We start from the raw sequence: 115,343 nt of genomic DNA, 5'->3' as shown, positions 1-115,343 counted from the left end.
CATACATAATTCCTTCAAAGCAGGGATTTGTGCCAGTGATAGCTTTAAGGCATTCATGTCACGACCATTCGCACTACCAAAGGCAATACGACCTACCAGCCGCTCTAAATCATAAATTTCCTTCAACGCTAAACGCAGGTCCTCTCGAACAATAAACTGATTGTACAAATAATCAACTGCTTCTAGACGACGTTCGATCGGAGCGCGCTGCAATAGCGGTTTATCTATTCTGCGACGTAACAATCGCGCACCCATGGATGTTTCGGTACGGTCTAGTAGCCATAGAAGAGATCCTTTTTTAGAACGTTCTCGGACCGTCTCTGTTAGCTCCAGATTTCGGCGTGTGAACGGATCAAGAATCATATAATTACCTGGTTCATAAGGAGAAATTTGACTAAGTTGTCCCATTGAACGCCGTTGTGTCTCGTTTAGATAGGAGATTAGCAGTGCTAGACATTGTCCACGTTCTTTCTCCAGACGAACCCATGCGGCTTCACCGAATTGTCGACGTGCCAGCTCCTCCTCACGTTTCTCCCAAGGTGTGTACACAACAGGTTTCGCCAACAGAGGCGTTTCACTACGTAAAAGCTCCAATAACGTCGGGTCTCCGATGATCTCAGCCGGTTCATAAATGCCAATCTCATCGCGCAGCCACTCTGCACCAGATAACACTGAAGTAACATACAATTCACCTGTAGTTAAATCACATGCAGCTAATGCCATCATCCCATCACTTTCGGTTACACAAACAAGATAATTGTTGCTTTTGTCGGCAATGATTTTTCCATCCATAACTGTTCCAGGTGTCACGACACGTACGATATCCCGTTTCACCATTCCCTTTGTGACAGAAGCATCCTCTAATTGCTCACAAATAGCGACTTTATATCCTTTTTCAATCAGGCGTTGAATATAACCCTCGGCGGCGTGATAAGGTACTCCACACATCGGGATCTTCTCTGCGCCCCCGCCTTCGCGACCTGTCAACGTAATTTCAAGCTCCTTGGAAGCCAAAATGGCATCTTCAAAGAACATTTCATAGAAATCGCCCAGTCTAAAAAATAGGAAGGCATCCTTTGCCCCTTCCTTCACTTTTAAATATTGCTCAATCATCGGCGTATATTGTGCCATGGTCAACCTCCATGCCTATTTATTGCTGTCCTCCATTATAACAGAAAATTTGCGTACAAAGTCACCATGCAACCGCATAGAAGTTCATTCTTCTCGATCCTCAGACAAAAAATCACGAAATCCGACACTATTACTGAAGCTCAATGTGTAGTACCTTCTGTATATATTTCAAGCATCCATCGTTCATTAGAAAGAGGTGTATTCTTCTGCTTTTTAATATTGTAAAATCTTAACACAGAGCGTTAGATCATAAGAAAATAAAAGGAGAATATCAAATGATAAGAAGACTTACGGAGGATGATCGGGAACTTCTAATGGCGTTGCTACAGAAAGAGCCTGCTCTTAATTTGTTCATCATTGGAGATGTAGAGAATTTCGGGTTTGAACAGGATTTTATGGCATTGTGGGGAGAGATAGATCCAACTGACGGCCTTATAAAAGCCGTTTTATTACGTTTTTATAGAAGCTATCTTCCTTACGCGGATGGGCCGTTTGATGTGGAAGGATTCGCTACTATCATGCGACAAGATAACGATATTCATATGATTTCTGCTGTAACCGAAGTGGTAAAAGCCTTTGACGGAGTAATTAACTTTAAACAAGAAAAGCAATTGTACTTTGCTGAGCTTAAGGAAATGAATACCAAAATTAAACAGTACTCTTCTTCCGTTGATAACATTAATAAAGCAACCATCCAGGATGTGGAAGCGATTTGTTCGCTTACGGATACAATAGAAGAGTTTGAAAGCAGTCGGGATGGATCGAGAACTAGCCTACGTAAAACATTGGCGACTGGCACTGGCCGTACGTATTATATGAAACGTGAAGATCAGGTGATTACAACGGCCTCAACATCAGCGGAAAATTCCATGTCAGCTATGATCGTAGGGGTTGCCACTCATCAAGCATTCAGAGAGCAAGGATTAGCTACAAGCGTAGTTGCACAGCTATGCACAGACTTGCTCTCTGAAGGGAAATCTTTATGCCTCTTTTATGACAACCCTCATGCTGGGGTCATTTACAAACGACTTGGATTTCAAGATATCGGCTCTTGGAGCATCATGTACATGTAGACAAGCATAAACGCCTTCGGCGTCCTTATTAGGACGGTAAGCGTTTATGCGAGAAATATTAGATATAAGGGATATGTGAAAAACTAATACTTTCTAATATTTTGAAATATAAGCTCAAGCTTTAACTTTGCTGCACCACAGCTCACGGATATCGCGAGATTCATCCCACGTTCGTTTAGAGGCGATATACTGAAATAAAGGCTCTATGTATTGGGCGGCCTTCTCGTAGCCGCCTAGAGAGCGTAGCTGCGCCAGCAGAGGGGGTACTGCGTCGCGCAGCGGGGATTTATCGCCGCCGTAGTAGGCGATATGCAGGTCTTCCCGGTCGAGCGGGCGCAGCGTCAGGTCTTCATAATGGCTCACGATAAGATGAGCCAGATAGACCGCGCCTTTAGCGATGACCGGGGATACCAGGAAGCTCGGCAAAGTCCGGTACTCAAAGCCGCCATGCGGCTGAATCCGGAAATCGCCGAGCACACCGTAACGAGGACGACGCGCCCCTGCGCGGACGTCCTCAAGCAAAAGCATCGGCAGCGCGAGATAGTTGTCGAGCGCGCGCAAGAGCGGCGCCGTCAGCGTCACGCCGCTGAAGTGCAAATGGCCGCCGAGGGCCCAGCCCGTCAGCGGCATGCCTCCCGCCTGCCAGCGCAGCGTGCGGTCGGCGATGAGCCGGTCCGCCGTAGCCGCGGCGGACATCAGCTGCGCCAGCAGCGCGCGTGGTTCCCCGCGCGGCTGAGGGCGCAGCTCGGCAACCGGGAACGCGCCGCGCGTTCCCGGAGGTCCGGCGTCGCAGCCTGCGACGCCGTCCGTCGGCAGGTACCGCGACGCAGGCACGACGCGGCCCGTGGACTCCCGGAGGATGATAAACTCCGGGTCCATACCCATGAGCAGGCCGCTGCGGCCTGGCTGCTCCAGAGCAAGGCTCCGTTCCAGCGCTAATGCTGCGGAACGATAAGGCTCTGGCAATGATTTGCCGGAACTCTGTAGTAGTGGAGTGACTCCCTCCACGACATACCTCCGGTTCCCCATTGCCCTCAGGAGGACCTCACCGCTATCCAGCCCCAAGCTGTACAAAGTCCGAACAGCAATACGCTGAAGTAATTTCATTACTCCACGCCATACTCCTGGTGCAGCCCCCATTGATTCACTGCTATCGACTCTATCCATTCGCACAGCCCCGGCTAGCAAATCGGAGGCTGCGCGCATACCTGGGCCTGCTCCTAGTGGAGTGATCTGCAGAACGCTCAAATTATACACGAGTATGTTATAGCACTGTTTATGGGCCTTATCGGAAGGTAGAGTATCATATGTATCTTCTAAGCGATTGCTTTCACCAGAGATCTGGTTTCTCCGCAGAGATGCTTCTGAGCCCTTCATTCGCAACAGTTCCTGCTTACTAGACGAAGTAAGCGTCGCTTCAATCCCGCTCCGAAATAATCTGGACTCTCTTTGTGCTGATGACAATCCCGAATACACCTTAAACCCCTCATTCATTCTCCTGCCCCTCCATCCATCGCAGCCCAAGATTGAAAGCCCTGCAGTAGCACTTCTTGCCCATTCATACAGACCAGGTTGTTCTTAATCCACTCAGGTTCCATTTTTAATTCTAAAAATAAATAAAAAAAAGGAGGGCATTCGCCCTCTACGCCGCCGCCCTCCCTACATATAATGGACCATAACCCATCAGTACTCAGTTAACGGCGGCGTATCCTTCCTTACAGTTCATCATCCAGATTGTCAGGGTCTAGATCATCGTAATCGAAGCTATCACCTTCAAAATCATAATCCTTGTCTTCTGGATCATCGCTTTGCTCAGTGACATACACACGGACTTTGGTCTCAGCCACCAACTCCACTTCGAATTCGCGCTCTACGCGAAGTGTCACACTGCCTCCGCCTGGCGATACGCCCGCTTCTACACAGTTGGGTTCCTGCGTTGCCTCCGCAGAGACCTCAACGGTAGAAGTGCGGTGTCTCGTGTCCAGGTAGGAAAGCGGAATGAGCTCCACATAGGAGACCGTTTCTTTAGCTACCTCGGTCTGCTTGTTCTTGTCGTACGAGTACCAGATGTTTACATCGTAAGTACCAATTACTTCGATTCCGTTCCCGGCGGCAACCGCTTCGTACTGGTGGTTGATAATCCAAGCCCCCAGAATACTAGTCGGGTGATGTGGCGGAGTCACGGTATGGGTTGCTGTAGAGAACTTACGACCTTTGCCGCAAATTGCCTTCGTAATGATCTCCCTTGTTTGACGTTTATGGCTTAATGACATCTTTAAACCTCCTCCATACAATCATTCACTATCAAGTGTATGCAGGTTCTAGGCATTTGTTGATTGTTAGTCTATAAATAAATTTGAGTAAGCCCTCCAGAGGGTCTTATCAGAAGACTTATAGTTCATTTTATTTCAAAATTTGTACAGATATGAGTAGATTATAAAAATGGTCCAGCCTGATACATATCCATTCTGAACGTTAAAAAAACCTTATAAAGTCCGCTATTGCGGGATTACGCGCATAATACCAATAGATCTATGTTTGCTCAGGTCAATAAAATCGTCATCAATATTCACGAGGGGACGCAGTGGATCAGTAGCAAGAATCATAATGATTTTTCCTGTCCGTCCATCTGTCAATTCCACTTCATTCCCTATCATTGACTGCATTAACTTATTAATAAAGACTCTACAAATATAAGGGTCAAGCTTGCCAAATACGTTTTCCTCCATCTGCAGCAACACTTCATAAAGAGGTGAAGCTTTACGATAAAACCGGTCGGATGTCATCGCATGGAACACGTCTGCTACTGCAACAATTTTACTGAAATCAGTGATGCGATTCCCAAGTACGCCGAATGGATAACCACTGCCGTCCATTCTTTCATGATGCTGCAGGGCGACGAGCGCTTGCAAATGATTGGTTCCAATAGTGTCCCGGATCATCTCGTAACCATAGGTCGTATGCTTTTTCATAAGCTGATACTCCTCTGCGGTCAACGGGCCTGGCCGGGTTAATAATTCATCCGGAATCCTCATTTTTCCGATATCATGAAGGGTCGCTGCGATCGTCAGCATACTCAAATCCTCAGGCTTTAATTTTAGCCATTTCCCTAGCAATGTAGATAAAATACCAACCGCTACATTATGTCTGTATGTATAATCATCCTTGGACTGCAATGCAGCCAATACGCCGTAGAAGTCATTCTTTTCACTTACCTGCTGAATAAACGGAATGACTTCATTTCTAACTTCAAGCATAGGAATTCGTTTGTTTTTGTTATGACGAAGCTGTTCAAAAATATTCTCTATCGCAGCTGTGCAATCATCGATTGCAAGTTGGAAAAATTCCGCGCTATCCAGCTGTACGACGTCATGAGACTCTAGGGTGATCTTATGTTGATTGATTAATCGTATATGCTCAGCACTTAATAAAGTCAATGCGGGTAAAACAAATACTCCTTTGTCATTAAAAAGGTTAGCTATAAGCTGTTTTCCTATAAATGATTCCATAACTTTGTCCATACGCCTCACCTGCCAATGCGGAAAATTCGACTACCGAACTTCCTGCTATTATTTGAACTCACCATAAAATCGTTAATCATATCCTGTGATCAACTTTTAGCTCATACATATCTTATCGTGATTTTGACAGAGATAGTTAATACTTCAGTTTATTAAAGCCTCAATTTAAGCCTTATTTCGAATCTTCAAACGTTTCTCCGGCTTGTAACTGACCGGGATTTTATGCCGCTTAGCGATCTTTAAATAAAGTGCCAGTTCCCTGCATAACTGAAGAATAGCTGAGCGCACTTCAAATTCCTCACGTGTCTCTGGCAGATCCATTTCTTCAAATTCTCTTGTTAGCTCGTCCAGTAAATGTTCAGTTCGTCCAGTATATTCTTCCGCAAGCACATCCCCGCTAAGCTGGTCAAATAACTCAGCAACCATCTCCCCATGCGGTAAATGGCGATACACTTGAGAAAGCAGCTGCATCATACTTTGAATCGATTCCAGTTGCTCCTTCCGCATGTAGAAATAAACATTCCATGCTTCATCAGGATGAATAACATGATTCTCCATCTCACGGGTAGCTGCCGTTAATCCCCGCTGCACTGTATTATCTGCGTCAATTAATTCTTTGCCGTCCCAAATATAAGCAGGATCTCGAAGCGTTCGGGCCATCTGGGTAAAAATAACCGAAAAATAGCGATCCACTTCCTTACGGATTCCATAAATGACCCCACCAGTCTGAGGCATGTAAATCAAGTTTACCAGCCCTGCTGAACCGAGCCCAATAGCCAGAAGCTCTATTTGCTGCAACAGGACATGGAGCGATAGTTCAGCTTGTCCAAACACGCGAAACACGATAACCGAGCTGGTGACAATTCCTTCTTTGTAGCCAGACTTTACAATCATCGGAAAGCCCACGAGTACATACAGCCCGAGCACCCAGTAATGGAACCCTAGAAGCCAGAATAGGATGCAGCCAAAAAAGAGTCCCACGAGCGAGGCTAAAAAACGAGCCGTTATCGTTCGGAAACTCCTTTTCAAAGTAACCTCTACACCCAAAATTGCCAGCAAGCCTGCACTCTGCGCATTAGGTATACCCACTGCAGACGCAACTAGTACGGATAATAACGTAGCTGCTGCTGTTTTTATCACACGAAATCCCATAGCCTTATCTCTCCTTACAAGCACTAACCCAATAAATAGGTAAAGATATAGACATGTTACAAGATTTTGTGTACGGACACAATATTACATAAGGTTCATCGCCGGGATAACAGCCGCTTCTCAAGATATACCACTAATTGATACATTGCTGTAGCCACGGCCGCGATAATCAAAAGACTGGACATCACTAACGTGAAATTAAAGACCTGGAAACCATAAATAATCAGATAACCCAGACCCGATTTAGCAACCAGGAACTCCCCTACGATAACTCCTACCCATGACATCCCCACATTCACCTTTAAGGTGGAGACCACCGTCGGGAACGAGGCTGGAAGAATTACTTTAAAGAACACCTGAACTCTGGAAGCTCCGAAGGAACGAACCACCTTGACCAGATTCGGATCCACACTGCAAAAACTATTGTACACAACAAGCGTCGTTATAATCACCGTTATAGATAAAGTAGTAACAACGATAGCAGTGAATCCGGCTCCGAACATGACGATAAAAATCGGCCCCAGCGCCACCTTCGGCATACTGTTAAATACGACCATATACGGATCAAGCACTGCTGATAAAAAAGGAGACCACCAAATGATCACAGCAAGAAGTGTCCCTAATAGCGTTCCTAGTACAAACCCTACCGCAGTCTCACCTACCGTCATCCCCAGATGCGGCCACAAGCTTCCACTGACCATATCTCCCCAGATCTGCCGGAAGATTTTTGTGGGATAGCTGAATAATAACTCATCAATCCAGCCCATTCTTGCGCCAGCTTCCCAGAGAACAAAAAACAGCAGTAACAGGCTGCTCCTTACAACAATCACCTGATTGCGCCAGCGGTGCTTCGTTTTTTTATAATCGCCTTGCAATTGTTGTAGCCACTGTTCACGGGAAGCTAATAACCCCGATTGCTCCGTATGCTTCATTAGCTTTCCCTCCCTGCAATCTCCATCTCTTTCCATATTTCATGAAAAAGCTCCGAAAAGCCTGGCTGATCACGTGCAAATAGCGGAGGTGCTGACCGGATTTGCTCTGGCACTGAAAATACTTTTCGGATCTTCCCTGGATTTCGTTGTAGAAGAATAACACTACTGCTTACCGCAATGGCCTCAGATAGATCATGAGTAACTAATATCGCAGTTGTCCCCCTGCTGCGTAAGGTCTCAGAGACCAAATCTTCCAGCTGTAATTTGATCTGGTAATCAAGTGCCGAGAACGGCTCGTCTAGTAGAAGGAGTCCAGGATTCGTTGCCAAGGTGCGTACCAGAGCCACTCTCTGCCGCATCCCACCTGATAACTGAGTAGGAAGGGCGTGCTCTTTGCCTTCTAAGCCCATCTCTCGAAGTAGCTCCAACGTCCGCTTTTTGCTCTCCTCGTTCAAGTTTCCAGTCAGCTCTAGTCCTAGAATGGCATTGTCCAGAATACTCCGCCAAGGAAAAAGATAATCCTGCTGCAGCATATACCCAACCTCTGGTGAGGGTCCCATAATGGGCTCTCCATTTACGAACACTTCGCCTTGAGATGGCTGCAGCAGTCCTGCAATAATCGATAGGAGAGTCGTCTTACCGCAACCACTTGGTCCGACTAAGCTAACGAACTCCCCTTGCTCGACATTAAGGTTCAGGTCCTCAACGGCCAGTGAAGCTTCACGGTCGCCAAGATAGGCATGCGTTACTCCCTTTAATTGCACTACTGGAAGCATTGTCAGCCCCTCCTTCAATTTTACACATCTAATTTAGGATCTTTGGTTCTCTCTTATTTTGAAGTGCTGCTCTTTATGCTTTTCTCAGCTTTCTCAGCAAAACTGTTATTCACTATTTTGTCAACGGGAACGCGTTCTTTAAGCTCACCAGCATTATCAATGACATCGAGCAAATTGTTCCATTCTTCTTGATCTATAATTGGATTAACCGCATAGGTATCCTGTTCCTTATAACGTTTGACTGCAGAAACGACGATATCTTTATCTGTCTTATCAAAATAAGTCATTATCGCATCCGCAATTTCTTCAGGGCTATGTTCCTTCACCCAAAGCTGAGCACGCTGGATCGCATTTGTGAACTTCTGTACCGTATCTCCATTTTTACTAATATAGCTGTTCTTAGACATAAACACGGTGTACGGTAAATAGCCGCTTTCCACACCAAACGAAGCCACTACTGCCCCTCGGTTCTCACGTTCAAAGATTGAAGCCTGTGGTTCAAACAGCTGCACATAATCGCCTGTACCTGAAGCAAAAGCACCTGCAATATTAGCAAAGTCAATATTTTGGATCAAGGTAATGTCTTTGGTAGGATCTATTCCTTTTTTAGATAAAGTAAACGCACCTGCCATCTGTGGCATTCCGCCTTTTCTTTGCCCCAGGAAGGTAGAACCCTTCACTTTATCCCAGTTAAACGCTCCGTCAGCTTTACGGGCAAACAGGAACGTTCCATCCCTCTGAGTAAGCTGTGCAAAATTAATAACCGGATCATCTGAACCCTGTTGATACACATAAATGGAGGTTTCAGAACCTACCAATGCAACATCGATGGCACCTGAGAGGAGTGCAGTCATGGTTTTATCTCCACCGGGGATCGTCTGTAGCTCTACGTCAAGTCCTTCGTCTTTAAAGAAATTTTGTGATAAGGCAACATATTCGGGTGCATAAAAGACAGAACGGGTGACTTCACCAATCTTCACCTTTACCAACTCTGACTTTCCGCCGCAACCGGCAAGCACTGAAAAGCATAAAGTAATGATCATGAGCGACAATGACAGCTTTTTCCTAATCTTCATTCTTCATTCTCCTTTCTTACCGGGTCCTTCGCCCTTGCTTAAAGCATATGCAGATGCCTATGAAAAGGTTAAAACCTCCAATAACCTAGGGAAATCCAAGAATAACCATGATACTAGCGACTTTTATTGGAGGAATGGATAAATATCGTTTAATTTGCTGTTTTTGTATCTGTGCAAACGTTTTACCAATGGGGATGCATTCGAGTACTATAGGAAATAAAGCGCTTTCCATTTCTTGAAATCAGAAAATTTGCAATAGAAGGAGTTATTACATATGTATAAAGGTGTTACATTCAAAACCAAAAAAATCACAATATGCTCTCTGGTGGGCATCAGTCTAACGACATTACTGCTGTCCGGTTGTTCTGGTAATCAAAGCAACAAAACATCCATTGCCACGCCCTCCCCTAAAGCAGACTCCATTCAGAGCACCGCTACACCTCAAGCATTGATAAATAAGACGGATGAACAACCTTCCGCTGTTTATTATGAATTATTTGTTCGTTCCTTCTATGATTCAGACGGCGATGGCATTGGAGATCTAAAAGGGATCACCCAAAAGCTGGATTACTTAAATGATGGGAATCCTGAAACCACGACTGATTTGGGGATTGGCGGGATTTGGCTCATGCCCATCAACCCATCACCAAGCTATCATGGATATGATGTAACCGATTATCGTGCGATTAATCCTGATTATGGGACGATTGAGGATATGCAGGAGCTAATTAAAGAAGCGCATAAACGAGGAATAAAAATAATTATGGATTTGGTTGTGAATCATACCTCCAAAGAACACCCATGGTTCGTAGACTCGGCTAAAAACAGTGACAGCAAATATCGCGATTGGTACGTCTGGGCTGAAGATCAAGGTCGTCCCGCAAATGGAGCCAGCGCTGCTGGCGGTGGCAGTGCGTGGCATTCTATCCTTGGCAGTCATTATCTGGGCGGATTTTGGGAAGGCATGCCTGATCTGAATTTCGATAATGCAGAAGTTCGTACTGAAATGAAGGACATCGGAAAGTTTTGGCTTGAGCAAGGTGTGGATGGCTTCCGACTAGATGCTGCGAAGCATATCTACGAAGATCTTTTGAGTGATAAAAGTGAGGCTACTACCGCTAAAAATGTGTCCTGGTGGCAGGAGTTCCGCAAGGCTATGAATGAAGTAAATCCAGAGGCATATATAGTTGGCGAGGTCTGGGAGAATTCTGCTGTCACTGTCGGAGCTTATTTAGATCAAGCTTTTAACTCAAGCTTTAACTTTGGCTTAGCAGAAACACTGGTGAACTCTGTAAAAACTGAAAAAGACAGTGGGACGGCCTTTACGCTGGAACGAACCTATAAATTGTATTCCAAAATATCCGATAACCAATTTACCGATGCTACTTTCTTGACGAATCATGATCAAAACAGAGTCATGAGTCAATTAGACAATAACCCGAATCATGCAAAAATGGCAGCAGCCCTACTGTTAACTTTGCCTGGGAATCCTTTTATCTATTATGGTGAAGAAATTGGAATGCGCGGTGTGAAGCCAGATGAAGGACTTCGAGAGCCTATGAGATGGAGTGCAGCCGATCAAGGAGAGGGGCAGACTACTTGGGAGGCCGGACGTAATAATGCGGGTGCGATTAACGTTGATGTTGAGAGCCAGCTGAATGACAGTGATTCAATGCTAGAAAGATATCGCGAGCTTATTGCGCTAAGAAATGAGATTCCTGCGCTCCGGGATGGCGGAATCCGTGACTTTGCTTCTGGCAATCCCGGGGTTATGGCTTACGAACGACTAACAACACAGGATCAGGTGCTCGTCGTTCATAACCTTACTGGCGAAGAACAAGCCATTGTACTACAACCCAATGTCGAGGGTTTCTCTTACTCCAAGATCCTAAAGACGCTTGCTGTCAAATCGATCTTGAATTCAGATCAACTTACCCTCCCTCCTTATTCAACTGCTATTGTGGAGTGAGAAATGCGGAAGAATGTAACACCCACTTTGTTACTGACCCACATAATTGAGCTTTTGTAATCGGGAGGGCTATAAGCCAGTCTTTGGATGGATCACTGCTCATTCGTAACAACCAGCCACTGGAATGATCGCCTAAGAAGCGTGCTTTCTGGAAGCTCCATCCACTGTCACTGGACGTACAGAGTCGTAATTCTCCTTCCGCCATGAAGCACTTCATTACCCGTGCTAGTTGGATGGAATGTACATCATCCCCTGTCTCTGCTGCTAAACAATCTGAGAGCATTTGCAGCGTGGATGAGCATGAGCTTTTTTTCAGCTCCTCAAATTTTCTTTTTGACATTAGTAATGCCGGAATCCCGTGATTAAAGAGCTCCTTCATGTTCTCACATTCGAACAGCTGAAGACAAAAGCTCTCCGTTTCACTTTTATCCTTTAATTCATAGGGCAGGGTTTCCGGGTTACTATTGCAGATTACTAGTATCCGGTCTTTATGTATTTGCAGACACAGATCCTTCATTTCCTCCTTCTCTTTATATTTCAATCTACAGATCCGTTCTGCGTTTAAACCTGTATGTAACTGATCCAGAACCGCTTGCCCCATTACTTCATCTGGAAATAAAAAATGCGTTAAATCGGCCAATCCATTGTCATTCACATCATTGTATCCTTCCTGTATTTCATATATATGTATATTAATCTAACAATCTTTATGTTATCATAAGCTAATTTTAAGGTAAAATTAAGAAACAAAGGGTATTATCATTAACATGAAATACTTTTAGCGAGGTGTCTTCAAAATGAGAATGCTCATCACATTTCAGAACAAACTTGTACCTGTGTATTTCACAACAGAAAATAAACAGCCCACTCAAAAAGTACTTAGATTACTTAACAGTACGTTGGAGCTCAAAATTCAAAAGGGCAAGAATGCTATCCAGAAATGCCTGAATTCATTAATTAGTATCGAAATTAAAGGCTCTGAGGCTATATTGCACAGTTATAGTGAGAATGATTCATTGGCGCTATCCCTCTATTAATAGAGGGGTAGTTTTTTTGTAAAGTTTCTTTTATCCTTTGGCAGACAAAACAGCAAGTCTCTGAAAGAGACTTGCTGTTTTTAAGTTTTGCAGCTTTAGTAATGAATGATTACACCAGTATGGGACAATATCAGCTAATCTTATAGTTCTTATTCTCTGCTTTTTCAGCTTTCTGTATTCGAAGTTTAAAGAGTCTCACTAAATTTTGGCGTGTATGCTCTTCGTGACAGCTATCCAATTTCTTAATGATAAACCGATCAATGGACATGTCCATCGCTCCTTTTAATTCATTCAGATCCTTATGAATATAGGGAATATTTTCCTGTTTCCTTGTAAGTTTATTAACCGGGATTTCTATTATTCAAACTCTTGTTCCTTTATAAAATACTCTTTTCCCCCCAAAAAAATCACAAAAAAATAATTTACAAACAAAAAAATACATGCTATATTATTTATAGTTAATATTAAATACACACATCCAAGGGAGCAATCATAATGTCTAATGTTTTATTTATCAAAGCAAACAACCGTCCAGCAGAACAATCCGTAAGTGTTAAGCTTTACAATGAATTTTTGGAGAACTACAAACTTAACAATCCAGAAGATGAAATCACTGAACTTGATTTGTTCGCAGAGCAACTTCCTTACTACGACAATACCCTGATCACTGGTATGTACAAAGCTGCTCAAGGTTACGAACTAACAGCTGAAGAAGCAGCAGGTGCTGCTGTAGTTAATAAATATCTGGAACAGTTTATCGCTGCTGATAAAGTAGTATTCGGTTTCCCACTGTGGAACATGACTGTACCAGCTGTATTGCATACTTATGTCGATTACCTTTGCCAAGCTGGCAAAACATTCTCTTACACTGCTGAAGGTCCAGTTGGTCTTTTGACAGGTAAAAAAGCAATCGTACTGAACGCTAGAGGTGGCATTTATTCCGAAGGTCCTGCAGCAAGTGCTGAAATGGCTGTAAACTTCATCGTTGGTAACCTTAACCTTTGGGGTATCAAAGATATTACTCAAGTAATCATCGAAGGTCACAACCAACTTCCTGCACAATCCGCTGAAATCATTGAGAACGGATTACAATTGGCTAAGGAAACTGCAGCTTCGTTCTAATACAAGCTATAAGAGAATTTAATAAAAAAGGGTGACCCTGAGCTCAGGGTCACCCTTTTTTGACTTTCTAGCCTATTGGAACACTACTCTTGGCTCCGTCGCTGTCTATAAAGTTCTTCTAATACTCATCAAGTTCTTTACGCCAACCGTACCCTCTAGTCCTTGTCGAATGAACTTTAGAAGAAGCTGTGGTTTTTCTCTTGAGCTTCACCTCTTTGGTGCTTTGGTACAGCAGTTCCCGCTGTGTCTTTCGGTAGTTCAGCAGTCTCTTCTCTTCGAGCTCACCGTTATGAACCGCTTCAAGTACCGCACAGCCCTCCTCACGTTCATGTTTACAGTTACTAAACCGACATGCAGCAGCTAAGCTGCTAATATCACTGAACGCCAGATCTAATCCACCCTCATCTTCCCACAGCTGCAGCTCACGCATCCCTGGTGTGTCTACTATGATTCCTCCGTCCGGCATAATAAACAGTTCACGGTGGGTAGTAGTATGGCGTCCTCGGCTATCGCCTTCTCTTACATCCTGTGTAAGCTGAAGATTCTTTCCACATAACCAGTTGACCATCGTAGATTTGCCGCAGCCTGATGAGCCCGTTAGAGCTACTGTCTGTCCACTCCCAATGTAAGGCAGCAACTTCTCACGGCCATTATCTTGCAGTGCACTAACCGCATGAACAGGCACACCTGGAGCGGCGCTTTCCATTTCGGCAATTTTACTCTCTGCATCTAGGCAAAGATCTGCTTTGGTCAGTAGAATGACTGGATTGGCCCCGCTGTTCCAAGCCATGATTAAGTATCTCTCCATCCGCCGAACATTAAAGTCATCATTCAAAGCACTGACCAGAAATAAAGTGTCTACATTCGAGGCAACAATCTGCTCCTCTTGAGTGTTACCAGCTACCTTGCGTGAGATGACACTATGCCGAGGCAATATCCCATGTAAAATCGCATGCTCGCCGCCATCCTGCATTGAAAGAGCCACCCAGTCGCCGATCGCTGGAAAATCACCTGAAGCGACAAACGTATGTCTCAACTTGCCTGATAGCTCCCCCCATGTCTCTCCCAAATCAGTCATCACCCTATACTTACTGCCAAAATCGCCTACAATTCTTCCGGGAACAAGCCGTTTATCCTCCGTCTCCTTCCACTTTTCATCCCATTTTGAACTCCAATTTTCATTCCAACCATATTGCTGTATGTTAGTCATTTGAATCCTCCTAAAGATCTGTTTAAGTTTTTATTTTTATTTACCATGTACTGCTAGCATTTTCCGAGAACACAAAAAGCCGTCGGAATTTAAGACTCCGGCGGCGGTCACACTTCATGAACTCTTCTAGGACGAAAAGGACAAAAAGTGCACACATAATCAGAAAAATGTCTCATCCAAAAGACAAGGATAAATTCATTTTCCCGTGCGATATATAGAGAAATAGACAATTAACTACAATTCCTATCGATTCTATATACGCAAAAAAGCCGCCGGACCCAATACGGTTCCCGCGGCTCTAATAAGCGTAATAGAGCTTACCTGCTAAACTGCACGAATAACTTATTCGGCAGCCGCTGTTCCCGGAAGACACGTATCCACAACAGTTGAGTTCATTACATTTAAAACTGTCATAAAACATCGTCTCCTTCCGAAATAAGATGTTGTTATCATAAACGGCGCTGCCGTATAATGTCAACTATAAATTTTGATAAAATTACAAAATGGACTTAAGCTCATTCAACTCGTAGATTATCTTCCAAGGTTGTATGTCCAATTGCTCGTCCCAGGCATGTTTTCTTTGCAGCCAAATGCCTTGTAGCCCTGCTTTCCCTGCACCCCAGATATCATTCACCGGGTGATCTCCAATAAACAATGTCTGATCCGCAGTAACTCCCAATCTGTCTAATGCAAGTTGATAAATCTTAGGATCAGGCTTAGCGATTTCTACTTCTCCAGAAATGACAATAGCCTTGAAGTACTCTCGCAGGGCAAGGGTATCAATTTTGGTGTTCTGGATATCTACTTTGCCGTTGGTAACCAGACCAAGTATATAACCACGCTCTTTGCAGTACTTCAGAACGTCCACAGCATCCTTCATCGTAGCACCATGATTGATATAACTTGCATCATAATATGCACGAATATGTTCAGCCGTAACTGGTGTTTCCCAAGGCAGTACCTCGCTTAGCTCTACGAAGAATCCGTCCTTATCACGGTAACCATCAGCATCTCTGTGAATCATATCTTCTACTACCTTCTGCGCTTCTTCAGCTTCCAAATGTCCTAGAAAATCCTGAACAAACTGAGTACTAAAACTGCGAAATGTATGATCACGATCCATTAAAGTATTATCCAAATCAAATAATACGGCTTGTACTTCTTTCATCAAGCGATTCCCCTTATATGCTGTTGATTTTCAGAATTGAACTTTCAGTAATCTATTGTACTATGCCTTTGGAAACAATGAAAAGACCATTCTGTAAAAAGGAACAGCTGTCTCCCCTTCTACCGAACAGTCTTTATAGGCTTTATATTTGATTTATTCATTTACTCAAAATGCTCCGCTCGATGTGTCAGCATCATTTCCTCTTCCGTGATATACAGTGGGAAAGGAGGGGTCTCTTTGAGATAGCTTTCTGTGGCTAGCAATCGATAATGGACTTCAGGTAACCAAGCATCTTCAACAAGTGGCAGCTGACCTGTATCACTGATGTAATTGTCGACAGCGGACTGAACCATATCAAGGTAATACGGAACTAGCTTATCTTGTTCCTCGAAAACTTCATACGTCTCACGTGACATATAGAAATTCTGGTCTGGAACTCCACCTAAATATCGTTGTAGTCGGCTCAAATCTATTCTTTTGTCTTCAAGGATTAAGGCTGTTCTATTAATTAGCGCAGGCATATCTTCTTCAAACTGTCTGATCGCCTGCTTGACTTGGTTTAAGGTAACGGTGACGTGATCGGATTGTGATTGTTTTTTTGCGCGTTTGAAAAACATAAGACAAGTCTCCTTTCGAAAAACTATCTTTGTTAACGCTTACAATTCTATTATATTCGAATTCCTCCTTCTTAATCAACATATTTCCAATCGACACAAATTGTTAACAGCTTTATGATCATTATTTGACATCTTCCCACCGTGTCCAAATTTCTTGGGGATTAAGTTCATATTTATCATTCTCACGATACATAAACTGATGCATAATAAATTCACGCCGAATGGTAGCAAAATCTTCATGGAACTGCTTTATAAACTCGTTAATTTCCTTCTCACTATAAACTACCCCTGGCTCTAGCTTCTCAACCATGTACTGAAGTGCGATCAGTTTCTTCTTATATTGTGCCGGGATTTGCCGAAGCCGCCCATCCTTAGAAAAAAAGTTACGCAGCACAGACTCCTTTAGACTATTTTCAGGTGATTTCTCTTCCATATTTCTCGCTCCTTTCGAAAAAATAAACTGAAGTGAAGCCTCAGCGCCACTACTAATGAATTCTGGATTCAACTTAAAATAAACTGTATTTTTGTCACGTCGTTCCTTTATTAGAGCTGCTTCACGCAATTTCGCTGCATGATGAGTTACCGTTGGTTGTGATAAATTCAATTTCTCAGCCAGCGCTTGTCCGTGCATTTCTCCTTGTGACAGAAGCAACAATAAACGAAGACGTGTTGGGTCAGCCAAAGCTTTATGATAGTTCACTATTTTTTCTAACTGCATTGGAATCACACTCCTTCACCTTCATAAGCTAGATTCACATTAGATATATATCTAATTATATAACAATCAACATTATGCTTGCAATGGTTATTGTGTTTAATCTTATGCTTATGGCAAAATGAATGAATTTAGGGTAGGATTTAAAGAAAAGATAGTAACAATCAGGAGGTAACCCACTGTATGAAAGATGTAATTATTATCGGTGCAGGTCCTTGCGGCCTCTCGGCAGCTATCGAATGCCAGCGCCAAGGACTGTCCAGTCTCATTATTGAAAAAAGCTTTATCGTACACTCCATTTATTTGTATCCAACAAATATGCAATTCTTCAGTACCGCTGAGTTATTAGAAATCGGAGACGTTCCTTTCACCTCGACCAATGATAAACCATACCGCCATGAAGCTCTTGTCTATTACCGCCGGGCTGCGAAGCAGTATGGTCTAGATATCGCCGCTTACGAAGAAGCGTTATCCATTGAGCCTCTGGAAGATGGAACCTATGCTGTACATACGTCCAATATGCGTGGTGAGCATCACACACGAATCACTGCAAATGTCGTTATCGCTACAGGTTATTTTGATCAACCGAATATGATCGGTATTCCAGGGGAAGAACTTCCTAAAGTTACCCACTATTTCGGTGAAGCCCATCCGTATACAGGGATGAAAGTTACTGTCATTGGTGGCAGTAATTCAGCGGTAGATGCAGCACTGGAGCTTATGCGTGTTGGAGCTACAGTCGATATGGTCTATCGTGGTGAGAGCATTTCCTCGAATATTAAGCCTTGGGTTCGGCCAATCTTTGAAGGGATGGTACAAAAGGGTAAAATCACTCTACATCTGGAATCACGTGTTACTGAAATTACGGCTAGTTCGGTTATAGTTACGAGTCATAATGGAGACAAAAAATCCATAGATAATGATTTCGTCCTTGCTTTAACTGGCTTCCGGCCTAGCCGGGTGCTTCTCACTTCTGCCGGTGTAGTTATGGATGACGATATGGATAAGCCAGCTTTTAATCCTTCAACTATGGAAAGTAATGTTCCAGGTCTTTATGTTGCAGGAGTAATCGCTTCAGGCCGCAATGCGAATGAAGTATTTATTGAGACAGGACGTGGGCATGGTAAACTTATCGCAGATCACATTCTTGCGAAGCGCAGTTCTCACAATAAGGAGTTGAACGTTTAAGATGGACATGACCTCTTTGCTTTTGCTTGGTCTTGCTGCGCTCGGTATTATAAGCAGTAATTCCCCTGTAACAATAGCAATGGTCGTCCTACTACTGCTAAGAGTTCTTGGCCTGCAGCAGACCTTCCCTTGGCTTGAGAAATATGGTTTAACTATCGGGATTATCATTCTTACGATCGGGGTCATGACGCCTTTGGCCAGCGGAAAAATATCGCTGCAGATGGTCGGTCAGTCCTTCCTCCACTGGAAGTCTCTTCTTGCGATTGCGATCGGCATTCTCGTCGCTTATCTTGGTGGGCGCGGAGCCATCCTTATGACCAACCAGCCCACAGTTGTTGCGGGTCTCCTGATCGGAACAGTGATTGGCGTTGCATTGTTCAAGGGTGTCCCTGTAGGACCGCTTATCGCAGCCGGTATTTTGTCGCTCTTGATTGGCAAAATGTAAAAGGTGGAGCAACCATTCAACACAAAAATAGAGCAGCAATTCTCCACTATCGAGAGAATCGCTGCTCTATTTTATTTTTATTCAGCCTGAGAAATGGATTGTGGAATCTCCTGAGACGATCGTTTTTCTACAAACAATAGATCACCAACCCCATGCTCTGTTTGAATTTTTTTCAGTTGGGCCAAAGCTTCTGCTTCTGTATTAAAATACCCAGCTTCCACTAGGAATAATCCCTTCTGATCCTTTAATACGCGCACGTTCTCTAACCCGTATAACATCTCTTCAGCCATACCTTGACTCTCGCCGGAAGGCTCTGAGCTTGTTCTAAGTGAATAGATAGAAGTTCCTTCTTCCACGTCACCCTTCTTATCCTTCAATGTAATCGCCACCTGTGCCGGATCCTTATATTCCTTTACCTCATAAGCAACTGGCTCTTTGAAGGTTACATTGAAACGTATCATGGAGTCATCCAATGTAATTAAAGGATAAGCATCTTGAACATACTTACTTTCTTTTAATGTCTCAAGATCTTTAACAGCTGAGAAGTTCCTTGCCCCACTCACGGTTACGGTCATTGTATAAGGATTGTCAGTGAATTTTACGTTATAAGAGCTTGCAAGGTCTTGTGTATTGTCCGAATTTGCAAAGTTTAAAATCATTTGATCACTGTTCTTCTGATGTTTCAACGAAATGAAATTGACATCTACTCCATCCTGAATCGTGCCGCCGCCTGCACTTCCATCCGTAAATTTCAATACACTTACCAGCTTACCTAGAACGGGCACTTGATTCATACTATCCGCGAAAGCGGGTACCGTATTTACACCCACTGTAAAAGAAATGATAACTGCTGCTGCAACTGATCCTGTCCATTTTAATCCGCTCATTTTTATTCCTCTTTTCTGTTGTTTATAGCGTTTTCCTCTTTCAATACCTTTTCGAGAAGCTTGTGATAGTTCTTCGGGGATTTCAATATCGTTGTATGCTTTCTGTAAACGTTCAAGTTGATTATCCAAAGTACTCACTCCCCTTCATATTAATTTTTAATTTCCCTAATCCCCGATAGATGACGGTTTTCACTGTACTCTCTGGCATGTCCAATACCCCGGCAATTTCCTTTATGGGCAAGTCTTCAAAATACCTCATCACAATTATCATTCTTGATCTTTTATCAAGAACTCTTAGCGCCTCCTGAAGATCAATGACATCCTCTATGGGTTCTGAAGCGTAGCTGCCTTCGGGATCTTTCTCCATATACACGATTTTTTTAGATTTTCGGATAAAGTCCAAGGCACAATTGACGGCTATTTTTGTGAGCCAAGTTTTAAAATATTGGGGTTGCTGCAGTTTATGAATTGAGATGAACGCTTTATAGACGGTCTCCTGTACAATCTCCAGCGCATCATCCTTATTCCTCACATAGGAGTACGCCATACGGTAAAGACGTTCTTGCATCCCGTCTATCAATGCAGTAAAGCTGTCTTCATCACCCGCTATCGCCTTTTCCTCCAGCTCTGTTGTATTCAAGTTCTCACTACCTTTCATGTCGCTTATATTTTTTAGACGCACGTGATATTCAAAAAGACTCAAATGGATTTAAAAAAATGGCCCTCTCTCCCGAGAAGACCACCTAAGTAATTTATTATAATGTTAGATCTTATCATGTATCCAAATGCTGTACGTTAAACAATCTCGCATAACTTCCGTCCAGTCCCATTAGTTCCTCATGTGTACCACGTTCTGTGATTTCACCGTTCTCAAGCACCACGATCTGATCAGCATGTGTAATGGTAGACAGTCTATGCGCAACAATGAGTGTAGTTCGTTCCGACGAGAGGGATTGCAGAGCTTGTTGAATTAAATGCTCTGATTCCAGATCCAGCGCTGACGTAGCTTCGTCTAATATAAGAACCTTTGGGTCTTTAAGAAACACCCTTGCTATGGCTACCCGTTGCTTTTGCCCACCGGACAGCTTCACTCCACGTTCTCCCACTTCTGTATCATAGCCTAGCGGCAGCTGCTCAATAAAATCATGCGCATTGGCAGCTCTCGCCGCCGAGAGGACTTGCTCCTCTGTAGCATTAGGATTGCCGAACAAGATATTATCTCGTACAGACCCACTAAATAAGAAATTATCTTGAAGCACCATCCCAACAGCTCTTCGCAAACTCTCCTGCGTCAAACCCTGTATATCCTGACCATCCATCTGGAGGCTACCTTTGCTTATGTCATAGAATCGCGGGATCAAGCTTATGAGAGAGGACTTCCCGCCACCACTCATTCCAACAAAAGCGACCGTCTGACCAGGTTTGATACTTAAATTAATATCCTTCAGTACCCAATCATTTTCTTCGTTGTATTTGAACCAAACATTATGAAAATCAATTTCACCACGTGCATTCGTCAGAGGTCTTGCTCCCGGTTTATCCACGATATCATAAGGCTCGTCCAGCAGCTCAAGCACCCGTTCAAGGGAAGCCGAGGCTTGCGTGAGCACTGTCGAGGAATTAATCAATCGACGCAGCGGCGCATACATCCGGTCCAGATAGCCGAAGAAAGCAACAAAGGTTCCCACAGTCAAATTACCATGAATCACTTGATAACCACCGTATCCGATGACTAGCAGTGGTGCAATATCCGTTAGTGTGTTAATAATCGCGAAGGTAATCGCATTCCAACGAGTTTGAGCCATCGCTTTTTTGAGAAAGTTACCGTTGATATCTTCGAACTGCTTCTGATCCACTTTTTCCATGGTGAAGCTACGGATGATCGAAATGCCTTGAATCCGTTCATGAAGATAGCCTTGAATGCCAGCCAGAGCCTGTGAACGGTCTTTCGTTAACACTTTAAGTCGTTTATATAGTTTACTTACCGCAAAGGCGTAGAACGGAAGTACAGCGATAGATACTAGCGCCAGCACTGGATTCAAATAAAACATAAAACCAAGCGCAAACACTAGCGTAAATAAATCCAGCCATACATTCATCATTCCGACTTCTACTAAATTTTTAGTCTGTTCCACATCATTTATAAATCTCGAAATCGCTTCGCCCACTTTTGTATTCTGATAATACCGCAGCGACAACCGCTGTAAGTGACTGTATAGCTTATTCCGCATATCGAACAATATCTTACTTGTGATCAGCTGTGCAAAATACTGCCGGTAATACTCCACCGGTCCCCTTACAATTACGAATAAAACAAAAGCGCCTCCGAGGATGAGCATCAATTGCGATACCCGCTCCTGGGCACTCATGGCAGGGTTCATCAGCAGATCATCGACTACGTATTTCAGAATCATAGGCAGTGTCAACGGGATGCTGAACTTGATCATACCTATAAAGAGCGTAAACACAATCCATTTCATGTAAGGCCGTACAAAAGTAAAATATGATTTCCATTGCTTCACAGGGATATTCTGTCCTTTCTCTTTACTGAGTTGCTAAGTACAGTTGACTTTTGCGCTCTACAGTGTTTTTATATTTTTAAGTCCATAAGTACGATAGCAGTACCCGAACTTCAGGAGGATAAAGATGTCTAGACAATTTGTGACGGAAGCCGTCATGATGGCGATTTACGGCCAGCTTCTCATATCGAGCAGCCCTGTAGAATATATAGTGCCTTATACGACCGTGATGGAATTATACGAACTGCGGGACAGTGATGATCCGTTAATGAACCGTCCAGATGATGACAAGCATGTTAAACTCAAGATTGGTGAGCTCATTGCCTATTTTGAAGAGCCACTTAATGCTAAAAAAATCAACCGCTGTCTGGCCGTTCCTTGGGCAAAAAGCTCTGGTATTCTACTAGGCGGACAATCTAAGATTACCATCATTAACAGCATGGATACCGCTGTCTACGGCGAAACGTTCGATCCTATCGAAACGGAGCTTCTATTGTCCTCACAACGTGAGAAGGTGCCTATTCTTACAGATCAATTCGAGCTGATTCAACGCATTATTGAAGGTGGAGTCCCTGTTCAAGTATACGACATTGACGATTTCGATTTTGCTATGGAGGAAGAAACGTTTCGCAATTCGCACTGATTATATCAACACTAGAAAAAGCCCTGCCTTTTGGCAAGGGCTTTTCACATTAGTAAAAAAAACAAAATTAAGACATTTAAACCTGTACTCCGCCAGGCACCGATTTGGCTTCATACTTATATTCAATGTCATCGTCTGCCTCAGAATACACAATAGTTAAGCCGTAACCTTCCATATACCATAAGTCCTGCTCTTCCATGTAGAACACAATACCGTCTTGTTCAACTTGTATTGCCGGACGTCCTGGTGCCTCCGTCCCGATACCCAGTGAGAAACCAGGGTGAAGTCCACCTCCCGAGCTATAGCGGGGAAATAAACGAATATAGTCTCCATTCTTAAGATCCAGTTCTCTTTTAAACCAAGCTGCCGCTGCTTGACTAATTTCCATGTTCATCTCTCTCAGCTCCTTTGTATAGTCTAATCATACTGAAAATGAATCGATATTCAAATACCTTTATACAATTAATGTTTTCCCAAGCTCCTCAAAAATTAGTTTGACAACTTTGCGAAGCGAGTGATAAACTCTGAACATAACTAACGGTCTACTAGTTATTACCAAAAGTTATTATTAAATCAATGAAAGGGGTGAGCGCGGTGTTTACGAAGTTACAGCCATATCAAATAACTATTGTTGGAATTTCCAATCAACCGAATACCGAAGCAGCCCAAGTGGTGAAACCATCCTGAAGTTCCCTGCGAGTGTAATTGATCGTATAACTTTAGTTCTTGAAGGTCTCTCACATGCCTGGTGCTGTATAGCACCGTGCGCATGATAGCTGTAAATTACAGGCATATCGTCCGTTTTCGGATGATATGCCTTTTTTTGTCGGTTGTCATCTTTGAAGGACGACAACGTCGTTTTTTCGTTGCTGTTGAGATAACCACTTGCGCTTTTTTCCAACATCACAGCTAGTACTTTAACTCGAAAGGAAGGGATTTACTTGTTCTCCGTTCTCCGTAATCTCGGCTGGTTCTTTCGCCGAGAAAAAAGGCGTTACCTGATTGGCCTTATCTTACTTATTGGTGTAGGTGTTCTTGAATTATTCCCCCCACGTCTGCTAGGCAATGCCATTGACGACATAGTACGCGGTTCTATTACTACAGCATCGTTAGCCAAGTACATCGGTATGATCCTCATTTTGCTGCTAGTCATTTATTGGATTACCTACATATGGATGCACAAATTATTCGGAGGCTCCAACCTCGTAGAGCGCCTGCTGCGCTCGAGATTTATGAATCATTTGATGACCATGACCCCGTCGTTTTTCGAACGCAATAGAACCGGCGACCTGATGGCTCGGGCAACCAATGATATCAGAGCTGTCTCAGCTACCGTTGGATTCGGGATGCTCACCCTGGTGGATTCTACAATTTACCTCACTGTCGTACTATTCGCAATGGGTTTTCTTGTCAGCTGGAAGCTGACACTTGCAGCAGTCTTACCATTACCACTAATTGCAATAGCTATGATTTTTTATGGTAAAGCGATCCATGATCGTTACAGCTTAGCACAAGATGCGTTCGGAGATATGAATGATCAGGTTCTCGAGTCTGTCTCAGGTGTGCGAGTTATCCGTGCTTATGTACAAGAGAGACTTGATGAGAAACGATTCTCGGATATTACAGAAGATGTATACAACAAGAACATGGCCGTCGCCCGTGTCGATGCCTTCTTCGAACCGACGATTCGGTTCTGCGTAGGGCTCAGCTACATTATCGGTCTTACCTATGGGATATATCTTGTGTTCCGTAATCAGATCACCCTAGGGGATCTTGTCTCCTTTAACATGTACCTCGGAATGATCGTTTGGCCGATGTTCGCTATTGGAGAGCTTATTAACATCATGCAACGTGGTGGTGCTTCTCTCGAACGTATTGATGAGACGCTAAACTCCAAAGCGGATGTTCAAAGTACGGCCAATCCGGTTCAAGTTGCTAATCCTACCCGAATTGAACTTAACGATGTGACCTTCCGTTATCCCTCATCGACGATTGACAATCTAAGCAATGTCAGTCTGACCTTAAACCAAGGGCAAACACTAGGTGTAGTCGGTCGTACGGGAAGCGGTAAATCAACGCTCCTCAAACAGCTGCTTCGTGAATATCCGACAGGTAATGGTGAAATTCTCATCTCTGGAGTTCCGATTCAACAGATTTCATTGGATCAGCTACACAGCTGGATGGGTTATGTTCCTCAAGAGCAGATCCTTTTCTCCAAATCAGTACGTCAGAATATTCAATTTGGTCTAGACAACGCGGATGACGATACGATCATGAAAGCTATCACAGCTGCCGCCTTCCAAAATGACTTAGGAACATTATCCGATGGTTTAGATACGTTGGTTGGTGAACGTGGAGTATCCTTATCCGGTGGACAAAAACAACGTGTATCCTTATCCAGAGCCTTTATCGCAAATCCAGATGTACTGATTCTGGACGATGCCTTATCCGCTGTTGATGCTCGTACTGAAGCTCAGATCATTGAGAATATTCGCCAAGAGCGTGCGGGAAAGACTACATTGATCTCTACGCACCGCCTCTCTGCTGTTCAACATGCTGACATGATCGTCGTACTTGATAACGGACATATCGTTGAACGTGGTACGCATCAAGAGCTGCTGGATATGAATGGCTGGTACCGCGAGCAGTATGACCGGCAGCAAGTAGAGAATAATTTATCGAATGATTAAAAGACATACTAGCTATGACTAAGCAAAACTTTTAGGAGGTGTCACCGTTGACAAAGAGTACAGGCAAACGCCTGCTTGAATACGCATTGACCGCAAAAAAAACCTTTATCGCAGCCCTTCTACTTCTCTCCATCGGGGTAGCGGCTGAATTGGCAGGTCCATTTATTGCCAAAAGCATGATTGACAATCATATGTTGGCCATCGAAAAGCCTTATTTTAGTACCGCATCACCTGATGAGGCAGTTCAGTATAACAACGCTTATTACAAACGCGGAGACCGTTTTGAACCCGGGGAAGCTAAGGGTCAAGAAATTCGCATTCTTCAATCGGGACGAAGTTTCTACTTTATCAATGAAGCCGTAACACAGTCCGATGGTGAGAGAAAGTTCAGTAATGGTGAAATGCATATCACGCGCGGCCAGGACGAAGTCATCTATCCTGCGGTTAAACTTTCAGCGGATGAACTGTTTGATTTTTACAAACCTGAGCTCCCTGGTATTTATCAGCTGGTCGGTTTGTACGCTATCTTCCTGGTCATCTCGATCTTTGCCGAATTCGGTAAAACCTATTGGCTGCAATCTTCGGCGAATCAGGTAATCCGAAAACTACGAACAGATGTGTATGCGCATATCCAGCGACTTCCGGTTTACTTTTTTGACAACTTGCCAGCAGGTAAGGTAGTGTCACGTGTAACTAATGATACTGAGGCGATAAAGGATCTATTTATTGCCGTTCTCTCTAATTTCAGTACTGGTATTATTAATATTACTGGTGTATACATCGCCTTGTTCTTGCTCGATGTTCGGCTAGGTCTGATCAGCTTGTTCATCATCCCGATTCTTATTCTTTGGATCGTGCTCTACCGCAAAATCGCTACAAAATACAATACGATCATCCGCTCACGTCTGAGTGAGATCAACGCTATCATTAATGAATCTATTCAAGGAATGTCCATTGTTCGTATATTCCGCCGTCAGAAGCAGCTTGGTGAAGAATTTGAGCATCTGAACGATGACTACTTGAAATATCAGAATAAAATGCTGAATCTGAATGCCTTCACCTCCCACAACCTGGTGAACTCTCTACGCAGTCTCTCTTTTGTGATGGTGCTTTGGTATTTCGGACATGGCAGTATTACGGGTTCTACATTTGTATCTTTAGGTGTTCTATACGCCTTCGTCGATGTGCTTGGACGTTTGTTCCAACCGATTACAGGTATGGTGAATCAGCTTGCAAATCTCGACACTTCTATGGTGTCTGCGGGTCGTGTGTTTACTCTTATGGATGAGCCTGGGGAGAATGTTACCGATGGTTCCATGCCGCGCTATAAAGGAAAAGTGGAGTTTAAGAACGTCTCTTTTGCTTATAAAAAAGACTTCGTCCTTCGCGATATTTCCTTTGAAGCACGCCCAGGCGAAACTGTTGCTCTAGTAGGTCACACCGGTTCCGGAAAAAGCTCGATAATCAACTTATTATTCCGGTTCTATGATCCACAGAAAGGTGAAATCACGATTGATGGCCAGAAGGTTACAGATATTCCGAAGCAATGGCTACGCAATCACATGGGGATTGTTCTTCAAGACCCTTACCTCTTCACTGGCACTATTGCTTCCAATGTCAGCCTGGGGGATGAACGAATCTCACGCGAACGGGTTGAACGGGCTTTACGGGAAGTCGGAGCAGATAAATTGCTGGCCCACCTTCCTCAAGGTTTTGATGAACCGGTTATTGAAAAAGGGAGCACCCTTTCTGCAGGTCAGCGGCAATTGATTTCGTTTGCCAGAGCGCTCTCCTTCGACCCAGCTATTCTGATTCTTGATGAAGCTACCTCCAATATCGACACGGAGACAGAAAGCGTCATTCAAGATGCATTAGAAGTCCTCAAAAAAGGACGCACCACATTCATCATCGCACACCGTCTTTCCACGATTCGCAGTGCAGATCAGATTCTTGTTCTGCATCATGGTGAGATTGTAGAGCGCGGTAGCCACGATGAGCTGATGGCACTCGGCGGTAGATACTTCCGGATGTACCAGCTACAAGTAGGTGCTGGTTCTAACAGCATAGATAATAACAATGGTGCACCCTCCCGACCTTCGTTAGGCAGCTTGCAACCATCGTTAGAGAAAATGTAATCGATCCCCTGAGTCACATCCTGTGATTCAGGGTTTTTCTATACTTGATATTAGAACGTTTGTTCTGTAAAATGAAAAATAATACATATAGGTGAAGGAGGCATTTGATGCGTACATACACTATAACTAAGAAGCAAGCTCGACTTTTTCTCCTGGCTCACCAAAAGTTAACTAGGAGCGCTCTACCTGCAGGTAAACTTAGTATTTATGATTATGTTCGTCACGTAGGCTGTATCCAATATGATCCACTTAACATCGCAGGCCATAACCATGAGCTTGTCCTCCAAGCACGAGTTCCCGGTTTCACACCTGAGCAAGCCCAAGAGCTACTGTATCAAGACCGACTTCTAATAGATGGCTGGGACAAGAACATGTCCATTTATTGTACAGAGGACTGGCCTTATTTTAAACGCAGAAGAGAGGCATCAGCCACACGTCATCGGGCCAATGAGCCAGTAATGGCTACAGTAGAGCAGGTTCGTGAAGAGCTATTAAAGCGCGGCCCCCTCTCCTCTCTGGATCTAGATGGTAAGGATAAGGTGGATTGGGCATGGGCTCCGGCTAGATTAACCCGGGCCGCTTTGGAAAGTATGTACTTTTGGGGGGAAGTAGTCGTTCATCATCGTGTTCATACCCGTCGGTATTACGATTTCACTGAACGCCTGCTTCCTCATAATCTTTTAAACACTGAAGACCCTAACCCCACTGATGAACAATTTAATGATTGGTATGTGCTGCGTAGAATAGGTAGCATCGGACTGTTATGGAATAAATCTGGCGACGGATGGCTTGGAATTTCTGGTCTAAAGAGCAAGGAACGTACTGAAGCGATTCAAAGACTGTTAATGGCAGACAGTCTCAGAGAAGTTCTAGTGGAGGGGATTAAGCTTCCACTCTACATCCGTAGCATGGACGCTCTAACTTTAGAAGCTGTAATACAGCAGGAGTCTGAAGATGCTGAGAGTCATTCAAGTTATTCGTTTGCGGCTGTCTTAGCTCCACTCGATAACTTGATATGGGATCGAGAGCTGATCCGACAATTATTTGGATTTCATTACCGCTGGGAAGTCTATAAACCAGCCTTGGAACGGGAGTATGGTTATTATGTACTGCCTATATTATATAATGATCGTTTTATTGCGAGATTTGAACCGGTGATGGATAAGAAGAGCCAAACATTGAACATTATGAATTGGTGGTGGGAACCCGGTGAACACCTAACGCCAGAGATGCTTCCGGCATTAGGCGAAGCTCTATCTGCACTGTCACGCTGCGTTAGAGCTTCTAAGATTCATTTTAGACCGGAGGTTGTAGAGGAGTGCGGATTAGAAGGGTTATTAGTGCAAAGTTTCCTCTTCTAACCCCAGTTTCGTGAACATTTCTGTACAATAGCCTTGTAATTTGATCTCTAGCCTTCTTGCTTTATTTTTGAATCGTTTTAACTCCTCAATCATTTTCGCCCTTCCAGCGGGGGTGAACGTTTCTTGTATCCGTTCCTTGAAATAATCATGAACGATATGGTTACGCTGCTTCCACACTTCTTCTAGCTGAGCGGTTTCTTGCTCTGAGAAAGGAAAGTGATGCTGGATTTCTTTGATGAGTTGACCGAGAGAATTGCTGAGTTTTCGCTGATACAAATCAGTCAGATCTGCTTCAGTGGGCGTCTTCCCTTGTGATAATTTGGTGAGCAATAACAAATTGGTCAACTGCTGTTCTAGAGCTTGACCATAATAAACTGCTAGTCCAAAATACGCAAATAACTCCTTGGATTGTTCACTCTCTGGTACTTGTGTATGCTTCATCTTTCCCCTCCACTTCTGTTCGGCCTGCCAGAGCTATAATAAACTGATATCATCCAGTGAATCGGAGAAGTTTATGTTCGCTTCATATCTACTGTTAATTCTCCAGTTCCCTACATATTTCCTCTTCTAGAAACGAAATTTAATCTACCCTTGTGCTAAAAAGAAAAACAGACCATGCTGTACATCCACAGCAATGGTCTGGTCATTTGCTTATTATATAGTTAGATTGGGTATACAACCTTACGCGTATACTTCAACCGCATCGCTAATCAAACGGCATGCCTCAGCACATCTACGGCAGGCATCAATACATTCCTGACAATGTGTATGTATATGCTTGCTGCTTTCATCTGCACAGGCTTCACAAATTTCGGCACACAGACGGAGAATTCCGGCTACAAACGGACTTTGGCGAGTCATCGCTTGTACGGCATATGAACAAATATCCGCACATTCACGATCTAGCCGCATGCTTTCACGCAGAGAAGCAAGATCATATTCTTTTAGGCTTGAGACATAGCTATAATTACAGGCATTCATACTTTCTAAACAAGCGTCAATGCACTCCTGATATTGAATTCGGGTCATAGCCTTAAACCTCCTGTATTTTTATAGGGTATGCGATACTATTAACCTACAAGATTAGGAATGAACCATTACAACTTCTGACAAGGAGATCTGATTATAGACTTCTCTTAACTGTACTAGGACGAACTAAGGTACGTCCCTCCATCTCCAGTAATCTAGTGCGCAGTTCATTTGATGAGAAATGTTCGCCGATAAATACGGCAACGTCAGGCACTTCGCCTTGTGGTGTGATTTTCATAAAATCAGCTTCACGATAGGCATATTGGAAAAGAAACCGGCTGGAGGTGTCATTAAAGGTCACAATACCTTTAGCTCTATAAACATCACGCGGCAATTCCTTAACGAACTGTTCGAATTCTTCACTGTTTACTGGACGTTTAAAATAATGTGTGTACGCCATCACATGATCGTGGCTAGTATGTGTGCCACCAGTAGTGTGTTCATCTTCATCATGCATGAAGCTTTCGCTCGCGTCCTTAACCTCTTCCAGCTGTTTATCCGTAAGAACTCCACCTGCATCACGCAGCAGTTCCTCCGGTTCCACCTCACAACGCACAGTTGGCAGAATGGGTGCATAAGCGTTCCATTTCCGCAGTACAGCGTTAACCTCCTCCGCCTCTTCAGCGGTTACACGGTCAATTTTATTCAATAGCAAGACAGAAGCGCAGCGAATCTGCTCCTGCATCAAACGATAAGTTGCCCCCTGTTGTGCGCGATACAGTTCAAGAAGATGCGCGGCGTCAACGACGGTGATCAAGCTTTTCAGTTCTACTTTTTGATACAACGAAATCTCGGTTACGCCATCCACAATTTCCAGCGGATTGGCAGCGCCTGTTGCCTCGATCACTACAACATCCGGAGTCTCTTTCTTGATCAGTGTTGCAAGTTCTGTACTAAGATCACTTCGGATAGAACAGCATATGCATCCACCAAGTAGTTCTGCCATAGGGACAGTTTGCTCAACTAGCAATCCATCTAAATTCACTTCACCCAGCTCATTCATCACTACTGCTGGGCGTAAACCCTGATTTTTCCAATGATCAAGTAGGCGCTGCAGCAGTGTTGTTTTGCCGCTCCCCAGAAATCCTGACAATATATACACAGGTACGACCTGTTCCATGTTTCATCGCTCCCCAGCAAATTACAGTTATGTGTAGCGAGTGTACTACATGCGCGCGAAGCACGCAAGCGGCACCCCAAATTCCTGCTGAATTTTGTGAGTACAAGTAAGCTTGTCTTTACTTCTGCCATACCCTATCATGATAACATCTCTAATCTAGGAGTTGAGCCATTTGTCATCTGTTGAAGAACATCGGAAAGAAGCGCCTCAAACCGTTTCCTGCTATATCATTACTGTCTCGGACACCAGAACTATTGAAACAGATACCGGAGGAGCTTTGATTAAATCTATGCTCGAAGAAGCCGGGTATGAAGTGATAGGCAGCACCATTACGAAAGATAATTATCAGGATATTCGTGAGCTATTGTATAAATGTGTTGACCACGCCGGAATAGAAGCTGTACTCATGACAGGTGGAACAGGGATTTCTCCACGGGATACGACGTATGAAGCTGTTGCCTCTTTGCTAGATAAAACATTACCCGGCTTCGGTGAAATTTTTCGGATGCTAAGCTTCACAGAGGACATCGGTTCGGCAGCTATTCTTAGTCGAGCCATTGCAGGCACCATGGGAAAGACCGCTATCTTTTCTATGCCTGGCTCTACTGGAGCCGTAAAACTGGCTATGGAACGGTTAATTATCCCGGAACTTCGCCATGTTATGCGTGAAATTTACAAGCGTTAAGCAAATACCCATTTTTAAATACAATAGACAAACAACCAAGCAGGCTTTTGTTCTGTGCGTATAATACGGTAAGTCCACACACAAAAGGAGCTGAAGGAAATGTCTGAATGTCCAAAATGCCCGGCCCAAACGGTTACTGACCCACCTAAGGTGGTTTATCAAGATCACTTCCACCCACAAGTAGTAAATGTGATTCATCCAGTTGAAATCGTAAGACGTCACCACTGTGTACCCGTACCTCGCCATTGCTACACTTATTCTGTTAAAGATGTATTTGTGGATAACTCCATGATGCCTAGAGGCGGAAGATAACTTTACTTCACAACACTATTAAAGGTCCCCTATATGTGAGAGACAGACCCGTGCAAAATGCATTGGGTCTTCTCTCGCTTTTTTCTGTAGAAAACATTTGACTGCTTGTGTATTATTCTATTTTCATAGATTCGCTGCTCTGTGTATTTAGATTATATTCCCAGAGGCTGTCGGACCCAGTTGACATTATTCGCTAGTTTTCAGCCTTTTTAGAAGAGTTTCGGACTTCAGAGTCCCTATTTCTTCGAAAAGGGCTCTTTTTTGTTGTTTTTCATGCTAATAGCTGCACTGGAGTCCGTTAACATTTGAAATGTGTGAAAAAGCTGCGTTTAAGATCAACTGTGTCCGATTTTGACTTTTCACGCGTAAATATCCCTTCATAAGTCGTAGTTTAGTGAATAACCTCCATTTTTATATGATCAAGGGATCTGTGGATTAAATGTTTTCAACCGATCAAACTCATATATCTTCCGCAGATAGTAGGGTTCCTTCTCATTCTCTCTTTCAAACACACCCATGTATCCAACCTCATTAAAAAAAACGTATTCCAATGTAACCCGCTGATCTGGGCGGTTAGATTGCCAATAATAATGTAATTCTAACGGAGCCTCATACCATAACCAATCTAAATCCTTAATTGCTACATCTCTATGCTGGAGAACCCATATACTGAAGGCTATATGAGGATCCTCTACAGGTATTTCTGACTTTGGATTATTATCTTTTAATTGATTGGCTGACGTCCGAAGTACATCGTTAATATCTGATTCGACGGAAAATTGTGAAACGGATTTAATCTGATTAAATTGCTCAGTATATTTATTAGCCTTCGTTAGCTCATGGATTTCATTCAAACTAATCTTAGGACCATAGAAAATAACACAGACACTAATCAACCCAAAAATAAGTGCTTTTGAAAAAAGAAACTGCTTCTTTTTTTTCATAACAATCAATCCAATGATAAAACCCACAGGAATCAGTAACCCAAAGAAATTGACGTAGAACTCACAAAGTAAAAAAGCCCCAATAATTAACGCCCAATCCTTTAATCTCAATGTTTTTCGCTGATCCCAATAGGAAACTAGTAAAGAAACAATAAAACAAATCCAAAAGATCCAGCTCATTAAAATCAGTCCTCCTCTCTCCTACATTCTCCATATAATACCACATCCAAGGTGGCACCAAGAGGACTCCCAGCATGTCTTACAACTCCAAATTATTACTCAGCCCTTAAAAAAGAATCTGGATAATTGGCTACAAATTGAATCATGACATCAGAGATCTCCCATCTAAAAAAGGACGCTTTGTGAATTCTGTTCATAAGCATTCCGATCTTCCGAACCCTTGCCCCCCCTGAATCTCCTGTACAGCATCCACATACGAAGTATTAGCGATAATTTTGACGTATTTAATGTCAATGACAAATCTGTTCTATAAAGTTAATTAAAAAATAACCCGACAGACTAATCTGCCGGGTTATGAATCATTATATTTTACAAATCAGGATGCTCATGTTTCGCTTTCAGACGATTCCAGCGACGCTCCACTTCTGCCTCGAAGCTGCGTAAAGCCGGCTCATTCTCAGGCTTCAGTAAATGACGGGTTTTGCCCATTGTCTTCAACCAAGCGGAGAGCTCAACGCGTTTGCCCTTATCCTCTGGATTGTACGTAATATTCGTAGAACCGTGCTCCACTTCATATAGAGGGAAGAAGCAAGATTCAACAGCCAGAGAAACGATGTTGGTACCCTCTTTATCCTCAGACATCCAGTTCAGTGGGCATGCGATCAGGATTTTACCGTACACAAGTCCTTCGTTCTGAGCGTACCATTGTGCTTTTGCCGCTTTCTTCACAAGATCCTGCGGGTAAGCTTCGGAACCTGTGAAGACATATGGAATGTTAGTAGCTGCCATGATTTGCGCAGTATCCTTATGCTGTGTAACTTTACCTTGCTGATTCTTACCAATGCTTGATGTAGATGTACGGTGACCCAGTGGTGTGGAATAGGACTGCTGTGCACCTGTGTTCATGTAACCTTCGTTATCGTACTCTACGATAATCATTTTGTGACCGCGTAGTGCAGCTCCAATTGCAGGTCCCATTCCGATGTCCATACCGCCATCACCAGTTACCATTACAAATGTGAAGTCGTCTTGAAGCCCAAGTCCGTCCAATTCACCACGGCGTTTGCGTTCCCAGAACATTTCTACGACACCGGATAAGGTAGCTGCACCATTTTGGAACAGGTTATGAATAAACGTAGATTTATGAGAAGAATATGGATAGCCCGTAGTTGTTACCATCGCACAACCCGTGTGATAAAGCGCTACGATATCCCCTTCAATGCCTTTGAAGAACGTCTCCAGTCCTGAGAAAATTCCACAGCCTGGACAAGCGCCATGACCTGGTGCAAGCCGTTTAGGTTTCTTCGTCAAGCTGCGCAGTGGGGGTATCCGCACACTTAGTTTCCCTGTTGCTTCATCCTGTTTAACCGTAATTAATCCTGTCTTCAGCGAATCAAAGTCCATCGGCTTCAATAAACGCTGTGGCGCTTTGTCCGGTGCACCTGGATTGTGACCATAGTAGTCAAATGGAACATCAACACGGTCTGCAGCAACGGCGTCCAAAGCTAATTGGAAGAATGCATGACCATCTTCTGCGTAGAAGTCCTTACCGCCCAACCCGTAAATACGGCTAATTACCTTTGTAGTAGTGTTACCATAGGTGAACAAAGCTGCCTTGATCTCATTTACCATATTACCGCCGTGACCACCAACGGAATCCGCACGGTCGCCTACGGTGATTGCCTTAACATTTTTTAGCGCTTCAGCCATTTGCTTCTGTGGGAAAGGACGAATCATATTCGGCGAAATTGCACCTGCTTTGATCCCTTGCAAACGAAGCTGATCCACAACATCTTTAATGATCTCTGACGCAGAGTTCATCAAGAATACGGCTACTTCCGCATCTTCCATCCGATACTCTTCGATCATTGGATAGTGGCGTCCAGTCAATTCAGCGAATTCCTTAGCAATTTCTTCGAAGACTTCACCCGCATTATACATCGCTACCGACTGCTGATAACGGTTGTTGATATAATCAGGTTCGTTCATGTAAGGACCTACGGTAACTGGATTATTGCGGTCTAGTGTATCTGTGAAGCCTACCGGTGGTTGTGGGCCAACGAATTTATGAACATCCTCACGGTGAGTAAATGCCTGTACGCGACGTTTCTGGTGAGAAGTAAAATACCCATCTGATGCTACCATTACTGGAAGACGCACTTTGGCGTGCTCAGCAAGCTTAAGTGCCATCAGATTCATATCATAAACGGATTGTGGATCACGGCACATCAGAATCGGCCAGCCCGTATTAAGCGCAAAATACAAATCAGAATGGTCACCATGAATATTAAGCGGACCGGAAATCGAGCGGCAGATCAAATTCATTACCATAGGCATCCGTGTACCAGCTTGTACCGGCAATTGCTCTAGCATGAACATATAACCTTGAGCACTGGTAGCATTAAATACACGTCCACCAGCCGTCGAAGCTCCATAACAGATTCCTGCAGAACTGTGTTCGCCATCTGATGGAATAAGCATAATATCATGCTGACCGTTCGCTTTCATGGTATCAAGAAATTGAGCGACTTCTGTCGATGGGGAGATCGGAAAATAACCCATGACATGATAATTTATTTGATGGGCAGCATAAGCCGCCATTTCATTACCGGATTCATATAGGAATTTCTGCTCTACCTTCGTAGAGCCTACTTCTTTTTCATAATCAATAGCCACGTGTATTCCACCTTTCCTCCGTTAATTAAGCCTCAGTAACAAGATCAAAAATATGCCGGACTGTATGGCTCTCAGCGTAGCCATCTTCCTCGCGTTCGCCAGACAAAGCCGTTGTAGGACAAGCTTCTACGCATTTTAAACAGCCTTTGCAGTATTGATAATCAATGCCTTGCAGGAACATTTGCGGACGTCCCTTCTTATCAGGCTGCTCATCCCAAACAAAACATAAATCAGGACATACCGTATCGCACTGCGCACAATGAATACAATCCTCTAATTTAAAATGAGGCAATAAACCGGATCTTGAAATGCTAAGATTCTTTAAAAAGCTGCTGCCAGGATTCGTAATGGTACCACCAATAGGCTGAGTTTCATAACCTAAGGCCGAAATATCAGACCGAACGAACTCAGGCATAATCGCACCTTCAGGCAAAGGGAAATGCATGAAAGTAACTTCATTAAATCCACGTTCGAAAGTAGTTAGTGCGGATTGAACAGCCTGCGGATATTTTTTGCCAAGTGATTTCTCGATAACACCCATCATAATTTCAGGATCCAAGAAATCACACATCCGGAACAACGCACCTAACATTGCCATGTTTACGCGGTTCTTCTCATCTAATGCGATTGATGTAGCATCAACAACTGCTATAGTTCCTGCCATCATGTTCAGGGAGGACTTCAATTCCTCTGGCGACTTAGCCGAGTTCACTAGCACCGTGCTATGATCATAAATTCCGCTAGTCACGTTGACGGTCTTTGCCAACGCTTCATGGAATATGCCTACGACGTGAGGTCGTTCTACCGGCGAAGTGTCACGAATATGTGTGTTCAAATCACAAAAACGGATATGTGCCTTTACCGCTGATCCCTTTTTCTCAGAACCATAGGAAGAAAAGCTCACTCCATTCATTCCAGCACCGACAACGCCTGCTTCTGCAAGCATTTTACCAGCTAAGTTCGCGCCTAGCCCTCCAATTGATTCCAGACGAATCTCAAAAAATCCGAGTTCGTTCACTTTTGGTAACTGTACCACCGACATAGCCCCTTTCAGAATGTCATCCGTATAATATCCTTATGACTTTTTCAACGATTGTATCTTGATTTTGCAAGTCGCGAAGTGACAAATCTTGCATTTTCCATGTGTTACCTAAGCTTATTTAGCTACTTTTATTTAGCAATAAAATTAAAAATTAAGATGTTAAATTCATCACATTCTTCATGATAAATATCACACTCCAGTGAAAAGTCATGCCTCTTCATAAAAATGTGTGTTATTTTTACTTTTCAACTAGTCCGTTTCAGGATAAACTGATGCTTGGTGTAATTTTTCGAAGACAGCTTAGGAGGCATTAATTGTGAAGTCAAACGAAGCATCATTACAGAAGAAATTGCTTCCTCGGCATATCAGCTTTATGGCGATGGGCGGAGTAATCGGTACGGGGATTTTTAAAGGAAGTTCTGAGACCATAAGCATTGCCGGACCTGCGGTAATTCTTACTTATGTATTAGCAGGCCTGCTACTCTTAGTGGTCATGGGGGCAATAGCCGAAATGGCTACGGTGTACCCGAATAGGAATATGAAGGACTTCATCCGTGAGGCTTTTGGAGAACGACTCTCCTTTATCGTGGGCTGGTTATATTGCTTCATGTGGTTGACCGTTTGTGTAATTGAAGTGCTGGCAGCGGGCAGCTTCTTGCAATACTGGTTACCGGATGTTCCTTTATGGCTGCTCAGTCTTGCAAGTGGAGCTCTAATTATCGGCATCAACATGATGAGTGTAGGTGGTTATGGAGAAACGGAGTTTTGGTTAGCCGGGATCAAAATCGCAATGATCATCATCTTCATTATCTTAGGAAGCTCATTAATTTTTGGACTGTTGCCTATGTCAGAGGCTACGCCTTACTTACACAACTTTACAGACTATGGTGGATTTCTCCCGAGAGGCTGGGCCCCCATTTTCTCTGCCCTTCTTGTCGTCATGTTCTCCTACGGTGGGTCAGAGTTGATTGGGCTAACCTTGACGGAGACACAGGATGCAGAGAAGGTCTTACCTAAGGTTGTCAAAAGCTTCATTCTGCGCGTTATTCTGTTCTATACCTTACCGATCCTAATCATCTGTGGATTAATACCCTGGAATCAACTGAATGAGCATACAAGCCCGTTTGTTCAGGTATTAGCCGCAACAGGACTTAAGGGTGCCGATCACATCATGAACTTTATTCTGATTACAGCGGTGCTCTCTGCTGCCAATTCTGGTATTTATGGCGCCACTCGGATGCTGCATTCTATGGCGTCACAGGGCGAAGCACCACGCAGCTTGGCAAAAACCTCTGCAAAAGGTGTACCCATCAACAGTCTGAAGCTCTGTGCCGTTGTTCTTGTTATTGGTTCCTTGTTAGCGTACTTCGCCCAGGATGGATTGTTCCGTTTGCTAATGGCTGTTCCAGGCTTTGTGGTTATTCTCGTATGGATCAGCATTTGTATGTCACAACTTAAACTAAGAAAATCCTATCCGAAAGAACCAACCTTTAAGGTATGGGGATTTCCTTATATAACCGTTGTTACACTGGTTTGTTTAACTGTTATCGCGGTTTCTTTTCTCTTCGATGTTCAGAACCGTATCAGTATAGGAACATGCCTAGCAGTTCTGTTGATGCTTACGATTTGGTCGTTCTTAAAATTCAAGAAAAAGAATTAAAGGTTCTAGCTCGGACCCATGTATCAAAAAGAGGTGTATCCCTTGTTCTTCACATTCGTGAAGAGAGGGATACGCCTCTTTTAATTGTTGCCGTTCAAAAGGTGCTCGCAGCCACCACCTTGAGCGGCCAACTTCTTCGCCGTCTTTGGTTATGAATCCATCGGACTTTTTCGTTTTGACAAAAAACAAAAAAACGCAGGAACATCACTCTCCCGCGCTTTTTTTTGTATATTCGTTTATCTAACACTAATCATGACTCCTTTACATACAATGACTCGTGACAAATGACTATTGTAATTAATAATGGAGGGAACAGAATGTCTATGTATAATAATTCTACTATGATTTATCCCAATAGGATGAGGAATACAACTGTTGACGATAGAGAAATGGTGATGCCTCATCCTGTCGTAGTGGAGGCAAGACAAATTGCTTTGAATCAAATTTTAGTTACTTACGATCAACCTGCGGATTTAGCATCTGCAACAAATATTTCGAATTATTGGATAAGAAGTAATATGCCAAATCCAAATGACATAGCTAGTGTAGGAATGGGAGAGGCCCTTACTAGAGAGAATACAATTCGTGCTGATAAGGGTATGATAGCTGCAATTGATAATTCAAAAATGAGATTTGTTATGACCTTCAATACAAATGCTACTATGGGTGTTCTGTATATCTTGCTCCCTTGTTTTGTTAATTTAGAGGGGAGATCAGGGTACACAGGGGCAAACTGGGGGCCGTTTAGTAGAAATATGTTTATCGGACTGTAGTTATAATAATGGGATGTGTAATTTTGCAGGCACCAAGAAGTCGATCTTTGGAAATCGAGAATCTCTTTTTAAATTGCAAGCTTTAGATGTTTAATAATTGAGATACAAGATCTTCCAGTGTGTATTAACAATACTTAATAAAAAGAGGTGTATCCCTTGTTCTTCACATTCGTGAAGAGAGGGATACGCCTCTTTTTAATTATTGCCACTCAAAACCGATTGTCTTTATCGTGGAAGATTAATTACCATAGCGGGACGGACGCCGTCACGGGCTACACTGACATTCGCATAGCTGCGAATACTGTAACTCGGTCCGACAAAAAACGCACGTGAAGGTTTGTTTCCCTGTGTTCGCAGCCACCACCAAGAGCAGCCAACTTCTTCGCCGTCTTTGATTATATAGTTATCTTTATCCGTTTTATCATATACGTATAAGCTGCATCCATCATACTTTTTCATTTTAGCAAATTCCGTGCCAACCGCACGCCGTAGCTCTTTGCCGTGTACCTCTGAGAATGCCTTTATTTCATCAACGCTAAGCAAAAAAACATTGTCCTCTGTATCTGGGGTACCCTCTCCGTTATCTGAGCAACGGGTCGTCTTTATTAATTCCTTCTCGGCAGCATTGAATGCACTGTTATAGAATTCATCGTTCAGCCACTCACGCAAATCACAGTCGTGCCACGTAATATCCACGCAATCACGCCATTTAATATCTGCGCTCTTGCCGTGATACCTCTTGCATTCCAAAATGTACTCGCTCAAAACGAACAGTTCGCTACCTGAGTTATGGAGAACACGCCATTCAATCGGCAGCGCTTTACCATCCTTCGATTGTGAATACGTGCCGAAAGTAATGATTTCACCTGGCTTAACGTTCCTGTTCGGCGCTAAAGCAAGCTTCCCCTTTTCCATTAAGTTCTCCTCCTTATTTACAAGCCTCCGAAAAAACAAAAAAACGCGGGTATATCACTCTCCCGCGTTAACACTGTTGACAGAATTAATCCTGCAAAATCTATTCAATATCCGGTCGTATATGCTCAGCGATTAACTGCTGCTTGCTAGTCCAGACCTTTTCACTTAAATTCACCCGATATACTTCGGGATTCAGCTTACGTTGATACTCCGGCCAGAATAGGTCCTTTTGCTCCCGATGATAACGGCGAACCTCATTCAAATCCGGCAAAGTATACACTTGAAATCCGTTAACGTATATCGGTTCTAGCATAGGCAATGCCTCATAACGCTCGACATACTTATGCATGTATGGATGCAGCGGATTAAACAGCTTCAACCGCGCACCGTTACGTGGAGCTTCCTCTTCTGGAAAGCAGATATAATCCGCAAGCGCTTTGCCATTTTTACCGATGATCCGGAATACGTCCTTCTTGCCAGGCGTGGATACTTTTTCAGGATTGGAGGAAATCTTGATCGTCGGGATCATTTCTCCAGTAGCGGATTCAATTTCCACCAGCTTGTAGACGCCACCCAGAGAGGGTTGGTCAGAGGCGGTGATTAGTTGTGTACCCACACCCCAAGTATCAATTGCTGCGCCTTGCAGCTTCAGATCCATGATCGTGTTCTCATCCAAATCGTTGGAAGCGACTATCTTCACATAATCCAGGCCAGCATCATCCAACATCTTACGCGCTTGACGAGATAGATAAGCCAAGTCACCGCTATCCAAACGGATACCGACCATTTTTTTACCTTGTGCCTCAAGCTTCTTGGCTGTATTGATTGCATTAGGCACCCCACTACGGAGTGTATCGAAGGTGTCGACCAATAGCGTAACTTCGTCCGGCATCACCTTAGCATAGGCATCAAAAGCCTCCTGCTCGCTGCCAAAGCTCTGAACCCAGGAATGTGCATGTGTTCCCTTGGTCGGAATACTAAACATTTTGCCTGCGAGCATGTTAGAAGTAGCATCAAAGCCGCCAATATAAGCTGCTCTAGCCCCCCACACCGCTGCATCTGCTTCTTGCGCACGCCGGGTACCAAACTCCAGCAAGATGTCATTCGGAGCCACCTGCTTAATTCGTGAAGCCTTAGTAGCGATCAACGTCTGGTAGTTCATGAAGTTCAGAATGGCTGTCTCCACCAGCTGAGCCTCCATAATTGTCCCTTCCACACGGATTAATGGCTCATCTGGAAAAATCAAAGCGCCTTCTTTCATCGAATGAACGGTTCCCTGAAAATGAAACTGCAACAGTTCCTCCAAAAAAGCGGGAGCATAGTTTTCTTCTTGCTCAGACAAATAACGGATATCATCTTCGGTAAACCGTAAACCGCCGATATAACCAACAATACGCTCTAAACCTGCGAACACAGCATAGCCGTTACCGAAAGGTAGCTTCCGGAAATAAGCCTCAAATACAGCCTTCCGTTTATGAGTTCCATTCACCCAGTGAGCGTACATCATATTGATCTGATATTTATCAGTATGTAGCGCAAGTTCTCTTCTCAAGTCCTCATCTCCTAATATCTACGCTGCTATATGTGTATGTTCTGTTCTAGTATTATGCCTTAACAACGTCTGCTCCTAAACTTCCCCGGAAATGTTCTAACGCCCAAGTATGTCCATTTGGATTAAAGCTGGCAACTGCATCTTCGTGCACAATAATTGCAAACCCTTTGTTATATGCATCCACTGCTGTGTGCAGTACACAAATATCGGTGCAGACCCCAATTAAATGAAGTTCAGTAATGCCACGCTCCCGCAGCTTTATTTCCAGATCAGTTCCACTAAAAGCGCTATAACGCGTTTTGTCCATCCAATAGATGGAATCGCGGTTGTGTTCATACACAGATTTCAAACTTCCGAACAACTCACGTCCTTCACTCCCGCTTATATTATGAGGAGGAAAAAGTTTGCTCTCCGGATGGTAAGGGTCATTCTCTTCATGTAAATCCACGGCCATAACGACATAATCGCCACTTTGGACAAACTCCGACGTTAATTGGCTGATTCTAGGCTCGATATCTACGGCTGGCTGACCAACCGGCAGATTTCCGTTAACAAAATCATTCGTAAAGTCGATCACTATTAGTGCTTTCATGAGATTAATCCCCTCTCCTGATTTAAGCCACTACGTGTAGATGGATAACAAAGGCTCATGATCTGTGAACATATAGAGCTGTGCGGGACGCTGGGAGTATTGATTTGAACTAAGCGCATTTCCCTCTTCATCTCTTACTTCTTTTAATATACCCTGACGACTACGTGTTGAAGTGATTTTACGAATAAAATTCGGTTCCTTAAATTCCGGCACTACCGTTTGAATGACTTGATAGAGCTCACTAAGGGTAAAATGTCTAGGTAAAAACTGTCTTGCAATCGTAGTCTGAAGCATTTGTTGTTGAATACGCAAGTATGCATCCTTGATGATATCATGGTGGTCAAAAGCGAGCTCCAGCTCTTCAAGTGCTTCCTGCAATGTAAATAAACCTACCTCGCCAGCATCATCCGAAGCTTGTCTTTGCTCCAACATCCATTCTTCTACAAGGGCAAAAAAAGCATGACTGATAATCCATCCGCGAGGGTCGCGGCCTGGTGTACTGTAAACGCCCAGATATTCCAAATGACCACCATCTACACCAGTCTCTTCTTTGAGTTCACGTGTAGCCGCAGCATAAATGGACTCATCCTCCTGACAGAATCCGCCTGGGAGAGCCCACATTCCAGCACATGGCCATTTCTTTCGTCTAATTAACATTACCTTAAGCTCACGTAAGGGAAGCGTCTTCGTGACCGTCTTACGTTCGCGTTTGGTCAGTGTAAACATTACGATGTCGGCCGGAACTCCGTCCGGTGTACGATATTTTTTGGCGTTATAGGTTTGTTCCCCATTTTCGCTCATATTTGCCCCATCCTTTTCCGAAGCTATAATTTTACTAATTCGTATCTTTAAATGTACCAAACCTTAACTTCTAAAATCAACAACTGGACATAGAAAGATTAGGATTATGTATAGTGTGAAACTTAAAGGGGCGGATCTGCATCCGCCCCCTAAACTGAGTGTGGGTTATCCGCATGTGGTCGGAGGCGCCTCGGTGCCGGCTTCCACATTTATTTTTTCCGAAACGGTATCTCTAATCACGGAAATGACAAGCTGGAGTAGATAATTGATGTCACTCTGGCTCTGCTGAAATTCGTTCACGACTGGAATGCCGTCAATTTCATCCTGCAACACTTCAATTTCACGCTCGATCTTGGCTACCATATCTTTATTTTTAAAGCTTTCGAAGGCAACAATCTCCTTCTGCTTTTTCTTAATCGTTGCAATCAGGCCTTGTACACGCTCGTGGTTCAGGATTTTTTGCTCAGCCTGCTGAAAATGCTTTACTTCTTCACTTGTCGAGATCAATGTAGCCAGTTCTTTGGCTTTACCCATAATATCCTCGCGTACGATCAAGTCACGGGTATTATAAGTCTTCATTCCATATTTATTCAAACGTTGTTCCTCTGTACTCACAAGCCATCTCCCCATTCGTATGTGATGATTAATGAACAGCAGCAGCTTCTGCCACAATATCCCCTTTGATGTACCATGTTTTGGTATCTGTAATTCTCACTTTTACAAATGTGCCAATAAGCTCCTTCGACCCTTCAAAATGGACCAGCTTGTTCGCACGGGAACGGCCAGAAAGGACTTCCGAGTTATTCTTACTCTCGCCTTCTACCAGTACCTCGACGACTTCACCTAGCATACGGTCATTAATGATCCGACTATTCTCTTTAATGAGATCATTGAGTCTTTGCAGACGTTCGCTCTTCACTGACATCGGTACATTGTCCTCCATAGCAGCTGCAGGGGTACCTTCACGAGGTGAATAAATGAACGTATATGCCATATCATACCCAACCTCGCGCACTAGCGAAAGAGTATCTTCGAATTGCTCATCCGTCTCACCAGGGAAACCAACGATAATATCGGTACTTAATACCGCATTAGGCACACTTATCTTGATCTTACGAACTAACTCCAGATAAGCTTCACGAGTATATTTGCGACTCATTTTCTTAAGTACGGCAGTACTTCCCGATTGAACCGGTAGATGGATATGCTCCACCAGGTTGCCGCCTTTGCCGAGTACTTCAATCAATTTATCGTCAAAATCACGTGGATGCGATGTCATAAAGCGGATGCGCGGAATATCAATTAAACGCATATCATCCATTAGGTCACCAAAGGTGTAATCGATGTCTGTAAAATCCTTACCGTATGCGTTTACGTTCTGCCCCAGCAAAGTCACTTCCTTGAATCCTTGACGCGCGAGCTCTCTTACTTCAGCAATAACGTCCTCCGGACGGCGGCTGCGTTCTTTTCCTCGTGTAAAAGGTACGATACAGTACGTACAGAACTTATCACAGCCATACATAATGTTTACCCAAGCCCGCATGCCTTCACGTTTTTTCGGTAAGTTCTCAATAATATCGCCCTCTTTAGACCATACCTCCACCACAAGCTCTTTACTGAATACAGCTTCTTTAATGAGGTGTGGCAGACGGTGAATATTATGCGTACCGAAGATCATATCCACGAATCCATGCTTAGACATAATTCGATTAACTACGCCTTCCTCCTGCGACATGCAGCCACACACGCCCAGCAAAAGACCTGGCTTCTCAATCTTCAAGTTCTTAAGGTGACCAAGCTCTCCAAACACCTTATCCTCGGCATTCTCGCGAATCGCACAAGTATTGAGCAGAATGAGATCCGCATGATTCCGATCATCGACGCTTTTGTAGCCCATCTGTTCCAACAGGCCCTTCATCGTTTCCGTGTCATGCTCATTCATTTGGCAGCCATAAGTCGTTATATGATAATATTTGTCTACTCCGAAATTCTGCATCTCTTCAGGAATCTCGAAATCATAATGCACTTCTATTTCTTCCTTGCCACGCCGTTTTCCTTCTTTATAATCAGGCTGGCTATTAATTTGAACGTTTCTTCCTTTAATCCGATAAGTAATCTTACCTTCTTCTTCACTAATTACCTTCGCATCGCTAAAATCAAAATATTTCGAATAATCTTTCGAACCCTTGCCGGATTTTAAGTCCGGTGAGTTATGGTTCCCCTTAGTCATGCTGTTTTCACGTCCTCTATCTCAAATGTAGCTTATTGATGTTTTAACCTAATATAAAATTATAGCACATTCTATAACATTACATCCATCTTAGATGTCCATCCCAATATGCAGTGATTTAGGTTTATCAAGTAAAAACTTAACTTGCGTATTTTTTTAAAAAATCAGGTCTATTTTACCACAGCGTGAGAGCAGAGCATACTCTCAAAGAAAATTTTAATAGGTCAGGATAATAGCGCTTCTAAAGACTTCCATAAAAAAAATACCCTGCCGACGAGCGACAGGGCCAAAATATATTCTATAAAGGGGGGTATGATATTTATATACGCCACAAAAACTGTAATGAATCACAGTTCTTGTCTGAATATCACTTTTTATGAAACTTGTAATAGGACGACTCTTGTTATATCCCTTTTGTCCCAAGTTTTTTTGCTAATTCAGTAAGATCTTGTCCTTTTAGTGCACCTTCTACTAACTGTGGCAGCAGTGCAGGTGTACACGCAAAACAGGGCGTTCCATCGCGAGTCAAAGATCTCGCCACATGCTCATCATAGAAAGGTTTGCCTTCATCAGATAAAGCCAGCAAGCACATCGTTCTAACTCCAGATTCCTTCAGATGACGCATACGACGGATTAAGCCTGCCTGGTTCCCACCTTCATAAAGATCCGAAATAACGATAAATAATGTCTTCTTCGGTTGATCGATAAACTGTTCGCAATAAGCAACAGACTTTTGTATATCTGTACCGCCACCTAACTGAATCCCGAATAACATGTCAACAGGATCGTTCGCACATTGCTCTGTCAGATCAACGACCTCTGTATCAAATACAACTACTCGGGTACTTAGCGATGGGATGCTTGCAAAAATAGAACCAACTACTGAAGCCCAAATAATTGATTCTGCCATAGAACCACTCTGATCGATATCCACAATGACTGTCCATTCCTTACTTCGTCTTGCCCGATCATAAAAGTAGAATCTCTCAGGGATAATCTGTTGTCGCTCTGCATCATAATGCTTCAGATTGCGTTTTATCGTCCGTGTCCAGTCTATACCACTAAGTGACGGTAATGGAGAATGCTCTCTGCGATTCAGTGCACCCGTCACCGCCCGACGCAGATCTTCCTCCATACGCTTTACAAGATCATCCACAACCGCCTTCACTAACAGGCGAGCCGTATCTTTTGTCTTCTCAGGAATTTTCCCTTTTAGCGAAAGTAGTGTACCTACTAGCTGTATATCAGGCTTCACTGTTGCCAGAACTTCCGGCTCAAACAATAATTGCTTCCAGCCCTTCCGCTCCATCGCATCATGTTGAATAACCGATACGATATCCTCTGGGAAGAAATTGCGAACATCTCCTAACCATTTTGCCAACCGGGGTGCAGATTTACCTGATCCCGCTCCTCTTTGTCCTGTAGCCGAAGAGTTAGCAGCACCACTATTTACGATATCGCTCGTCTCATCATAGATAGCAGACAGTGCTTGGTCCATGATGAGTTCATCTTCAGACAGGTGAATACTTGCGTTTCCGCTAGAAACCGTCAATTGCTCTTCTGCAGACTGACCAAGAATAAGGCGCCACCGAGCTACAACACTTGAATCCACGGATGTACTCATCGTCATATATCTCCAAAGTCAAATTCATTCAAATCCTCAATCATCTTCGCTTCGGCCTCCTTCAGCTCACCCGTCAGAATCTCAGCAGCCTGCTCGGTATTCACGCCCCACAACTCCCCTAGAAGTTCGGCAATCATCGTCTTTTCTCTTCGTTCAAAGGTGCTGAAAGCACGCCGTAAAAATACTAATGCACGTACAAATTCTTCATCATCTAATGAATTAATATACTCATTCAATTGTTCCCACAGACTTAATCGAGACAACAGTACATATCGATTACGCATAGACATCCCTTCGAACCAGCCTGCTCCAAGTTCTGCGGGTATACCTGGCGACAGACGCCTCGATACTTCTTCTGAACATTGCTGTGCAGTCATCGCATTACGCTCCAATAAAATGGAACACGCCACTCCAGATAAACGCGGATTGCAGTCATCCCTCTCTGACAAGTGTTTCAGCTCTTGTATCCACAACAGCTCATCTAATTCCTCACTATGCGCAATAGCTGCCTGATTCAGTATGTTCATAGCTTTAAGCATCTCACCTGAAGCCTCATCGTTACATTGGCTCGCATCCAGCAAGAACAGACAGGCTCGTCTGAACAGTTGTTCAAGCAAAGGAATGAGCGGCTTGGTATCAATCCGTCGAACATCGCCATATTGAATCAGAAGAGATAACTCATGAATGGAAGCAGCAATCTGCACCACATCTCGAGTATCAACAGCTAGACGCTGAAGCGTCTGCCGTCCCGCTTCCATCTGGTGTATCATTCCACACTCATAAGCCGTTCGAATAAGTGCTGACGCTTCCGCAATGGTACTGCTGCCATCTAATTTTTGTTGCAATACATAAGCTGAAGCAATCTCAATTGTTTCCCCAAGTAGCGTAGATTCAACGACCTGGATCTCAACTTCAGGAGACCACTTCATTACCCAATGCTCTGCCCACGTTGCGCCAGTCTGACCACTTGCTCTTATATTCACTAGATCGATCCCAAGTAATCTGAGCCTATGAAAAAGAAAGGAACGATTTAAGTCTAAATAAGCTGCTTCCTCAGAAGACACTCTTCGGTTCTCTCGGAGATCTAGTTCAAGATCATTTGCCACTGGGGTTTTATATTTCTCAAGCTTCAAGCGCTTTAATTGCCGATTCAGATCATCTTGAATCGGCGTCTGACTAATCCCCTCTGCCAACTCACCAATAGCAGTACCGATATCTGTACGAGCAAGCGCTTCTGCGATCACACTTAGCTCTCCACGCCCCAGTAAAGTCAGCGCAGCATCTCTTAGATCTCTTAACGTCGGAGCACTTCCACCGTGAAGGGCAGCTAATGATTCAGCTAAGCGAACGGCTTCGATAATTTCCGCTGTGGAACGGTGTGTCCCTGTATTACGCAAGTATCTGGCTACGGTAGACAGATAATGATTCGGCAAGTCTTCAAGTGAGCCATTCATCATACGTTCCCACATCATTTGATAATAATGAGGAGCGAGGTTACCTGCTCCGTAGCCAGACAAAGAAGATAACTTATAGTACGTGTAGGGCATAAGTGTTAGCTTCGAATTTAGAGAAGGAAGAGCATCTATTTCCTCATCTGACATACCAGATGCCAGATCAGCAAGCGCCGCTGCATGGTATGCTCCACATACAACAACGATCTTATTTGGTTGATGGCCAGCAGCGATTGTATCCTGAATCTGACGACGCATATAAGCTTCACGTATAGTATTGTGTGCATATTCTATTACGTTGTTATGTCTCTCATTTTCTTCAGAAATCTGACGCATTTGGGATGAGAAGGAAATAATTGCTTCCTGATATGCACCTTTGTTAGTGTTGTGTTCGAAATTGCGCTCCCAATACATATCATAATCAAGCTCACCAGCCAGCTCAGCTACTCTATCATATAGAGATGCTTCTTCAGCAGCCTTCTCAACCGTATTGTTAACTTCAGATTCATCGCTCTGTTCAACAGAATCTCTACTTTTGGTTCGTATATCCTGTAACGCGATGACCACTGATGAAGGTAAATCTATAAAAGCTGTATATGCCCCTTGCTGCTCCGCCCATCTCATCGCTTGATATTCGGGGGAATATAGCGCAAGCGGCCAAAGGGCTGTACGCACAGGAACTTCCTCCGTAAAAGCTAGAATGGCAATAGGAGGTTTGGTTGTCATGTTGATGACATGGCGAATCTCAGGTGTGGCATCCGATGGACCCTCAATTAACACAGCTGTGGGCTCTATTTCATGAAGGAAGCTCAATAGATGCTGCGCACCACCAGGAGACAAATGCCGCACCCCAAAAATATGCACGCCAGCTCCAGTAGTTTCGCTCTCCACTAGTTCATCTCCTTACAAGCTGTATATAACCCCCGCCAATCTGCGCCACGTTTTTTCATAATATTGTCGAGATACTCTCTCCAGACAAGTTGATCCTTATCATCATCTTTCACAATGGCACCTTGCAGCCCTGCGGCCAGATCTTCGTCCGTCAGTTCTCCATTACCGAAGCTTGCAGCCAGCGCCATACTATTCGTTAAGAGCGAGATCGCTTCAGCTGTGGAAATCACACCTGCTGGAGACTTCACCTTCTCCTTCTTATCCAATGTCATCCCGCTACGCAACTCACGGAAGATGGTCACGACCTTATGTAAAGCTTCGTCTGCAGGGAGCGCCGCTTGCAAATCGTAGGAAGAGGCAATTTCACGAACTCGTTTCTTCACAATCTCAACTTCAGTATACAAATCCGCAGGGGCTGGAAGGACGATAATATTAAACCGTCGCTTCAAGGCAGTTGACATGTCATTTACACCACGGTCTCTCGTATTAGCTGTTGCAATGATCGAGAAGCCTTTGCGCGCACTCATCTCCTTACCTAGCTCAGGAACGGATATCGTCTTCTCCGATAAGATGGATATCAACGCATCCTGTACCTCAGATGCACAACGAGATATTTCCTCAAAACGTGCAATGCCCCCATCCTCCATCGCTCGCATAATGGGGCTCTTCACTAGCGCTTCCGGCGTAGGGCCTTGTGCAAGCAGCATTGCGTAGTTCCACGAATAGCGCACCTGCTCTTCACTCGTACCTGCAGTACCTTGTACGACAAGTCCTGATTGTCCATATATAGCAGCTGATAAATTCTCAGATAACCATGACTTTGCTGTACCCGGCTCACCGATTAATAGCAGTGCACGATCAGTTACCAGCGTGGCTATCGCCATCTCTATTAATCGTTTGTTACCAATGTACTTAGGTGTAATCTCGGTACTCCCTGCTTTACCGCCAACGATAAACTTCAGTACTGATTGGGGCGACATCTGCCATCCTGCTGGAACCTTACCAGTGTCCGCTTTACGAAGCGCTTCCAACTCATGCTCATACAGTCTTTCTGCTGGAAGCCTCATAATATCTTGTAATAGTTCTTGACTCATCGTTAGCTACACCTCTTCATTTGGGTTTGATGGTCCTTGCATGAGACGAATGACATACTCAAGTTGTTCTTCTGCAACCTCACTAAATCGAGGTAGAACAGTTATTATTCGACTCGCAAAACTCGCTGGAAGCTGACATAGCTGTTCAAATGTATACGGTTCAATTAATCGACATTCTGTATTTCTATCATCTTCCAAAGCCACTAGGAGAGCTTCTTGCAAATGTTGTTTATTTATCCCTGTACGTGCTAAGCCCATCAAGAGAATATTGGAAAACCGATGGCGGAATTCAGGATTATCGGTCAATTTACGAAGCAAATACTGCATTGCTTCGGCATGTCCCGGCCTTGCAAAGGCACTTACCAGTTCGTATTGATCCAGTTCTATAAAAGCGTCAAGCCACCGTGAATCCCATTGAACAGCCAGTACCTCGGGCGGCTGCATTACGACCTTATACATATATTGAATCTGGTCTACAGGTGAATTCCAAACTGCATCATAAGTTCCATGATATCGTTGAACTACAACTTCAGATATGGTGCGCAGCAGTTGCTGCGCCATTGAAGAAGCATTGCTAGTTGAAGATGGCGCATAATGCTTTAGAACTTCAACATATTGTTCATACACACGCTCTGGTGACAAGTAGAGATACGCATCTTTAAAAACATCATTCACATATCTTCTATTGTTTCTATAGTAGACAAGATCACGCTCAAGTGTTTGCTGTAATATACGTCTCGCTTCGATAGAATCTATCTGTCTAAAATAGGAGTTTGCTTCCTCGATCAATGAATTCCACTTTAGCTGATTCATATATAATGGATACTGCTCGAGAACATTAAAATATAGTTTCTCTAGTTCAGGACTGCGTTTGTAAGATAAAACCCGAAGATACTGGACTACCTTATTCCATAATCCGTCTTTCTTCTTCGTATCGCCCATAATCTCTGAGACAGTTTGAAGCATATCTGATAACTCTACAACAAGTCGTTTTGTGAGCTCTTGGGCTTGACATTGTCTCAATGCAGGAACTACAAGTTCACTATCTTTTCCCGTAAATGCCTCATGCAGCCGGTTCACCGCATTTACCGAGTCGCTCTTAGCCAGCGCATTATAGGCAGCTTCGCGAATCTTTTTCTTCTTATCTGTACTCCAAGCCAGTAATTCGATTTCATATTGTCCCTGACCTGCGAGCAGAGAAATAGCCATGGCTCGAACATCTTCTGATCCTGAATCTGCAGCTTGATAGATCAGATCCTTAACGCTATCACCACCTAATACTGCGATCACGTACAGCTTTCTCGTCTCTACTATTCCTCCAGCAGGATCAAATTGATCGATAAGGATCGGAATAATCTGAGGCCCATAAGCTGGCAGGATCTGCTTCATTACAAGCTCGGCGATCTCAACATATGGATCTTGGAGGGCTGCTAACGCGGGATGAATCATTCGAAGATCTTGAAACAGTCCTGTCTCAAAAGCTTCCTTGATAATCTCATATCGTCCTCCCCCGCGAGTCTTTAATGCCGTCTGTACCGCTGACAGCTTACGATATGAGAACCGAGTAGGCAATCTCACCGGATGGACTTCCACCTCAAGCAGTTCACCATCAGGCGAAGTCGCCCCCTGTGTATATAGCACCGAGCTAAGCAGCACACTGAGCTCCTGTAGGTTCTGAGCAGAGGAAGATCCCTCGGAATGATCTGGTTCAATGACCGCAACGATTCCCTCTCCTAACCTTTTGAATATGGGAGCACGTTCACCTAACTGTTGAAACTGTGGCAATAGCCGCTTTAAGCGGAAATCCTCAGCAGCGAGCTCACTTCCAGCTATATACAGCCGGTTTACTTCTTGATGAAGCTCTTGTAGTAAAGCTGTACTCATGGATATTCCTCCCAAAGTTTATGTGAAACTTATGCTTTCTTAATTTTTTTAATATAAGAGACGGATCATCTCCATCCCTTTGATAAGGGTTAACGGTTGTGCTTTCAATCGTCCTGTATCGAGTTGATGTTCAAACATAAGCAGCATCGTAGTATCCGATAATTCTTCGAGTGTAAAGTATTGTAACAGTGCAAGTGTATCCTGCTCGAGTGCTACTATTTGGTCTAACACCAAATGCTGGCCCGATTCGTCCGTAATGACGAACTGATCTTGCTGCGATTTGCTAATCTTATTCACATGCTGCAGCAACACAGGATTCTTGTCCGCTAGCGGATTCTTCAACTGATTTTTTATCTGCTTGAAGCAGTCGGAATAAGAATGAACTGCCTTAGAAACGATCCACTCTACATCCTGATTAGTCAGAGGCCGTGTTGACATATTCTCGAAACGAACTCTCCGGTTCCGGTCACCAGGATAACGATAGAAGGAAGGAATAAGTGCAACATCAGTGAAGCTATCTTCTTCATGAATATATTTAGCTGCTTTATAAGGACGATATTGGAGCGTACGATGTATATCACCTGTAGATTTTTCTATCCAGTAGCCGAGGTCTACATATTCCTGTCTGGCTTCATCATCATAGCTGAGGAATGAAAGCTGGATCAGCTCTACATCCGAACTCATCAGACCGCATTCCTTAAGCTCCGTTAGCTGCCAAGCATGACCAAGCCATTCTTCAATCGTAGATTCATGATTCAAAGACATATCCGGATCTTCCAGCTTCAAAGTTAAATGAGCGCGCCCTTTCTTAATGAACGCATGAATTCGGGTTAGCTGCTCTATTGCTAATGAATAAGTTTTCTCACGATTGTCAGAAGAAGAGAGCAATAAAGCTAATCGTCTTAATTCAATTTGTGCACCAGTTAAATAATAATTGCCCATCATCTTCACGTGCACCTGAATATCCTTTACACCTTTGGCGTCTATTGTTCCAAGTCCTGCACGTATAAGCGATTGGGTCAATTTCTCCAGTACAGCCAAGCCCTCCAGTTGAGCTCCAATCTTTTTCTTAAGTGCGGACTTGTTCACTTTCTTGGGCTTAACATTAGCCCCTTCCGCAGCAAGCTCCGATTTTCGTTCTTCACGCTTACTCATCTTTTCTCGTTTAACAGCAAGATCTTCAGGTATCGTTGCAGATACGAAAGTCTCCTTGCCTACATAGGCATATAGCAATCCGAGGACATGCTTGCAAGGAATCTGCCTACTTGGACAAGTACAACGCATCACCGGTTTGTCAGAAACAACAAAATCAGCAGAAGGATAATAGTTGCTGCTGCCGCTACCACCACATTCACCAAACAGAACCACTCCGTCTTCAGACTTATTCAATTGGACGAATCGTCTCTTCTTAACTAGTCCTTGCCCGTTCTTAATTGCTGCACTGTTCGGTGCTAGAGTATCTATGAAGACTTCTGTGATATCTATCAACCCATATCCTCCTTACCTATTACGCTTTTTAATATCTATGATAATATTAGCCCTTAATGAAAATTATTCTAAATTCAGAGCTGTCCATAACTCGCTTTTCTGTCCCTTTAGTATAGAGTTTTTGTCGATTCAGGCGTGAATGGAATAATCTCGTCTATTGCTCCACTTTGAACTTTGGCAGGCCAAGCCGGATCGCTAATTAATGCTCTGCCCACAGCAACCAAATCAAATTCCTCACGGTCCATTCTTTCTAGTAATTCATTAATGTTATCTTCTTTCTTCTGCGCTGAGTCTTCTGCAAAAAAATCACTGTTAAGACCGATAGAACCCACCGTAATTGATGGTTTCCCCGTGATTTTCTTGGTCCACCCTGCGAGATTAAGCTCAGATCCCTCAAATTCAGGTTGGCTGAAGCGACGAGTGGAGCAGTGGAAAATATCAACGCCAGCATCGCTAAGTGGAGTAAGGAATCTTTCGAGCTCATCTGCATTTTTTGCCAACTTCTCATCATAGGCACCCAATTTCCATTGAGAGAAGCGTAGCACGATCGGAAAATCTGGCCCAACCGCTTTACGGCAAGCTTCAATAACCTCTACTGCAAATGTAGTTCTACCAACCAAATCGCCACCGTAACGATCGGTACGTTTGTTCGTTCCTTCCCAGAAGAACTGGTCTATCAGATAACCATGTGCACCATGAATCTCGATACCATCAAAACCCACTTTTTTCGCGTTCGCTGCTGCTTGAGCAAATGCTGAAACTAAGCTTTCAACTTCAGCTGTAGTAAGTGGCTCTGTCACAGGTTCTCCTGCTAAATTCAGACCAGAAGGGCCAATAGGAAGGGCTTCAACATTTGGACCTTCCCCTATAGTTCGCGCCATTCCCACATGCCATAATTGGGGTATGATCTTACCTCCAGCTGCGTGAACTTCTTCTACTACCTGCTTCCAGCCCTCTAAAGCTGCTTCTTCATGTATATTGGGAATATTGGCGTGGCTGACTGCCGAAGGATGATTAATAGCTGTACCCTCGGTAACGATCAATCCTACTCCACCTTCTGCCCGTCTACGGTAATATGCGGCAACATTACTTCCTGGTACACCATCCGGTGAGTATACCCGAGTCATCGGCGCCATGACGATTCGGTTTGACAGCGAAAGATTCCCCACTTGAATAGGTGAAAATAATAGCTCAGTGTTCATACATATTACCTCCAATTGATTATTTGATTACTTTAAGTAAGGCTAATTATCTCCCCAGAAGATGGAAAATGCAAATTTTTAAGTTCTTTGTGTAAGAAAAAATCATAAAAAAAACCGGACCTCGCAAAATCTGCGAACGCCCGGTTTTCATCCCATTACGAACTTTTTAAACCTCAAGAATACCAGCTTTTGGAGTTACTCCAAACGCCTTAGCTAAATCCCACAGTTGCTGATCCGTGATCTTTTGCTTAATTTCTCTTCCGCCAATCAAGTTGTAGATCGTAGCAGCCTTTTCTACAGTCTCAACTAGACCAAAGGTGGCATCCATAGTGGAGCCAGTGCCAAAAATCCCGTGCTGCGGCCAGATGACCAGGCGGTGATCCTTCATTTTCTTCGCGGTTTCACGGCCGATTTCACTGCTGCCAGGAACAATCCATGGAATGACACTAACGCCATCCGGGAAAACAACAAGGCACTCTGTGCACATTTCCCAAAGCGTCTTCGTAAACTTCAATTCATCTAAATCATGCGTGAAGGTCATCGCGATAACATTCGTAGCATGTGTATGCAGTACGATACGGTGCGTAGGGTCCACCTTCAGTCGCTCAATATGGCTCATGAAATGGGAAGCCAATTCACTAGTAGGTACAGCGCCGTTCCGTAATCCCCATAACACTTCCACGCTTTCACCATTCGCACTTACACGAAGCACACCGAGATTGGCTTCCGGATCTTTGATCACATTTCTGAAATACTTGCCAGAACCTGTCACGATGAAGTATTTGCCGGCTAATTCTTTTACAGGGAAGGTAAGTTTAATGGTGCGTAGTGGCTCTAGAACGTTAATATATTTAGCAACCTCATTCTCATCCAGCAGATAGCTGACATTACCGCCATTCAGCTCATCCCAGCCAAGCTCCCACATATGACGGGTAATCTCTGACATTTCCTGAATAAATGGAGCCTCACTACTGGCAATATACCCTTTGGATTCTAATACAGATGTACTCATTGTCAATCTCTCCTTTGTATATCTTGCTCTCCATGTCCACTCTAGCACTCTATCTTGCAGACAGAACTTCCTGTTCATAACGCTTCACTTCAGCCAGCCATTGCTCCCGAACGGGTGTATCTTGCGATGCACAATAATAATCCCACACGGCTCCAAATGGATACGATTTGAATTCTTCCACCAACGCTAATCGTGAAGTGTAATCACCTATCTGCTCGATTCGCTTCAATTCTTCCACCGGTTCGAGCATTGCGCGAAGTAACGCCTTAATGGTATTGCGTGTACCAATCACCCAAGCAGCGATATGATTAATACTGCCATCAAAGAAATCAAGTCCGATATTCGTTCGGGAGAGTAAATCCCCACGTACCAATTCACGGGCGATTTCTAGCAGCTCGTCATCCATAGTTACAACGTGGTCACTGTCCCAACGGACGGGTCTGCTTACATGCAGCAGCAGCTGCTCACTAAACATAAGAATCGAAGATAGCTTATTTGAGATCATCTCAGTAGGATGGAAATGTCCGGCATCCAAACAGATGGCTTTGCCGCGAGTTAAACCATAGCCCATATAGAACTCATGTGAACCAACCACATAACTCTCAGAACCGACTCCGAACAATTTACTTTCTACAGCATCAATATTATAAAGAGGATTTATTTCCACACTAAAAATCTCATCCAGTGACTCCTTTAACCGCACTCTTGGACCTAAACGATCGACTGGTGTATCTTTATATCCGTCTGGTACCCAAAAGTTAGTCACGCACGGTTGACCCAGTTCTTTACCAAAATGCTCGGCAATCGTCCGAGAAGCCTTACAATGCTTAATCCAGAAGTTACGAATCTCATCGTCCGAGTGACTTAGCGTAAAACCGTCTGCAGCTTTAGGATGTGAGAAGCAAGTAGGATTAAAATCAAGACCCAGCCCCTGCTCCTTCGCCCAGTCTACCCAAGATTGGAAATGGCGTGGCTCCAATTCATCTAAATCAACTTTTTCATCTGTATCTGCATAGATCGCATGTAAATTTACTTTATGCTTGCCTGGAATGAGGGATAGTGCCTTTTCTAAATCTTGGCGCAATTGATCTGGCGTGCCAGCTCGACCGGGATAACTTCCTGTTACTGCTATTCCCCCGCTTAGTTCTTTATCTTTAAAAAGAAACCCTTGTACATCATCGCCCTGCCAGCAATGGATGGAAATCTTAATTTGCGCGAGCCGCTCCAGCACTTTCTCCACATCAATCCCATGGGCTGCGTATAATTTTTTGGCTTCATTATAGCTAGTGATAATACTCTGATCCATGCTGTAGTTCCTCCTAAAATCATATAGCGTAAGTTTAATTAGATTTGATGTTGTATTTTGGACAACTGAAGCTCTTTCCAACGAATTAGAATGTCTTCAAGATGGGCGGTCGGGCGCGGTGTATACGCCTTTATCTCAAATGATTCGGCGATAATATCTCTTGCTTCATTAATATCAGTTATGCTTCCCGTGCTAATCATCTGCACCACTATATTACCAAGTGCTGTGGATTCCGTTGGGCCAGCCTTAACTTCTCTGCCTATAACATCAGCAGTCAGTTGGCATAACAGGCTGTTGTTAGCACCTCCACCCACAATTTGCAGAACCTCGATTCGGCTTTCTAATAGTTCTTCTAGTTCTTCCAAGTAAGTAAGGTACGATAATGCTAAACTGTCAAAAATACAGCGAGCCAACTGACCTGGCGTCTCAGGAACAGTCTGCCCGCTCTCTGCGCAGGCATTACGAATCTCTTCTATCATATTTGAAGGATTGAGAAATCTCGGGTCATTACAAGAGATCAGGCTTCGGAAACCTTCCTCTCCCTCTGCAAGCTCGGCTAGCTCCGCAAAGCTATATCGTTCGTTCATCAACCTGCGAACCTCTTGGATGAGCCATAGGCCCATAATATTTTTGAGGAATCTGTAGGTTCCGTATGCGCCCCACTCATTGGTATAGTTGGCCTCCATGGCTTTCATAGAATTAAGAGGCTGAGTTCGTTCCACACCGAGTAAAGACCATGTTCCGCTGCTAATATACGCTGAGTTCTTTTGGAGAGGAGCACCCAGCACTGCAGAAGCTGTATCATGTGTGGCTACACAGATCAGTTGGCAATCCGGAAGATCATATTCCTGAATTAGTGCTTCATCGAGGGGGCCAATAATTACTCCAGGTTCAGTCAATATAGCGAATTGATCTCTTTTAATATTCAGAAAATCCAACAGGTCATCGTCGAAATCTCGACTCTTTAGATTCAATAACTGAGTTGAAGATGCGTTAGTAACCTCATTGATCTTGCGACCCGTTAATCTGTAATACAGATAATCAGGCACGAGTAAGATTTGATCCGCTTGGGCTATTTCTTCTTCACTGTGAACATAAAGCTGATACAACGTATTAAAAGATAACTGTTGAATACCAGTCTTTTCATATATGGTTTGAGGTGAAATGTGCTTTGCTACCTTATCCATAGCCAGATCGGTTCTACGATCACGATAAGCGTAAACTTCCTGGATACGATGCCCTTCCGCATCCACGAGTACATAATCTACAGCCCATGTATCTATACCCAGCGTACACGCTGTAATTCCTTGAGCCTTGGCTTTCTGAAGCCCTATAATGATCTGATCGAATAAATAATCTATGTCCCAAAAACAAGAACCCTCTTGTGCTATAAAACGATTGCTAAACCGATGAAGCTCCTCTAAGGTGAGGACGCCCTCTTGCAGTATTCCGCGTACTAACCGCCCACTAGAGGCACCAATATCAACGGCGATATGATTATTCATAAAGAATCTCCTAAAGTAAGGGATGAGTTATAGTATTTTTTTGAATAGAGTAATAACTTCTTCCTTCGTTGGAATAAAAGGGTTACCCGGTGCACAAGCGTCCTTCATGGAGTTCTCTGCTAAAAGATCAAGATCGACCTCATCTACTCCAAGCTCGGATAGTTTAGATGGAATACCTACTTCTTTAGACAACGCCTTGATCGACTCAATTACGAAGTCCGCGCATTCCTTATCAGTTTGACTCTCAACGTTTAACCCCATCGCTTTAGCAATAGCCCTGAATTTCTCAGGCACATATTTGGCATTCTCTTCTTCCACATATGGGAGTAGCATTGCGTTACATACGCCATGTGGCAGATCATATACACCGCCAAGCTGATGCGCCATCGCGTGCACATAACCAAGCCCTGCATTATTGAAGGCAAGTCCGCCTAGGAAAATCGCATACACCATTTGCTCACGAGCCTCAATATCATGGCCATTCTTCACGGTACGGGCCAAGTTAGCGAAAATAATCTCCACTGCGGCTAGTGCCGTAGCGTCAGTTACCGGATATGCTCCTGGCGTTACTAGTGCCTCAATTGCATGCGTCAAAGCGTCCATTCCTGTTGCTGCCGTAAGTGCAGCGGGTTTATCTACCATAAGCTCTGGATCGTTAACTGAGATTGTAGCAATACTGTTCTTATCCACCATTACCATCTTCACTTTGCGTTCTTCGTCTGTGATTACATAGTTAATAGTGACTTCGGCTGAAGTCCCTGCGGTGGTATTCACAGCAACGATCGGCAGCGATTTATGTTTCGACTTGTGTACGCCCTCATAGTCTTTGATGTGACCGCCATTTGTGGCAAGGATACCAATAGCTTTGGCAGTATCCTGAGGCGACCCACCGCCGATGGAAATCAGAGAATCACAATTCTGCGCTTTGAGATAATCTACGCCATCGTGGACATTTTTACAGGTCGGATTGGGCTTCACTTCATCATAAATGGCATATTCAATTCCCGCATCGTCCAATACCGCCAACAATTTACCAGCAATACCGCTCTTCATAAGAAATTTGTCTGTAACTACAAGTGCCTTCTTCAAATTAAGTTCTTGAATGTAAGGACCAATCTCCTGTAAGCATCCCTTGCCCATAATATTGATCGATGGAACATAATACACATGCGTGCTCATTGCTTGACCAGCCTCCTAATGAGTTCAATAATCGTTGTATTCCGTCTGCTGCGCCTCAGGCTGGCCTCTGAATAGCAGCTGGGCCGGCCTTGCATCACACTAACTCGATTAATCTCTAAGGCAATTTTTTCCTTCTTCATCGTATGCCCCTAAATCTTCATTGTCAACATTTTAAATATTATTTATGTTGTTTTTGTTTGTTTTATATCTGTTTTGTGAATATTATTGGAAAGTACAGATGTTTTTAAGTTGTTTTTATTGCAAAACACAGATATTAAGCGCTATGATTGTAAAATATAGCTTTGGAAAGGTGATTCCTATGCTTGCCGCCGAAAGACGCAAAAAAATAATAGATCTCGTCCATCAAGATAAACGCGTTCTAGTCTCCGATCTAAGTAAAATGTTTGAGGTCACTGAAGAGACGATACGCAGAGATTTGGAGAAGCTAGAGAAGGATGGCATCCTTAGTCGTACCTATGGCGGTGCTATGCTGAATCGTCATACGAATGAGGATCTGCCTTTTGTTACACGTAATGCCTTGAATACAGATATTAAACGGGGAATCGCCCTGAAGGCGCTCGATTTAATCAATGATGGAGATACATTAATGGTAGATCCAAGCTCTACAGCCTTTGAGTTTCTAAAATTGCTCGGCAACAAAAACAATCTAACCATCATCACAAACTCCATTAATATTTTGCATGAGTTCTCGAATTCAGGGATGGATATCATCTCTACTGGCGGTTCACTTCGTTACCGATCGTTGTCGCTGGTGGGACCGGTAGCCCATGACACCATTCAAAGATACAATGTGGATACAGCGGTAATCAGTTGCAAAGGAATGGATATGGAACGAGGCATCACAGATTCCAACGAACCAGAGTGTGAGCTCAAGAAGTACATGCTACGACAAGCCAATAAGGTCATACTCCTGGCGGATCACACCAAATTCGATAAAACTGCTTTTACAAAGCTGGTTGAGCTTGCCCATATTGATTTCTTGATTACTGACCGTAAGCCTTCTGAAGCTTGGCTAAAACGTCTGAACGAGGACAATATTGAGGTTCTCTATTAACAGAGGTAATAACATACTGAGCCTAATTTAAAAAATGCCGTTCCCCAGTGAGTATGGGTGACGGCATTTGTTGAATTTTTCATCCTTATCTTTCCGTAGAAACCTGAGAAATTGATATTACATCTATGGAAGAATGAATATGATCTGATTGCTTTACTTGTGTAGAAGCCTTCTTCCTACAAATATAAACAAGCGCTGGCGGGAAATTTAACAGCACCCATTTAACACTCACAATATCAAAATGCTGCATTAATTCCTTCTTCATTTGAGGAAAATATTCAAAAGTGATGAACCAGCCGCCCTCTTTTAAAGAAGATATGATTTGCTCAATGTAAAGCATCCGATCTGAGACTGAGAAATTCCTAAAAGACAAACTGCTTACAATGCAATCTAACTTCTCCAACCTTCTATTATGAAGCGCAAGTCGTAGCCGCAGGCAATCGTTAAAAAAAATACGGTCAGGGAATTTAAGTCTTAGTTGATAACGAAAATCAGGATCCTTCTCAAACAGGAGCACATTCATCCCGGTCTCTTCACCGCTTGGAATAAAGCTTGTGATGGCTCCAGTACCCGCACCCAGTTCAGCTATATTATGAATTTGTTGCCACGGAATGATGTCGAGCATCGTTTTTGCCAGCCAGCGCGAACTGGGAGTCACGCTTCCTAATTGTCGGGGCGCATGCAGAAATTTATACAGAAAATGAAGTCTTTCTCGAATTCCGCTTCGCATGTCAACTCCCCCTTATTGTAATTTCCCCATCTAACTCTAAAATATGTTAAAAAGATTAAAGTCGTACTCGATCTATTCTCTCCATTTATTAATTTTTGCAAAACAAAAGCCCAAATTTCACCGCAGAATGAATTGCGAGGAAATTCGGGCTAATGATTAACATTATTTACTTCGTTTCAACGGCATGTCCACCAAATTCATTACGAAGTGCAGCCACTACTTTACCAGTGAAGGTATCGGTCTCTAGTGAACGGTAGCGCATTAATAACGCCATCGCGATCACTGGTGTTGCAGCTTGCAGATCAAATGCAGTTTCGAGCGTCCATCTGCCTTCTCCGGAGGAGTGCATAATCCCTTTGATCTCATCCAATTTAGCATCTTTCGAGAACGCACGTTCAACCAGTTCCATCAGCCAAGAACGGATGACAGAACCATGATTCCACACCCGGGCGACTTCCTCAAAGTTATAATCAAACTCACTCTTTTCCAGCACCTCAAAGCCTTCACCGATGGCAGCCATCATGCCGTATTCGATACCGTTATGAACCATTTTTAGAAAATGGCCACTACCAGCTTTGCCGGCATATAAAAAGCCGCTTTCCACAGCCGTATCACGGAAGATGGGCTCCACAACCTCCCAAGCTTCAGGATCTCCACCAACCATGTAACAAGCGCCGTTACGCGCTCCTTCCATCCCACCGGACGTACCTGCGTCCATGAAGCTGATTCCATGTTCCTTCAATTGCTCATATCTGCGAATCGATTCCTTATAGTGCGAATTCCCCGCTTCAATGACGATATCTCCTTTTGATAACAAAGGTGTGATCTCAGCAATGACAGAGTCCACAACCTGATGTGGAACCATAATCCAAATGATTCTAGGCGTTTCCAATTGTTGTACCAACTCAGGGAGCGTTACTGCTCCACTGGCACCTTTAGCTTTCATTTCCTCTACAGCAGGTGCATTCAAATCAAATGCAACAACCTCATGTCCATGATCCAGCAAATTCTGGCCCAAATTGAAGCCCATTTTTCCTAATCCAACTAATCCTACTTTCATGTAATTCCCCTCCGATATATAGATTCTTATGATGTAATTTCTCCAAAATTGGTAAAAAAAACAGGCAGGGGCTTACGCCCCTGGCCGTATAGATTCCTGCGTTGCTGCAACTTCTGCCTGAGCAGAGAGAACTTCTGACTCCTGATCTGCCTCATCGAACCACCAGCGATCTTCACCCAATAGCTCCATAGCCGCATCTGGACCATATGAACCAGAAGCATAAGTGTGAAGTGGCATAAGCCCCTCTTCCATCGCTTCCTGAATAGGTGTAACCCACTGCCAAGACAGTTCTACTTCTCTCCAGTGAGCGAAGAAGGTAGCATCTCCACGAAGTGCATCGAAGATTAGATTCTCGTAGGCTTCCGGAACATCTGAGGTACCCGCTTCATAAGTAGCGCGGACAGGCTCAAGCTTTCCTTTTTGCAGCTGATCTTTCGTGTTAAGTTGTAGCGTTATGGCTTCATTCGGTCCAATCTCGATAATCAGTAAATTCGGTACGTCATTTCCTTTGTTCAAGTTATTACTATCATTAAACGGTTCTTTAAACTCAATAACAATACGTGTGGACTTCTCCTTCATTCTCTTACCTGTACGAACATAGAAAGGTACATCATTCCAGAGCGGATCATCTATAAATAAACGCGCTGCGATAAACGTCTCATTTTGCGAGGATTGGTTAATTCCCGGCTCATTTAAATAACCTGCAACAGGGTTACCTTTGATTTCACCTTCTGTATATTGTCCACGGACAACATGTTTATTAACCTCATCTTTGCTAATTGGAATAAGATGCTCCATGACGTATATTTTCTTCCCACGGATTTCTTCAGGTGTACTGCCTTTAGGAAGCTGCATTGCCATCATCATCATCAACTGCAGCATATGGTTCTGGAACATATCACGAAGTGCGCCAGCTTTATCATAATAGCCTGCCCGCTCTTCAACGCCGACAGTCTCACTCGCCGTAATTTGAACATTCGCGATATATCTATTTTTCCACAGCGCTCTTAGCACTGGATTAGAATACTTCAGAACTTCTAAATTTTGCACCATCGGTTTACCTAGGAAGTGGTCAATCCGGAAGATTTCTTCTTCAGTAAATACGGCATTCAAGCTATCATTCAGCTCTCTTGCTGATTTCAAATCTGTGCCAAAAGGCTTCTCAATAATCAGACGCTTCCAGCCTTTCGTGGAGCCCAGACCGCTTGAGTGAATATTAGCTGCGATTTCCTTGAAGAACTCAGGACCCACAGACAAATAGAACATCCGATTCTCTGGAATATTGAAAAATTGCTCGCGACGTTTAACATGCTCCAGCAGCTTGGAGTAATCTTCGGTATTCCCTACGTCTAGTACGCTATATTCAAAAGCCTCCAAGAACACCTGCAATTGCGGTGAGTCAACGGCTGGTTGTCTAGAAAAAGTCTGTAAGGATTGCAGTACTTGCTTACGGAAGGCTTCGTTCGAAACTTCTCTTCTTCCTAATCCAATCACAGAAAGAGGACCTGAAATTTGACCATCTAAAAAGAGGTTATATAGTGCAGGATAGATTTTACGTTTTGCCAAATCTCCTGTAGCGCCGAATAGCACAAATGTTGATGATTCCACTTTCATTCCTCCTGTTGTTATACATTATTTATATACTTACTTTTAATTACTAACATACTCAGTAGAATCAATCATACGACTGATATTTTCATACGTCAACCTCATTTCGACATTTACGAAAAGTTATTATTTTCACAAAGATATGAATTGGTAATTATGATTAATGTCACAAAGAAAATAGTATTGGATCATTCGCATTAAATTACTCGGATATTCACGTTGATTGAAGAAAAATCTCAATCCCAGTGCGGCTTTAGCCAATTTCGATCCACCCCCTCCGATTAGAAAATCATCACACCAGCCACTTTGTAACAAGAATAAAATTTCCAGTCGCCACCTTTACTCGTGCTCCCTCGTATCTTCAAACTAACTTTAAGTAATTGATCATTTTGAAATGGACGACGTCCATAAAATATTACAAATCGATCTTGCTTTTAATCTCAACTTAGATTTTTAAGCATAAAAAAGGTCATCTTCGAGGAAGATTATCAGAGTACGCTTCGGAGAGATGATAAGAGCTATTACAGTCCGATTTCTCTCAAAAATGCGCCAACTAAACAAATAGCTACAATGCAGTCCTTTACGTCAACTCGCGCTGATCTCCTTGGTTGATTCGGACTAAGAAGTCCTTAATTCTTTGGTTGCTACCAACTCATGTTGGACGGTTACCTCCTTGTTCACCCTGCCTCTTGTTTAAGGCCAGTATTTTAAGTGTTATAATTAAAGAACGCATGAATTTCCATTCAGTTTACGAAAGGAAGGAGATTTTTTCATGAATATGAAGCAATGGGATCGAATTCGGACGGGACAGGGATTTATAGCTGCCTTGGACCAAAGTGGTGGAAGTACACCTAAAGCGCTGCTGCAATATGGCATTAAAGAGGACAGCTACTCCAATGAAGATCAAATGTATGCAATGGTTCACGAGATGCGAACGCGCATTATCAAAAGCCCTGCATTTGATTCGAAGAATATACTGGGTGCAATCTTATTTGAGAACACAATGGACCGTCTCATCGACGGAAAATATACTGCTGATTATCTGTGGGAGGAAAAAGGCATTGTCCCATTTCTGAAAATCGATAAAGGACTTGCCGAGCCAGAAAACGGGGTACAGCTCATGAAGCCAATTCTCGGCTTAAGTGATCTTCTGAAGCGGGCCAACGAACGGAATATCTTTGGAACGAAAATGCGCTCGGTGATTAAAGAAGCCAATCCTTCCGGCATCAAAAAAGTAGTTGAACAGCAGTTTGAAGTCGGCAAGCAAATTTTAGAAGCGGGACTGGTTCCGATTATCGAGCCTGAGGTTGATATCCATTCTGCTGATAAAACAGCGTCGGAAAAGCTGTTAAAAGAAGAACTTTCAGCTCAATTGTCTAAGCTGGACCAAGACGTAAAGGTCATGCTTAAGCTCTCCATACCCACGGAGAATAACTACTACCGCGAGTTAATGGACGATCCTCACGTTTTAAGAATTGTCGCTTTGTCCGGCGGTTACACTCAAGCTGAGGCCAACGATAAGCTCGCCCATAATCAAGGATTAATCGCCAGCTTCTCACGTGCTTTATCGCAAGGATTAAGTTCTGGGCAGTCAGACGAAGAGTTTAACGCGCTCCTCTCCAAATCTGTCGAAGCGATTTATGCTGCCTCTATTCAATAAGTAGCTCTTCCCCTCGTGAAGAAGTAAGACATAAAAAGGGCTGTTTCCCTGACAGGTACTTACCTGCCGGGAAACAGCCTTTTTTTATTTTGGATTAACTTTTTTTAAGGTTATTGCTCGCAAACAGTTAGTTGCCGCTTCTGCTTAAGTCACAGGAAAACAAGTCGAAACTACTAGTATTAAAGCGATGAAAGCTGGAAGGCCTTGCATAAACAAAATAGATTTTTTCACCGTCAGTGCACCATAAATCGCCGCCACTATAACAGCGCAGAGGAAAAAGATTACAATTTGGTGGCCGAAATTCACATTTGGATGAACCAGTCCCCAAATTAAACCAGCAACTAAAAATCCATTATACAACCCTTGATTCGCTGCTAGAGTTTTAGAAGCATCCGCAACTTCCTGCGTCATTCCAAAAACTCGAAGCCCTTTGGGCTTTGACCAAGCGAACATTTCCAAATAGACAATATAAATATGTATTAACGCAACAAGACCGACCATGATATTACCTGCTATGATCATTTGATTAACTCCCCTTAATTTAAATTGTGTACAATTTAATTGTATCACACATTAATTGAAAGTTGTACATTCCATCATCATTTTCATATTAAAGCCACTCAAATCCCCTTCTTAGTAATCAACAAAAGAATGCGGAAATCAAGCTACTGATTTATGAAGTTTTAAAGTCCTATTCGTCTGGTCAACTAATAGAATCTTAACTATAATTAAATGTACGAGACGAAGAACGTCCCGATTCATTCCTTTTTGAATGGATCGGGACGTTCTTTTGTTGAATTCGAAGTGCTCGATTGGCGGGGTCAATCCTATTTCTGTGACTTTGCATACATCACTCGGTATGTGAAGCTAGTCATCGAAATCAAAGGTTTTGGTCCACATGTCAGTTAGTCTGGAGAGTGTGGCGGAACGGGAAATCATCCGACTTGCCTATACGCTTGCTCGCCCATTACGCCCAATTGATGTAGAGATTCATTTAAATATCAATCATCTGTTGTAAAGTATGAACTCCAGCCCAACGCGATGAACCGCTTGTAGAAATCCTGCAATTTTACATCTTTTAAGTCCTTTATTCATCCACGGAGGAGTTTTCCTGCATAAATACAGTTTTTCACTAATTTTAAAATAACCAAGGTTAATTTAGAGTCATATTCGTGTATATTTGCAGCAATATCCTTAACCAACACCTAATGAACTGATAAAAACTGCACTTTTGCAGTTTTCAAGTCGAGTTCAGCTTTAAGATTTTGAATTCTGGATTCTGGGCTTCTGTTTATGTAATCTAACATGGCGGCCTGTCTCCCGATAGAATCACTCATTTCATTTTTATTGTATCGCTTTCATAACCCTTAAAGTTATAATGGAATAAAAAAATGTTTGTATTTTGTCATCTTGGAGGGCCTATGAAGCAGCTATTCGAACCCGTTGTTTTTGAAGAACATAAGACCTTAGTTTGGGATTACAAAATATATACAGACGACTATTACAAAGGTTATTATCACTGGCATCAATGCTGTGAAATCATGTTCGTGCATGGCGGTCAGGGAAATGTTGTTGTCAATCAGCAGATGTACGATATCCGCAGGGGGATGTTATTCTTTTTCCAGCCCTATCAGCTGCACCGGATCTATTCTGAGGTCTCTCCCACTTGTCCTTTTGAAAGATCCATCTTCTATATTGATCCACATGTTGCGGAGAACCTGCTTGTGGGCTTTTCGAAAAGAAAAGCTTTATTCACAACACTTTGGCGAGGTGAAAACACGCATTGCGCCATTGATCTTGAAGATCGTGTTGAGATTGTGGAGTGGACTCTGGAGCAATATGATCTCAATAAAAAAAGCAATCCAAGCGAAAATACCGAAGACATTTCGATGTTAATCCTTCAATTATTGAGCAGTATCAAGACAGGAGATCAGCAGATATTCCAATCAGGAGAACGACGGACCTTGCGCTATTCTGAAAAAATCATGAGCTTTATCGAAGAGCATTATCATGAGGAGGTTAATCTGGATCAGCTGGCTGAGGAAATTCATTTGTCCAAATCCTATATCTCTAGAATCTTTCATCAAGAGACCGGCGGACGGCTCGTGGATTATTTAACAGCCCGGAGAATCAAACAAGCTTGCCGCTTGTTAGGAACAACAGACCTGCCTATCGAGCAAATAGGAATCATTGTCGGTTTCCCGAATGCCTCCTATTTCAATCAATTATTCAAAAGAGCCCTCGGAACAACGCCATTAAAATATAGAAAGAATAATTAACACCAACATTTTCACCATCCTCCAACCCTACATCATGACAATATTCAAACATTTCATTGTAGCAAAACAAAACTTTTCAGCCGCTAGGAAAGCTATACTCATAATATCTTAACCACCACACTGGAGGCAGTAATTATGACATCATCCTATTGGCAAGAGCTTATGTGCAGACTCGACACAAAAGTAGAACAGATGGTAGAGCAGATTGGTGACAAATGCCCACATTTTGCAGGGAAAGATGGAAAATTTGATGATATTGGTTCAGACTGGTGGACCACTGGCTTCTGGCCTGGGCTACTCTGGATCATGCATGATATGACTGGAAAAGACTTATACAAGGAAGCCGCTTGGCATTGGGACGGAACCTTGGAGGAATGGTTTATCAAACCAACGGTTGAGATGCATCACGATGTAGGATTTCAATTCCTTCCGACAGCTGTAATCAAACATACGATTACGGGTGACGAAGATGCCCTGCGTAGGGGGATTGAAGCGGCGAATTTCCTCGCTGCCCGCTATAATCCTGTAGGCAAATTCATCCGCGCATGGAATGAAGATAAATATGGCTGGGTAATTATCGACTGCATGTTGAATATCTCTCTACTGTTCTGGGCCAGCAAAGTAACTGGTGATCCACGGTATAAGCATATTGCTATTAGCCATGCAGAGACGACGATGCAATATGGTATTCGCGAGGATGGATCAACCAAACATATTCTATCTTTCGATGCGGAGACCGGGGCATATATTGAGAATTTTGGCGGTCAAGGTTATTCGGCTGAATCCTCATGGAGCCGTGGAACGGCTTGGGGGCTGTACGGCTTTATCAATACTTATCGCCACAGTGGAGATGAACGGTTCTTGAACACCGCTAAGGGGATTGCCCATTATTTCATCTCGGCTTTACCTGAGGATCAAGTTCCTTATTGGGATTTCCGTCTAGCGGATGACGAACGGATGTTCAAAGATAGCTCTGCGGCATCTATCGCCGCTTCAGGTTTGTTAGAGCTTGCAGCGATCCTACCTGCAGGCGAAAAAAGTCTCTACGCTAATGCAGCGGAGCGAATCCTCCGCTCATTGACCGAAAATTACGCGACTTGGGAGCAGCCAGAGCATGAAGCGATTTTATTGCATGGAACGGGCAGCGGCACTTCCTTTATCGATGTATCGCTAATCTATGGAGACTACTATTATATTGAAGCTGTCGCTAAATTGAATGGTTGGAAACATAGGATTTTCTAACAGATAACCGATTAATTTAAAATAACAAAAAAGAAGCCTCTCTTTTTTAAATGGAAGGTCAATGCACCATTTAAAAAGAGAAGCTTCTTTATACGCCATACGCCTTTAAGTTACTTCTCCATGAGTACAGCGGCCCCTTCCAGCAACATCAAGCCACTGAGTTGAATGCTCAGTTGAACCGGAAGCTCCGGTTTCAATTCCCACGATGGACCACAAAGACCCAGCTGTTTATCCAAACCTTTTTCCCATAACTGCTGAGCATTGGCCATGATTACCTCACGAATCCTGCTAGCCTCAGGAACCTCTCCACAAAGTTGCACCAGATAACGAATCAGAATCCCTTTGAATAATCCAGTATCATCGATGCCTTCATCAGGCAACATCATATTCATCGGATCGCATAGACGATCAATACATGTATTAGCAGTTCGATTCGCATCTTCTAAGTAATGGACATCCCCCGTATTCTTATACAGCTCTAAGCCCGCACCTAGAAACACACCCTGACAATAAGTAAATTCCCAATCGAAATCGGTCTGGCCATCCCCGAGTCTGTTCATTCCATCCCACACAAAACCAGTCGCAGGATCCACTAAATATGTTTTGTTCCATTCATAGATACGGAGTGCCCACTCCAGATCCTCCTGCTTTTGAAAAAGTTCATATAACCTAGCTGCTAGAATGACGGCTGGTGCATTGGCAGGGGTGTTTTTATAATCGAGCTGATCCTTCTTCCAGGCCAAACCGCCTCCAAAATGTTCATTCCAAGCTGATTTTATATCCTCCCATAGATCTAGCACAGCGTCTAAGTAGGCTTCATATCCAGTTGCCCGATAAGCTCGTAGCAGCGCCAATGCCGTCCATTCCATATCATCATAGTAATTATGCCTGAAAGTCCCACCGTTATAAGCTTGGAGATGTTCACTCAATTCCTTGATTCTCAGTGAATATACAGGATCTCCGCTACGCTCGTAGCCATCCACTAGAATATCAATGACATGAGCCTGCCACCAGTAATAAAAATTCTCACCTGCAACGTTATACTCTCTGGGATACCATTGATTCATGATCCCCGTCTCCACATTATAATAATTACGTTCTAGACATTGTTGGAACCACTCCGACCTTTCCTGCCAGTTAAGCGCTTCTAGAGCTTCTTTTGCTTGTGTCATTAAAAGTTCACCTCAAATCTGATCCTTAGTTAATTCAGCCATCTTCTCCAATAACTTCATTGCACTAAGTTGGGAGCTGAGCTGAATTACACCAGTAGATGACAAAGTCCAATCCGTGCCAAACAAAGCTGCGTCCTCTGACTTTCCTTGCTCCCAGAGAGATTCAGCATTCCTACGCAGAAAATCGACAGCTTCAACAGCTGCGGCATCAGCTTTGACCCATTCTGCCGTATACCGAATCAGGATTCCTTTGAACAATCCAGCATCTCCATTTCCTTCGTCTGGAAGTACACCGCCCTTAGCCTCAGCAAGCTCATGAGCAGCAGCGGAAAAAGTTAATCGGGCATCCTCCAAATAGGATGGGTCCTTAGTGATACGATAGAGTTCTACAGCTGCGCCAATATAGATGCCTTGGTTATAGGAGTATCTCCAATCCTTATCGATCTGGCCATTGCCCGTGCGATTCATGCCATCCCATACAAAACCCGTCGTCGGGTCTACCAGATGCTTTTTTTGCCATCTATAAATTTTTAGCGCCCATTCTAGATTCTCAGCTTCACCGAAGGCTTGATACAAACGAGCCGCCAGTATAGCTGCCGGTGCATTAGCAGGTGTATTTTTATAATCCAACTGTGACTTCTGCCAAGCGATCCCACCACCCATATGCTCGTTCCAGCCTGTCTGAATGTCTTCCCATAAAAGAAGGGCTGTATCTTTATAAACTTCCTCTCCTGTTGCTTGATAGGCACGGAGCCACGCGAGAGCCATCCATTCCATATCATCATACAACTCGTTGGGCCACACTCCCCCATTTCGTCGCAAAAGACCTTCATGAAGCGCGGAAAGCCGTTCGGCATACCATTTCTCTCTAGTTCGCTGTAATCCATCTACCAATACATCCACAGCATGAGCCATCCACCAATAATGAAAAATGGTATTACATTCTCCGTTTGGACAAGGTGTTTCTATATTGTACATTTTGATCGCGTCATTCCAGTATAATGAATCCAGCGCGGCTTGTGCTTGATTCGCCCGTTCCTCCCAAATCCCGATCTCCAATTGGTTCATATAAACTCTCTCCCTGATTCGATTTTTATAGAATTAACCTTTTATGCCACTGAATGCAATCCCCTGCACAAAATAACGCTGAAGTGCCAGAAAGAGCACCAATATCGGCAGAATCGCAACAAGCGCACCAGCCATCATTGGACCGTAATCTGTTTGGAAATTATAGGTGAAGGCTTGAAGTCCCATCTGGATCGTTGCTTTATCCGGGTCATTCAGTACAATCATGGGCCATAGGAAGCTGTTCCAGCCCGCTTGAAAAGTAAAGATGCTTAAAGTCGCCAGCGCTGGTTTGGTCAGCGGCAAATAAATACGCCAAAATATCTTAAACTCTCCACAGCCTTCGATGCGGGCCATTTCCAACATGTCACTAGGCAGGGTAAGAAAGAATTGCCGCATAAAGAACACAGCAAAAGTTCCAGAAGCTCCTGGAAGAATAATCCCCCAGAAGGAGTTCATCAACCCGTTCCCCCCACTGCCAAAAATATCGTTACCACCGAAAAATGGAATATGACGCATGACATAAACTGTAGGGATCATCGTCACTATGCCCGGTATCATCATGGCCGCTAGCAGCACGCGGAATATTGGCTTATTGAGCTTAAAATTCAACTTTGCGAATGCGTAGCCACTGATCGAACCAAAAAACAGATTCGCCAGTACCCCCGCTACAGCAAGCACAAGTGAATTCCAGAAAAAGAGGGCAAATGGAACCGTTGTAAACGCCTTACGATAGTGCTCTAAGGTCAAATGTGAAGGAAACCACCGAATGGGCATGGCGAATATCTCTTCGTCAGGCTTCAAAGATGTAAGAACACTCCAATAGAAAGGTAGAAACATTACGATTGCAATAACAATGCACACTATATAATAAATAGATTTACTTAAGCGTCTTTTTAATAACGAACTTCCACTAGTATCCATACCTCTATCCCCTTTCTGCATGACAAGCCCGCTTATACAATGGACTCCTCCGCCTTTGTGATCCGCATGTTTATAAGTGAGAATATGAGAATCGCCACAGCAAGCACAAAAGCTTGTGCAGACGCATACCCCATTTGCAATTGATTAAAGCCCTGTTGATAGATCAGATAAACCGGAGTTTTCGTCATATTCGCTGGACCACCCTGCGTCAGCACAAAAGCTTGGTCGAACAACTGTAACGCACCAATGATTGCCATCGTGCTGACTAGAAAGGTCGTAGGACGTAGTTGCGGCCAAGTAATATACCGGAAACAATCCAGTTTATTGGCACCGTCCAGCCTTGCGGATTCATACAAATAGTCAGGCACACCTTGCAGACCCGCCAAGTAGATAATCATATTAGAACCTACCGACTGCCAGAGGGTAAGCATAATAATGGACAACATCGCCGTTCGGGTCTCTGATAACCAAGCTGGACCTGTAATCCCAACATAGGACAACAATCCGTTAACCAAACCAAATTCAGGATGCAAAAGCCAGATCCAAACGGTAGCAGCAGCAACGGCGGATGTAAGAGTTGGCAGATAATTCAGAGTGCGGAACAGCTTCACCCCACGCCAGCTTCGACTAAGTAGAATCGCGAGGAGCAGCGAAATCAGGATATTTAGCGGAACGAAAATGATCGAATAAAAAAATACATTTCGGAATGTTTTCCATAACAAACTATCTTCTATCAAACGGCGATAGTTATCAAAACCGATCCAATCATTTCTACTAAGTACATCGTAATTGGTAAAGCTTAAATACATCGCCATTACCACAGGGATGACCGTGAATACTGTAAACAACAATATCGTGGGTGTAATAAACAGATAAGCCGTCCGCGCCTGATGTTTCTCTAGCTTTCTGATGGAAGCCATTTCAGCTCCCCCCTCCTAAGCAAAAGGGAGGCAAGACCTCCCCCTTACTTCAAATGTCTTACTTATTACTTCACTACCTCATTATCCTTTAGCATTATGTCGCCTTCTTCTTGTGATTTCTTTAAGGTTTCGTCAATACTCAGCTTGTTCTGCTGGTTTAGCTGCAAATTGGGTGCCAACGCGTCGGTTTCCATCACGGAATAACCAGGGTGGTTTGGACGAACCTTAGCGAACTCCAGTGTTTCTAGAAACGGCTGCCACTTGGGATCATCTTTGAAGAATGGATCTTCCATAGACGGCTTATAGCCAGGCAGATTCAGACTGGTCTTGGCCCAGAGCAATGCGTTATCCTTGTTTGCTGTCCACCATTTAATGAACTCCCACGCCTCTTCCTTATGTTTGGAGCCTTCTGGGATCACCAGACCAAATCCGCCCATAACACTGCCTTTATCCCCGTTTGGTCCAGCTGGAGGGGGAACGATTCCATAATCTAGATCTTTACCATATTTGTTATAAGTGCTGAGCATCCACGGACCGGAATACAACATAGCAACCTTGCCTGTGACAAAAGCATCTTGCCCTTCCCCAAGTCCAAGCTCAAACCCTACTTTATACACCTTATCTTTGTTCATCAGGCGATCCCAGAACTCTAGCACCTGTTTGCCTTTATCATTATTAAAATTGGTCTTTCCATCCTCCGTAAGCATGGTACCGCCAGCCTGTTGAAGATACATATTAAAAAGCCCCAAATCCCCCATTGAAAAACCTGAAATTTCCAATTTATTGCCGTTCCATTTGGTGAGCTTCGCAGCAGCCGTCTCTAGCTCATCCCATGTTGTTGGAGGCTGAAGTCCTGCATCTGCGAGCAGCTTCTTATTATAGAAAAGAGCGCGGGCATCTACGGTAAGCGGCAGCCCATATAATTTGTCATCGTATGAAAGCTCACGAAGGGATTCGCTGTAGAAGTCATCTTTGGAAATACCGTCCCGTGTTAAGTATTCGTCAACCGGATGCAGGACGTTTTTTGGAGCATACAATGAAGTTCTCCAGCGATCCCAAAACAGCACATCAGGAGTGCCGCCATTGGTTGCGGAAGTCAGGAACTTCGTGATCATATCCTGCTGCAGCACATACTTTACATGAATCTTATCCTGAGATTTATTAAAGGCATCGACCATGGTCTCAAATTGTTTCTGTCCCTCACCGCCCCAATCCCCCCAGAAGGTAAGCTCCGTCTTTTTTCCATCACTGCTCCCTGATTTACTTGCAGTTCCGGACTCTTTACCGGTGGACCCATTACTGCCACCGCAGCCCGTAGCAAGTGAAGCTGTCATAACCAAAGCAAGTGTGGTAACCAGCCATTTTTTCATGTTCTCTATCCCCTTTAGAGTCGATTGAAAAACTTGTAGACATTAACCCCGCTTAACTTGTAACCCGCAGCGCATAAGCACCAGCTCGCAGAACATCATATTTGCCCATGAGAACCATGGACGTGTAAATTCGTCAGGATTATCCACATGAAACCCTTCATGCATAAATCCGGTGCCCGCATCCGTCTTCTCCAGCAGATTAAGCAAGGATTCCTGTTCCTCATCGCTGGTATATGTCATTCCCTGAATCGCTAAAGCTATAGGCCAGATATAACGACTAGGCGTATGTGGACTTCCAATACCAGAAGCCTCCTTTCCTGCGAAGAAATAAGGATTATTGCTACTTAAAATAAACTTTCGGGTATTTTGGTAGATAGGATCCTCGGCACTCACATAACCCAAATAAGGGATAGAGAGCAGACTTGGCACATTTGCATCATCCATCAAATTCACCTGTCCACGGCCATCTACTTCATATGCATAGACTGACCCAAACTCTGGGTGGTCTACGATTCCATACTGGCGTATTCCCTCATTAATCTGTTCAGAAAGTTTTCTAGCTTTCAATTCCAGTTCCTGATCCCTTAGGATCTCTCGGGCAATTTCACACACATACTCTAAAACAACCACAGCGAACATATTGGCAGGAACCAAATACCCGTATTCACAGGCATCATCGCTAGGACGAAATCCGGACCAAGTCATTCCTGTATATGCTGTCAACGTTCCTTTGCCTTCACGCGCTAATGTATCCGTAGGCGGACAGTTCATCCGTTGAAAAAGATAATTGGAATCGCTCTCATGTTTCTGTTCAGTAGTCCATAATGCAATAATTCTTTCTACACCCTTAACAAATGAATCATTAAACTGACTAGTTCGGCCCGAATTCTTCCAGAGCAGATAACCCAGTTGGATCGGATAGCATAATGAATCAATCTCATATTTTCTTTCCCATACTCCTGGGCTCATCTCTGTAAGATCCTCCTGATGGCCATTCCCATTTTCTTCTTCATTGAACGCGTTCGCATAAGAGTCAAGCTGAATACATGCGAATTGTCTTAGTACAAGTCCCTCAATCATGTCCGCAATTTCTTCATCCTCGGAGGCAAGGATCAGAAAGGGTCTAACCTGAGCGGCCGAGTCCCGCAGCCACATCGCTGGAATATCTCCGGTAATGACAAAAGTGGTGCCATTCGCCATTCTTTTTAAGGTTGTATTCCAGGTGTTATCCATACATTTCTCGAACATTTCGGCTAATTTTGGACGATCACTCAGCTGCGCTTTTACATTAGATGCCAGTTTCTTCATCGACTCAGGGATTTCTCTGGTTGCTTTCAGTTATAATACCCCCTTTTTATTTCTCCTTTGAAGCGCTTTCACAAATTAGTATATTGTCATGTAATTAGTATGTCAATATGTTTATTTATTGATAATGATATATCAATACTTCTATAATGATAAACATCTATCTAAAACAAACAAAAAAACCCATCCAAAAAGATAGGTTTTTATAACAACTAATTTATGGATAATCGCATAAAATTAATTAGAATTAGATGGTTTAGCAGGTCCCGTAGATTCACCAGAAATCAACTCAGCTTCCAGCATTATCTTATTCGATACAGTCTGGCCATTCATAATTTGCAGTACATTCTCAACTGCCAGTCGCCCCATTTCTTCTTCATTCTGCCGCAAATGAGTGAACGCATAACCCGAGCCGAGTGGAGTTGGTGGACTATCAAAGCAAATGATTGAAACATCCTCTGGAATCCGCAGCCCAAGACGTTCAACCGCAGTTCTAGCCAGCAGGGCAATATTATATTCCACGGCAAAAAGCGCCGTTATTGTTGGATTCTCTTGTAAATGAGAAACTAGCCGTGAGATATCGTGTTCAATATTCTCATCATTAAAGGAATTTGGTAATGTTGAGGTTAAATCACTAACCCACAACCCCTTATCTACAGCTATCCCCCGCTCCGCATGTGCTTGTATAAATCCCTCCACCCGCTCCTCAAGAGCCGTCGTATCCGCTGGAGGTGGAGAGAGGAAAGAGATATGAGTATGCCCAAGATCAAATAAGTACTCTGTCCCTTTAAGTGCAGCCTTTATGTTATCCGTGCCGATCGAAGCAGCCGCTACTCCTTTCAGATGGCGATCTACCAGAACTAAAGGGAAACGGCCGATCACCAATTTTAGAATCTCAGCATTAAAAAATTCGCCTTGAGCCGGAAAAACAATCAGACCATCTACACCCAAGCTAAGCAACTTCTGAATAGACTGTTCTTCGTTCTCTGGTACGCCAAATGTTCTTCGTAGAACGAGGAAGCAATCATTATCACGGGAAGCCTGTTCCATCCCATAAATCAAGCCTGTTCCATAACTGTTGCCAAAGTCGGTAATAATCAGACCAATTGTCTTTTCCTCATGGTTAAAGGAATTAAAAACCGTCCCGTCGGAGGTCGTCTCAGGAGACATAACTGAATCTATGTAGTCAACTGCCGGATCAGCCACAAACGAACCTCTTCCCGGTTTTCTCACAATTAAATGCTCGGCCGCTAGCATTTCCAGAGCTTTTTTACTCGTAATCCGACTTACATTATAGGTTTCGGCCAGTTCTTTTTCTGAAGGAACTCGCTCCCCTTGTCCATAGGATTTATTTACAATAAGCTGCTTCACTTCATCAAATATTTTTTCATACATCGGTTTGGATGACGTTGTCTCATTCATAACTTTCGTTATCTCCTGACTCTAATTTTTTAATCTTTATACATAATAATATATCATGATATATTAAGTTTGTCGACATTTGTACTGAAGCAGTTAAAAAAAGAGGGAGGAAGGGTTCAGAGTGTAAAGCGAAAAAATTCGTATAGAAACAGAGATAAACCGTATTCTGAGAATACGGTTTAAGAGAGGCTAAGTAACAAAGCTCTGAATAGACTCCTTTAATTCTCGAGCTCCCATTCCGGATTCCATGCGACTTCCCACAAATGCCCATCGGGGTCCATAAAGTGACCGGAATACCCTCCCCAAAAGGTATCATGTAAAGGATCAACGATCTTCGCACCAGCCTTTTGAGCTAGCTCCATAACCTGATCTGCTTCCTTTTTACTTCCTACATTGTGGCCAATCGTTATTTCTGTTGAACTGGCTGGGGATAATGGAACCTTTGCCTCATAGGCCATATCTTTCCGATTCCAAAGTGCCAGCTTCAAGCCTGCCTGCAAATCAAAAAAGGCAACCGCTCCATGTTCAAATTCTTTGCCAATGATCCCTTCGGTCGGGAATCCTAATCCATCCCTGTAAAAAACCAAAGCTCTCTCCAAATCATCCACGCCTAGTGTTATTACTGTAATTCGGGGTTTCATCTATATCGAGCCTCCTATTTTCGTTTCGTTAAATTGTACGAGTGCGCCCATTAATTGTGTTCAGTACTTCTTCCCAATACATCTTCATCTGCTCTCGCATAACTGGATGGACCATTTTTTCTTGATAAGATCTACTATATTCATAGATAATATCAAACCATATTTCGCTTAACAAGTTTTTACACTTTTGTACATTTGTTCTTTTTTCGACCATAAAAAGCTTACACAGGTCTATCGTAAATGGCTGTTCAGATTATATAATAGAGACTATCTGGTATAGAAAGGAAGTTGATTTTTTTATGAAATTTGATAATTACCGCTATGAGCGACCGGATGTAGAGAAATTCAAGCAAGACTTTAACGCCCTGCTGAAAGATCTCAACGACACATCACCACTAGAGGTACAAAAAGCTTCCGTCACTGCCATTAACAAGCTTCGCAATGAGTTTGACACGATGCAGACATTGGTTAGCGTTCGTCATTCTATCAACACGACAGATGAATTTTACAAAGCCGAACAAGAATTCATGGACGAAATCGGGCCTGTCGTTCAGGAATACATAACTGACTACTACAAAGCACTCGTACATTCCAAATATAGAGCCGAGTTTGAAAAAGAATGGGGTGCGCAGTTACTCCAGCTTGCTGAAGTATCGCTGCGGACGTTTAGTCCGGAAATCATTGAAGATTTACAATTGGAGAACAAACTATCAACTGAATACTCCCAGCTTATCGCATCTGCCAAGATTCTTTTTGAAGGTGAAGAGCGTACACTGCCTCAACTCGCACCTTTCGAATTGTCTACAGACCGTGATATGCGTAAAAGCGCTTCTGAAGCTCGGTTTGGTTTTATGTCCGAACACGAGGCTGAATTTGACCGCATCTATGACGAGCTCGTCAAGGTCCGTGACCGCATAGCTAAAAAGCTTGGGTACAGCAACTTTGTTCAGCTAGGTTATGACCGTATGATGCGTACCGACTATAATGCTGAAATGGTTGCTAATTTCCGCAAACAAGTTCTTGAATATATCGTACCTGTCTCCCAGCAGTTAAAGAAACGTCAGACTGAACGACTGGGTCTAGATGAATTGAAATATTACGACGAGAACTTTAGCTTTAAGACCGGGAACGCTACCCCTAAAGGGGATCCAGACTGGATTGTAGCTAACGGTAAGAAGATGTACAAAGAGCTCTCCCCTGAAACGGATGAATTTTTCAGCTTCATGCTGGACAATAATCTGGTGGATTTAGTAAGCAAAAAAGGAAAACAAGGCGGCGGATATTGCACCTATTTCAGCCAATACCAAGCCCCTTTTATTTTCTCAAATTTCAACGGAACCTCTGGGGATATTGATGTCTTAACTCACGAAGTGGGTCATGCGTTCCAGGTTTATGAAAGCCGCAATATTAATGTGCCAGAATATGCTTTTCCAACCTATGAAGCATGTGAGATTCATTCCATGAGTATGGAATTTTTCGCTTGGCCTTGGATGAATTTGTTCTTTGAAGAAGATGCAGATAAATACCGCTTTAATCACTTATCTGATAGCCTTCAGTTTATTCCTTACGGAGTATCTGTCGATGAATTCCAACATTTTGTTTATAGCAACCCTGAAGCAACTCCTGCTGAACGCAAGCAAGCTTGGAGAGACATCGAGAAGAAATACTTACCACATCGTAATTATGAAGGTAACACTTATCTGGAACAAGGGGGCTTCTGGCATAAACAAGGCCACATCTTTGCCTCACCGTTCTACTACATTGACTACACACTAGCACAGCTATGTGCCTTCCAATTCTGGAAACGTTCGAACGAAGATTTCAAATCTGCTTGGAGCGATTATTTGGAGCTATGCCAAGCTGGTGGAAGCAAGTCCTTTATTAAACTGGTTGAACTAGCGGGTCTGACTTCACCATTTGAAGATGGCTGCATTAGCTCCGTTATTGGGGATATTGAAGGTTGGCTGAACAGCATTAATGATAAAGAGCTTTAATCCATTCTCTGGTAAGCTCAACACAAAAAAAAGCAATCCTTGCCTTATGGCTTGGATTGCTTTTTAAAATTGAATGATCCAACTTCACCCATGTATGTTATCGATAACGAATCAATATATCTATTGGGTAGCGACCCGCATTGCGACCATATAAGGCTAAGCCTCCACCCTCTGCTTGAAGCTCCAAACGGAAAGTACGATTGCGATCTAGTTTAGCTGCTAACTGCCCCGGTACACTTACTTTACACAGATAGCCGTAAGAGCCCGCCTCATCCAGCTTATTCGCTAATGGCTGATAATGCCAAGATAATACACCTCGGCTGTCGGCCGGATCATCTGGCAAATAGAAGGAGCCAATCCGTTGACCTTCTATCAGAACATTCACACGTGAAGGATGACGTTCTTCGTCGGTCATATAATACGTATTCGGATTATACTCCACCCTAGCATCTGCACCATGCATGAGATCAAGCCCCATTTCATTTTGCTTTGCGCCTTCAAGATTTCGAGCCAATACTCGCTTTGCGCTGGCTTCGAACATGATTTCGATCTCGCCAATCATCTTTTTCTCCATACCATCTGGAAGAGTTACATCATATGCATAATGGCCTTGCCCAGCTCCATTGATTTTTGCGCATTGAATAGCTTCCCATTGTTGTTCAAAATTGTGTTCTTTATACGCATTCACTGGGATATTAATACAATCTCCATCCCCTTCAAACCTTACACTCTGATTACCGCTTCTAACATCAAACGTAATGAAGTTGCGTGTGATTACCTCTCCCTTATTATTTATCAAAGAAACTGCCAGCACTGCAACTGCATCCTGATCGGGCATAATGATAAATAGTGGTGGTAAATCTGCTACTCCATATCCGTCCCAATTCACTGACATATGCTCACTTTGTGTAACAACTCGTGTTCCCAAATTGTCGTACCAAAGTTCCCACTTCACCTGTAAATACTGTCCATGATATTTATCTGAGAAGCTGGAACGAAGAAGCGGAACTTTAACTTCATCCTTTGCGTTTACTGTCTGACACGGCGGTGCATCGATCACGATGAAGTCCGGAGAATGCAGATCAGAAATCGTCATCCCTGGAACAAAGTCATCATAACCAAAATCTTTATCGCTACCGTCTAACCGATAATAACCATTGAACTCGTTCGTAACATCGCGAAATTCAGTAAATACGAAACCGCATAGCTTATCATGCCGCCGGAATTCATTCATCATATAGCGGTAATGCCATGCCAAATCACTATCCCCTGCCCCGCCTTCGATACCCCATACGTTTCCACATTCACTGTTCATCAGCGGGGCATCAGATTGTACATTACCTCCGATACAGTTAAAGTCTGAACCTGGGAAAGTTTTGTCTACAACCTCATTCAAATGAGCTCTAAGCTGATCATAACCATTAATGTAGAAATGCCAAGTATTGATATCAGATTCCACATGATCATAGTTACAAGGTGAGTTATCTTCAACGATTCTAGATGGATCAAGTTGTTTTGCCCAACGATATTTTTCCCGAACCCATTCCTGTGTTTCTTTGAGATAACTAGTCTGCTGCTGTAAATCACTCGTCAGACTAGTGTCCTGAGCGTTCGTCTTCAAACCCCATGTCTCGTTAAACATTACCCAAGAGAAAATCGATGGATGATTATAGTCTCGTTCAATAATCTCAAGTGCTTCACATTCATACGCAGTACGTGCTTTTTCATCCGGATTTCCCCAAAAGCAAGGCATGTCTTCCATCACCAAAATACCCAGTTTATCCGCCCAATATAATTTTCGTGGTTCCTCTGGCTTGATATGAATACGCACAAAGTTCAGTCCCAAACGTTTCATTAGATAGATTTCATCCCGCATGTCTTCATCAGTTGGATAAGTGAAATAGCCCGTTTTGTGATAAGACTGGTCAAGGGTACCGTTTAAATAAATCGGCTTACCATTGAGGGTAATCCAGCGATAACCACGCTCATCAAAGCGCACAGTTTGGATTTCTCGAACTCCGAAATAGGTACTGACTGTGTCTGTGCCAAAAGATCCGCTAAGTTGTAGTTCGCCTTCGTACAAATAAGGTGTATCTGGACTCCACAAAATTGGATCTGTTATATGAATAGAGAGCTTAAATTCATTCTCCCCTGCGATAAGATCTATTTTCTCAGTATGCAATATAGAATTCTCTGCGAATTTCAGCGTGAAATCTGCCGATCCATTTTCTTGTGCAAAGATTCTTGTGGTCACGTTCACTTGCCCATCAATAGTGGTCACAAACTTAGCATCTTTCATATAAGTCTGAGGCCGAGATTCTAGCCATACGGGCTGCCAGATTCCGCGAATTTCTCCATAACCCTGTTTGCCACGTGCTTGGTAATCATGATCGAAGTCCTCTACTCTAACGACAATTGTATTGTCTAGATCTTCAACCCAGTACTGAGTAACTTCGAACTCAAATGAACCATATCCACCTTGGTGTAAACCAACATGTACTCCGTTAATCCAAACGTCACATGAATAATCCACTGCCCCGAATCGCAAAAATAGTCGTGTCTGTGAGTCGGTAGTCTGCCATTTCAAAGTCCGCCGATACCATCCTATCCCTTTATGATCACTGCCAATACCTGATAATGGACTTACCCAAGAAAAAGGAACAGTAATCCTCGAACTGTAAGCGATTTCGGAATTGGAATACCAATATTCGCTAATTCCTTCATTGCTCGGATCAAAGCTAAATGACCATTCCCCATTCAAATTCATCCATTCGTTGCGCTGCCAATGTGGATGCGGATGTTCGGGACGAGGAATCGGAAGACTCTCAACATTCAGTACGGAAGTTGTCATGATATGAGCACAGCCTTTCAAAATAAGAAGTTGAGCTCATTTTAGCACCGGTATATAAAATTCGCAATGTATATTATAATTTTACAATATATAATCTTCAGTGTACAATATCCTCAACCTATCCTAACGAAAAGGAATACAACCAATGAATGATATTTCGCAAGAAACGATACGGTTCCCCGCATCACGCATCTTAGATGTTGCTAAAGCACTTTCTGGAGATGTCAGAGTCCGCATTCTTGAAGCCCTTGGTGACAAGCCCATGAGTGTCAGTCAATTGGCCGAGACACTTGGCGTAGCTCAACCAACAATTTCAATCAATGTACAGACCCTTGAGCAAGTTAACTTAATCTCATCTACACAGGGTGCAAATCGCGAGAAAATATGTGCGGTCACCTGCCGATCCATCCATCTCGATCTTCCTTCGAAGCTAGGCGATGGTCTGCATCAAACGGAAGAAATACATATGCCTATTGGGATGTTCTCCCACTGTTCTATTCAACCCTCTTGTGGTATGACTGGAAAAGACGGCGGAGTTATCGGTTCTCAGGATGATCCACGGGTATTCTACATGCCTGAACGAGTTGATGCATCTCTCTTATGGTTCGCTGACTCTGGCTATGTCGAATACTATTTTGCCAATCCACTACCCCCTGGTGTCGAGCTTGATGAGATTCGGATTTCGGCTGAGGTTTGTTCTGAAGCACCTGCATTTCGGGAAGATTGGGCAAGTGACATCACATTAACTATAAATAACCTACATGTCGGTACTTGGACTTGTCCATCAGATTTCGGTAACCGGAAAGGAAAGTTAACACCCGAACGATGGAAGGGTGGTACAGAATATGGAATGCTGACAGAGTGGAGTATCTCAGAACAGGGTAGCAAAATAAATGGAACTGCTTCTTCCCCTACTACAATTAGCTCACTGAAGCTGGCATTTAATGAGCCCATTCGAGTACGATTTGAGATTCGCGAGGATGCCCTCAATAGACGAGGACTTAATCTATTCGGAAGTGGTTTCGGAGACTACTCACAGGATATTATCCTGTCGTTTGTGCGTCGTTCAGTATCGGGTACATGATAACACGTAAGAATCGCACACCTGAAACCAGTGTAGATCGAAAGCTTCAGGTGTGCCAGTGGACAATGTTTTCTTACACACCAATTACTTACGCTTATTTTCAGCTTTTTTGATATTCTCAGCCACTCTAAATTTCACGATCTTACTAATTAATTCATAGGGCATCGGCTGATTAAGAGGGAATTGAATGGATCCTTTTGCTCCTTTATAGACTGATAATTCTTCTTTAAAAGCGTCAATACCATTAGGCGTTGGATAAAATCCAATATGGTTTTTGAAAGCCGCAAAATGCACTAGATTTCCGTGCAGTGTAAAAGTAGGCATCTGATAGCTAATCTTTTCAATCGCTTCAGGTGCCGCTTCTTTTATTACTTTTCTTATTGTACTAAGGATTTCCTGAATCTCAGATGGAAACTTTGAAATATAGTCATCGATCGATTCATACGTGATTTTAGCGTCCATGGTAAGTCCCCTCTCTGTTTTAAGTTCATATTTAACTTTGATGAAGTGCTGCCAATGCTTCGTCTTCTGTACTCTTGAACAATATTTTATTCCCCTGATTACATTCGTAAATAAAATCATTCAGACTTTTACTATTATAGCCAGTAAATTCTCCCACAATAGCAACTCGCATCTGATAGTTTGTATACTTTTGAAGAATCTCTCCGGCAAGCCCCGTCTTTAACTCAAAAAAATCATCTGTGATTTGCTCTTTTCTTAGAATCATTTTATCGCATTCTTGATATCTCACGTTTGCCATTAGATCGAGTGCATCATTTACATTATTAATTACAATACCTTCGCTGGAAATCAAAGCTACTGTTGAATTGTCTTTACGGTTTAATGTGATTTGCATTCTAAATTGCTCCTTTTTCAATAAGAAATTCTTTTACGTTGTGGTTTCCTTGTTGGATAGCTATAGCTAATACTGATTCACCACCTTCAATTTTAGCATGGATGTCAGCTCCGTGTTCGATTAACAAGCGTATCAGCTCCACATTATCCGAATGAAAAGCTGCAGAATGCAAGGCAGTGTGCCCATCGCTATCAAAAATATGTGTCTGAGCGCCCTTGTTCAATAGCAGTTGGATAACACCCATATTCCGCTCCCCAGCAATTGCAGCATGAAGTGCAGTATTAGAAGGAATGAAATTAATCTTGGAATGGGATACTGCATCAACCTCAGCACCATGGTCTATCAATACCTGCACCGCTGCTTCTTTACCGAAATGTGCTGCATATCCCAAAGGTGTAAGGCCCTCGTTATTTTCCGTATTTGCAAGAGCCGGATGGAATTCTAAAATTTCTGTTAGCCGTGCAGCATCGCCATGTTGTGCCGACTGAAAAACTTCATTAATACTTTGCCGTAGTTCCATTAGATTTCGCCTCTTTTCAATTGATGAAGAAATGATTTAGCTTATTTTTTCTGGATAGTGAAGCCATTCTCCTGCTAACAAGAAGAAATGATGTTGTCGTCTTTTAAAGACGATAACCATTTCTCGTAAAATAACAAACACAAAAAACAATACAAATTTATTGTAAATCAATAAATTAAATGCTAAAATCATGAAGTCATTAAATAAGCGAGGTGTTTTAAATGAATGTTAAACGAGGTTCAACCACTTTCTTAAAAGTAATTATTTTTCTGGTTGGAATTGCAGTGCTTGCTTTGTGTATCTGGTTGCCTGAGATAGCGGTAAGAGATGCACGAGTACATCCAGATACGGCTTACTTCCTGATTCCCTTTTTAGTATGTGCTTACGGATTCTGTATTGCGTTTTCTGTTGCGCTTTACCAAGCATATAAACTATTAAACAACATCGAAAAGAACAATGCTTTCTCTGAATTATCCCTTAACTCTTTGAAGATTATAAAGAAATGTGCTTTTGCAGTCATTTTCCTCATTTTGTTAGGACTAGTAAGCTTAAGGGTGCTTGCTAAAGTTACAGATAGTGATGATCCAGCGGGTCCTACATCATTATGTCTAATGGGTCTTTTAGCAACAAGTATCATCGCAGCCATTGTGGACGCACTTCAAAAGCCATTAAAAAATGCCCCAGATATAAAGCCAAAAAATGTATGATTAGCAGTCAAATATCAACATTAGAATTTAATATAGCCAAAAGAAAAGAGTATTCATTCGAAGGTTATCGAATGAATACTCTATCTTTTCAATGTATATTGTGAGCCAATTTTTAAATTAAATCAGACTTTTGAAGAAGCCGCTTAACGATCGCTGCAACCTCAGCTCTGGTCATATCATCCTTGGGAGCAAGTACATTGCTGCTTCGTCCCATGATTACGCCTGCCTGCAAGCAGTCAGCAATTGCGCTAATCGCCCAGTCAGATGATTTGCCGGCATCGGTATATGGGTTCAAGAATCCTTCAGCGGATTGATTAGGAAGGTTAGCCTTTAGCGCTGTAATTTTCATCGCTTTGGCGATAATCAACATCGCTTGTTCACGGGTAATTTGGTCATCAGGGCGGAACATGCCATCTTCAAAACCATTGATTAATTGATATGCATATGCAGTATTGATCGCACTGTTATACCAATCCGAAATTTTAACATCCGAAAATGGTGTTGCTGTTTGACTCAATCCTAGTCCGAGACCGCGAACGACAATCGCCGCAAACTCTGCGCGGGTAATCGCTTGATCAGGTGTAAATTGACCATTGCCAGTCCCTTCGATAACTAAACGGGAACCCATATCATTCACTGCATCTTTTGCCCAGTGATTAGCAACATCACTGAATTCAAGCGGATGCCAGATTACAGAGTAAGTGCCGCCACTAAGGCTGTTGATTGTAGCAAAATATTTGCCTTCAATGACTATCACTTTAGTAGGTACATGACGCACTGAGCCATCAGCATCAATATACACACCGGTTGTAATCTTATTCGGGTCCATCCCATCCGGAATAGCAATCGTACGTTTCACATACGTATTGAATTGGGATAGTTCAATACTCTTATCTCCGTAAATACCTCTAGCTGTAAAGTTTACTGGTGCGCCGACTAATGAAAATGATCCGTTTTGCGCAGCAGCTCCTAATGCTTTAACTTGATCGGCAGTTGGTGCGCTGATTTCAATCTGAATTTTAATATCTTGTAAAGCTACAGACTTACCAATCTGCGCGGATAAGGCCTCAATATCAATCTGCCCAGCAGGCAGTGTAAATGTCGCATTTCCCGTTCTGATTTCAAGTACAGCTTGATTTCCCTGCATATTTTTAACCATTTGTCCGTTTAGTTCGCCAACGATAACATCAGATTTACTAGTGGCAGTGATAGAAACCACCGCACCTTTACCTTCAGCGGCGAGCTTGTCTTCCAGCTTCTTCTGGTCTAAAGCAATGGTGGTTAGCGTTTGATCATTCCGTTTACCATTCGTCGCAGTTCCCACGGTTTCCGCTTTACCATTGATTAAAATGGAAGCATCATTTGCCACAGGTGCCGGCGTTGCTGATGGAGTTGGTTGAGAAGGAACATCAACACTGGATGGAGCGCTCGGGATGACTGTATTGGATTCAGCAGATGATTCGCTAAAGCCAGCCTTATTGATGGCCTGTACCGTGAAGGTGTAGCTTGTACCATTCGTAAGACCACTGATTGTAAGCGGACTTCCATTACCCGTAACCGTCAGCCCTCCCGGATGAGCCGTTACAATATATCCTGTGATTTCACTTCCACCATCGTTTACCGGCGGTGTAAAGGTGATGATCGCTTGACCATTTTCTGCAGTTGCAGTTACGGATGTTGGAATACCCGGTGCTGTAATTGGCTTAGCAGGAGCCTTCACAGTAACGGTTGTTGAAGCTTTATAACTGCCATCTTTCGTTGTAACCGTAATGATGGCTGTTCCCTCACCAACTGGAGTAACCACTCCATTCACGACTTTTGCGATAGTTTCATCGCTGGAGCTCCAGATCAGGTCCTTAATGGTCGCATCAGCAGGCGCTACTGTTGCTGTTAACGTCTCCCCATCTTCACCCACGGTTAAATTAAGTGCTGTCTGGTCTAACGTTACTCCCGTTACGATAACGGTAGGTGGCGTTGCTGCTTTCACATTCACTGTTGTTGAAGCAGTAAAACTTCCATCTTTAGTCGTAACCGTAATGGTGGCTGTTCCAACACCAACCGGGGTTACTACTCCGTAAACAACCTTGGCTACAGTCTCATCGCTAGAGCTCCAGATGACACCCTTATTCGTTGCATCGACAGGTGCAACTGTCGCTTGAAGCGTTTCTGCATCGTCACCTTCTTTAAAATCAAGCGTTGTCTGATCTAATGTTACTCCGGTTACGATAACAATTGGTGGCTTAGGTGCTGCCACATTCACAGTTGATGAAGCCTTAAAACTTCCATCCTTAGTCGTTACAGTAATAATTGCTATACCCTCACCAACTGGTGTCACCACTCCATCCACGACTGTTGCAACAGTTTCATCGCTGGAGCTCCAGATCACATCTGTATCTGTCGCATTTGCAGGTTCTATTGTCGCCTTTAGTAAGGCATCTGCTTCACCAGCAGTTAAGTCGAGCGTCTCCTGATCAAGCTTCACTCCGGTTACGTCCACAACTGGAGCACTCACAGTTACGGTGGATGTCGCAGTATAACTTCCGTCCGTAGTTGTTGCTGTGATCGTTGCGGTTCCAACGCCAACTGGTGTTACCACTCCATTAACAACTGTCGCGACAGTTTCATCACTGGAGCTCCAAGTCACTGTTTTGTTCGTCGCATTAGCAGGTTCTATTACAGCATTTAGTGTATCTCCTGCTTCTCCCTCTGTTAAACTAAGTGATGTTTTATTCAAAGTCACTCCAGTTACGAGGACATCTCCCACATCGTTTACCTGCACATTGAAGGTGTATAAACTACTTATAGTTCCATCATTTACAGTAACAGTAATCACACTGTTTCCGTAGGCATTCTTCGCTGGTGTTATTTCTAACGTCCGCACATCCCCACTTCCACTTACTTTCAGTCCATTATTCGGAATTAGGGAAGTATTAGAAGATGTAGCTGATACATTAAGGTCATCCCCATCCACATCAATAACCTTAAAGGAGCGTAATACAGATTTATTTTTTTCCGTTGTAGTACTTCCCATGAAGCCTGTGTCCTGCTTCCAGCTAGCACCAGTGATTGAACCGTTCTTAGCTGAACCAGCCGGTGTATTGACAGCAATAATACCATCATTTCTATTCGAAAATTTATAGTTCAAAGCCAGATTTGGCTCTGATCCATTCAAATCGACGTTCATTTCGCGAACAATTTCGCTCTGGGTTTTAGCTTTACTCCAAAACCTTACGTCTCTCATCCCACCGCTGTAATCTCCGTCCTGTCTCCAGGTGCTTTTACCAAGCCAGTTGTTCGGACGTGCCATATTTCCAACTGTACTTAAATCCATAGCCCCTTCTGCCTTAAGAACCCCATCCCAATAAATTCGTCCCTTTTTCTGACTGTGATCATAAACAATTGCGACATGAACCCATTTAGAAGTCGGGAAATCTTCAGTGACGTTAATCTCACCTTTATTGGTATACGCTATGAAGCTCATTTTTTTTCCGTTAAAACCCACAAAAATATTGTGGTTTGCCTCTCCGATTGAAGATTCGAAGAATCTCATCCAGGTATTAAAACCATTGACTTTTAAATTACCTTCAATTGTAAAAGAATTCTTGTATAACAGTTGATCTGGGAACGTCACATAATCCCCATTGCCGTCAAAACTAAGATAGTCCCCACCATTCAGTTCTGTCAGATAAGGTGCATCGTTCACTAGATTTACAGTAATTGTAGCAGTGCCTAGATCTGGGTTGAATGCTGCAGAAACAGTGGTATTCGCATTTTTTTGATAATTTTGATACCCTGTTGCTGTAGTGTCCCATAGCTTAAAGTCAATGGAAGCTGTTCCGTTCCAGTCTTTAGCGGGGACAAAACGAATTTTCTCCGATTTCAGCAGCAGAAAAGCTTTAGTGTCAGACACTGGCTCGATATTATACCAGATGTTTCCCAATGTGTTGTAATATTGCCAGGCCCCATTGGTATTATCAAATGACACCACAGCAATCCCTGTTGTCGCTGGATCGGTTACCTTTCCTGACAAAAGACTGGAAACAACAACGCCCGCGTTGGAAGTATCGTCTTCATTAATGGACGGTATCACAGCTGGGCTATTCACGATCCAACCAAAGTCCGATTTTGCACTCACTATTTGAGTGTGGATCGGTCCCACACCTTGCACCACAACTCCAGTGGCTAACGAAATACTAATGCCTATTTTCATAAATGATGGCTTCAAACTCTTTTTCCCCCTCTAGCTTAAATCATGTCATCATTTCGACAATAATCGAGAGTATTATACAAAATTATGATAAACGAAAAATAAACAAAAAAAAGAACCTTCGAAATCCAATCGATTCGTCGGTTCTCTTTTACTATATATTAGTTCATAATCTTCATAATCAACGCTTTAAGCTTAGGATCAGGTGAAGTTCCAAGCTCCTGTTGAAGGGTCTCTTCCAATTGCCCATATCGCCGATAAGCTTCATTCATACGCCCTAGTTCAATATACAAATGAATGATTTCCTGATGGATATCTTCTCTCAAGGGATCCAATTTCAAGATTCTCTCAAAGTAGTGCAGCGATTGTTGACGCTCGTTCTGCTCCATATGAAATCTAGCAGCTAGTTCCAGCAGTCCAATAAAATCCTGTTCAAGTCGGCGTGTCTTCCCACTAGCCCAATCGTATGCTTTACCTTTGAGAAAGGACCCCGTATATAATGTTTCTACTTGATTGAACCATTCAGAATCTTTTTTCGAGACCTGCCTAATTTGCTTCAGCTGTCGCTTAAACTCATACAAATCACAATAAATACTGCGTTCCTCTATACTTATTTCGGTTCTGCTGGCTTTAATAAAGCTAGTTCCGATTGCTTTTCGAATATAGTACAGGGTTGAGTTCAGATTCTTCAACGCTTTATCAGGTTCCAGCCCACTCCATAAGGTATCGATAATTTCATCTCGGCTAACCGTCCCTTTACTAATCAAAAAGGCAAACAATTCTTCGGTTTTTGGGCTCCTTAGCTTGATGGGCTCTCTGTCTTGCGTACGGCGGTATATCTTTAGTCCATTAAATAAGAGAACTTCTATGACGGGCTGAACCGTCACACCTCTATTCATTTTTTTGATCTTATCCAAAGTTTTAGTTAAACGCTGTGCAGTTACAGGCTTCAGCAAATAATCCACAGCACTCAGTTCGAAGGCTTGCAGTGCGTATTCGTCATACCCTGTAACAAAAACCACATTAATCGATTCATCTAGTTCATGCAAAAGGGTGGAAAGCTTCATTCCATTTGTGTCAGGCATAGAAATGTCCAAAAAAGCTACATCAATCGAATTCCCCTTCACAAATTCATAGGCTTCCGTCGGATCCAGAAAAGTATCGTATACTTCAATCTCTCCACTCTGAGATAATATCCTTTTTAAGCGCTTTACCGATAATTCTTCATCATCCACGATAATGGCTCGCAGCATACTTCAACCTCCTATCCGCTTCATGTGTTGTTTGGGGATATCAAAAGAAACCCGTGTGCCTTTTCCTTCAACACTTTGAATACGAATGTTCTTTCCATAGAGAAGTTTGATGCGTTGACTAATATTCCAAAGCCCTACGCCTCTTTTATCTACATCTGATTTCATGATTTCCTCCAGCTTGTGCTCACTCATTCCGCGTCCATTATCTTCTACAACAAAGCTGACCACAGAAGGATCCGACTCTTTCACAGATATAGTTACCTTTCCTCCCCGTAAATTGGACATCAGTCCATGTCTTATAGCATTTTCTACTAATGGTTGTAGGATAAGTGGGGGAATCCGGCTATCCGTATTTGCGGTAATATCATATTCCACTTGTAATCTAGCACCAAAGCGCACTTTTTCAATATTAATATATGCTTTAACTAGCTCTAGCTCACCCTCCAAGGTAGTTAACGAATCCAACTGTTTGAAATCAAAGCTGCTTCTCAAATACTGTGACAGCTCCAGCGTTAATTCTTCCGCCTGCTCAGGTTCTTCCACACATAATGCAGCAATTGAATTCAGGGCATTGTACAAGAAATGCGGTTTGATCTGAGAACGTAAAAAGGCAATTTCGGCATCTTTAGCTTTCTTCACAGAAGCTCTCAATCGGGTCAGGCTTTTCACACGCGCCATTAATTCTTCCGCTTCAAACGGCTTCCCCACATAATCATTTGCCCCATTATCCATGGACATTTTCATATCGCTAACTCTATTCTTCGCCGTTAGCATTAACACAGGCAGCTCAAAGGGTGTGAATCTCTCTCTAATCCTTTGCAGAACCTCATAGCCAGAAATATCCGGCATTGTAATGTCCAGTACAACGAGAAAGAAGTCTGAATTCTTCGATAACTCATCAAGTGCCAGCTGCCCGCGGTTCACAACAACAATGGAATATCCCTCAAGCTTGAACAAGTTGATCATAGATTGCAGGTTGGCAAAATCATCGTCCACGACCAAAATCGGCTCATTGATTTTACCTTTGATATATATAGGATACTCCTGGCGCGGAAAGAAAACTTCTCTATAAGGAAGAGTCTTATCCACGATTGGACCCGTGACTTGATTAGATGTTCGATCCCATCGTGAAATAGTAAATATAAAGACCGAACCTTTACCTGCAACAGAGTCCACTCTAATGTTCCCGCCATGTAACTCAACCAGCTTCTTGGTAATGCTTAGTCCGAGACCTGTCCCACCATGACTGTGAATTTCAGCTTCGTCCACTTGCTCAAAGGCCATAAAAATACGTTTCTGCATATCCGGTGCAATTCCGATTCCCGAGTCTGCCACACGGACCTCAACCCATTCATGAGTAAATCTGGCACTAATATTTATTTCACCCTGCTCCGTGAATTTAATCGCATTATCTACCAAGTTGTGCAAAATCTGAATCAAACGGTTGCCATCTGCATGTACAGGTGGAAACTCTGAAGCAACATTGTTTACGAGAAAGATCGACTTTTCTCCGAGCAGAAACGAATGTATACCGATAACAGAATCAACAACAGCTTTCAGATCTAGGGTGCTTTTATATAAGGTGATATCTCCATGCTTCATTTTGGAATAATCGAGCAATTCGTTTACCATATAAGTTAATCTTCTTCCACTTCCCATTACGATCGCTAGATTCTGCGCTTGCCTTTCGGTAACTGGACCTTCAACCCCATTAAGTAGTGTAGCAGTAATGTTCACTATGGCATTTAGTGGTGTCTTCAGCTCATGAGAGGTATTGGAGAGAAACTCGTCCTTAATTTTGTCCAGACCGATCAGTTGGTTTTTCATTTCATCTATCGTATGATAAGCCTCGAAAAAACGGAGAACAATCAGAACGATCATAATGATATTAAAGGCTACAATGTAAAACTGTCCTAGCCAAAGATTTTCTTTCATCGAAAGAGCAAACAGAATGATGTCTATCGAGTACAGATTGATAGCAAGAATCGCCAAGAACAGCAGCAACGATTTGATCCGATTTACTTCAGGGCTTCTGATGTACAAGATAGCCACTCTAAACAACATCCAAATTAACATCAATTCATATACAATGATCACATAGGTAGAGAAAAGCGTGTAAGTACGAATAGGCAGGATTGCTACCAATATTATAAAGCTGCCTAGTATAATCGTTACGACTTGCGTAAGTTTTAAAGAGATTATGCTTTTGTGCATTTGGTAGAAAAATATAGCCAGAACAATAAAACACGATATGGAGCTAATATCCTTCACTTTGTATAACACAATGAACGAAAGGTTTGGGAAAAACAGTAACAGCGAACGTTCTCCAATCAAGCCATGATAGATCGCAAGCAGTAAACAAATAATAGCAAATACAAGTAAGGAGTAATCCTTCTTACGGTATAAAGCAGCCGCCACAAAGCAGATGACAAAAATAAGTGATAATGTTCCCAATATTGCAACTGTACTAAATTCACGAGCCGTACTCTTCTGCTGGTTCTCCAGCATAGCGGCTTCCTCGCCAAACGTAAGAGATACCGGAATACCTGCATTTACATATTCATAGTTAGAAACTTGAATGATAATCTCTACATCACCTTTTTCAGACGAAAAAAGCCCAATCTGCGGAATATTCCCCGACTGGTAATCGGCAGTACTCATAGTGGGGTTTCCATCCTTAATGAGTAAATGCCCATTCACATAAATCGCACTCGAAAAGCGGATATTCGTTTTTTTCAAAGCGAATACACCGTTTACAGGTAAGTTTTTCAGCACCATCCGATAAGTAGCAGAACCGAATGCAGGTAAAGGTTGTCCATCAACCACTTTGCCATTCCATCGTGAGGGGACCTCCATTAATGCTGTAGGAGCAGGTTTGTCTGTGCTTGATTCTTTAAAATGCTCAGGCATTAGCAGCTGGTTCCAATAAAATTCCCACTCACCATCTAACTTGATGATCTTTTGTTGCCCATAATCCCAAGTTGAAAGATCCATGCTCCCCTTCTGAACTTGCAGATAATTCTCATGTTGATCATTGTCTATAAAAATGGATAGTGGGATTGTTGCTAACGAGATGAAAGCAATTAAATAAATAAGTAACGTCCTTTTGAGCATCGTAGGCCCCTTTTCTATGGTGATGTTAAGCTGCGCAAACGCTTGGGGCATCGTGCAACACTTGGATTAAATAGGATAGATAACGATAGATAATTCTATAAAATTTTCTGTTTTCCTTCATGTTTCGACAAATTAATGGAATCGCGATAAGCGATTACACGAAACTGAGATCCACGCTTGACCTTAGGTCAGACCTAAGGTTTATAGTTAAATCAACAAATACCAATATAGTTAGGAGCACCTCCATTGAATCATTACATTACGATTGGTGAACTTTCAAAACTTATGAATGTATCCGTACATCAAATCCGATATTTTGAAGAGAAAGAGATTTTATTTCCAGCCTATACTGATAGCAATCAATACCGGATGTACGGAATTAATGAGATTTATCAGTTGGCCCAGATCCTATTACTCCGCAAATTGAACGTGCCTGTCAGTACGATTAACAAAAGCATGAATAACTTCACCAAAAATGACTACCATCAACTTTTGGAGCAGTCTCTAAGTAAAATAAACTCTGAAATAAACCAGCTAATGTTGTTGCAGCAGTTTTTACAAAAGGTACTTAAAGAATACGAGCACTCTGACATTCTAGAAGACAAATATCACATTAAACAATTGGATACTCGTCATTTAAAAAAATGGATGGAAATAGAGCAAGATGAGTCACTCACCGCTCGAAGTTTGTATGAAAAAAAGCCGCAACCAGCTCATTTATTTGAAACAGATCTGCATTATTTATACGGTACTGAACAAGTAACCTTATGTTTTGAAAGCACTCACTTACCAGACATCATCCTAGAAAAAGGTAGCTACTTATATAAAGCATTTTTCGTGACGGATAACCAGGATATTGAACGTGAGATTGCTCAATTGGAACACTATTTAACACAACATCACTATACAATTCAGGGACCATTGATCCTTTTGGAAAAATCATATCTATCCCTATTCAACAATGACAAGCTTCATTATGAAATCCAAATTAATATCAAGCATGACCCTGACGGTGTAGCATGATAAGTCCGAACAAGATAACAATCGCTCACTACCAAGAACAAGATCATAGAGCAGTCTGCAGTCTTTTAGTAGATGCGTTCCACGGTAAGTTCCACTCCCTCATCTCACTAGAGAACGATGATATTGCTGAACTACTTTTTGGGCTTTGGGAGAATGATCAACCGTCCGCATCATCACAACAAATCGTAGCTAAAGAAAATGGAGAGGTTGTCGGTACGCTCAGCATTAAGTGGAAGGACAGCCGAGCCTCAGACAGAAGTAAATTTATATCACCTCACCATAGTTCCTTTTCACAATTATTTAAGAAATTTGGATATTTAAATGTATGTAAGTTAATGGTTGGGTTACATTTTTTGAATTATCAGCCTCGCGCAAAAGAATGTTATGTCGATCATTTGGCCGTTCGATCTAGCCACCGTAATAAAGGAATCGGTAAGCAGTTGCTTAGTTGGGCAATAGATTCTGTAAACAGTCACTCCGAAGTGGACAAATTAACGCTACATGTTGCTAAAAATAATAAACGAGCTATTCATATGTACCAACAGATGGACTTTGCTATCGATCAATCAAACTATAGCGGGATTAGACACCTTCTTTTTAAAGAGGCTAATTGGCATTACATGACGAGGCGTTTACCACTACATCCTAGGAGCTCAATAAATGAAAAAAAATATTAAATTAACCGCATGCTTGATCATTGGCTTAATGGCAGCTTCAGTCTTATTCGTATTAAATCAGCATTCATATGCAATGAATGAGCAAAAGATAGAAATCGAAACCCCTCAGGGTAAACTAACAGGAACTTTAATTCTACCCCAGCACTATTCTGGAAACGTAGGGCTAATAGTTTTTGTTCATGGTGATGGTCCCATAAATGACACATACGATGACGGATATAAACCTTTATGGGAGAAATTCGCATCTGCCGGATATGCTTCTTTGTCTCTTAACAAGCCTGGTATTGGTGGTTCCTCTGGTAACTGGTTGGAGCAAAGCATGGAAGATCGTGCTCAGGAAACGATATCTGCGATTAACTGGGCGAAGAACTTACCAATGATTGATAAGAAGTCTATTGGTTTGTGGGGAGCAAGTCAGGCCGGTTGGGTGATTCCCAAGATTGTAAAAGAAGTTCCTGATCTCGCGTTCAGTATTCTTGTATCGCCTGCGGTGAACTGGATTTCTCAAGGTAAATACAATACAAGATTAGAAATGAAACAAGAAGGCTTCTCGGAAAATGAGATCCAAGCGAAAGAACATTATAATGCTCAAGTATTACAATTACTTAACGAACGAGCATCTTACGAGGATTACTTGCGTATTGCACATTCCGAGAACTTGATTTCTAAGGAACGCTGGGGATTTATCGCCAAAAACTATCAGTCTGATGCCACCGAAGAACTTAGTTACTTCAATGCTCCTGTCCATTTAGTACTCGGCGGTCAAGATATCAATGTAGATATTGAGGAAACCGAACGTATTTACCTTGAAAAAATACCTACCAGCTTGCTCTCCGTCTCTTATTTTCCCAACGCTGACCACTCTATGCTGTCAAAGAAGAATGCCGCATCCCCCTTAAGGACTTATTTAACCGCTGTTTTCTTTCCACGACAATTGGTGGAAGATCAATATTTAGATGATCTAAGCCGATTTGTAAAGACACAACATTAAACCTATTTCCAGATAAGAAGTCTGGCTATTGACTTTACCCTTAGGGGAAGGTGCATAGTGGAATTGAACAAACCACCGAAAATTCAAAGTCTATATATCATTAAATATCGAAGAAATGGAGATGAGATTGTTGCTGTCCATAGGAGAATTCTCGAAGATATGCGAAGTGTCAACCAAAACGCTGCGGTATTATGATGAAATTGGATTAATTCATCCCGATGAGATTAATCCCGAGAACGGTTATAGGTATTATTCCATCAAACAACTAACAAAAATGCTCTTTATCAATCGTTTGAAATCTTATCATTTCTCACTAGAAGAAATCAAAGATATTCTGGGATGGGAGCAGGATCATTTTGAAGAGAAGCTTAGTACAGCCCTAAATCTCAAAAAAAGAAAACTACAAGAGAAACTACGAACTTACGAATATACGTTAAAGCAAATTAATAGTGATGTTCTAAATTTAGAGAAAGGAATATCTATGATGTCCTACCTAAATAAGATAGAAGTGCAACTTATTGAAACCAAACCAATGCATATTCTTTTCACGCGTCAAATGTTGAGCAGTGATGATTATGCGCTTGGATATGGTAAGTATTTTAGCAAACTGTATGAAACTATTGCCACTGAAAAGCTGACCTTGCTTGGGACGCCAATAACAATTTATCACAGTGAGGAATATAATCCTACCGGGAATGATACAGAGTTTGCCCTACCTATTGAGGAGATTGTAAATGGAACGAGGGAATTACGTGAAGGGCTGTGTGCGAAGTCTGTTTATAAGGGCCCTTATTCAGAATTAACATCGGTTTATGCGAAGCTCACAGAATGGATAGAAAATGAAGGTTATGAAATGGTGAACTCACCCTATGAAAAATATATAACAGACCCCACGCAAACTTCTGATCCTCAGGATCTTGTTACTGAGGTGTATTTTCCAGTTAAGAAAAGAGCGTAGCAGCACTCATATTCACACAAAAATTTGATTAAAGGAGTTATCGATATGCACAGAAACTACTGGCCTACAAAAGACTGGCAAACTTCAGATCCGGCTACCTTAGGAATGGATGCTGAACAACTTTCAGAACTAGAAGCTAAGATTAAAACCGACTATAGTAATATAAACGGAATTGTAGTGGTGAGAAATGGATATATTGCCTATGAACAATACTTCAATGACTATGGCCCGGATGATCTGCATCATGTGGCTTCTGTAACGAAAAGCATCTTATCCGCCCTCATTGGTATTGCCATTGATGCCGGCTTTATCAAGCATGTTGATCAGGAGGTGCTGGATTTTTTCCCCGACTATGTTCCCGACGATGCTGCTGCCAATCTACAAAAACGAGAAATCACTATACGCCATTTGCTCACCATGACAGCTCCCTATGCTTTTGAAGACTGGCACGAGCCACTGGAGCAAATGTGTATGCAGCCTGACTGGGTAAAATATACACTGGATATGCTAGGCCAACAAGGGAATGTCGGTGATTTTAAATATTCCAGCGCAGGGGCGCACTTACTGTCAGCTGTCATCACTCGTTCCACAGGAAAAAGTGCCCGTGAGTTTGCTAACGAGCGATTATTCAGCCCTATCGGCATGACGGAAATCCCGGATTATGAGATGAAATCATTTGGGTTTGATGATTTATTTGGGGTAAATGTGAAGGGATGGGTGGAAGACCCCAATCGTATCACCACAGGAGGATGGGGACTTACGTTGTCTCCACGTGATATGGCGCGTTTTGGTTTATTATATTTGAACCGTGGAAAATGGGAGAATAATCAGATTATTTCGGAGACATGGATTGAAGAATCAACAGCGATGAACCCTAATCATTACGGTTATTTGTGGTGGCTACGCGAAGAAGATGGGACTTACACTTACTCAGCGTTAGGGGATGGTGGTAATGTCATTTGCTGCATTCCAGAAAAAAAACTTGTCGTAGCTATCGCCTCAGAAATCACACTTCAGCCTCGTGACCGGTGGCCTCTGATTAAGGATTGTATTATTCCGTCTGTAGTAGAGTAAAGAAGATAGAAAACATGCTGGTTGCCACTACTTCATTAACAACTAGGAGTGCAACCAGCTGTCTACAATCTAAATCATTTTGCTTCAAGGAAAAATAATATCGCCTTCGTTGCTGCTTACATCAAAAAATCCTACTTTGTGTTTTATAGCCAACTCCCGCATCGCCGTATAAGCTTCCTCAGCTACAGAATAAGCGAAAGCTGCATAGATGACGGATGAGCCAAGCGAGTAGTCAGTCAACCGGTTATCCGTTCCTGCTTCCTCCATCGCCTCAAAAATCTCATCCTCTACATTCATATTAGGAAATTGCTCGGACAACTCACTATAAAAACGTTGCAGCGCCTCCGATAAAACTGATGGATCATTATAGGCATGGTCTTCCGACCACTGCACTTGCTGCTCATACCACTTCATAAACGCTGCTCTCTCTTGCGGTGCTTTAGACGTCTCGAACGCCATCAAATCATAACTCATTAGCAATCCTCCTCTAAACCACCCTAATCGTGCATTTTCAGTTCCTATAAATTGTTGGGCTGTTTTGATTATATATTAAAAATCATCAGACCCATACTATAGAATTATGATACTTACTCACCCATTAAATATTTAAATATCATGTGAGCTCAGGTGTATCTACAAAAGTAACCACTGGCTCCATTACGCCATGTAATTCAAACAAGATTAGTTCGTTCCCGCCTTGACGCAAAAGCGGTGCCGGTATGTAAAGCGTTTTTGTCGGACCCTCCTCCCAGTAACGACCTAGATTAAAGCCGTTTATAAAAACCTGACCTTTACTCCATCCGTCCAACCGCAAAAAAGTATCCTCAGGCTTACTGACTTGAAAGCTCCCCCGGTAGAAAGTGGGCCGCTGACGTTCTTCGCAATCTATCGGTGTGAATGATAATCCTTTAAGATCTGTTAGTGGCAAGGAACGAATGGTCCAATCATGCAAAAATTGATAGCCGAGTCTAACGCCACAGGTTATGCCCTTCGGATCACGAAGCAGAGGGCCATAATTTACGCGTCCCATGTTCTCCACAAGAATGTCGATTTGCAGTCCCTCAATCGGGATCTCTAATGAAATTCCTCGCGGATCCCAGCGTTCAACTGTACCGACAAAGGCCCCATTCGCGAATACAAGCGCACGATCGCGAACTTCTTGAAGAACGAGCTCCGTACTGCTGCGGGGTCCACTGATCTTCGTTGAATACAAGATAAATCCATAATCCTGACCCAGTTTCTCCATTGGCTCGGGACATGCTCTACGTTCTGGACGAGACAAAACGTCTAACTGAGTGAACAGTGGTGCTGCTTCTGTCATCAACACTTTACCATAAGCTTGTGACTTTATTAACGGCGGTAATTCCAGTGGCGGCAACGTTACGTATTTCTCAATAATTTTTCGAGCTTCATAAAATTTTGCAGTTGGCTTACCCGATTCGTCCAGCAGTGTATCATAATCGTAGCTGGTTACGATGGGCTCATATTTGTCAAAAAGATTTGCCCCATTCATAAATCCAAAATTCGTCCCCCCATGAAACATGTAGAAGTTAACAGAGGCTCCTAGAGCCAGCATTTCATCCAAAGTCTCCGCTACTTCGGATTCGGGGCGGGTATTATGCGGTTTCATCCAGTGGTCAAACCATCCATTCCAGAATTCCATGCACATCAACGGCCCCGTAGGCTGATATTCACGTAATTTAGCAAAGGCTTCCTTTGCCCGTGAACCGAAATTTACGGTGGCGAACACTCCGTCGATCATACCGCCTTGAAGCATATGATCTTCAGCTCCATCTGAAGTAAACAGCAGAACGTCCATGCCGCGGGCGATCATTCCTGCTTTTAGATCATGCAGGTAAGTCTTATCACTCCCAAAGCTTCCATATTCGTTCTCTACCTGAAGGGCAAGCACAGGCCCACCGTTAGTGCTTAACAAAGGCCGCAGACGTGGAAGCAACTCATCGAAATAGGCATCCAACTTAGATAAATAGACGTTATCATTACAACGCAGCTGGATGTTATCGTCCGCAAGTAACCAAGCTGGCAATCCACCGAATTCCCATTCCGCACAAATATAAGGACTTGGCCGCAAAATCACGTGCAAACCAAGCTCTCCAGCAAGTCTAACGAAAGCCTCGATGTCAGCAAATCCATCAAAATTGAAGCTCCCCTCCTCTGGTTCGTGTAAATTCCAAGGAATATAGGTTTCAACAGTATTTAATCCGCAAGCCTTCAGCTTCAGCAAACGATCCTGCCAATATTCCGGAACGATCCGGAAGTAATGAAGCGCACCAGAAAGCAACCGGATGGGTTGTTCGTCTAATATAAAATGATCCCCTGATATGGATAACTTCCGCATATAATTTCTCCTCCAACATTGAGATAGACTATTCAATTATAGGTAATAAAAATATCAACCCATATGGACAATTCTAATGAAATATATGGAGAATTCATTGGTTGCTAGAGGCTTTTGTGATGCTATAAACTATATTCATAGGAGGTTTTTCGGATGTCAAAAAGAACTCATATTTGGTTAATAACCACAGATCAAATGCGTGCGGATGCACTAGGTATCGAGAACGCTTCCGTACTGACACCTGAGCTTGACAAGCTTGCTTCAGAAGGCACGCTCTTCACTGGAGCTTACTGCGCTAGTCCCGTTTGCACGCCCTCACGCTCCTCCATCTTTACTGGAAGGTACCCGCATGTTCATGGTGCTTGGAACATCGGTACTGCGCTTAGAGAAGACGAACTTACCTTATGCGATCATTTAAAGACAGCGGATTATAAAACCATCGGTATAGGAAAGATGCACTTCCGTCCACAAATGAAGGGGGACTTTTCACAAGAATATGAAGATCCTGCTTATCGAGATCGCGGAAGAGCTTCCGATGGAACGTACTACGGATTTGATGAGCATCATATTACTGAAGACAATTGTATCGGGGAATATATGGAGTGGCTTAAGGAACGCAACCCGGAAGTAGCAGAACGATTCAGTAAAGACCGTTTCAGAGCCTCCGATGCTCAACACGATGTGTGGGAGAGCGAAATTCCTCCGGAGCTGCATCAGACTTACTGGATTGCTGAACGGAGTATCGATGCTATCCTCGCCCACAAAACCGAGCAACCGTTATTCTTATGGTCCAGTTTCGTTGATCCGCATCATCCCTTTGACCCTCCAGAAGTTTATACGGATATGTACGCGGACATTGACATTCCGTCTCCAACCAGAGAAGCTGACGACGTTCATCTTCGTCCTCCACATTTGCTGCGTCAGAGTCAGGGAGGATATTGGCCTGGTGGCGGTGAGGAGCATTCTCTTGATGAAGCGCATATGAAACGGCTCACTCGAAATTATTATGCGATGATTACCTTCATTGATGAGCAGATCGGACGTATTATAAAAGCTTGGCGTCAAAAAGAAATGTACGATGATGTTGTCATCCTCTTTACCAGCGATCATGGAGAACTGCTCGGTGACCATGGACTAATTTACAAGGGACCGTGGTTTTATGAAGGGTTAACACGGATCCCGATGATCGTACGTGGTCCTGGGATTGCTTCCGGGCAACGGGTCTCTGCTTTGATGGAACATGTTGATATTGTCCCCACACTGCTTGAAGCCGCAGGTCTCAAATTCCCCTACGGAATTCAAGGCGTGTCACAGATGGAAGTGCTAGCTGGCAGGGAGTCCCATGTACGTAATTCTGCCCTAACCGCTTATATTGCTCATTATCGAGGCATAAACGCTAAGTGTTTGCGAACTACACGTTATAAGCTAGTTATCTTTGCAGGAGAGACCTACGGTGAATTATATGATCTGAAAGAGGATCCTCATGAAAACTACAATCGTTTTGAAGATCCCGATTATAGTGAAATTCGCAGTTCGATGGTAGAATTGCTCGTCCATCGAATGATTCAAGATCAGGACCCATTGCCTCAGCGCCGGAGTAGCTGGTAAATCAAAACACATGCTAAACTCCTTAATCTTTCCGTAACAGACGAAGGACAACCTGAATGTTCAGGTTGTCCTTCGTTAAGATCATTTCCCCAATTCGGATGCCTTTAGAATATTAGAAATTGGACGTCCGGCAATCAATTCGCCGTTGTTTACAAACCCTTCCTCTCGTCCCTCCAGCTCGTGAATAAGACGCTCTCTCCATTCACGTATACGCTCTAAATTATCGGTATATCCGATTGCATTAACCTTCTCTAAGGGATCGGTCACTAGGTTAAAGTACTGCTCTTCGCCTGTCTGAGAATACCATATGAATTTCTCTCTTCCATCCGTTAAAAAGTGGTGAGACTTTTCTCCATAGGCTTGCTCCCCATGAATATAAGACCGCCACACTATCTGATCTCCCTTACACAGCGGCAACACACTTTGCCCTTCTACTGTAACTGGTATTTGGACGCCAGCAGCTTCAAGAAACGTCGGCATAATATCGCGAAGCTCTACAATGGAATCAAGCCGGGAGCCTGCAAGAAGTCCAAGCGTTTCTCCCGGATCAAACACTATGAAAGGAATCTTAGCACTTCCTTCATAAGGAAGAGATTTGCGGAAGTAATGATGATCCCCCATCATTTCACCATGATCAGAAGTAAATAGAATCAAAGTTTCATTTAAAACTCCATATTCCTGCAGCCCATTGATCAACCTCCCAATTTGGTCGTCAAGATGCGTTATTAGTGCATAATATGCGGCACGGGCACGATCCAATCTGCGCTTTGGCAAATGAGTGAACGAAGATGTTGGATCCTTAGCACTGTTTAAAGCTGCATTCTCGTCCACCCAATCTCCGACTGGAGGATCAGGAATTTCCAAATCCATGTACATATCTAGATAACATTGCGGCGGATCCAAGGGGGAATGTGGGCGAACGAAGGAGGACCATAGGAAAAATGGTTTTCCAGGGTCTCTTCTTCGTAAGAAGTCTAGCGATTCGGTTACGCACCAATTCGTTGGATGCATCGATTCCGGCAAATGCCAGGGGCGGGCAACCGTTGAGGCATTGCAATCAAGTCCTAAGTCAGTGATATCCGAATTGGCATTGGTTTGTCTTCGCAGCCACTGTAAATAATCATCTACTTGATCATAGTGTTCATCATATATGGCTTCGCTCTTGTCCCGATTGTAGTGAAGATATCCATCATGAAGCACTACATTATGAAATCCACATAGATTACGTGCAGGATACACATGCATCTTGCCAACACACTGCGTATGATAACCAGCTTGAGCAAGCTCTCCGGCAATCGTATGGGCGTAATTCCATTCAACCTTATCCTGATACCCCACCCGCCCATGTGATCGTTGGCCCATTCCTGTCATGATAGCAGCCCTCGCGGGAATACAACTCGGGGTAGCTGAGTAAGCATGTTCAAATAATATCCCTCTTGATGCAAGAGAATCCAGGTTGGGTGTCTCAACGACGGGATGTCCCATGATGCTCAGGCAATCAAAACGCATCTGATCCACTGTGATAAGCATAAGGTTGGGCCGCTTTGAGCCATTTTGATGGTCCAGATTAGTGTCAATCATAACCTCACTCCCTTCTTATACTCCTGCGATGACGGACGGTGTTGCGATCGTGTGCCACAAATTCGCACTTATCGCCCTTGGACCGTCATCGTCAACGAGACCGTCGAACGTAAGTAGCTCCTCTTCTAATTCAGCTATCTGTTCCACTTTCCCTTCGACATAACTATTGATTCGATGAATTGCCGTCCTAATCCTCTGAAGCATACCTCCCATACGAAGATCAAAAACATCAAGACCAAACACCTTATTTTCCAGCTCCCATTGCACCCGATAGTCATCCATAAATCGAACGGCTAAATCTGATAGTTCTGGCAAAGTCACCTTGGAAAAATGAGCCAATTCCTCAACATTCCCTCGATGATAAGCATCACGTATGGAAATCCCGATTTCGCTCTTTATCGCAAGCAAGCGACACAAGCTGGCTTGTACAGAGAATAAGGATTGCCAAGGCGAATTCCGAGTAATCGCCTGTTCAAGCATTTTCGCACTTTGCTGATAATGCTTCGAATACACGCTAGGAATAACATGTCGATCGAACAAACCACACAAAATATCTTGATAAAGCAAGTATTTAGCCGGATTGATGGAACATCCCCCCGGTGCCGAATTACCTGGAACCAGGTTAGCCGCATCGAGTGCCATAAAGTCATCATAATGGCCTTTCACGCAGCTACTGAATCTTTCTTTGACATGATTCTCCACGAAACATCCCGTGTAGCACAGCTCCGCCCAAAGTTGAAGGGTAGGAAGAACCGAGAAGACGGAAGCTTCAGCACCATTATCTCCCCATGCGGTAATCAGCACTTCTTGAATTCCATGCTTAACACAGCTATCATGAGCCAGCAGACTGACTTTGCGGCTGAATTCATTGTTTGGAGCGAAGCCCATCCATTTCCAAGCACCACCTGCAAATCCAATATGATCATTCAGCTGCTTATGTTTGCGTAACATTCCGTCGTATTTCTCCTGCGTTTCCGAATAGTAATCCCAATAGATCAAGGTAACATCTTCAGGAATCAGCTTAACAATATCGGGGCTGATTGGACTTTCAGCATCGTAATATTCTCCGGAACTGGCCAGACGGAAAAACATGTCGCTCCACATCATCGTACGGAAACCATATTTCCTTGCGATTTCCATAACAGTACTAAAGTGTTTTAACATCAAGGAGGATCGATCTTGATACCCATGCTTGTCTAGATATTTACCAAGTCCCATCATATGCGCTTCGTCCATCCCAATATTTATACGGCGACTGCTTACATGGGTCGCCATGAAAGCGAACATTCGATCAATTAACTCGTAAGTTCTCGGATCATCAATGAGGAGAATGTCTTGGAAATCCACTAGCGGTGCATGTGCTTGCCATTTCAATGCTTGGCCCAGATGAGCCAGCGTCTGGATACAAGGAACTAATTCTATACCAAATAACGCTGCATACTGGTCCATCTCCCGAATTTGCTCCCCTGTATATCGACCTCTTAAATAACCGAAATAAGGATACCCCTCAAGTTCGTAGGTGTCTTCCGTATACAGTTGAACCGTTGAATATCCCATAAGCGCTAAGCGCCGAATCAATTCCTTATATCCTTCATGGTTAAGAACAGCATTTCTTGAGCAGTCTACCATGAAACCTAGCTGTTCATAAACCGGCATTTCATTAATTTCAACTCTCTCACCACGACGTAAATTCTCTAGCAATCGGCTGAGTGCCCGGATCAACTGATGTTCCTGTTCATACTCAATAGTGGCCTGAATCTCATCGTAAGATATTCGAATGCCCTTCCCTTGTTTCTTACAATTTACTGGAATCCCTGACCGTTCTATTCGAATACTCAATATTCCCGCTACTTCTGAAACAGCTGCTAACTGTTTCTCGGTTAACCCTGTCAAGTGAATGCTATGTATCATAGACTTTCCCCTCCTAATCTTATTATAAGTATGCGATCAGTAGCGCCGCACATTCTTGGTTCTTCTTCAAATCATTAAACGGAAGATCCGGGCTGCTTCAGCCCGGATCTTCTCTATCCATCAATTATTCAATACCTTGTTCTTTGGCCTTCGCATTTACTTCTTCTATCATTTTATCAAGACCTTTAGCTTTATAATCGTTCACAATGTTATTCCAGTAACTCTCAACGGGTTCTTTGGAAAGCATGATCTTAAGCAGATCATCATGGTCCAGCACAGTAAATTTATCCTTTGTTGGGGTGGACAAATACGTTAACCGAATGTCATATTCTGGAACCTTCGTATTGTTCTGAATCCAATCGATATAATCGACAGCTTCTTTGCGGATCCCTTCGTTAGCGATCGTCGGGTTATCCATGTTATAGCTATCGGAAGTTTCATAAGCCACCAAATTTTTTAGAAATCTACTAGCTGGATACTTCTCATTTAATGAACCCTTTTCAATGACAACCTTCTGCCCATTTTCGATCTTGTAATCGACACCTTCAATGCCATAAGTCAACAGGTCCTTGCCTTCAGGAGACAACACATAATCATAGAGTGCCATGATGCGATCCATCTTTTTATCGTCAACCTTATTGCTGAAATAACTTTCCGACCAGTACGTTTTAAAAATAGCATGTGAGCGTTCACCATCAGGTCCAATAAGTGGCTTGAGTGCCTTTACGCTCTCCATGATATCCTTATCCGGATAAGCTGTTTTCCAGCGTTTTTCATACATATCGCTATTTAAATTTATAAAACCGCCACCGCTTAGAAGAGCAGCTGCTTTACCTGCTACGAAATTATCATAAGACTCTGCAGGCTTTACAAGCGCGATGTCTGGATCGATCAAACCTTTTTCGTACATATTCTTCATGTTTTGTAACGCCGGAAGCGCATTTTTCGAAAATACAGCAGGTATAAACTTACCGTCCTCTTTGATCCATTTAAAGTCACTGCCGCTTCCATCACTCGTGGCGACCGGGTTACCGTACAACCAGAAGAATCCGCCCAGCATCTTGGTAGTTGTCGTCGTAAGACCGGTAATATGCTTCCCTTCCGGATCCGACTTCACGATTGCATCAAGCATAGCTTCAAACTCTTCCCAGGTCTCGGGTTCTTTTGTGATTCCAGCTTTTTGAGCAAGATCCCATCGATAGAACACCATACGATCCAGTGCGCTCCAATCGACACTCGGGAACATCCGGCGAGGAACGGTATAATACTTTCCGTCTACACCTAAACCTTTAATGTCCGGCGATTCGAAGTATTTTGCAAGGTTAGGATACTTAGAAAGATCCGGAAGTGCTTTGACAACACCTTGTTCAACCCATTTACGCTGATATTGCGTACCGACAGCGTCGATCGCAAAAATATCAGGCAATTGACCGGAAGCAGCCCACATTTGAATCTTCTGGGTATAGTCATCCCAGGTCATATTGACAGGTTTTAATGTAATGTTGAATTTTTCTAATACTTGTTTGGCGATCGGGTCTTTTTCGATGTTAGCAATTTCAGCATCCGCGTCCCAGAAACCAAGAGAAATGGTCATTGGATCCTTGTAAGGGTTGTCCGTGGAATTAGAAGAATCCGGAGATACTTCACCGTTTGATGCCGTCTGCCCTTTGTCGTTATTGCCTCCACCGCAAGCCGTGAGCACCGAAGCCAATAAAGTTATGCATAATGCCAGTGTCATCATTTTCTTTCTAAGCATGCTTGAAACCTCCCTTTATACTATTTTAGGATAGAATCAATCTATTTAAAATCTTTCTTATCCTTTTATCGAACCAACCATAATGCCTTTATTAAAATGCTTCTGCAGGAACGGATAAACAACAATAATCGGAATGCTCGAAACTACAATTGCTGCCATTTGAAGTGCAGGTGTGTAGACCTTCCCCGTCTGCTCCTGCTCGGCCATCGTCTGTGCCATTTGACTTAGCAAGGAATTCGAAGTAATGAGTGTCTCACGTAAATAAATCTGAAGCGGGGCCTTTGAAGCGTCACTGATAAAGATCAACGCGTACCACCATTCATTCCATCTTTCCACGGCATAGAACAAAGCAAAGGTCGCCATGAATGGGGCAGAGATCGGAATAATGATTTTGTAAAGGATGTACAGATCATTTGCCCCATCCAGCTTAGCTGACTCTTCCAGACTTTCTGGGATCGTGTTGAAATAGTTTTTCATAATGATCAGGTAAAACGTATTGAGACCCGCGGGTATGATCATGACGAGTATATTGTTTACGAATCCTAGATCTTTAACGACTAGATAAAAGGGAATTAAACCGCCATTGAAAAACATAGTGAACAAGATCAAACTAAGCATTATGTTTCTTCCCGGCATGCCCCGCTTGGATAATGCGTATGCTCCCGCTACAGAGATCGTCATGCTGAACAACACGCCAACCGCCGTTACGATGACAGAATTTAAAATCGAAGTCCAAAACTTCATATCCTGAAGCAACAGCTTGTATGCCGACAGGTCAAACGAAAGCGGAAAAATATAAAAGTCACTTTTACTAATCGCTTCGAACTTTGCAACTGAGATAATAAGAACATTATAGAAGGGAAAAAATGTTACTAGTGCTAGAAGCCCCAGAACCACGAATGCGACGATATCGAAGACACTCCATTTTTTTCTCTTTTTAACCGTTGTGTCGGTCACTTGCTTCACCCCTTTTCCTGCAAATTAATACAGTCCTTCCTCACCCATTTTCTTAGCGAACGAATTGGCCGCCCATAAAAGGATTAGGCTGATAATGGACTTGACGACACCCACGGCGGTCATATATCCAAAGTCGCCCCCAATCGTGAATGAAGTCCGATAAATGTATGTATCGATCGTGTCGGCAACCGAATATACCGGTGAACTATACAGATTGAATATTTGCTCGAAGCTCGAACCTTGCGTCAATAATTGTCCAACTTGAAGAATTAACAAAACTGCGACGGTACTCTTCAAGCCCGGCCATGCGATGTTTAGCAGACGGCGAAACCGGTTCGCTCCGTCCACTTCCGCCGCTTCAAACAGCTCAGGATTGATCCCTGCAAGCGCTGCTAAGTAAATGATTGAATCCCAACCGATCTCTCGCCACACATGTGTGATATACAGAACAGGTCTAAATGCACTTTCATCTACAAGCGGAGAATTTGGATCCCCGCCAAACAACATGATGATCTGGTTATAAATCCCATCCTTGCTTAAAATATTGATGATAATCCCCGACAGTACAACCCACGATATAAAATGCGGGAACGTCAGGATCGTCTGAAAAAACCGCTTCATTTTGGTCCTGGAAAACTCATATAAAACAATCGCCAGGATAATGGGCATCGGAAAATGAGTGATCAGCTTCATTAAGCTGATAATGACCGTGTTCCAAAAGGCCCTGCGAAAATCCGGGTCGGTCAACAACGTTTGAAAATTCTCTAAGCCAATCCAGGGACTTCCCAGGATCCCCTTACTGTAATCAAAGGATTTGAATGCTAACGTTACACCGTACATGGGAGCATAGCTGAAGAGGGCGTACCAGATTAACACCGGTAGAACCATGAGGTAAAAATACTTGTACTGTAAAATCGTTTTTCCTAAGCTTTGCTTAGGAGCCCGAGTCTTTAAGCTTCGCTTAGGCGTACGAGCGGTTACAGAATCAGCCAATCTTCTCCCCACCTTTCTGTATGAGATTGTTTATGCTTGTAAGCGATTTATATGGTAAATTATATCGGGAGTGTAAATTATCTTGTATAGAGGATACAACTCCGGTCATGTGGATTTTTCACACCTTTGTGGGTGACCTTCCTGTGACACGTAATATCGGACATAGTGAGCGTAAGATAGTCCATACCCCCCTTGATCCACAATCGCTAGGATAAATCTAAGAGCTCCATATAGAAAGGGGGATTCACTTATGCGTTCAGTGATTATTGCAGATGATGAGAAGTGGATTGTAGAGGGAATTAAAGCAGGAGTAAATTGGAAGAAATACGGCTTTGAAGTGATCGACGATGCCGAAAACGGGCAAGAAGCCCTGCAATTAATTCAATCGCTTCGCCCCACCCTTGTTCTAACAGATATTAAAATGCCTGTAATGAATGGGCTAGAGCTCATTCAACGTGGTAAAGCCATCGCACCTGATACAATTTTCATCGTACTCAGCGGACATGCAGAGTTCGCTTATGCACAAAAAGCGATGAATTATGGTACGTTCGGATACTGCCTGAAACCATTTGAAATCGAAGAAATCGAAGGAATGCTTAACCGAATAGCCCAGCAACACGAATCGAAGGTGGTTAAAGAAAGCCCTGTCCACGACTTCGAACTATATGAAGCGGTTTGTTCCGGAGATCTTGAACGAATCAGCTTACGGTTGGACGAGAAGCGAATCCCCTTGTCGGAAGATCGCCCTCATATCCCCATTGTTATCCAAGGGTTAAGTTCGCCCGCAGATGTCGGGCAATTCTCTTCCTTGGTCTTCCCGATGAGCCGCCGACGTTATGGTTACTTATTGGAAGAGTGCCAATACGAAGTCTTCCTTCGGGGTCTTGAACATACAGAGGTTGTACAAGAATGCGGGGTGGGGATCGGTCCTCCTATTTCGGATATACATCAACTGGATGCGGCTTTAGAATCCGCTTCTCATGCTGCTTTCAGTATGTTCACAACGGGGATGCCTGGATGTTATCCGGTGAATCCACAACAGGAAATACCGATCGACGAGAAGCTCAAAGAGATCTCCCGGATTCTTCATAATAAAGACCGGCTCGGTTTTATAGCAGCCATGGAATCGATAAAGAAATTATTCAAAGAGGGAACGTTCACCATTAAAGAAGCCTATTTGCTCTACACATCGATCCTCTACTTATTTCCTCGGGAAGGGACTCGGGTTAACGGCCGTTTTTTTGAAGGATATGAACAGCTCTATTATCGATACGGTACGGCTGAAGCTATGATCGATGATTTGATTCTTATGACGCTTGATATTTTTATGAACAGAAACGAAACTGATATTTCACGAATTTCAAACCACAAAGTCAAAGAAATCATGTTGTACATCCTCAACCACTTCAATCAAGAAATTTCGATTCAGCATTTAGCCAATCAGTTCTTCTTAAGTCCAAATTACTTATGCCAATTATTCAAGAAAGAAGTCGGCGAGACCATCATCGAACATATCAGTCGATTAAGAATTGAATACGCTTGTAAAATGCTGGTCGAGACCGACCTTTCCATTTACCAAATCGGTGAGAAATGCGGTTTTCAGGATTATTTCTACTTCACACGAATTTTTAAACGGCATCTCAAAATGACACCTACGCAATATAGGGAACAAAGCAATGAAGACATTTAAGAGATTATCCATCCGTACTCAGGTTCTGTTATTTGGTTTATTTATTGTTGCCATTATCCCAATCATCGTTTCACGAGTCTACCAACTATCAAGCGAGACCATCATTAATCAAAATACGCAATACAATACGGAGCTGGTCTCCCTTCTCAAGCAACGGATTTCTAACAACTATGCCAACGTTTCTTCCATGATGATGAATGTAGGATACGATTCGACCGTCCAAAAGTTCCTAGTCGAGAATGATAAGCTTCGAGGCTACGACCTATCCCAAAAGGTAGAGGGACTATTGAGTATCGCGCGAAATATGAATACGGACATTTTAGATATTATTGTTATCGGCAGCTCTAACACACGTATTTCCTTAGCGGGAAGAACCAAATATGCCGTCGATCTTATGAAGACTGCTGGGGATGATGGAATCGTTCATTATCGCGGATACAGTCCTCCAGACAAGGTCATCGACAAGAGAAAATTACTGTTCGGGATGAACATCTTTGCTTCAGGTGACACGTCCCTATATGGCGAAAAAATTGGCTACATCGCAGTTATTGTGGATATGAAGGCTATTCAAACTGAAATTTCAGAGTACCCTCGATTAGTCGGAACCAGCTTTTTTATGATGGATGATAAAGGGCTGATCTACTCAAATAGTGATGAGCCGGAGGACATGCTCCAGCAGTTTCAAACTCGGGCAACTGGAAGGGATGGAGAGTCAATCGTCGAAACAGTTAACGGAAAGAAATATGCAATTCAGTCCTTTATCTTACCGGAGATCTCTGGAAAAATTATAACCGCTGTTCCTGTCCATAATTTAATGAAAGAACTGGAGAAATTAAAGAAGGTCAGCTATGCTCTTCTAGCATTAATCTTATTGGTCGTCTCTATTCCCTACTCTGTACTCATGATGAATCTCTTAAGACCGTTGTCTAGGCTTATGCGCTATATGAATCAATTAAAAGGCGGAAGTCTAGGAATATTGAACAACAAGGTCGATTTAAAAGGCTATGCTGAAATTGAAATCATCTCTCGACAGTTCAATGATATGACAACGCGGATTCACGATTTGACGGACCAATTAATCGATGCAAACACCCAGCTTTACCAGACAGATCTGGAAAAGCAACGTGCCGAATACTCGTATTTGCAAAGTCAAATTAATCCCCATTTCTTAAGCAATACTTTAGATACAATCAAAGGCGTTGCGATCGTAAAAGGAAATCGGGAAATCTACGAAATGACTACCGCCTTAAGCACAATGCTCAAGTACAGCATCAAAGGCAAGGAGGAGGTAACTCTTGGGGAAGAGCTGAAAATCGCAGAATCTTGTGTGAGGATTTACCAAGGCCGTTTCCCTGACAAATTCAGTTACAAGCTGTTCTGTCCACAGGAATGGTTACACATTCCCGTACCTAAAATGATCCTTCAACCTATTGTCGAAAATGCGCTTGGTCATGGACTTGAGGCTCAAGGTCAGGGAGTCTTGCTGATCACAGTAGAGAAAAGCGAAGCGGGACTGCTTGAAATCGCTGTAGAAGATAATGGTGTAGGCATCGTTGCTGCGAGACTGGAACAGCTAACCGAGCTGCTGGCTGGTAAGAACATAGAATCCGGTGATCATATCGGGCTCCTAAACGTAAACAACCGTCTAAATCTTAAGTACGGTGATCCCTGCGGCGTTCTGCTGTACAGTAAGGAAGGTAGCGGGACGAAAACCGTTTTGAGGCTTCCCGGGGCTTTAATTGATCAGCAAGAAGCCAGAAAATAAAAAAGGAGGTTGCCCTTTCAGGGGCAGCCTCCTTCTCAGTTGTCTTTCTTTCCTCATTCAAAAGGACAACGCTAAGCATCCTGTGAGGATGAGCTCGCATACTCTTTCGCATGATAGGGTCCACCTTCCATAAGTACCGTCCATAATGGATCGATATCACAGTCCATGGAGCTCATCATGTTGTCATGCCATTCATTCAACAGATAGACAGCCTTCATACAAATGTCTTTACGCACTTCGGCGAGATTATGTTGTTCGTAAGGATCATGCTTCATATCAAACAACATTTCTTTCGGAAATCCATGGTGTCCGTCATGATAGGTGCGTATATATAACCATTCCTCAAATCGGATGCTGCGTTGACACACATGCGCGCATTGTGAGATTACGAGATACTCACGCCCTCCTAAATGTCCCTCTAGAATGG

Annotated in this window: 95 protein-coding genes (2 of these 95 running past the window's edge); 29 read left to right on the top strand and 66 right to left on the bottom strand. The window is 43.1% G+C overall.

Annotated elements, in window-relative coordinates; genetic code table 11:
• Positions 1 to 1,131, bottom strand: partial view of a DNA mismatch repair protein MutS gene (gene mutS, locus ACQKMP_RS14920; protein WP_340970224.1) — the start only. Its footprint begins 1,623 nt before the window's first position; only the first 1,131 of its 2,754 coding nucleotides appear in the window; its start codon is at positions 1,129 to 1,131; its stop codon lies beyond the left edge, outside the window.
• Positions 1,132 to 1,406: 275 nt separating this feature from the next.
• Between mutS and ACQKMP_RS14915 the strand changes: the two genes are divergently transcribed.
• On the top strand, positions 1,407 to 2,204 hold the full coding sequence (locus tag ACQKMP_RS14915) for a GNAT family N-acetyltransferase (RefSeq protein ID WP_427469652.1): 798 nt from the start codon (positions 1,407 to 1,409) through the stop codon (positions 2,202 to 2,204).
• 114 nt (positions 2,205 to 2,318) lie between these two features.
• Here ACQKMP_RS14915 and ACQKMP_RS14910 read toward each other — a convergent pair whose 3' ends face one another.
• The 7 genes from ACQKMP_RS14910 to ACQKMP_RS14880 form a co-directional block, all read right to left on the bottom strand.
• Positions 2,319 to 3,212 carry a putative amidoligase domain-containing protein gene (locus tag ACQKMP_RS14910; RefSeq protein ID WP_427469651.1) on the bottom strand — a complete coding sequence of 298 codons (894 nt, stop codon included), beginning with the start codon at positions 3,210 to 3,212 and terminating at the stop codon, positions 2,319 to 2,321.
• Between the two features lie 707 nt (positions 3,213 to 3,919).
• Positions 3,920 to 4,477: an outer spore coat protein CotE gene (locus tag ACQKMP_RS14905; protein WP_036687755.1), complete on the bottom strand. Its 558-nt coding sequence runs from the start codon at positions 4,475 to 4,477 to the stop codon at positions 3,920 to 3,922.
• Positions 4,478 to 4,702: 225 nt separating this feature from the next.
• The gene (locus tag ACQKMP_RS14900; protein WP_052404322.1) at positions 4,703 to 5,725 is read right to left on the bottom strand and encodes an HD-GYP domain-containing protein; all 1,023 of its coding nucleotides are present in this window, start codon (positions 5,723 to 5,725) and stop codon (positions 4,703 to 4,705) included.
• A gap of 165 nt (positions 5,726 to 5,890) precedes the next feature.
• Complete coding sequence (locus ACQKMP_RS14895) at positions 5,891 to 6,877, bottom strand: aromatic acid exporter family protein (protein WP_042188904.1); 987 nt, start codon at positions 6,875 to 6,877, stop codon at positions 5,891 to 5,893.
• Between the two features lie 95 nt (positions 6,878 to 6,972).
• Entirely contained in the window at positions 6,973 to 7,809 is an 837-nt protein-coding gene (locus tag ACQKMP_RS14890; protein ID WP_427469650.1) for an ABC transporter permease, read from the bottom strand.
• Positions 7,809 to 8,585 carry an ABC transporter ATP-binding protein gene (locus ACQKMP_RS14885; protein WP_379424025.1) on the bottom strand — a complete coding sequence of 259 codons (777 nt, stop codon included), beginning with the start codon at positions 8,583 to 8,585 and terminating at the stop codon, positions 7,809 to 7,811. Before ACQKMP_RS14885 ends, ACQKMP_RS14890 begins: the two co-directional genes overlap by 1 nt.
• Before the next feature lie 53 nt (positions 8,586 to 8,638).
• Complete coding sequence (locus ACQKMP_RS14880; RefSeq protein WP_427469649.1) at positions 8,639 to 9,661, bottom strand: ABC transporter substrate-binding protein; 1,023 nt, start codon at positions 9,659 to 9,661, stop codon at positions 8,639 to 8,641.
• 274 nt (positions 9,662 to 9,935) lie between these two features.
• Here ACQKMP_RS14880 and ACQKMP_RS14875 point away from each other — a divergent pair, with 274 nt between their 5' ends.
• The gene (locus ACQKMP_RS14875; RefSeq protein ID WP_427469648.1) at positions 9,936 to 11,630 is read left to right on the top strand and encodes an alpha-amylase family glycosyl hydrolase; all 1,695 of its coding nucleotides are present in this window, start codon (positions 9,936 to 9,938) and stop codon (positions 11,628 to 11,630) included.
• Here the strand turns inward: ACQKMP_RS14875 and ACQKMP_RS14870 are convergent.
• Entirely contained in the window at positions 11,617 to 12,285 is a 669-nt protein-coding gene (locus ACQKMP_RS14870) for a hypothetical protein (RefSeq protein WP_379423945.1), read from the bottom strand. The genes ACQKMP_RS14875 and ACQKMP_RS14870 overlap by 14 nt on opposite strands.
• Before the next feature lie 142 nt (positions 12,286 to 12,427).
• Between ACQKMP_RS14870 and ACQKMP_RS14865 the strand changes: the two genes are divergently transcribed.
• Together ACQKMP_RS14865 and ACQKMP_RS14860 are read left to right on the top strand one after the other, a co-directional pair.
• Positions 12,428 to 12,667, top strand: a complete 240-nt coding sequence (locus ACQKMP_RS14865; RefSeq protein ID WP_042128392.1) for a hypothetical protein — start codon at positions 12,428 to 12,430, stop codon at positions 12,665 to 12,667.
• A 495-nt stretch (positions 12,668 to 13,162) separates the two neighbouring features.
• Positions 13,163 to 13,789, top strand: coding sequence for an FMN-dependent NADH-azoreductase (locus ACQKMP_RS14860; RefSeq protein WP_042188917.1), 627 nt, complete (start codon positions 13,163 to 13,165; stop codon positions 13,787 to 13,789).
• Positions 13,790 to 13,907: 118 nt separating this feature from the next.
• Here the strand turns inward: ACQKMP_RS14860 and rsgA are convergent, their stop codons facing one another.
• The 4 genes from rsgA to ACQKMP_RS14840 all read right to left on the bottom strand — a co-directional run bounded on the left by rsgA (position 13,908) and on the right by ACQKMP_RS14840 (position 17,502).
• Positions 13,908 to 14,999, bottom strand: coding sequence for a ribosome small subunit-dependent GTPase A (gene rsgA, locus ACQKMP_RS14855; protein ID WP_341055368.1), 1,092 nt, complete (start codon positions 14,997 to 14,999; stop codon positions 13,908 to 13,910).
• Between the two features lie 496 nt (positions 15,000 to 15,495).
• Complete coding sequence (locus ACQKMP_RS14850) at positions 15,496 to 16,167, bottom strand: HAD family hydrolase (RefSeq protein ID WP_379423944.1); 672 nt, start codon at positions 16,165 to 16,167, stop codon at positions 15,496 to 15,498.
• A 161-nt stretch (positions 16,168 to 16,328) separates the two neighbouring features.
• On the bottom strand, positions 16,329 to 16,784 hold the full coding sequence (locus tag ACQKMP_RS14845; protein ID WP_042188923.1) for a DUF3939 domain-containing protein: 456 nt from the start codon (positions 16,782 to 16,784) through the stop codon (positions 16,329 to 16,331).
• A 121-nt stretch (positions 16,785 to 16,905) separates the two neighbouring features.
• The gene (locus tag ACQKMP_RS14840; protein WP_076283498.1) at positions 16,906 to 17,502 is read right to left on the bottom strand and encodes a metalloregulator ArsR/SmtB family transcription factor; all 597 of its coding nucleotides are present in this window, start codon (positions 17,500 to 17,502) and stop codon (positions 16,906 to 16,908) included.
• A gap of 180 nt (positions 17,503 to 17,682) precedes the next feature.
• Between ACQKMP_RS14840 and ACQKMP_RS14835 the strand changes: the two genes are divergently transcribed.
• A complete protein-coding gene (locus tag ACQKMP_RS14835) occupies positions 17,683 to 18,687 on the top strand; it encodes a YpdA family putative bacillithiol disulfide reductase (RefSeq protein ID WP_042188927.1) in 1,005 nt (334 codons plus the stop codon).
• A gap of 1 nt (position 18,688) precedes the next feature.
• The gene (locus ACQKMP_RS14830; RefSeq protein ID WP_042188929.1) at positions 18,689 to 19,132 is read left to right on the top strand and encodes a DUF441 domain-containing protein; all 444 of its coding nucleotides are present in this window, start codon (positions 18,689 to 18,691) and stop codon (positions 19,130 to 19,132) included.
• 77 nt (positions 19,133 to 19,209) lie between these two features.
• Here the strand turns inward: ACQKMP_RS14830 and ACQKMP_RS14825 are convergent, their stop codons facing one another.
• From ACQKMP_RS14825 to ACQKMP_RS14815, 3 genes are all read right to left on the bottom strand, one after another.
• A complete protein-coding gene (locus ACQKMP_RS14825; RefSeq protein ID WP_149647276.1) occupies positions 19,210 to 20,148 on the bottom strand; it encodes a DUF4179 domain-containing protein in 939 nt (312 codons plus the stop codon).
• Positions 20,141 to 20,659, bottom strand: coding sequence for a sigma-70 family RNA polymerase sigma factor (locus ACQKMP_RS14820; RefSeq protein ID WP_042194048.1), 519 nt, complete (start codon positions 20,657 to 20,659; stop codon positions 20,141 to 20,143). Before ACQKMP_RS14820 ends, ACQKMP_RS14825 begins: the two co-directional genes overlap by 8 nt.
• 133 nt (positions 20,660 to 20,792) lie before the next feature.
• Positions 20,793 to 22,541, bottom strand: a complete 1,749-nt coding sequence (locus ACQKMP_RS14815; protein WP_042188932.1) for an ABC transporter ATP-binding protein — start codon at positions 22,539 to 22,541, stop codon at positions 20,793 to 20,795.
• 124 nt (positions 22,542 to 22,665) lie between these two features.
• Between ACQKMP_RS14815 and ACQKMP_RS14810 the strand changes: the two genes are divergently transcribed.
• On the top strand, positions 22,666 to 23,181 hold the full coding sequence (locus ACQKMP_RS14810; RefSeq protein ID WP_042128412.1) for a hypothetical protein: 516 nt from the start codon (positions 22,666 to 22,668) through the stop codon (positions 23,179 to 23,181).
• A gap of 76 nt (positions 23,182 to 23,257) precedes the next feature.
• On the opposite strand, the gene ACQKMP_RS14805 is transcribed toward ACQKMP_RS14810, so the two are convergent.
• On the bottom strand, positions 23,258 to 23,575 hold the full coding sequence (locus tag ACQKMP_RS14805) for a HesB/YadR/YfhF family protein (protein ID WP_042188934.1): 318 nt from the start codon (positions 23,573 to 23,575) through the stop codon (positions 23,258 to 23,260).
• A 547-nt stretch (positions 23,576 to 24,122) separates the two neighbouring features.
• Here ACQKMP_RS14805 and ACQKMP_RS14800 point away from each other — a divergent pair.
• The 3 genes from ACQKMP_RS14800 (at position 24,123) to ACQKMP_RS14790 (ending at position 29,367) form a co-directional block, all read left to right on the top strand.
• Positions 24,123 to 25,871: an ABC transporter ATP-binding protein gene (locus ACQKMP_RS14800; RefSeq protein ID WP_379423942.1), complete on the top strand. Its 1,749-nt coding sequence runs from the start codon at positions 24,123 to 24,125 to the stop codon at positions 25,869 to 25,871.
• A gap of 47 nt (positions 25,872 to 25,918) precedes the next feature.
• Positions 25,919 to 28,006 (top strand): ABC transporter ATP-binding protein, encoded by a 2,088-nt coding sequence (locus tag ACQKMP_RS14795; RefSeq protein WP_042188937.1) that lies wholly within the window; start codon positions 25,919 to 25,921, stop codon positions 28,004 to 28,006.
• A gap of 107 nt (positions 28,007 to 28,113) precedes the next feature.
• Entirely contained in the window at positions 28,114 to 29,367 is a 1,254-nt protein-coding gene (locus ACQKMP_RS14790; RefSeq protein ID WP_427469647.1) for a winged helix-turn-helix domain-containing protein, read from the top strand.
• Here the strand turns inward: ACQKMP_RS14790 and ACQKMP_RS14785 are convergent.
• The 3 genes from ACQKMP_RS14785 to ACQKMP_RS14775 all read right to left on the bottom strand — a co-directional run bounded on the left by ACQKMP_RS14785 (position 29,344) and on the right by ACQKMP_RS14775 (position 31,516).
• Positions 29,344 to 29,808, bottom strand: a complete 465-nt coding sequence (locus ACQKMP_RS14785; RefSeq protein WP_042188942.1) for a hypothetical protein — start codon at positions 29,806 to 29,808, stop codon at positions 29,344 to 29,346. The two genes, ACQKMP_RS14790 and ACQKMP_RS14785, sit on opposite strands and share 24 nt — an antisense overlap.
• Positions 29,809 to 30,048: 240 nt before the next feature.
• Complete coding sequence (locus ACQKMP_RS14780; RefSeq protein WP_042128424.1) at positions 30,049 to 30,396, bottom strand: four-helix bundle copper-binding protein; 348 nt, start codon at positions 30,394 to 30,396, stop codon at positions 30,049 to 30,051.
• A gap of 94 nt (positions 30,397 to 30,490) precedes the next feature.
• A complete protein-coding gene (locus ACQKMP_RS14775; RefSeq protein WP_427469646.1) occupies positions 30,491 to 31,516 on the bottom strand; it encodes a CobW family GTP-binding protein in 1,026 nt (341 codons plus the stop codon).
• A 172-nt stretch (positions 31,517 to 31,688) separates the two neighbouring features.
• Between ACQKMP_RS14775 and ACQKMP_RS14770 the strand changes: the two genes are divergently transcribed.
• Complete coding sequence (locus ACQKMP_RS14770; protein ID WP_379423938.1) at positions 31,689 to 32,201, top strand: MogA/MoaB family molybdenum cofactor biosynthesis protein; 513 nt, start codon at positions 31,689 to 31,691, stop codon at positions 32,199 to 32,201.
• Positions 32,202 to 32,300: 99 nt separating this feature from the next.
• Positions 32,301 to 32,513 carry a hypothetical protein gene (locus ACQKMP_RS14765; protein ID WP_081951146.1) on the top strand — a complete coding sequence of 71 codons (213 nt, stop codon included), beginning with the start codon at positions 32,301 to 32,303 and terminating at the stop codon, positions 32,511 to 32,513.
• A gap of 419 nt (positions 32,514 to 32,932) precedes the next feature.
• On the opposite strand, the gene ACQKMP_RS14760 is transcribed toward ACQKMP_RS14765, so the two are convergent.
• The 3 genes from ACQKMP_RS14760 to ACQKMP_RS14750 all read right to left on the bottom strand — a co-directional run bounded on the left by ACQKMP_RS14760 (position 32,933) and on the right by ACQKMP_RS14750 (position 37,349).
• Positions 32,933 to 33,637: a hypothetical protein gene (locus ACQKMP_RS14760; RefSeq protein ID WP_427469645.1), complete on the bottom strand. Its 705-nt coding sequence runs from the start codon at positions 33,635 to 33,637 to the stop codon at positions 32,933 to 32,935.
• Positions 33,638 to 34,006: 369 nt separating this feature from the next.
• The gene (locus ACQKMP_RS14755) at positions 34,007 to 36,313 is read right to left on the bottom strand and encodes a thiamine pyrophosphate-dependent enzyme (RefSeq protein ID WP_339796259.1); all 2,307 of its coding nucleotides are present in this window, start codon (positions 36,311 to 36,313) and stop codon (positions 34,007 to 34,009) included.
• A 25-nt stretch (positions 36,314 to 36,338) separates the two neighbouring features.
• The gene (locus ACQKMP_RS14750; protein WP_427469644.1) at positions 36,339 to 37,349 is read right to left on the bottom strand and encodes a 2-oxoacid:acceptor oxidoreductase family protein; all 1,011 of its coding nucleotides are present in this window, start codon (positions 37,347 to 37,349) and stop codon (positions 36,339 to 36,341) included.
• Positions 37,350 to 37,671: 322 nt separating this feature from the next.
• On the opposite strand from ACQKMP_RS14750, the gene ACQKMP_RS14745 reads away from it, so the two are divergent.
• A complete protein-coding gene (locus tag ACQKMP_RS14745) occupies positions 37,672 to 39,015 on the top strand; it encodes an amino acid permease (protein ID WP_042188951.1) in 1,344 nt (447 codons plus the stop codon).
• 317 nt (positions 39,016 to 39,332) lie between these two features.
• Complete coding sequence (locus ACQKMP_RS14740) at positions 39,333 to 39,788, top strand: hypothetical protein (RefSeq protein WP_331281383.1); 456 nt, start codon at positions 39,333 to 39,335, stop codon at positions 39,786 to 39,788.
• Between the two features lie 225 nt (positions 39,789 to 40,013).
• Here the strand turns inward: ACQKMP_RS14740 and ACQKMP_RS14735 are convergent, their stop codons facing one another.
• The 16 genes from ACQKMP_RS14735 to ACQKMP_RS14660 all read right to left on the bottom strand — a co-directional run bounded on the left by ACQKMP_RS14735 (position 40,014) and on the right by ACQKMP_RS14660 (position 60,514).
• A complete protein-coding gene (locus ACQKMP_RS14735) occupies positions 40,014 to 40,703 on the bottom strand; it encodes a DUF6273 domain-containing protein (protein WP_427469643.1) in 690 nt (229 codons plus the stop codon).
• A 100-nt stretch (positions 40,704 to 40,803) separates the two neighbouring features.
• Positions 40,804 to 42,255: a nicotinate phosphoribosyltransferase gene (locus ACQKMP_RS14730; RefSeq protein WP_076283476.1), complete on the bottom strand. Its 1,452-nt coding sequence runs from the start codon at positions 42,253 to 42,255 to the stop codon at positions 40,804 to 40,806.
• A 52-nt stretch (positions 42,256 to 42,307) separates the two neighbouring features.
• On the bottom strand, positions 42,308 to 42,847 hold the full coding sequence (locus tag ACQKMP_RS14725; RefSeq protein ID WP_405174306.1) for a cysteine hydrolase family protein: 540 nt from the start codon (positions 42,845 to 42,847) through the stop codon (positions 42,308 to 42,310).
• A gap of 30 nt (positions 42,848 to 42,877) precedes the next feature.
• Positions 42,878 to 43,648, bottom strand: a complete 771-nt coding sequence (locus ACQKMP_RS14720; protein ID WP_042128449.1) for an NUDIX domain-containing protein — start codon at positions 43,646 to 43,648, stop codon at positions 42,878 to 42,880.
• Positions 43,649 to 43,813: 165 nt separating this feature from the next.
• Positions 43,814 to 44,263: a RicAFT regulatory complex protein RicA family protein gene (locus ACQKMP_RS14715; protein WP_042188957.1), complete on the bottom strand. Its 450-nt coding sequence runs from the start codon at positions 44,261 to 44,263 to the stop codon at positions 43,814 to 43,816.
• A 28-nt stretch (positions 44,264 to 44,291) separates the two neighbouring features.
• Positions 44,292 to 45,878, bottom strand: a complete 1,587-nt coding sequence (miaB, locus tag ACQKMP_RS14710) for a tRNA (N6-isopentenyl adenosine(37)-C2)-methylthiotransferase MiaB (RefSeq protein WP_042188958.1) — start codon at positions 45,876 to 45,878, stop codon at positions 44,292 to 44,294.
• 403 nt (positions 45,879 to 46,281) lie between these two features.
• Positions 46,282 to 47,502, bottom strand: coding sequence for a VWA domain-containing protein (locus ACQKMP_RS14705; protein ID WP_427469642.1), 1,221 nt, complete (start codon positions 47,500 to 47,502; stop codon positions 46,282 to 46,284).
• A 2-nt stretch (positions 47,503 to 47,504) separates the two neighbouring features.
• On the bottom strand, positions 47,505 to 49,844 hold the full coding sequence (locus ACQKMP_RS14700) for a DUF5682 family protein (protein WP_427469641.1): 2,340 nt from the start codon (positions 49,842 to 49,844) through the stop codon (positions 47,505 to 47,507).
• Positions 49,844 to 50,938: an ATP-binding protein gene (locus ACQKMP_RS14695; RefSeq protein WP_076298824.1), complete on the bottom strand. Its 1,095-nt coding sequence runs from the start codon at positions 50,936 to 50,938 to the stop codon at positions 49,844 to 49,846. The genes ACQKMP_RS14700 and ACQKMP_RS14695 overlap by 1 nt, the downstream gene beginning before the upstream one ends.
• 6 nt (positions 50,939 to 50,944) lie before the next feature.
• Positions 50,945 to 52,822, bottom strand: coding sequence for a HEAT repeat domain-containing protein (locus ACQKMP_RS14690; protein ID WP_427469640.1), 1,878 nt, complete (start codon positions 52,820 to 52,822; stop codon positions 50,945 to 50,947).
• Positions 52,823 to 52,870: 48 nt separating this feature from the next.
• Positions 52,871 to 54,310: an SWIM zinc finger family protein gene (locus ACQKMP_RS14685; RefSeq protein ID WP_427469639.1), complete on the bottom strand. Its 1,440-nt coding sequence runs from the start codon at positions 54,308 to 54,310 to the stop codon at positions 52,871 to 52,873.
• Between the two features lie 107 nt (positions 54,311 to 54,417).
• Positions 54,418 to 55,512 carry an NADH:flavin oxidoreductase gene (locus ACQKMP_RS14680; RefSeq protein WP_427469638.1) on the bottom strand — a complete coding sequence of 365 codons (1,095 nt, stop codon included), beginning with the start codon at positions 55,510 to 55,512 and terminating at the stop codon, positions 54,418 to 54,420.
• A gap of 166 nt (positions 55,513 to 55,678) precedes the next feature.
• Positions 55,679 to 56,524, bottom strand: coding sequence for a rhamnulose-1-phosphate aldolase (gene rhaD, locus ACQKMP_RS14675; RefSeq protein WP_042128469.1), 846 nt, complete (start codon positions 56,522 to 56,524; stop codon positions 55,679 to 55,681).
• Between the two features lie 49 nt (positions 56,525 to 56,573).
• Positions 56,574 to 57,830, bottom strand: coding sequence for an L-rhamnose isomerase (gene rhaA, locus ACQKMP_RS14670; protein WP_427469637.1), 1,257 nt, complete (start codon positions 57,828 to 57,830; stop codon positions 56,574 to 56,576).
• Positions 57,831 to 57,868: 38 nt separating this feature from the next.
• Positions 57,869 to 59,335 (bottom strand): rhamnulokinase, encoded by a 1,467-nt coding sequence (gene rhaB / locus ACQKMP_RS14665; RefSeq protein WP_427469636.1) that lies wholly within the window; start codon positions 59,333 to 59,335, stop codon positions 57,869 to 57,871.
• A gap of 27 nt (positions 59,336 to 59,362) precedes the next feature.
• Positions 59,363 to 60,514 carry an iron-containing alcohol dehydrogenase gene (locus ACQKMP_RS14660; protein WP_427469635.1) on the bottom strand — a complete coding sequence of 384 codons (1,152 nt, stop codon included), beginning with the start codon at positions 60,512 to 60,514 and terminating at the stop codon, positions 59,363 to 59,365.
• Between the two features lie 319 nt (positions 60,515 to 60,833).
• Here ACQKMP_RS14660 and ACQKMP_RS14655 point away from each other — a divergent pair, with 319 nt between their 5' ends.
• Complete coding sequence (locus ACQKMP_RS14655; protein ID WP_076283464.1) at positions 60,834 to 61,589, top strand: DeoR/GlpR family DNA-binding transcription regulator; 756 nt, start codon at positions 60,834 to 60,836, stop codon at positions 61,587 to 61,589.
• Between the two features lie 85 nt (positions 61,590 to 61,674).
• On the opposite strand, the gene ACQKMP_RS14650 is transcribed toward ACQKMP_RS14655, so the two are convergent.
• The 3 genes from ACQKMP_RS14650 to zwf form a co-directional block, all read right to left on the bottom strand.
• Positions 61,675 to 62,319, bottom strand: coding sequence for a class I SAM-dependent methyltransferase (locus ACQKMP_RS14650; RefSeq protein WP_427469634.1), 645 nt, complete (start codon positions 62,317 to 62,319; stop codon positions 61,675 to 61,677).
• A gap of 166 nt (positions 62,320 to 62,485) precedes the next feature.
• Entirely contained in the window at positions 62,486 to 63,379 is an 894-nt protein-coding gene (gene gnd, locus ACQKMP_RS14645) for a phosphogluconate dehydrogenase (NAD(+)-dependent, decarboxylating) (RefSeq protein WP_042188983.1), read from the bottom strand.
• A gap of 72 nt (positions 63,380 to 63,451) precedes the next feature.
• Complete coding sequence (gene zwf, locus ACQKMP_RS14640) at positions 63,452 to 64,987, bottom strand: glucose-6-phosphate dehydrogenase (RefSeq protein WP_340970457.1); 1,536 nt, start codon at positions 64,985 to 64,987, stop codon at positions 63,452 to 63,454.
• Positions 64,988 to 65,759: 772 nt separating this feature from the next.
• On the opposite strand from zwf, the gene ACQKMP_RS14635 reads away from it, so the two are divergent.
• Positions 65,760 to 66,647 carry a fructose bisphosphate aldolase gene (locus ACQKMP_RS14635; protein WP_427469633.1) on the top strand — a complete coding sequence of 296 codons (888 nt, stop codon included), beginning with the start codon at positions 65,760 to 65,762 and terminating at the stop codon, positions 66,645 to 66,647.
• Between the two features lie 144 nt (positions 66,648 to 66,791).
• Here the strand turns inward: ACQKMP_RS14635 and ACQKMP_RS14630 are convergent, their stop codons facing one another.
• The gene (locus ACQKMP_RS14630; protein ID WP_427469632.1) at positions 66,792 to 67,169 is read right to left on the bottom strand and encodes a DUF1304 domain-containing protein; all 378 of its coding nucleotides are present in this window, start codon (positions 67,167 to 67,169) and stop codon (positions 66,792 to 66,794) included.
• 899 nt (positions 67,170 to 68,068) lie between these two features.
• Here ACQKMP_RS14630 and ACQKMP_RS14625 point away from each other — a divergent pair.
• Complete coding sequence (locus ACQKMP_RS14625) at positions 68,069 to 68,926, top strand: helix-turn-helix domain-containing protein (protein WP_427469631.1); 858 nt, start codon at positions 68,069 to 68,071, stop codon at positions 68,924 to 68,926.
• A 135-nt stretch (positions 68,927 to 69,061) separates the two neighbouring features.
• Positions 69,062 to 70,168 (top strand): glycoside hydrolase family 88 protein, encoded by a 1,107-nt coding sequence (locus ACQKMP_RS14620; RefSeq protein ID WP_427469630.1) that lies wholly within the window; start codon positions 69,062 to 69,064, stop codon positions 70,166 to 70,168.
• A gap of 110 nt (positions 70,169 to 70,278) precedes the next feature.
• Here ACQKMP_RS14620 and ACQKMP_RS14615 read toward each other — a convergent pair whose 3' ends face one another.
• The 8 genes from ACQKMP_RS14615 to ACQKMP_RS14580 form a co-directional block, all read right to left on the bottom strand.
• Positions 70,279 to 71,340 (bottom strand): glycoside hydrolase family 76 protein, encoded by a 1,062-nt coding sequence (locus tag ACQKMP_RS14615; protein ID WP_427469629.1) that lies wholly within the window; start codon positions 71,338 to 71,340, stop codon positions 70,279 to 70,281.
• A gap of 12 nt (positions 71,341 to 71,352) precedes the next feature.
• On the bottom strand, positions 71,353 to 72,408 hold the full coding sequence (locus ACQKMP_RS14610; protein WP_427469628.1) for a glycoside hydrolase family 76 protein: 1,056 nt from the start codon (positions 72,406 to 72,408) through the stop codon (positions 71,353 to 71,355).
• Between the two features lie 33 nt (positions 72,409 to 72,441).
• The gene (locus ACQKMP_RS14605) at positions 72,442 to 73,329 is read right to left on the bottom strand and encodes a carbohydrate ABC transporter permease (protein ID WP_427469627.1); all 888 of its coding nucleotides are present in this window, start codon (positions 73,327 to 73,329) and stop codon (positions 72,442 to 72,444) included.
• A 32-nt stretch (positions 73,330 to 73,361) separates the two neighbouring features.
• Positions 73,362 to 74,249: a carbohydrate ABC transporter permease gene (locus ACQKMP_RS14600; RefSeq protein WP_427469626.1), complete on the bottom strand. Its 888-nt coding sequence runs from the start codon at positions 74,247 to 74,249 to the stop codon at positions 73,362 to 73,364.
• 65 nt (positions 74,250 to 74,314) lie between these two features.
• Positions 74,315 to 75,619, bottom strand: coding sequence for an ABC transporter substrate-binding protein (locus ACQKMP_RS14595; RefSeq protein ID WP_427469625.1), 1,305 nt, complete (start codon positions 75,617 to 75,619; stop codon positions 74,315 to 74,317).
• A 42-nt stretch (positions 75,620 to 75,661) separates the two neighbouring features.
• Entirely contained in the window at positions 75,662 to 76,927 is a 1,266-nt protein-coding gene (locus ACQKMP_RS14590) for a glycoside hydrolase family 125 protein (RefSeq protein ID WP_427469624.1), read from the bottom strand.
• A gap of 234 nt (positions 76,928 to 77,161) precedes the next feature.
• Positions 77,162 to 78,346 (bottom strand): GntR family transcriptional regulator, encoded by a 1,185-nt coding sequence (locus ACQKMP_RS14585; RefSeq protein WP_339241763.1) that lies wholly within the window; start codon positions 78,344 to 78,346, stop codon positions 77,162 to 77,164.
• Positions 78,347 to 78,564: 218 nt separating this feature from the next.
• Positions 78,565 to 78,987, bottom strand: coding sequence for a VOC family protein (locus ACQKMP_RS14580; protein WP_076298804.1), 423 nt, complete (start codon positions 78,985 to 78,987; stop codon positions 78,565 to 78,567).
• A gap of 299 nt (positions 78,988 to 79,286) precedes the next feature.
• Here ACQKMP_RS14580 and ACQKMP_RS14575 point away from each other — a divergent pair, with 299 nt between their 5' ends.
• Positions 79,287 to 80,981 (top strand): M3 family oligoendopeptidase, encoded by a 1,695-nt coding sequence (locus ACQKMP_RS14575; RefSeq protein WP_427469623.1) that lies wholly within the window; start codon positions 79,287 to 79,289, stop codon positions 80,979 to 80,981.
• Positions 80,982 to 81,078: 97 nt separating this feature from the next.
• On the opposite strand, the gene ACQKMP_RS14570 is transcribed toward ACQKMP_RS14575, so the two are convergent.
• Entirely contained in the window at positions 81,079 to 83,832 is a 2,754-nt protein-coding gene (locus tag ACQKMP_RS14570; RefSeq protein ID WP_427469622.1) for a glycoside hydrolase family 2 protein, read from the bottom strand.
• Between the two features lie 145 nt (positions 83,833 to 83,977).
• Here ACQKMP_RS14570 and ACQKMP_RS14565 point away from each other — a divergent pair, with 145 nt between their 5' ends.
• Positions 83,978 to 84,916 (top strand): ArsR/SmtB family transcription factor, encoded by a 939-nt coding sequence (locus ACQKMP_RS14565; protein ID WP_427469621.1) that lies wholly within the window; start codon positions 83,978 to 83,980, stop codon positions 84,914 to 84,916.
• A gap of 84 nt (positions 84,917 to 85,000) precedes the next feature.
• Here ACQKMP_RS14565 and ACQKMP_RS14560 read toward each other — a convergent pair whose 3' ends face one another.
• Genes ACQKMP_RS14560 through ACQKMP_RS14550 form a run of 3 tightly spaced genes read right to left on the bottom strand, consistent with a single transcriptional unit; the run spans position 85,001 to position 86,292 of the window.
• The gene (locus tag ACQKMP_RS14560; RefSeq protein ID WP_427469620.1) at positions 85,001 to 85,378 is read right to left on the bottom strand and encodes an iron chaperone; all 378 of its coding nucleotides are present in this window, start codon (positions 85,376 to 85,378) and stop codon (positions 85,001 to 85,003) included.
• A gap of 31 nt (positions 85,379 to 85,409) precedes the next feature.
• A complete protein-coding gene (locus ACQKMP_RS14555; RefSeq protein ID WP_076283444.1) occupies positions 85,410 to 85,772 on the bottom strand; it encodes a DUF4180 domain-containing protein in 363 nt (120 codons plus the stop codon).
• A 1-nt stretch (position 85,773) separates the two neighbouring features.
• On the bottom strand, positions 85,774 to 86,292 hold the full coding sequence (locus tag ACQKMP_RS14550) for an ankyrin repeat domain-containing protein (RefSeq protein WP_341128508.1): 519 nt from the start codon (positions 86,290 to 86,292) through the stop codon (positions 85,774 to 85,776).
• A 221-nt stretch (positions 86,293 to 86,513) separates the two neighbouring features.
• On the opposite strand from ACQKMP_RS14550, the gene ACQKMP_RS14545 reads away from it, so the two are divergent.
• Entirely contained in the window at positions 86,514 to 86,999 is a 486-nt protein-coding gene (locus tag ACQKMP_RS14545; protein WP_042189017.1) for a DUF2975 domain-containing protein, read from the top strand.
• 112 nt (positions 87,000 to 87,111) lie between these two features.
• Here the strand turns inward: ACQKMP_RS14545 and ACQKMP_RS14540 are convergent, their stop codons facing one another.
• The 3 genes from ACQKMP_RS14540 to ACQKMP_RS14530 form a co-directional block, all read right to left on the bottom strand.
• Positions 87,112 to 91,224: an S-layer homology domain-containing protein gene (locus ACQKMP_RS14540; RefSeq protein WP_427469619.1), complete on the bottom strand. Its 4,113-nt coding sequence runs from the start codon at positions 91,222 to 91,224 to the stop codon at positions 87,112 to 87,114.
• 143 nt (positions 91,225 to 91,367) lie between these two features.
• The gene (locus ACQKMP_RS14535) at positions 91,368 to 92,459 is read right to left on the bottom strand and encodes a response regulator (RefSeq protein WP_339241777.1); all 1,092 of its coding nucleotides are present in this window, start codon (positions 92,457 to 92,459) and stop codon (positions 91,368 to 91,370) included.
• Between the two features lie 3 nt (positions 92,460 to 92,462).
• A complete protein-coding gene (locus tag ACQKMP_RS14530) occupies positions 92,463 to 95,573 on the bottom strand; it encodes an ATP-binding protein (RefSeq protein WP_427469618.1) in 3,111 nt (1,036 codons plus the stop codon).
• A gap of 246 nt (positions 95,574 to 95,819) precedes the next feature.
• On the opposite strand from ACQKMP_RS14530, the gene ACQKMP_RS14525 reads away from it, so the two are divergent.
• The 5 genes from ACQKMP_RS14525 to ACQKMP_RS14505 all read left to right on the top strand — a co-directional run bounded on the left by ACQKMP_RS14525 (position 95,820) and on the right by ACQKMP_RS14505 (position 100,296).
• Positions 95,820 to 96,596, top strand: coding sequence for a MerR family transcriptional regulator (locus ACQKMP_RS14525; protein WP_427469617.1), 777 nt, complete (start codon positions 95,820 to 95,822; stop codon positions 96,594 to 96,596).
• A complete protein-coding gene (locus tag ACQKMP_RS14520; protein ID WP_427469616.1) occupies positions 96,593 to 97,273 on the top strand; it encodes a GNAT family N-acetyltransferase in 681 nt (226 codons plus the stop codon). Before ACQKMP_RS14525 ends, ACQKMP_RS14520 begins: the two co-directional genes overlap by 4 nt.
• A complete protein-coding gene (locus ACQKMP_RS14515) occupies positions 97,257 to 98,264 on the top strand; it encodes an alpha/beta hydrolase family protein (protein WP_427469615.1) in 1,008 nt (335 codons plus the stop codon). Before ACQKMP_RS14520 ends, ACQKMP_RS14515 begins: the two co-directional genes overlap by 17 nt.
• Before the next feature lie 130 nt (positions 98,265 to 98,394).
• The gene (locus tag ACQKMP_RS14510; RefSeq protein WP_427469767.1) at positions 98,395 to 99,222 is read left to right on the top strand and encodes a MerR family transcriptional regulator; all 828 of its coding nucleotides are present in this window, start codon (positions 98,395 to 98,397) and stop codon (positions 99,220 to 99,222) included.
• A 45-nt stretch (positions 99,223 to 99,267) separates the two neighbouring features.
• Positions 99,268 to 100,296 carry a serine hydrolase domain-containing protein gene (locus ACQKMP_RS14505; RefSeq protein ID WP_427469614.1) on the top strand — a complete coding sequence of 343 codons (1,029 nt, stop codon included), beginning with the start codon at positions 99,268 to 99,270 and terminating at the stop codon, positions 100,294 to 100,296.
• A gap of 84 nt (positions 100,297 to 100,380) precedes the next feature.
• Here the strand turns inward: ACQKMP_RS14505 and ACQKMP_RS14500 are convergent, their stop codons facing one another.
• Both ACQKMP_RS14500 and ACQKMP_RS14495 read right to left on the bottom strand, forming a co-directional pair.
• Positions 100,381 to 100,770, bottom strand: a complete 390-nt coding sequence (locus ACQKMP_RS14500) for a hypothetical protein (protein ID WP_042189026.1) — start codon at positions 100,768 to 100,770, stop codon at positions 100,381 to 100,383.
• A gap of 139 nt (positions 100,771 to 100,909) precedes the next feature.
• On the bottom strand, positions 100,910 to 102,655 hold the full coding sequence (locus ACQKMP_RS14495) for a glycoside hydrolase family 35 protein (RefSeq protein ID WP_427469613.1): 1,746 nt from the start codon (positions 102,653 to 102,655) through the stop codon (positions 100,910 to 100,912).
• Between the two features lie 153 nt (positions 102,656 to 102,808).
• Between ACQKMP_RS14495 and ACQKMP_RS14490 the strand changes: the two genes are divergently transcribed.
• The gene (locus tag ACQKMP_RS14490) at positions 102,809 to 104,263 is read left to right on the top strand and encodes a sulfatase family protein (RefSeq protein WP_427469612.1); all 1,455 of its coding nucleotides are present in this window, start codon (positions 102,809 to 102,811) and stop codon (positions 104,261 to 104,263) included.
• Between the two features lie 81 nt (positions 104,264 to 104,344).
• On the opposite strand, the gene ACQKMP_RS14485 is transcribed toward ACQKMP_RS14490, so the two are convergent.
• The 5 genes from ACQKMP_RS14485 to ACQKMP_RS14465 all read right to left on the bottom strand — a co-directional run bounded on the left by ACQKMP_RS14485 (position 104,345) and on the right by ACQKMP_RS14465 (position 111,461).
• Positions 104,345 to 105,844 (bottom strand): arylsulfatase, encoded by a 1,500-nt coding sequence (locus ACQKMP_RS14485; RefSeq protein ID WP_042189032.1) that lies wholly within the window; start codon positions 105,842 to 105,844, stop codon positions 104,345 to 104,347.
• A 15-nt stretch (positions 105,845 to 105,859) separates the two neighbouring features.
• Positions 105,860 to 107,755 carry a family 20 glycosylhydrolase gene (locus ACQKMP_RS14480; protein WP_427469611.1) on the bottom strand — a complete coding sequence of 632 codons (1,896 nt, stop codon included), beginning with the start codon at positions 107,753 to 107,755 and terminating at the stop codon, positions 105,860 to 105,862.
• Positions 107,756 to 107,879: 124 nt separating this feature from the next.
• Entirely contained in the window at positions 107,880 to 109,511 is a 1,632-nt protein-coding gene (locus tag ACQKMP_RS14475; protein ID WP_339241794.1) for an extracellular solute-binding protein, read from the bottom strand.
• A gap of 57 nt (positions 109,512 to 109,568) precedes the next feature.
• Entirely contained in the window at positions 109,569 to 110,468 is a 900-nt protein-coding gene (locus tag ACQKMP_RS14470; RefSeq protein WP_052404326.1) for a carbohydrate ABC transporter permease, read from the bottom strand.
• A 24-nt stretch (positions 110,469 to 110,492) separates the two neighbouring features.
• Positions 110,493 to 111,461 carry an ABC transporter permease gene (locus tag ACQKMP_RS14465; RefSeq protein ID WP_339241797.1) on the bottom strand — a complete coding sequence of 323 codons (969 nt, stop codon included), beginning with the start codon at positions 111,459 to 111,461 and terminating at the stop codon, positions 110,493 to 110,495.
• Positions 111,462 to 111,711: 250 nt separating this feature from the next.
• On the opposite strand from ACQKMP_RS14465, the gene ACQKMP_RS14460 reads away from it, so the two are divergent.
• Positions 111,712 to 113,151, top strand: coding sequence for a response regulator transcription factor (locus ACQKMP_RS14460; protein ID WP_427469610.1), 1,440 nt, complete (start codon positions 111,712 to 111,714; stop codon positions 113,149 to 113,151).
• Positions 113,138 to 114,916: a cache domain-containing sensor histidine kinase gene (locus ACQKMP_RS14455; RefSeq protein ID WP_076298786.1), complete on the top strand. Its 1,779-nt coding sequence runs from the start codon at positions 113,138 to 113,140 to the stop codon at positions 114,914 to 114,916. The genes ACQKMP_RS14460 and ACQKMP_RS14455 overlap by 14 nt, the downstream gene beginning before the upstream one ends.
• 71 nt (positions 114,917 to 114,987) lie before the next feature.
• On the opposite strand, the gene ACQKMP_RS14450 is transcribed toward ACQKMP_RS14455, so the two are convergent.
• Positions 114,988 to 115,343, bottom strand: the final stretch of a protein-coding gene (locus ACQKMP_RS14450) for a sulfatase (protein WP_427469609.1). Its footprint extends 1,042 nt past the window's final position; the window shows 356 of its 1,398 coding nt (coding positions 1,043–1,398); the start codon falls outside the window, past its right edge — the gene reads right to left on this strand; it ends in the stop codon at positions 114,988 to 114,990.

The organism is Paenibacillus sp. NPDC101420 (assembly GCF_050277435.1).
Lineage (GTDB): Bacteria > Bacillota > Bacilli > Paenibacillales > Paenibacillaceae > Paenibacillus_AQ.
This window is presented reverse-complemented; position numbering and strand designations above follow the sequence as displayed.

What these genes read in the sequence shown, in the direction of transcription:
- ACQKMP_RS14915 (WP_427469652.1), top strand. Translation starts at nt 1,407, where the DNA reads ATGATAAGAAGACTTACGGAGGATGATCGGGAACTTCTAATGGCGTTG.
- ACQKMP_RS14905 (WP_036687755.1), bottom strand. Translation starts at nt 4,477, where the DNA reads ATGTCATTAAGCCATAAACGTCAAACAAGGGAGATCATTACGAAGGCA.
- ACQKMP_RS14900 (WP_052404322.1), bottom strand. Translation starts at nt 5,725, where the DNA reads ATGGACAAAGTTATGGAATCATTTATAGGAAAACAGCTTATAGCTAAC.
- ACQKMP_RS14895 (WP_042188904.1), bottom strand. Translation starts at nt 6,877, where the DNA reads ATGGGATTTCGTGTGATAAAAACAGCAGCAGCTACGTTATTATCCGTA.
- ACQKMP_RS14890 (WP_427469650.1), bottom strand. Translation starts at nt 7,809, where the DNA reads ATGAAGCATACGGAGCAATCGGGGTTATTAGCTTCCCGTGAACAGTGG.
- ACQKMP_RS14885 (WP_379424025.1), bottom strand. Translation starts at nt 8,585, where the DNA reads ATGCTTCCAGTAGTGCAATTAAAGGGAGTAACGCATGCCTATCTTGGC.
- ACQKMP_RS14880 (WP_427469649.1), bottom strand. Translation starts at nt 9,661, where the DNA reads ATGAAGATTAGGAAAAAGCTGTCATTGTCGCTCATGATCATTACTTTA.
- ACQKMP_RS14875 (WP_427469648.1), top strand. Translation starts at nt 9,936, where the DNA reads ATGTATAAAGGTGTTACATTCAAAACCAAAAAAATCACAATATGCTCT.
- ACQKMP_RS14865 (WP_042128392.1), top strand. Translation starts at nt 12,428, where the DNA reads ATGAGAATGCTCATCACATTTCAGAACAAACTTGTACCTGTGTATTTC.
- ACQKMP_RS14860 (WP_042188917.1), top strand. Translation starts at nt 13,163, where the DNA reads ATGTCTAATGTTTTATTTATCAAAGCAAACAACCGTCCAGCAGAACAA.
- rsgA (WP_341055368.1), bottom strand. Translation starts at nt 14,999, where the DNA reads ATGACTAACATACAGCAATATGGTTGGAATGAAAATTGGAGTTCAAAA.
- ACQKMP_RS14850 (WP_379423944.1), bottom strand. Translation starts at nt 16,167, where the DNA reads ATGAAAGAAGTACAAGCCGTATTATTTGATTTGGATAATACTTTAATG.
- ACQKMP_RS14845 (WP_042188923.1), bottom strand. Translation starts at nt 16,784, where the DNA reads ATGTTTTTCAAACGCGCAAAAAAACAATCACAATCCGATCACGTCACC.
- ACQKMP_RS14840 (WP_076283498.1), bottom strand. Translation starts at nt 17,502, where the DNA reads ATGCAGTTAGAAAAAATAGTGAACTATCATAAAGCTTTGGCTGACCCA.
- ACQKMP_RS14835 (WP_042188927.1), top strand. Translation starts at nt 17,683, where the DNA reads ATGAAAGATGTAATTATTATCGGTGCAGGTCCTTGCGGCCTCTCGGCA.
- ACQKMP_RS14830 (WP_042188929.1), top strand. Translation starts at nt 18,689, where the DNA reads ATGGACATGACCTCTTTGCTTTTGCTTGGTCTTGCTGCGCTCGGTATT.
- ACQKMP_RS14810 (WP_042128412.1), top strand. Translation starts at nt 22,666, where the DNA reads ATGTCTAGACAATTTGTGACGGAAGCCGTCATGATGGCGATTTACGGC.
- ACQKMP_RS14805 (WP_042188934.1), bottom strand. Translation starts at nt 23,575, where the DNA reads ATGAACATGGAAATTAGTCAAGCAGCGGCAGCTTGGTTTAAAAGAGAA.
- ACQKMP_RS14790 (WP_427469647.1), top strand. Translation starts at nt 28,114, where the DNA reads ATGCGTACATACACTATAACTAAGAAGCAAGCTCGACTTTTTCTCCTG.
- ACQKMP_RS14785 (WP_042188942.1), bottom strand. Translation starts at nt 29,808, where the DNA reads ATGAAGCATACACAAGTACCAGAGAGTGAACAATCCAAGGAGTTATTT.
- ACQKMP_RS14780 (WP_042128424.1), bottom strand. Translation starts at nt 30,396, where the DNA reads ATGACCCGAATTCAATATCAGGAGTGCATTGACGCTTGTTTAGAAAGT.
- ACQKMP_RS14775 (WP_427469646.1), bottom strand. Translation starts at nt 31,516, where the DNA reads ATGGAACAGGTCGTACCTGTGTATATATTGTCAGGATTTCTGGGGAGC.
- ACQKMP_RS14765 (WP_081951146.1), top strand. Translation starts at nt 32,301, where the DNA reads ATGTCTGAATGTCCAAAATGCCCGGCCCAAACGGTTACTGACCCACCT.
- ACQKMP_RS14760 (WP_427469645.1), bottom strand. Translation starts at nt 33,637, where the DNA reads ATGAGCTGGATCTTTTGGATTTGTTTTATTGTTTCTTTACTAGTTTCC.
- ACQKMP_RS14740 (WP_331281383.1), top strand. Translation starts at nt 39,333, where the DNA reads ATGTCTATGTATAATAATTCTACTATGATTTATCCCAATAGGATGAGG.
- ACQKMP_RS14735 (WP_427469643.1), bottom strand. Translation starts at nt 40,703, where the DNA reads ATGGAAAAGGGGAAGCTTGCTTTAGCGCCGAACAGGAACGTTAAGCCA.
- ACQKMP_RS14725 (WP_405174306.1), bottom strand. Translation starts at nt 42,847, where the DNA reads ATGAAAGCACTAATAGTGATCGACTTTACGAATGATTTTGTTAACGGA.
- ACQKMP_RS14720 (WP_042128449.1), bottom strand. Translation starts at nt 43,648, where the DNA reads ATGAGCGAAAATGGGGAACAAACCTATAACGCCAAAAAATATCGTACA.
- miaB (WP_042188958.1), bottom strand. Translation starts at nt 45,878, where the DNA reads ATGACTAAGGGGAACCATAACTCACCGGACTTAAAATCCGGCAAGGGT.
- ACQKMP_RS14705 (WP_427469642.1), bottom strand. Translation starts at nt 47,502, where the DNA reads ATGAGTACATCCGTGGATTCAAGTGTTGTAGCTCGGTGGCGCCTTATT.
- ACQKMP_RS14695 (WP_076298824.1), bottom strand. Translation starts at nt 50,938, where the DNA reads ATGAGTCAAGAACTATTACAAGATATTATGAGGCTTCCAGCAGAAAGA.
- ACQKMP_RS14690 (WP_427469640.1), bottom strand. Translation starts at nt 52,822, where the DNA reads ATGAGTACAGCTTTACTACAAGAGCTTCATCAAGAAGTAAACCGGCTG.
- ACQKMP_RS14680 (WP_427469638.1), bottom strand. Translation starts at nt 55,512, where the DNA reads ATGAACACTGAGCTATTATTTTCACCTATTCAAGTGGGGAATCTTTCG.
- rhaD (WP_042128469.1), bottom strand. Translation starts at nt 56,524, where the DNA reads ATGAGTACATCTGTATTAGAATCCAAAGGGTATATTGCCAGTAGTGAG.
- rhaA (WP_427469637.1), bottom strand. Translation starts at nt 57,830, where the DNA reads ATGGATCAGAGTATTATCACTAGCTATAATGAAGCCAAAAAATTATAC.
- rhaB (WP_427469636.1), bottom strand. Translation starts at nt 59,335, where the DNA reads ATGAATAATCATATCGCCGTTGATATTGGTGCCTCTAGTGGGCGGTTA.
- ACQKMP_RS14660 (WP_427469635.1), bottom strand. Translation starts at nt 60,514, where the DNA reads ATGAGCACGCATGTGTATTATGTTCCATCGATCAATATTATGGGCAAG.
- ACQKMP_RS14655 (WP_076283464.1), top strand. Translation starts at nt 60,834, where the DNA reads ATGCTTGCCGCCGAAAGACGCAAAAAAATAATAGATCTCGTCCATCAA.
- ACQKMP_RS14650 (WP_427469634.1), bottom strand. Translation starts at nt 62,319, where the DNA reads ATGCGAAGCGGAATTCGAGAAAGACTTCATTTTCTGTATAAATTTCTG.
- gnd (WP_042188983.1), bottom strand. Translation starts at nt 63,379, where the DNA reads ATGAAAGTAGGATTAGTTGGATTAGGAAAAATGGGCTTCAATTTGGGC.
- ACQKMP_RS14635 (WP_427469633.1), top strand. Translation starts at nt 65,760, where the DNA reads ATGAATATGAAGCAATGGGATCGAATTCGGACGGGACAGGGATTTATA.
- ACQKMP_RS14630 (WP_427469632.1), bottom strand. Translation starts at nt 67,169, where the DNA reads ATGATCATAGCAGGTAATATCATGGTCGGTCTTGTTGCGTTAATACAT.
- ACQKMP_RS14625 (WP_427469631.1), top strand. Translation starts at nt 68,069, where the DNA reads ATGAAGCAGCTATTCGAACCCGTTGTTTTTGAAGAACATAAGACCTTA.
- ACQKMP_RS14620 (WP_427469630.1), top strand. Translation starts at nt 69,062, where the DNA reads ATGACATCATCCTATTGGCAAGAGCTTATGTGCAGACTCGACACAAAA.
- ACQKMP_RS14615 (WP_427469629.1), bottom strand. Translation starts at nt 71,340, where the DNA reads ATGACACAAGCAAAAGAAGCTCTAGAAGCGCTTAACTGGCAGGAAAGG.
- ACQKMP_RS14610 (WP_427469628.1), bottom strand. Translation starts at nt 72,408, where the DNA reads ATGAACCAATTGGAGATCGGGATTTGGGAGGAACGGGCGAATCAAGCA.
- ACQKMP_RS14605 (WP_427469627.1), bottom strand. Translation starts at nt 73,329, where the DNA reads ATGGATACTAGTGGAAGTTCGTTATTAAAAAGACGCTTAAGTAAATCT.
- ACQKMP_RS14600 (WP_427469626.1), bottom strand. Translation starts at nt 74,249, where the DNA reads ATGGCTTCCATCAGAAAGCTAGAGAAACATCAGGCGCGGACGGCTTAT.
- ACQKMP_RS14595 (WP_427469625.1), bottom strand. Translation starts at nt 75,619, where the DNA reads ATGAAAAAATGGCTGGTTACCACACTTGCTTTGGTTATGACAGCTTCA.
- ACQKMP_RS14590 (WP_427469624.1), bottom strand. Translation starts at nt 76,927, where the DNA reads ATGAAGAAACTGGCATCTAATGTAAAAGCGCAGCTGAGTGATCGTCCA.
- ACQKMP_RS14585 (WP_339241763.1), bottom strand. Translation starts at nt 78,346, where the DNA reads ATGAATGAGACAACGTCATCCAAACCGATGTATGAAAAAATATTTGAT.
- ACQKMP_RS14580 (WP_076298804.1), bottom strand. Translation starts at nt 78,987, where the DNA reads ATGAAACCCCGAATTACAGTAATAACACTAGGCGTGGATGATTTGGAG.
- ACQKMP_RS14575 (WP_427469623.1), top strand. Translation starts at nt 79,287, where the DNA reads ATGAAATTTGATAATTACCGCTATGAGCGACCGGATGTAGAGAAATTC.
- ACQKMP_RS14570 (WP_427469622.1), bottom strand. Translation starts at nt 83,832, where the DNA reads ATGACAACTTCCGTACTGAATGTTGAGAGTCTTCCGATTCCTCGTCCC.
- ACQKMP_RS14565 (WP_427469621.1), top strand. Translation starts at nt 83,978, where the DNA reads ATGAATGATATTTCGCAAGAAACGATACGGTTCCCCGCATCACGCATC.
- ACQKMP_RS14560 (WP_427469620.1), bottom strand. Translation starts at nt 85,378, where the DNA reads ATGGACGCTAAAATCACGTATGAATCGATCGATGACTATATTTCAAAG.
- ACQKMP_RS14555 (WP_076283444.1), bottom strand. Translation starts at nt 85,772, where the DNA reads ATGCAAATCACATTAAACCGTAAAGACAATTCAACAGTAGCTTTGATT.
- ACQKMP_RS14550 (WP_341128508.1), bottom strand. Translation starts at nt 86,292, where the DNA reads ATGGAACTACGGCAAAGTATTAATGAAGTTTTTCAGTCGGCACAACAT.
- ACQKMP_RS14545 (WP_042189017.1), top strand. Translation starts at nt 86,514, where the DNA reads ATGAATGTTAAACGAGGTTCAACCACTTTCTTAAAAGTAATTATTTTT.
- ACQKMP_RS14535 (WP_339241777.1), bottom strand. Translation starts at nt 92,459, where the DNA reads ATGCTGCGAGCCATTATCGTGGATGATGAAGAATTATCGGTAAAGCGC.
- ACQKMP_RS14530 (WP_427469618.1), bottom strand. Translation starts at nt 95,573, where the DNA reads ATGCTCAAAAGGACGTTACTTATTTATTTAATTGCTTTCATCTCGTTA.
- ACQKMP_RS14520 (WP_427469616.1), top strand. Translation starts at nt 96,593, where the DNA reads ATGATAAGTCCGAACAAGATAACAATCGCTCACTACCAAGAACAAGAT.
- ACQKMP_RS14515 (WP_427469615.1), top strand. Translation starts at nt 97,257, where the DNA reads ATGAAAAAAAATATTAAATTAACCGCATGCTTGATCATTGGCTTAATG.
- ACQKMP_RS14505 (WP_427469614.1), top strand. Translation starts at nt 99,268, where the DNA reads ATGCACAGAAACTACTGGCCTACAAAAGACTGGCAAACTTCAGATCCG.
- ACQKMP_RS14500 (WP_042189026.1), bottom strand. Translation starts at nt 100,770, where the DNA reads ATGAGTTATGATTTGATGGCGTTCGAGACGTCTAAAGCACCGCAAGAG.
- ACQKMP_RS14495 (WP_427469613.1), bottom strand. Translation starts at nt 102,655, where the DNA reads ATGCGGAAGTTATCCATATCAGGGGATCATTTTATATTAGACGAACAA.
- ACQKMP_RS14490 (WP_427469612.1), top strand. Translation starts at nt 102,809, where the DNA reads ATGTCAAAAAGAACTCATATTTGGTTAATAACCACAGATCAAATGCGT.
- ACQKMP_RS14485 (WP_042189032.1), bottom strand. Translation starts at nt 105,844, where the DNA reads ATGATTGACACTAATCTGGACCATCAAAATGGCTCAAAGCGGCCCAAC.
- ACQKMP_RS14480 (WP_427469611.1), bottom strand. Translation starts at nt 107,755, where the DNA reads ATGATACATAGCATTCACTTGACAGGGTTAACCGAGAAACAGTTAGCA.
- ACQKMP_RS14475 (WP_339241794.1), bottom strand. Translation starts at nt 109,511, where the DNA reads ATGCTTAGAAAGAAAATGATGACACTGGCATTATGCATAACTTTATTG.
- ACQKMP_RS14460 (WP_427469610.1), top strand. Translation starts at nt 111,712, where the DNA reads ATGCGTTCAGTGATTATTGCAGATGATGAGAAGTGGATTGTAGAGGGA.
- ACQKMP_RS14455 (WP_076298786.1), top strand. Translation starts at nt 113,138, where the DNA reads ATGAAGACATTTAAGAGATTATCCATCCGTACTCAGGTTCTGTTATTT.